Source organism: Terrabacter terrigena, from assembly GCF_042676085.1.
Lineage (GTDB): Bacteria > Actinomycetota > Actinomycetes > Actinomycetales > Dermatophilaceae > Terrabacter > Terrabacter terrigena.
Window position 1 is genome coordinate 223,428 of the sequence record NZ_JBHTKH010000004.1, and the last position, 111,366, is coordinate 334,793.

General features: G+C 70.8%; 106 protein-coding genes, 4 tRNA genes, 1 pseudogene, 1 riboswitch and 1 other annotated feature (1 of these 113 cut by a window edge). Of the genes and pseudogenes, 62 read left to right on the forward strand and 49 right to left on the reverse strand.

Annotated elements, in window-relative coordinates; translation table 11 throughout:
* The 10 genes from ACFQ2V_RS08585 to ACFQ2V_RS08630 form a co-directional block, all read right to left on the reverse strand.
* Complete coding sequence (locus ACFQ2V_RS08585; RefSeq protein ID WP_386052253.1) at positions 1–957, reverse strand: D-2-hydroxyacid dehydrogenase family protein; 957 nt, start codon at positions 955–957, stop codon at positions 1–3.
* Between the two features lie 131 nt (positions 958–1,088).
* A tRNA-Asp gene (locus ACFQ2V_RS08590) sits at positions 1,089–1,162 on the reverse strand.
* A 31-nt stretch (positions 1,163–1,193) separates the two neighbouring features.
* Positions 1,194–1,266 (reverse strand) — tRNA-Glu (locus ACFQ2V_RS08595).
* Between the two features lie 91 nt (positions 1,267–1,357).
* Positions 1,358–2,404, reverse strand: a complete 1,047-nt coding sequence (locus ACFQ2V_RS08600) for a PHP domain-containing protein (RefSeq protein WP_386052254.1) — start codon at positions 2,402–2,404, stop codon at positions 1,358–1,360.
* A gap of 39 nt (positions 2,405–2,443) precedes the next feature.
* Positions 2,444–3,331, reverse strand: a complete 888-nt coding sequence (locus tag ACFQ2V_RS08605; RefSeq protein WP_386052255.1) for a hypothetical protein — start codon at positions 3,329–3,331, stop codon at positions 2,444–2,446.
* A complete protein-coding gene (locus ACFQ2V_RS08610; protein WP_386052256.1) occupies positions 3,328–3,831 on the reverse strand; it encodes a SigE family RNA polymerase sigma factor in 504 nt (167 codons plus the stop codon). The genes ACFQ2V_RS08605 and ACFQ2V_RS08610 overlap by 4 nt, the downstream gene beginning before the upstream one ends.
* A 379-nt stretch (positions 3,832–4,210) precedes the next feature.
* Positions 4,211–4,822 carry a methylated-DNA--[protein]-cysteine S-methyltransferase gene (locus ACFQ2V_RS08615; protein ID WP_386052257.1) on the reverse strand — a complete coding sequence of 204 codons (612 nt, stop codon included), beginning with the start codon at positions 4,820–4,822 and terminating at the stop codon, positions 4,211–4,213.
* Entirely contained in the window at positions 4,815–5,315 is a 501-nt protein-coding gene (locus ACFQ2V_RS08620; RefSeq protein ID WP_386052258.1) for an RNA polymerase sigma factor, read from the reverse strand. Before ACFQ2V_RS08620 ends, ACFQ2V_RS08615 begins: the two co-directional genes overlap by 8 nt.
* A 97-nt stretch (positions 5,316–5,412) precedes the next feature.
* A complete protein-coding gene (locus ACFQ2V_RS08625) occupies positions 5,413–5,925 on the reverse strand; it encodes a methylated-DNA--[protein]-cysteine S-methyltransferase (protein WP_386052259.1) in 513 nt (170 codons plus the stop codon).
* On the reverse strand, positions 5,922–6,890 hold the full coding sequence (locus ACFQ2V_RS08630) for a cation diffusion facilitator family transporter (protein ID WP_386052366.1): 969 nt from the start codon (positions 6,888–6,890) through the stop codon (positions 5,922–5,924). Before ACFQ2V_RS08630 ends, ACFQ2V_RS08625 begins: the two co-directional genes overlap by 4 nt.
* Before the next feature lie 164 nt (positions 6,891–7,054).
* Between ACFQ2V_RS08630 and ACFQ2V_RS08635 the strand changes: the two genes are divergently transcribed.
* Positions 7,055–7,249 carry a CsbD family protein gene (locus ACFQ2V_RS08635; RefSeq protein WP_386052260.1) on the forward strand — a complete coding sequence of 65 codons (195 nt, stop codon included), beginning with the start codon at positions 7,055–7,057 and terminating at the stop codon, positions 7,247–7,249.
* A gap of 214 nt (positions 7,250–7,463) precedes the next feature.
* Positions 7,464–9,887 (forward strand): phosphoketolase family protein, encoded by a 2,424-nt coding sequence (locus ACFQ2V_RS08640; RefSeq protein WP_386052261.1) that lies wholly within the window; start codon positions 7,464–7,466, stop codon positions 9,885–9,887.
* 54 nt (positions 9,888–9,941) lie between these two features.
* On the opposite strand, the gene ACFQ2V_RS08645 is transcribed toward ACFQ2V_RS08640, so the two are convergent.
* The 3 genes from ACFQ2V_RS08645 to ACFQ2V_RS08655 are packed head-to-tail and all read right to left on the reverse strand — an operon-like array spanning position 9,942 to position 13,136.
* Positions 9,942–10,730 (reverse strand): DeoR/GlpR family DNA-binding transcription regulator, encoded by a 789-nt coding sequence (locus ACFQ2V_RS08645; protein ID WP_386052262.1) that lies wholly within the window; start codon positions 10,728–10,730, stop codon positions 9,942–9,944.
* A 10-nt stretch (positions 10,731–10,740) separates the two neighbouring features.
* Positions 10,741–11,748 carry a 4-hydroxythreonine-4-phosphate dehydrogenase PdxA gene (gene pdxA / locus ACFQ2V_RS08650; RefSeq protein ID WP_386052263.1) on the reverse strand — a complete coding sequence of 336 codons (1,008 nt, stop codon included), beginning with the start codon at positions 11,746–11,748 and terminating at the stop codon, positions 10,741–10,743.
* Positions 11,745–13,136 (reverse strand): four-carbon acid sugar kinase family protein, encoded by a 1,392-nt coding sequence (locus ACFQ2V_RS08655; protein ID WP_386052264.1) that lies wholly within the window; start codon positions 13,134–13,136, stop codon positions 11,745–11,747. The genes pdxA and ACFQ2V_RS08655 overlap by 4 nt, the downstream gene beginning before the upstream one ends.
* A gap of 247 nt (positions 13,137–13,383) precedes the next feature.
* Here ACFQ2V_RS08655 and ACFQ2V_RS08660 point away from each other — a divergent pair, with 247 nt between their 5' ends.
* Genes ACFQ2V_RS08660 through ACFQ2V_RS08700 form a run of 9 tightly spaced genes read left to right on the forward strand, consistent with a single transcriptional unit; the run spans position 13,384 to position 22,400 of the window.
* On the forward strand, positions 13,384–15,012 hold the full coding sequence (locus tag ACFQ2V_RS08660) for an ABC transporter substrate-binding protein (protein ID WP_386052265.1): 1,629 nt from the start codon (positions 13,384–13,386) through the stop codon (positions 15,010–15,012).
* Between the two features lie 37 nt (positions 15,013–15,049).
* Positions 15,050–15,982 carry an ABC transporter permease gene (locus ACFQ2V_RS08665; protein WP_386052266.1) on the forward strand — a complete coding sequence of 311 codons (933 nt, stop codon included), beginning with the start codon at positions 15,050–15,052 and terminating at the stop codon, positions 15,980–15,982.
* Positions 15,979–16,932 carry an ABC transporter permease gene (locus ACFQ2V_RS08670; protein WP_386052267.1) on the forward strand — a complete coding sequence of 318 codons (954 nt, stop codon included), beginning with the start codon at positions 15,979–15,981 and terminating at the stop codon, positions 16,930–16,932. Before ACFQ2V_RS08665 ends, ACFQ2V_RS08670 begins: the two co-directional genes overlap by 4 nt.
* Positions 16,929–17,771 (forward strand): ABC transporter ATP-binding protein, encoded by an 843-nt coding sequence (locus ACFQ2V_RS08675; protein ID WP_386052268.1) that lies wholly within the window; start codon positions 16,929–16,931, stop codon positions 17,769–17,771. Before ACFQ2V_RS08670 ends, ACFQ2V_RS08675 begins: the two co-directional genes overlap by 4 nt.
* Complete coding sequence (locus ACFQ2V_RS08680) at positions 17,764–18,612, forward strand: ATP-binding cassette domain-containing protein (protein WP_386052269.1); 849 nt, start codon at positions 17,764–17,766, stop codon at positions 18,610–18,612. The genes ACFQ2V_RS08675 and ACFQ2V_RS08680 overlap by 8 nt, the downstream gene beginning before the upstream one ends.
* Entirely contained in the window at positions 18,609–19,601 is a 993-nt protein-coding gene (locus ACFQ2V_RS08685; RefSeq protein WP_386052270.1) for an aldo/keto reductase, read from the forward strand. Before ACFQ2V_RS08680 ends, ACFQ2V_RS08685 begins: the two co-directional genes overlap by 4 nt.
* Complete coding sequence (locus tag ACFQ2V_RS08690; RefSeq protein ID WP_386052271.1) at positions 19,598–20,413, forward strand: HpcH/HpaI aldolase family protein; 816 nt, start codon at positions 19,598–19,600, stop codon at positions 20,411–20,413. Before ACFQ2V_RS08685 ends, ACFQ2V_RS08690 begins: the two co-directional genes overlap by 4 nt.
* Positions 20,410–21,660 (forward strand): sialidase family protein, encoded by a 1,251-nt coding sequence (locus ACFQ2V_RS08695; RefSeq protein WP_386052272.1) that lies wholly within the window; start codon positions 20,410–20,412, stop codon positions 21,658–21,660. The genes ACFQ2V_RS08690 and ACFQ2V_RS08695 overlap by 4 nt, the downstream gene beginning before the upstream one ends.
* Complete coding sequence (locus ACFQ2V_RS08700) at positions 21,657–22,400, forward strand: SDR family NAD(P)-dependent oxidoreductase (protein ID WP_386052273.1); 744 nt, start codon at positions 21,657–21,659, stop codon at positions 22,398–22,400. The genes ACFQ2V_RS08695 and ACFQ2V_RS08700 overlap by 4 nt, the downstream gene beginning before the upstream one ends.
* Positions 22,401–22,585: 185 nt before the next feature.
* Here the strand turns inward: ACFQ2V_RS08700 and ACFQ2V_RS08705 are convergent, their stop codons facing one another.
* A complete protein-coding gene (locus tag ACFQ2V_RS08705; protein ID WP_386052274.1) occupies positions 22,586–25,000 on the reverse strand; it encodes a fibronectin type III domain-containing protein in 2,415 nt (804 codons plus the stop codon).
* 234 nt (positions 25,001–25,234) lie between these two features.
* Positions 25,235–25,501, reverse strand: a complete 267-nt coding sequence (locus ACFQ2V_RS08710; protein WP_386052275.1) for a hypothetical protein — start codon at positions 25,499–25,501, stop codon at positions 25,235–25,237.
* A gap of 1,216 nt (positions 25,502–26,717) precedes the next feature.
* Between ACFQ2V_RS08710 and ACFQ2V_RS08715 the strand changes: the two genes are divergently transcribed.
* A complete protein-coding gene (locus tag ACFQ2V_RS08715; protein WP_386052276.1) occupies positions 26,718–27,155 on the forward strand; it encodes a hypothetical protein in 438 nt (145 codons plus the stop codon).
* Positions 27,156–27,186: 31 nt separating this feature from the next.
* Here ACFQ2V_RS08715 and ACFQ2V_RS08720 read toward each other — a convergent pair whose 3' ends face one another.
* Both ACFQ2V_RS08720 and ACFQ2V_RS08725 read right to left on the reverse strand, forming a co-directional pair.
* Positions 27,187–27,375: a hypothetical protein gene (locus ACFQ2V_RS08720; RefSeq protein ID WP_386052277.1), complete on the reverse strand. Its 189-nt coding sequence runs from the start codon at positions 27,373–27,375 to the stop codon at positions 27,187–27,189.
* Positions 27,376–27,422: 47 nt separating this feature from the next.
* Positions 27,423–28,238 (reverse strand): hypothetical protein, encoded by an 816-nt coding sequence (locus tag ACFQ2V_RS08725; protein ID WP_386052278.1) that lies wholly within the window; start codon positions 28,236–28,238, stop codon positions 27,423–27,425.
* 537 nt (positions 28,239–28,775) lie between these two features.
* Between ACFQ2V_RS08725 and ACFQ2V_RS08730 the strand changes: the two genes are divergently transcribed.
* Both ACFQ2V_RS08730 and ACFQ2V_RS08735 read left to right on the forward strand, forming a co-directional pair.
* Positions 28,776–29,297 (forward strand): SigE family RNA polymerase sigma factor, encoded by a 522-nt coding sequence (locus tag ACFQ2V_RS08730; protein WP_386052279.1) that lies wholly within the window; start codon positions 28,776–28,778, stop codon positions 29,295–29,297.
* Between the two features lie 254 nt (positions 29,298–29,551).
* Positions 29,552–29,992 carry a hypothetical protein gene (locus tag ACFQ2V_RS08735; protein ID WP_386052280.1) on the forward strand — a complete coding sequence of 147 codons (441 nt, stop codon included), beginning with the start codon at positions 29,552–29,554 and terminating at the stop codon, positions 29,990–29,992.
* 699 nt (positions 29,993–30,691) lie between these two features.
* Here the strand turns inward: ACFQ2V_RS08735 and ACFQ2V_RS08740 are convergent.
* A protein-coding gene (locus tag ACFQ2V_RS08740) for an IS3 family transposase (protein WP_386052281.1) occupies positions 30,692–31,968 on the reverse strand; the annotation gives its coding sequence in 2 pieces (ribosomal slippage) (positions 30,692–31,677 and positions 31,677–31,968; 1,278 coding nt in all).
* Positions 31,535–31,690, reverse strand: a sequence feature (AL1L pseudoknot). Its footprint overlaps the gene before it by 156 nt.
* Positions 31,969–32,022: 54 nt before the next feature.
* On the opposite strand from ACFQ2V_RS08740, the gene ACFQ2V_RS08745 reads away from it, so the two are divergent.
* The 4 genes from ACFQ2V_RS08745 (at position 32,023) to ACFQ2V_RS08760 (ending at position 36,328) form a co-directional block, all read left to right on the forward strand.
* Complete coding sequence (locus ACFQ2V_RS08745) at positions 32,023–33,033, forward strand: IS110 family transposase (RefSeq protein ID WP_386052282.1); 1,011 nt, start codon at positions 32,023–32,025, stop codon at positions 33,031–33,033.
* Between the two features lie 399 nt (positions 33,034–33,432).
* Entirely contained in the window at positions 33,433–35,022 is a 1,590-nt protein-coding gene (locus tag ACFQ2V_RS08750) for a replication initiator (protein WP_386052283.1), read from the forward strand.
* Complete coding sequence (locus ACFQ2V_RS08755; RefSeq protein WP_386052284.1) at positions 35,019–35,204, forward strand: helix-turn-helix domain-containing protein; 186 nt, start codon at positions 35,019–35,021, stop codon at positions 35,202–35,204. The genes ACFQ2V_RS08750 and ACFQ2V_RS08755 overlap by 4 nt, the downstream gene beginning before the upstream one ends.
* Positions 35,204–36,328 carry a tyrosine-type recombinase/integrase gene (locus ACFQ2V_RS08760; RefSeq protein WP_386052285.1) on the forward strand — a complete coding sequence of 375 codons (1,125 nt, stop codon included), beginning with the start codon at positions 35,204–35,206 and terminating at the stop codon, positions 36,326–36,328. The genes ACFQ2V_RS08755 and ACFQ2V_RS08760 overlap by 1 nt, the downstream gene beginning before the upstream one ends.
* 14 nt (positions 36,329–36,342) lie before the next feature.
* Here ACFQ2V_RS08760 and ACFQ2V_RS08765 read toward each other — a convergent pair.
* The 3 genes from ACFQ2V_RS08765 to ACFQ2V_RS08775 form a co-directional block, all read right to left on the reverse strand.
* Positions 36,343–36,418 (reverse strand) — tRNA-Lys (locus ACFQ2V_RS08765).
* A 167-nt stretch (positions 36,419–36,585) separates the two neighbouring features.
* Positions 36,586–38,601, reverse strand: coding sequence for a phosphocholine-specific phospholipase C (locus ACFQ2V_RS08770; RefSeq protein ID WP_386052286.1), 2,016 nt, complete (start codon positions 38,599–38,601; stop codon positions 36,586–36,588).
* Between the two features lie 59 nt (positions 38,602–38,660).
* Complete coding sequence (locus tag ACFQ2V_RS08775; RefSeq protein ID WP_386052287.1) at positions 38,661–39,743, reverse strand: glycerophosphodiester phosphodiesterase family protein; 1,083 nt, start codon at positions 39,741–39,743, stop codon at positions 38,661–38,663.
* Positions 39,744–40,008: 265 nt separating this feature from the next.
* Between ACFQ2V_RS08775 and ACFQ2V_RS08780 the strand changes: the two genes are divergently transcribed.
* Both ACFQ2V_RS08780 and ACFQ2V_RS08785 read left to right on the forward strand, forming a co-directional pair.
* Positions 40,009–43,980, forward strand: coding sequence for a Pls/PosA family non-ribosomal peptide synthetase (locus ACFQ2V_RS08780; protein WP_386052288.1), 3,972 nt, complete (start codon positions 40,009–40,011; stop codon positions 43,978–43,980).
* Positions 43,980–45,332 (forward strand): M1 family metallopeptidase, encoded by a 1,353-nt coding sequence (locus ACFQ2V_RS08785; RefSeq protein WP_386052289.1) that lies wholly within the window; start codon positions 43,980–43,982, stop codon positions 45,330–45,332. The genes ACFQ2V_RS08780 and ACFQ2V_RS08785 overlap by 1 nt, the downstream gene beginning before the upstream one ends.
* A gap of 28 nt (positions 45,333–45,360) precedes the next feature.
* On the opposite strand, the gene ACFQ2V_RS08790 is transcribed toward ACFQ2V_RS08785, so the two are convergent.
* Both ACFQ2V_RS08790 and ACFQ2V_RS08795 read right to left on the reverse strand, forming a co-directional pair.
* On the reverse strand, positions 45,361–46,047 hold the full coding sequence (locus ACFQ2V_RS08790; protein WP_386052290.1) for a 4'-phosphopantetheinyl transferase family protein: 687 nt from the start codon (positions 46,045–46,047) through the stop codon (positions 45,361–45,363).
* Entirely contained in the window at positions 46,028–46,300 is a 273-nt protein-coding gene (locus ACFQ2V_RS08795) for a three-helix bundle dimerization domain-containing protein (RefSeq protein WP_386052291.1), read from the reverse strand. The genes ACFQ2V_RS08790 and ACFQ2V_RS08795 overlap by 20 nt, the downstream gene beginning before the upstream one ends.
* 70 nt (positions 46,301–46,370) lie before the next feature.
* Here ACFQ2V_RS08795 and ACFQ2V_RS08800 point away from each other — a divergent pair, with 70 nt between their 5' ends.
* Positions 46,371–47,090, forward strand: a complete 720-nt coding sequence (locus tag ACFQ2V_RS08800) for a hypothetical protein (RefSeq protein ID WP_386052292.1) — start codon at positions 46,371–46,373, stop codon at positions 47,088–47,090.
* A 16-nt stretch (positions 47,091–47,106) separates the two neighbouring features.
* Here ACFQ2V_RS08800 and ACFQ2V_RS08805 read toward each other — a convergent pair whose 3' ends face one another.
* Positions 47,107–47,703, reverse strand: a complete 597-nt coding sequence (locus ACFQ2V_RS08805) for a hypothetical protein (RefSeq protein WP_386052293.1) — start codon at positions 47,701–47,703, stop codon at positions 47,107–47,109.
* 162 nt (positions 47,704–47,865) lie between these two features.
* Here ACFQ2V_RS08805 and ACFQ2V_RS08810 point away from each other — a divergent pair, with 162 nt between their 5' ends.
* Positions 47,866–48,387 (forward strand): YbhB/YbcL family Raf kinase inhibitor-like protein, encoded by a 522-nt coding sequence (locus tag ACFQ2V_RS08810; RefSeq protein WP_386052294.1) that lies wholly within the window; start codon positions 47,866–47,868, stop codon positions 48,385–48,387.
* Between the two features lie 11 nt (positions 48,388–48,398).
* Here the strand turns inward: ACFQ2V_RS08810 and ACFQ2V_RS08815 are convergent, their stop codons facing one another.
* Entirely contained in the window at positions 48,399–48,986 is a 588-nt protein-coding gene (locus ACFQ2V_RS08815) for a mycothiol transferase (RefSeq protein WP_386052295.1), read from the reverse strand.
* Positions 48,987–49,102: 116 nt separating this feature from the next.
* Positions 49,103–49,891, reverse strand: a complete 789-nt coding sequence (locus ACFQ2V_RS08820) for a sigma-70 family RNA polymerase sigma factor (protein ID WP_386052296.1) — start codon at positions 49,889–49,891, stop codon at positions 49,103–49,105.
* A 165-nt stretch (positions 49,892–50,056) separates the two neighbouring features.
* Here ACFQ2V_RS08820 and ACFQ2V_RS08825 point away from each other — a divergent pair, with 165 nt between their 5' ends.
* The 4 genes from ACFQ2V_RS08825 (at position 50,057) to ACFQ2V_RS08840 (ending at position 52,945) form a co-directional block, all read left to right on the forward strand.
* Entirely contained in the window at positions 50,057–50,668 is a 612-nt protein-coding gene (locus ACFQ2V_RS08825) for a hypothetical protein (RefSeq protein WP_386052297.1), read from the forward strand.
* Between the two features lie 319 nt (positions 50,669–50,987).
* Positions 50,988–51,179, forward strand: a complete 192-nt coding sequence (locus ACFQ2V_RS08830) for a hypothetical protein (RefSeq protein ID WP_386052298.1) — start codon at positions 50,988–50,990, stop codon at positions 51,177–51,179.
* A gap of 133 nt (positions 51,180–51,312) precedes the next feature.
* On the forward strand, positions 51,313–51,933 hold the full coding sequence (locus ACFQ2V_RS08835; RefSeq protein ID WP_386052299.1) for a DUF47 domain-containing protein: 621 nt from the start codon (positions 51,313–51,315) through the stop codon (positions 51,931–51,933).
* A gap of 7 nt (positions 51,934–51,940) precedes the next feature.
* Positions 51,941–52,945 carry an inorganic phosphate transporter gene (locus ACFQ2V_RS08840; protein WP_386052300.1) on the forward strand — a complete coding sequence of 335 codons (1,005 nt, stop codon included), beginning with the start codon at positions 51,941–51,943 and terminating at the stop codon, positions 52,943–52,945.
* 91 nt (positions 52,946–53,036) lie between these two features.
* Here ACFQ2V_RS08840 and pstB read toward each other — a convergent pair whose 3' ends face one another.
* The 7 genes from pstB to mshD form a co-directional block, all read right to left on the reverse strand.
* Positions 53,037–53,813, reverse strand: a complete 777-nt coding sequence (gene pstB, locus ACFQ2V_RS08845) for a phosphate ABC transporter ATP-binding protein PstB (protein ID WP_386052301.1) — start codon at positions 53,811–53,813, stop codon at positions 53,037–53,039.
* Between the two features lie 19 nt (positions 53,814–53,832).
* The gene (gene pstA / locus ACFQ2V_RS08850; RefSeq protein ID WP_386052302.1) at positions 53,833–54,792 is read right to left on the reverse strand and encodes a phosphate ABC transporter permease PstA; all 960 of its coding nucleotides are present in this window, start codon (positions 54,790–54,792) and stop codon (positions 53,833–53,835) included.
* Positions 54,789–55,796: a phosphate ABC transporter permease subunit PstC gene (gene pstC, locus ACFQ2V_RS08855; protein ID WP_386052303.1), complete on the reverse strand. Its 1,008-nt coding sequence runs from the start codon at positions 55,794–55,796 to the stop codon at positions 54,789–54,791. Before pstC ends, pstA begins: the two co-directional genes overlap by 4 nt.
* A 115-nt stretch (positions 55,797–55,911) precedes the next feature.
* The gene (pstS, locus tag ACFQ2V_RS08860) at positions 55,912–57,042 is read right to left on the reverse strand and encodes a phosphate ABC transporter substrate-binding protein PstS (RefSeq protein ID WP_386052304.1); all 1,131 of its coding nucleotides are present in this window, start codon (positions 57,040–57,042) and stop codon (positions 55,912–55,914) included.
* A 254-nt stretch (positions 57,043–57,296) separates the two neighbouring features.
* The gene (locus ACFQ2V_RS08865; RefSeq protein WP_386052305.1) at positions 57,297–58,244 is read right to left on the reverse strand and encodes an NUDIX hydrolase; all 948 of its coding nucleotides are present in this window, start codon (positions 58,242–58,244) and stop codon (positions 57,297–57,299) included.
* A gap of 106 nt (positions 58,245–58,350) precedes the next feature.
* On the reverse strand, positions 58,351–60,672 hold the full coding sequence (locus tag ACFQ2V_RS08870; RefSeq protein ID WP_386052306.1) for an RNA degradosome polyphosphate kinase: 2,322 nt from the start codon (positions 60,670–60,672) through the stop codon (positions 58,351–58,353).
* Between the two features lie 44 nt (positions 60,673–60,716).
* Positions 60,717–61,682 carry a mycothiol synthase gene (mshD, locus tag ACFQ2V_RS08875; protein ID WP_386052307.1) on the reverse strand — a complete coding sequence of 322 codons (966 nt, stop codon included), beginning with the start codon at positions 61,680–61,682 and terminating at the stop codon, positions 60,717–60,719.
* 171 nt (positions 61,683–61,853) lie between these two features.
* Between mshD and ACFQ2V_RS08880 the strand changes: the two genes are divergently transcribed.
* The gene (locus tag ACFQ2V_RS08880) at positions 61,854–63,665 is read left to right on the forward strand and encodes a bifunctional metallophosphatase/5'-nucleotidase (RefSeq protein ID WP_386052308.1); all 1,812 of its coding nucleotides are present in this window, start codon (positions 61,854–61,856) and stop codon (positions 63,663–63,665) included.
* Between the two features lie 76 nt (positions 63,666–63,741).
* Here ACFQ2V_RS08880 and ACFQ2V_RS08885 read toward each other — a convergent pair whose 3' ends face one another.
* On the reverse strand, positions 63,742–64,446 hold the full coding sequence (locus ACFQ2V_RS08885) for a response regulator transcription factor (protein WP_386052309.1): 705 nt from the start codon (positions 64,444–64,446) through the stop codon (positions 63,742–63,744).
* A gap of 65 nt (positions 64,447–64,511) precedes the next feature.
* Between ACFQ2V_RS08885 and ACFQ2V_RS08890 the strand changes: the two genes are divergently transcribed.
* Positions 64,512–64,784 (forward strand): MoaD/ThiS family protein, encoded by a 273-nt coding sequence (locus ACFQ2V_RS08890; RefSeq protein ID WP_386052310.1) that lies wholly within the window; start codon positions 64,512–64,514, stop codon positions 64,782–64,784.
* A gap of 6 nt (positions 64,785–64,790) precedes the next feature.
* Complete coding sequence (locus ACFQ2V_RS08895; RefSeq protein WP_386052311.1) at positions 64,791–65,603, forward strand: hypothetical protein; 813 nt, start codon at positions 64,791–64,793, stop codon at positions 65,601–65,603.
* A 131-nt stretch (positions 65,604–65,734) separates the two neighbouring features.
* Here the strand turns inward: ACFQ2V_RS08895 and ACFQ2V_RS08900 are convergent, their stop codons facing one another.
* The gene (locus ACFQ2V_RS08900) at positions 65,735–66,106 is read right to left on the reverse strand and encodes a DsrE family protein (protein ID WP_386052312.1); all 372 of its coding nucleotides are present in this window, start codon (positions 66,104–66,106) and stop codon (positions 65,735–65,737) included.
* Between the two features lie 23 nt (positions 66,107–66,129).
* Between ACFQ2V_RS08900 and ACFQ2V_RS08905 the strand changes: the two genes are divergently transcribed.
* The 9 genes from ACFQ2V_RS08905 (at position 66,130) to ACFQ2V_RS08945 (ending at position 72,648) form a co-directional block, all read left to right on the forward strand.
* Entirely contained in the window at positions 66,130–66,627 is a 498-nt protein-coding gene (locus ACFQ2V_RS08905) for an FABP family protein (RefSeq protein WP_386052313.1), read from the forward strand.
* A gap of 28 nt (positions 66,628–66,655) precedes the next feature.
* Positions 66,656–67,702: a CAF17-like 4Fe-4S cluster assembly/insertion protein YgfZ gene (ygfZ, locus tag ACFQ2V_RS08910; protein ID WP_386052314.1), complete on the forward strand. Its 1,047-nt coding sequence runs from the start codon at positions 66,656–66,658 to the stop codon at positions 67,700–67,702.
* A 35-nt stretch (positions 67,703–67,737) separates the two neighbouring features.
* Entirely contained in the window at positions 67,738–68,592 is an 855-nt protein-coding gene (locus ACFQ2V_RS08915; protein ID WP_386052315.1) for a BKACE family enzyme, read from the forward strand.
* 93 nt (positions 68,593–68,685) lie between these two features.
* Positions 68,686–69,165, forward strand: coding sequence for a helix-turn-helix domain-containing protein (locus tag ACFQ2V_RS08920; protein ID WP_386052316.1), 480 nt, complete (start codon positions 68,686–68,688; stop codon positions 69,163–69,165).
* 1 nt (position 69,166) lies between these two features.
* The gene (locus ACFQ2V_RS08925; protein ID WP_386052317.1) at positions 69,167–70,162 is read left to right on the forward strand and encodes a hypothetical protein; all 996 of its coding nucleotides are present in this window, start codon (positions 69,167–69,169) and stop codon (positions 70,160–70,162) included.
* Positions 70,163–70,310: 148 nt separating this feature from the next.
* Complete coding sequence (locus tag ACFQ2V_RS08930; RefSeq protein WP_386052318.1) at positions 70,311–71,303, forward strand: asparaginase; 993 nt, start codon at positions 70,311–70,313, stop codon at positions 71,301–71,303.
* Positions 71,304–71,315: 12 nt separating this feature from the next.
* A complete protein-coding gene (gene dtd, locus ACFQ2V_RS08935; RefSeq protein ID WP_386052319.1) occupies positions 71,316–71,741 on the forward strand; it encodes a D-aminoacyl-tRNA deacylase in 426 nt (141 codons plus the stop codon).
* A gap of 51 nt (positions 71,742–71,792) precedes the next feature.
* Positions 71,793–72,107: a DUF2516 family protein gene (locus ACFQ2V_RS08940; RefSeq protein WP_386052320.1), complete on the forward strand. Its 315-nt coding sequence runs from the start codon at positions 71,793–71,795 to the stop codon at positions 72,105–72,107.
* Positions 72,108–72,189: 82 nt separating this feature from the next.
* Complete coding sequence (locus ACFQ2V_RS08945; RefSeq protein ID WP_386052321.1) at positions 72,190–72,648, forward strand: phosphomannose isomerase type II C-terminal cupin domain; 459 nt, start codon at positions 72,190–72,192, stop codon at positions 72,646–72,648.
* A gap of 96 nt (positions 72,649–72,744) precedes the next feature.
* Here the strand turns inward: ACFQ2V_RS08945 and ACFQ2V_RS08950 are convergent, their stop codons facing one another.
* Together ACFQ2V_RS08950 and ACFQ2V_RS08955 are read right to left on the reverse strand one after the other, a co-directional pair.
* Positions 72,745–73,719, reverse strand: a complete 975-nt coding sequence (locus ACFQ2V_RS08950) for an MEDS domain-containing protein (RefSeq protein ID WP_386052322.1) — start codon at positions 73,717–73,719, stop codon at positions 72,745–72,747.
* A 75-nt stretch (positions 73,720–73,794) separates the two neighbouring features.
* Complete coding sequence (locus tag ACFQ2V_RS08955) at positions 73,795–74,592, reverse strand: class I SAM-dependent methyltransferase (protein ID WP_386052323.1); 798 nt, start codon at positions 74,590–74,592, stop codon at positions 73,795–73,797.
* Positions 74,593–74,710: 118 nt separating this feature from the next.
* Between ACFQ2V_RS08955 and mshA the strand changes: the two genes are divergently transcribed.
* Genes mshA through ACFQ2V_RS08970 form a run of 3 tightly spaced genes read left to right on the forward strand, consistent with a single transcriptional unit; the run spans position 74,711 to position 77,331 of the window.
* Positions 74,711–76,030, forward strand: coding sequence for a D-inositol-3-phosphate glycosyltransferase (gene mshA / locus ACFQ2V_RS08960; RefSeq protein WP_386052324.1), 1,320 nt, complete (start codon positions 74,711–74,713; stop codon positions 76,028–76,030).
* Positions 76,027–76,563, forward strand: a complete 537-nt coding sequence (locus ACFQ2V_RS08965; protein ID WP_386052325.1) for a YbjN domain-containing protein — start codon at positions 76,027–76,029, stop codon at positions 76,561–76,563. Before mshA ends, ACFQ2V_RS08965 begins: the two co-directional genes overlap by 4 nt.
* A gap of 24 nt (positions 76,564–76,587) precedes the next feature.
* Positions 76,588–77,331 (forward strand): phosphoglyceromutase, encoded by a 744-nt coding sequence (locus ACFQ2V_RS08970; protein WP_386052326.1) that lies wholly within the window; start codon positions 76,588–76,590, stop codon positions 77,329–77,331.
* A 138-nt stretch (positions 77,332–77,469) separates the two neighbouring features.
* Here the strand turns inward: ACFQ2V_RS08970 and phoU are convergent, their stop codons facing one another.
* Positions 77,470–78,186 (reverse strand): phosphate signaling complex protein PhoU, encoded by a 717-nt coding sequence (gene phoU, locus ACFQ2V_RS08975; RefSeq protein ID WP_386052327.1) that lies wholly within the window; start codon positions 78,184–78,186, stop codon positions 77,470–77,472.
* Between the two features lie 288 nt (positions 78,187–78,474).
* On the opposite strand from phoU, the gene ACFQ2V_RS08980 reads away from it, so the two are divergent.
* Positions 78,475–79,800 carry a sensor histidine kinase gene (locus ACFQ2V_RS08980; protein ID WP_386052328.1) on the forward strand — a complete coding sequence of 442 codons (1,326 nt, stop codon included), beginning with the start codon at positions 78,475–78,477 and terminating at the stop codon, positions 79,798–79,800.
* A 53-nt stretch (positions 79,801–79,853) separates the two neighbouring features.
* The gene (locus ACFQ2V_RS08985; protein ID WP_386052329.1) at positions 79,854–80,537 is read left to right on the forward strand and encodes a response regulator; all 684 of its coding nucleotides are present in this window, start codon (positions 79,854–79,856) and stop codon (positions 80,535–80,537) included.
* 98 nt (positions 80,538–80,635) lie between these two features.
* On the opposite strand, the gene ACFQ2V_RS08990 is transcribed toward ACFQ2V_RS08985, so the two are convergent.
* Positions 80,636–81,157, reverse strand: a complete 522-nt coding sequence (locus ACFQ2V_RS08990) for a hypothetical protein (protein ID WP_386052330.1) — start codon at positions 81,155–81,157, stop codon at positions 80,636–80,638.
* A 286-nt stretch (positions 81,158–81,443) separates the two neighbouring features.
* Between ACFQ2V_RS08990 and ACFQ2V_RS08995 the strand changes: the two genes are divergently transcribed.
* The 9 genes from ACFQ2V_RS08995 (at position 81,444) to ACFQ2V_RS09035 (ending at position 88,990) form a co-directional block, all read left to right on the forward strand.
* On the forward strand, positions 81,444–81,926 hold the full coding sequence (locus ACFQ2V_RS08995; protein ID WP_030199704.1) for a CarD family transcriptional regulator: 483 nt from the start codon (positions 81,444–81,446) through the stop codon (positions 81,924–81,926).
* Positions 81,927–81,964: 38 nt separating this feature from the next.
* Positions 81,965–82,639, forward strand: a complete 675-nt coding sequence (gene ispD / locus ACFQ2V_RS09000) for a 2-C-methyl-D-erythritol 4-phosphate cytidylyltransferase (protein ID WP_386052367.1) — start codon at positions 81,965–81,967, stop codon at positions 82,637–82,639.
* An 87-nt stretch (positions 82,640–82,726) separates the two neighbouring features.
* Entirely contained in the window at positions 82,727–83,548 is an 822-nt protein-coding gene (locus ACFQ2V_RS09005) for an SDR family NAD(P)-dependent oxidoreductase (RefSeq protein WP_386052331.1), read from the forward strand.
* On the forward strand, positions 83,548–84,042 hold the full coding sequence (gene ispF, locus ACFQ2V_RS09010; RefSeq protein WP_386052332.1) for a 2-C-methyl-D-erythritol 2,4-cyclodiphosphate synthase: 495 nt from the start codon (positions 83,548–83,550) through the stop codon (positions 84,040–84,042). The genes ACFQ2V_RS09005 and ispF overlap by 1 nt, the downstream gene beginning before the upstream one ends.
* Before the next feature lie 87 nt (positions 84,043–84,129).
* A complete protein-coding gene (locus tag ACFQ2V_RS09015; protein WP_386052333.1) occupies positions 84,130–84,729 on the forward strand; it encodes a hypothetical protein in 600 nt (199 codons plus the stop codon).
* 268 nt (positions 84,730–84,997) lie between these two features.
* Positions 84,998–86,488: a cysteine--tRNA ligase gene (cysS, locus tag ACFQ2V_RS09020; protein WP_386052334.1), complete on the forward strand. Its 1,491-nt coding sequence runs from the start codon at positions 84,998–85,000 to the stop codon at positions 86,486–86,488.
* 1 nt (position 86,489) lies between these two features.
* Positions 86,490–87,461 (forward strand): 23S rRNA (guanosine(2251)-2'-O)-methyltransferase RlmB, encoded by a 972-nt coding sequence (rlmB, locus tag ACFQ2V_RS09025; protein ID WP_386052335.1) that lies wholly within the window; start codon positions 86,490–86,492, stop codon positions 87,459–87,461.
* A gap of 175 nt (positions 87,462–87,636) precedes the next feature.
* Positions 87,637–88,488 (forward strand): DUF929 family protein, encoded by an 852-nt coding sequence (locus ACFQ2V_RS09030; protein WP_386052336.1) that lies wholly within the window; start codon positions 87,637–87,639, stop codon positions 88,486–88,488.
* A 4-nt stretch (positions 88,489–88,492) separates the two neighbouring features.
* Positions 88,493–88,990 (forward strand): vitamin K epoxide reductase family protein, encoded by a 498-nt coding sequence (locus ACFQ2V_RS09035; protein ID WP_386052337.1) that lies wholly within the window; start codon positions 88,493–88,495, stop codon positions 88,988–88,990.
* Positions 88,991–88,999: 9 nt separating this feature from the next.
* On the opposite strand, the gene ACFQ2V_RS09040 is transcribed toward ACFQ2V_RS09035, so the two are convergent.
* The 3 genes from ACFQ2V_RS09040 to ACFQ2V_RS09050 form a co-directional block, all read right to left on the reverse strand.
* The gene (locus ACFQ2V_RS09040) at positions 89,000–90,244 is read right to left on the reverse strand and encodes a DUF4032 domain-containing protein (protein WP_386052338.1); all 1,245 of its coding nucleotides are present in this window, start codon (positions 90,242–90,244) and stop codon (positions 89,000–89,002) included.
* Entirely contained in the window at positions 90,241–90,912 is a 672-nt protein-coding gene (locus ACFQ2V_RS09045) for a Pr6Pr family membrane protein (protein WP_386052339.1), read from the reverse strand. Before ACFQ2V_RS09045 ends, ACFQ2V_RS09040 begins: the two co-directional genes overlap by 4 nt.
* A gap of 188 nt (positions 90,913–91,100) precedes the next feature.
* The gene (locus ACFQ2V_RS09050) at positions 91,101–92,204 is read right to left on the reverse strand and encodes an ABC transporter ATP-binding protein (RefSeq protein ID WP_386052340.1); all 1,104 of its coding nucleotides are present in this window, start codon (positions 92,202–92,204) and stop codon (positions 91,101–91,103) included.
* A gap of 274 nt (positions 92,205–92,478) precedes the next feature.
* Here ACFQ2V_RS09050 and ACFQ2V_RS09055 point away from each other — a divergent pair, with 274 nt between their 5' ends.
* The 5 genes from ACFQ2V_RS09055 (at position 92,479) to ACFQ2V_RS09075 (ending at position 99,355) form a co-directional block, all read left to right on the forward strand.
* Entirely contained in the window at positions 92,479–93,804 is a 1,326-nt protein-coding gene (locus tag ACFQ2V_RS09055; protein ID WP_386052341.1) for a sugar ABC transporter substrate-binding protein, read from the forward strand.
* A 167-nt stretch (positions 93,805–93,971) separates the two neighbouring features.
* On the forward strand, positions 93,972–95,513 hold the full coding sequence (locus ACFQ2V_RS09060) for an ABC transporter permease subunit (RefSeq protein ID WP_386052342.1): 1,542 nt from the start codon (positions 93,972–93,974) through the stop codon (positions 95,511–95,513).
* On the forward strand, positions 95,513–96,457 hold the full coding sequence (locus ACFQ2V_RS09065; protein ID WP_386052343.1) for a sugar ABC transporter permease: 945 nt from the start codon (positions 95,513–95,515) through the stop codon (positions 96,455–96,457). The genes ACFQ2V_RS09060 and ACFQ2V_RS09065 overlap by 1 nt, the downstream gene beginning before the upstream one ends.
* On the forward strand, positions 96,454–98,361 hold the full coding sequence (locus ACFQ2V_RS09070; RefSeq protein ID WP_386052344.1) for a glycoside hydrolase family 13 protein: 1,908 nt from the start codon (positions 96,454–96,456) through the stop codon (positions 98,359–98,361). Before ACFQ2V_RS09065 ends, ACFQ2V_RS09070 begins: the two co-directional genes overlap by 4 nt.
* Complete coding sequence (locus ACFQ2V_RS09075) at positions 98,342–99,355, forward strand: LacI family DNA-binding transcriptional regulator (protein WP_386052345.1); 1,014 nt, start codon at positions 98,342–98,344, stop codon at positions 99,353–99,355. Before ACFQ2V_RS09070 ends, ACFQ2V_RS09075 begins: the two co-directional genes overlap by 20 nt.
* Positions 99,356–99,462: 107 nt before the next feature.
* On the opposite strand, the gene otsB is transcribed toward ACFQ2V_RS09075, so the two are convergent.
* A complete protein-coding gene (gene otsB, locus ACFQ2V_RS09080; protein ID WP_386052346.1) occupies positions 99,463–100,266 on the reverse strand; it encodes a trehalose-phosphatase in 804 nt (267 codons plus the stop codon).
* The gene (locus ACFQ2V_RS09085) at positions 100,263–101,798 is read right to left on the reverse strand and encodes an alpha,alpha-trehalose-phosphate synthase (UDP-forming) (RefSeq protein ID WP_386052347.1); all 1,536 of its coding nucleotides are present in this window, start codon (positions 101,796–101,798) and stop codon (positions 100,263–100,265) included. Before ACFQ2V_RS09085 ends, otsB begins: the two co-directional genes overlap by 4 nt.
* A gap of 208 nt (positions 101,799–102,006) precedes the next feature.
* On the opposite strand from ACFQ2V_RS09085, the gene ACFQ2V_RS09090 reads away from it, so the two are divergent.
* The 4 genes from ACFQ2V_RS09090 (at position 102,007) to ACFQ2V_RS09105 (ending at position 105,721) form a co-directional block, all read left to right on the forward strand.
* Positions 102,007–102,438, forward strand: coding sequence for a CBS domain-containing protein (locus ACFQ2V_RS09090; RefSeq protein ID WP_386052348.1), 432 nt, complete (start codon positions 102,007–102,009; stop codon positions 102,436–102,438).
* Positions 102,439–102,563: 125 nt separating this feature from the next.
* Positions 102,564–104,396, forward strand: coding sequence for a serine/threonine-protein kinase (locus ACFQ2V_RS09095; RefSeq protein ID WP_386052349.1), 1,833 nt, complete (start codon positions 102,564–102,566; stop codon positions 104,394–104,396).
* A gap of 285 nt (positions 104,397–104,681) precedes the next feature.
* Positions 104,682–104,867, forward strand: a riboswitch (cyclic di-AMP (ydaO/yuaA leader).
* Between the two features lie 6 nt (positions 104,868–104,873).
* On the forward strand, positions 104,874–105,518 hold the full coding sequence (locus tag ACFQ2V_RS09100; RefSeq protein WP_386052350.1) for a transglycosylase family protein: 645 nt from the start codon (positions 104,874–104,876) through the stop codon (positions 105,516–105,518).
* 130 nt (positions 105,519–105,648) lie between these two features.
* A tRNA-Thr gene (locus tag ACFQ2V_RS09105) sits at positions 105,649–105,721 on the forward strand.
* A 44-nt stretch (positions 105,722–105,765) separates the two neighbouring features.
* Here the strand turns inward: ACFQ2V_RS09105 and ACFQ2V_RS09110 are convergent.
* The 5 genes and pseudogenes from ACFQ2V_RS09110 to ACFQ2V_RS09130 all read right to left on the reverse strand — a co-directional run.
* A complete protein-coding gene (locus ACFQ2V_RS09110) occupies positions 105,766–106,911 on the reverse strand; it encodes a tyrosine-type recombinase/integrase (RefSeq protein WP_386052351.1) in 1,146 nt (381 codons plus the stop codon).
* Between the two features lie 55 nt (positions 106,912–106,966).
* Entirely contained in the window at positions 106,967–107,152 is a 186-nt protein-coding gene (locus tag ACFQ2V_RS09115) for a helix-turn-helix transcriptional regulator (protein WP_045190904.1), read from the reverse strand.
* Between the two features lie 15 nt (positions 107,153–107,167).
* Complete coding sequence (locus tag ACFQ2V_RS09120; protein ID WP_386052352.1) at positions 107,168–108,715, reverse strand: replication initiator; 1,548 nt, start codon at positions 108,713–108,715, stop codon at positions 107,168–107,170.
* Between the two features lie 553 nt (positions 108,716–109,268).
* A complete protein-coding gene (locus tag ACFQ2V_RS09125) occupies positions 109,269–109,664 on the reverse strand; it encodes an FCD domain-containing protein (protein ID WP_386052368.1) in 396 nt (131 codons plus the stop codon).
* Positions 109,665–109,718: 54 nt separating this feature from the next.
* Positions 109,719–109,913, reverse strand: a pseudogene (locus ACFQ2V_RS09130) (GntR family transcriptional regulator); the annotation flags it as partial.
* Positions 109,914–110,074: 161 nt separating this feature from the next.
* Here ACFQ2V_RS09130 and ACFQ2V_RS09135 point away from each other — a divergent pair.
* Positions 110,075–111,366, forward strand: the 5' portion of a protein-coding gene (locus ACFQ2V_RS09135) for an MFS transporter (protein WP_386052353.1). It continues 103 nt past the right edge of the window; only the first 1,292 of its 1,395 coding nucleotides appear in the window; it begins with the start codon at positions 110,075–110,077; its stop codon lies beyond the right edge, outside the window.

Genomic DNA, 111,366 nt, shown 5'->3' on the forward strand with positions numbered 1-111,366 from the left:
TCAGAGCAGGCGGATCGGGGCCCCGTCGAGGTATGCCGTCACGTTCTCGACGACGCCCGTGAAGAACGTCGCGAAGACGTCACGCGTGACGTAGCCGAGGTGCGGCGTGAGGAGGGTGCGCGGGGCTGTGCGGAGTGGGTGGCCGGCGGGCAGCGGCTCCTCGTCGAAGACGTCGAGGCCGACGCCGCCCAGGTGGCCGCGGTCGAGGGCGGCGAGCAGGGCCACCTCGTCGACGATCGGGCCGCGCGAGGTGTTGACCAGCAGTGCGTCGGCACGCATGCGGGCCAGCTCCTGCTCACCGAGCAGGCCTCGGGTCTCGTCGGCGAGCGGCAGGTGGACCGAGACGACGTCGGAGGACGAGAGCAGCTCGTCGAGGGTGGCGGCGCGGGCCCCCGCGGCGCCGGCGCGCTCGGGCGTGAGGTTGCGACTCCACGCCACGACGTCCATGCCGAACGCCCGGCCGACGGCGGCCACCTGGCTGCCGATACGGCCCAGGCCGAGCAGCCCCAGCGTGTGCCCGGCGAGGTCGCGCCCGACGGTCGTCTGCCAGCCGCCGTCGCGCACGGCCCCTGCCTCTGGGACGAGGTGCCGGGCCAGGCCCAGGACGAGGGCCCAGGTCAGCTCGGCGGGAGCGGTGGCGAGGCTCTCGGTGCCGCACACGGTGATGCCCGCCTCGGCCGCGGCGGCCGTGTCGATGCTCGGGTTGCGCCTCCCGGTGGTGACGACGAGCCGCAGCCGCGGCAGGGCGGTCAGGACCGAGCGGGGGAGCGGCGTGCGCTCGCGCATGACGACAACGACGTCGTAGGGCTCGAGCCTCGAGGAGAGCGCCTCGGGCTCGCTCACGTGGTCGCCGAAGACGTCGACCGTGCACGGGTTCGTCGGGTGGTCGGTGACGGGCGACCAGTCGGCACTCGTCAGGGCCACGCCCTGGTAGTCGTCGAGCACCGCAATCCGCACGCGCCCAGCTTAGGCGGGCCCGGCGCAGGGACGGGCGGCCCCGGGGGCGGCGTCGGCGCGGACGTCGGCGGGTCGAGCGCCGGGAATGCGCGAAGCGCCGCTCTCTCGTGAGAGCGGCGCTTCGGGTGCTGCGACCCCGACCGGGCTCGAACCGGCGACCTCCGCCGTGACAGGGCGGCGCGCTAACCAACTGCGCTACGGGGCCTTACTGGTGGTGCGGGTGGAACTGTACTGCGTATCCCCAACGGGATTCGAACCCGTGCTGCCGCCGTGAAAGGGCGGAGTCCTAGGCCGCTAGACGATGGGGACCGGCCCTACCTATCCGTTGGGACGTCGAAACTATAGGGGAGTTTTGGGCACCGGCCAAATCCGCCGTGAGGAGCCTCGGAACGGCCGTCGCTCAGCCCTTCGCCCAGGCTCGGACGTCGTCCACCGGCCACGTCGTCACGATGCGTTCGGCCGGGATGCCGAGGCGCTCGGCGCGCTCGCAGCCGAGCGACTTCATGTCGAGCTGCCCGGGGGCGTGCGCGTCGGAGTCGATGGTGAAGAGACAGCCGAGGTCGCGCGCCAGCTCGATCAGCTCATCGGGCGGGTCGCAGCGCTCGGGGCGCGAGTTGATCTCGACCGCCACGTCGTTCTCGAGGCAGGCCCGGAAGACCTTCTCGGCGTCGAAGGCCGACGGCGGACGCTTGCCGCGGCCGCCCGTGACGAGCTGCCCGGTGCAGTGGGCGAGCACGTTGGTGCGGGGGTTGCGCACGGCGGCGACCATGCGCGGCGTCATCTCGAACGAGGGCTGGCGCAGCTTGGAGTGGATCGAGGCCGTGACGACGTCGAGCTGGTCGAGCATGTCGTCGTCCTGGTCGAGGGTGCCGTCGAGGTGGATGTCGACCTCGATGCCCTTGAGCAGCGTGAAGGCCTCGCCGAGGCTGGCGTTGATGGCATCGACGCGCTCAAGCTGGTCGGCCAGGCGCTCGCGGCTCAGGCCGTTGGCGACGGTCAGTCGCGGGGAGTGGTCGGTCAGCGCCATCCACTCCTGCCCGAGCTGCACCGCCGCCAGCACCATCTCCTCGATGGGGCTGCCGCCGTCGCTCCAGTTCGAGTGGGCGTGCAGGTCGCCGCGCAGCGCGGCATACAGCTCGGCACCGTCGGTGGTCAGCGGCTCGCCGTGCTTCTCCTCCGCCGAGACGAGGTAGGCCGGCAGCACCCCTCGCACCGCCTGCCCGATGATGGCCGCGCTCGAGTCGCCGATCCCCTTGATCTGCTTGAGGGTTCCGGCTTCGACGCGCTCGCGCAGCTCGTCGTCGGAGATGAGCGTGATGGCCTCGATCGTCTTGCGGAACGCGTCGATGCGGTAGCTGCTCTCGCGACCCCGCTCGAGCAGGAAGCAGATGCGTCGCAGGGCGTCGAGCGGGCTGACGGGTGCCTGCGGAGGGGTCGGCTGCTCCATGCCGTGCAGCCTAACCGCGCGGGCAGGGCGCCGGCCGGGCTAGCGCTGCAGCGGCGGAAGCGTGGAGCCGTCGGGCAGCTTGCCGGTGGGAATGGCCGTGGAGGGGACGACGCGGACGAGGTCGCCGTAGCGCTGTGCGAGCAGGCCCGGCGAGCCGCCCTCGTCGGCCAGCACGACGACGGTGTCGCTCCTGGCGTCCATCGCGAGGCCGAGGACCTGGATGCCCTTGGCACGCCACGCTTCTCGCTCACTGCCGATCTGCTGCAGCACTCGTGCCTTCTCGGCGTACGAGTGCTTCACGACGACGAAGTCGACGTCGCCCGGCGACGGCATGGCGCCCCTGACGAGCCGCTCGAGCGAGGGGTCGTGCCGGGTCACGGTGACCACTACGCGTGAACCCGCGTCGTCGGCGGCATACGCCCCCGAGAAGACGTCCGCCCAACGCGTGACGAGCTGCTGCTCGACGGTGTCGAAGGCGGCGGTCTGCGGGCTGGCGACGGCGCCGAACCACGTGGAGGCCTCTCGCGCAGGGCCGACGACGGACGGGGCCACCTCGGGCCCGCTCGCGCCGTCCGTGCCGCGCAGGGACTGCGGGTCGCCGCCGGAGCCGCTGTCGTCGACACCCTTGAGCGCCTCGGCCGCAGACCCGGCCGTGGCACTGCTCGGCGAGCCGGAGTGGTTGGTCACCCAGGCGGTGCCGACCGTGCCGACCACGACGAGCGCGGCGGCCGCGCCGAACACCGCGGACCGGCGTCGGAACGTGCGCGCCCGGCCGCGGACGAGGGCCCGCTGCACGAAGAGGTCGTCGCGTGGCGGCTCGAGGTCGTTCATGGTGGCCAGCGCCTTTCGCAGCTCCAGCTCGCCCGCCTCGGGGGCGGAGCGCTGCTCCGGGGTGTCGGGCCCGAACACGTCGTCGGTGTCGCTCATGAGACGGCTCCTGCCCCGGTCAGTGGTGGTTCGGCGAGCCGGCCGCGCAGGGCGGCGAGCCCGCGCGAGATCTGGCTCTTGATGGTGCCCTCGGCCACGCCGGTGCACTCGGCGATCTGGGGCACGGTGAGGTCCTCCCAGAAGCGGAGGACGAGGACGGCGCGCTGCTTCTCGGGCAGCTCGTGCAACAGGTCGGTGAGGGTCATCGCGAGCTCGCGGTCGTGGTCGGTCGTGGCCGGCTCCGGGGCCTCGTCGGTGAGCACCTCGCGGCGTCGTTTTCGCTGGTCGTTGAGGTAGAGGTTCATCATCGTGCGTCTCGTGTAGGCGGTCTCTGCCCCCGTGGCGATGCGTGGCCACGCCACGTACACCCGGGCCAGCGCCTCCTGGACGAGCTCGTCGCCGTCGGCCCAGTTGCCGCAGAGCAGGTAGGCGCGCCGGCGCAGCATCGTCTGCCGCTCCTCCACGAAGGCGCGGAACGCCGCCTCGTCCCTCCGTCTCATGTGCTCCCGCTCGTTCGGGTCGGTCGGTCCGGTCGGCCCGTCAGGTCGTCACTGGTTTCGTACACCCCCTTGGACACACGGGCACCCCGAACCGTTGCACAGCCCGTTGACCGCTTCCGGCGGGTCACCACAGGCCGTAGCCCGTGCGGGCCGCAGGCACCGCGCACGTGTGCCGTGTGCGTCCTGTTGTCCGACGCGTCGCGGTGCTGGCTGGTGGAGGAGCTCAGACCGCGCGGCCGAGCTCGAGGAGGGCGAGCATGACGGCTGCGATCGTCTCGCCGTCGGTGCCGCCCGCCGGCCGTCGGGCCGGGTCACGGCGTCCTCGCGGGCGGGATCCACGGGTGCTCGTCGACGACGCGCGTGTCTCGGACGGGCCAGCTCAGTGCCGCCCTCGCTCGAGGTCGAGGAGCCGCTCCTTGGCGGGCAGGCCGCCGAGGTAGCCACCGAGCGAGCCGTCGGAGCGCACGACCCGGTGGCACGGGACGACGATCGGCAGCGGGTTGGTGGCGCACGCCGAGCCGACGGCCCGGACGGCGCGCGGGCTGCCCGAGGCGACGGCGACCTGGCCGTAGCTCTCGGTGGACCCGTAGGGGATCTCCTTCAGGTGCTGGAGCACCGAGAGCCGGAAGCCGCGGGCGAGGCGCAGGTCGACCGGCACGTCGAAGGCGCGCCGTCCGCCGGCGAAGTAGTCGTCGAGCTCGCGGGCCAGGGGGTCGAGACGGTTGCCCCCGCGGAGGATCCGCGAACCGACCGTCGCGCCCAGCGACTCGAGCACCCGGTCGTGGTCCTCGACCGCGAACGCCACGCGTACGACCCCGGCCTCGGTGGCGGCGAGCAGCAGGGCGCCGACGGGGGAGTCGACGACGCGATAGCTCGCGTCGACCGACGACTCCGTGGTGGCGCGCTCGAGGAGTGCCTCGTGCAGCGCCGCAAGGTGCTGGTCGTCGTCGGCCGTCACGGTGGTCAGGAGCTGGGTCGTGGTGTCAGACATGGGTGCTCACCCTTCCGTCGGGTGCGTAGGTGGACCGCAGTCGCGCGATGCCGTCGGCCGCGGCGCGGCGTGTGGCCGCGGGCGTGCCGCCGACGATGCGGGCGACCTCGGGGTGGGGCAGGCCGGCCACGTGGTGGTAGGCCACGCACAGGCGTTGCTTCTCGGGGAGTTCGGCCAGGGCGGTCCAGAGGTCGCCGTCGGGCAGCGCCTCCTCCGGCTGGTCGCGGCGTGGGGCGGTGGCATCGGGCACCTGCGCCACCGGGACCGCCTGGCGTGCGCCCGCCCGGGCGACGTCGACGGCCTTGCGGTGCGCGATGGTGACGAGCCACGCCCGGACGTTCGCGTCGTCGGGCAGGTCGGGCCAGGCCCGCAGCGCCGAGAGGAAGGTCTCGGACCACGCGTCGTCGGCCTCGTCAACGCCCAGCACCGCGCGGCAGACGCGCAGCACCACGGCCCCGTGCTCGGTGACGGCCTGCTCGAACGGTCGCTTCATGCCCTGTAGACGCTCCGGCCCGCGGAAGTGTGAGGTCACCAGTGTGGCGGACGCCGTCGGCGCGGTGGCGGAGTGCCGACAGGCGGCCGCCGCTCGCTCAGAAGAGGCGGCCGACGTCGGCGGCGGCGGGCTCCTCGAGCGAGAGGAGGAAGCGCTTGCGGTCGAGCCCACCGGCATACCCGACGAGGGAGCCGTCGGCCCCGACGACGCGGTGGCACGGGACGACGACGGCGATCGGGTTGCGCCCGTTGGCGGTGCCGACGGCCTGTGCGAGGTTGCGGTCGCCGAGCGCCCGGGCGAGGTCGCCGTAGCTGCGGGTCTCGCCGTAGGGGATCTCGCGCAGCAGGGCCCACACGCGCTGGTGGAAGTCGTCACCGCGCGGTGCGAGCGGCAGGTCGAAGTCGGTCAGCGCGCCGGTGAAGTAGGCGGCCAGCTGCACCGAAGCGGCCGCGAAGAGCTCGTCGGCGACGTCGCCGGGCTCGCCGAGGACCTCGGGGTCGGCGGGGCGGTACTTGGCGGCGTCCATGAGCAGGTGCGTGATCGCGCCGTCCTCGGCGACGACGGTGAGGTCACCGATCGGCGAGGGGAGGACGACGTGCCCGCGGCTCATGCGTCGTGGTCGCGCTTCTCGCCGGCGCCGTGGGCGGCCACGATGTCGGCGTGCGTGGGCACGGGGAACTCGGCGGCGTAGTCGCCGTAGGCGCGGGGGTCCTCGGAGGGCTCGAGGTGGCAGGTCAGGGCGACGTCGCCGAACTCGCGGTGCACGGCGTCCTCGACCTCCTCCATGAGGTCGTGGCCCTGCTGGACGGTCCAGGCCCCGGGAACGAGCACGTGCACCTCGGCGAACCGGTGGTGGCCCGAGAGCCGCGTGCGCAGCGCGTGGAAGTGGACCTCGCGGGTGACGAACCGCGCGAGGATCTCGGCGATGGCCGCGTTGTCCTCCTTGGGCATCGCGATGTCCATCAGGCCCTCGGTGGACTCGCGGATCAGCTTCCAGCCGGTCCAGATGATGTTGAGCCCGACGAGGAAGGCGACGACCGGGTCGAGGCGCTCGATGCCGGTGAGGGAGACCACGAGCACCCCGACGACGACGCCGGCGGACGTCCAGACGTCGGTCATCAGGTGCTTGCCGTCGGCGGTGAGGGTCAGGGAGCGGTGCTGTCGACCGGCGCGCAGCAGCACCACGGCGACGACGCCGTTGACGACCGAGGCGACGACCGAGATGGCGAGACCGAGCCCGACGTTCTCGATGGGCTGCGGCCGGATGAAGCGCTCGACGGCACTGACGACGATGACCACCGCGGCGACGAAGATCATCATCCCCTCGACGGCCGCCGAGAAGTACTCGGCCTTGGAGTGGCCGAAGTGGTGGTTCTTGTCGGCCGGCATGGCGGCGACCTTGAGCGCGATGAGGACCGCGATGGCCGCCACGAGGTTCACGACCGACTCGGCGGCGTCGGACAGGAGGCCGACCGAGCCGGTGATGCGCCAGGCGACGAACTTCAGGGTGATCGTCACGACCGCGGCGGCGATCGAGAGGTAGGCGAAGCGGCTCAGGTCGCGCGTCTGCTGCATGCGGTTGCCGCCCTCGGGCACGGGCGTGGGAGTCGTTGACACGCCTCCAGTGTCGCAAACGGCACCGACGACGAGCCGGGTGGACCCGTACGCCGACGGCTGGTGGCGATGGTGCCCGAGCGGGTAGGGCAGAGGTATCCGATCGTTGGCGAAAGGAGCCCGACATGGGAACCGAGGACAAGGCCAGGAACATGGGCGAGGACCTCAAGGGCAAGGCCAAGGAAGCCGCCGGAAAGGTCACCGACAACGAGCGACTCGAGGCCGAGGGTGAGCGAGACCAGGCCTCGGCAGACCTCAAGCAGCGGGGCGAGCAGCTCAAGGACGCGGGCGAGGACGTCAAGGACGCCTTCGACCGCTGACCTTCCGGTACGGGGTGGGCCGGTCCCGACGGGGGCCGGCCCGCTGCCGTCCCGTCGGGCACGCGCGGCGAGCCGGTCGGCCGGTCACCCACCGGGGTCGTATGCCGCCCGGCCGGGTCGAAGGCGTCTGTCCCTTGCCAGCGCGGTGTCGGGTCCGTGAGGCTCGACGGGACGAACGTTCCGCTCCCTCCGCTCCCCCCGAGAGGCGCAAGCCGTGACCCAGACGAGCCACCCGAGCCAGACGAGCCCTCCGACGAACGCGACCCTCCCCGCCCCCACTGCCGAGGAGATCGCCTCGATGGACGCCTGGTGGCGGGCCAACAACTACCTCACGATCGGCCAGATCTACCTGCAGGACAACGCCCTGCTGCGCGAGCCGCTGCGGCCCGAGCACATCAAGCCCCGGCTGCTCGGCCACTGGGGCACGAGCCCCGGCCTGTCGTTCGTCTACACGCACCTGTCGCGGGTCATCCGCCACACCGGGCAGCAGACGATCTACCTCACCGGCCCGGGCCACGGCGGTCCGGCACTCGTCGCCGCGGGCTACCTCGAGGGCACCTACTCCGAGACCTACCCGAAGATCCCCCGCGACGCGGACGGCGTCAGGCGGCTGTTCCGCCAGTTCTCGGCGCCCGGTGGCATCCCGAGCCACGTCTCGGTGACGACCCCGGGCTCGATCCACGAGGGTGGCGAGCTGGGCTACGTGCTCATGCACGCGTTCGGCGCGGTGATGGACAACCCCGACCTGCTGGCGCTCGCCGTCGTCGGGGACGGCGAGGCCGAGACGGGCCCGCTCGAGGGCTCGTGGAAGGGCATCTCCTTCCTCAACCCCCGCCGTGACGGGGCGGTGCTGCCGGTGCTGCACCTCAACGGCGCGAAGATCGCGGGCCCCACGGTGCTCGGGCGCAAGGACCCGGCCGAGGTGCGCAGCCTGCTCGAGGGCCACGGCTACGAGGTGTTCGAGGTCGAGGGTGACGACCTGCCGGGCATGCACGAGCGCTTCGCGGAGACGCTGGCGACGGCGTACGCCCGGATCAGGGGCATCCAGACCGAGGCGCGCGCGGACGGGTGGGTCCTGGCCCGGCGGCCGCGGTGGCCGCTCATCGTCCTGCGCACCCCGAAGGGCTGGACCGGCCCCGACGAGGTCGACGGCGTCAAGGTGACCGGCACGTGGCGCGCGCACCAGGTGCCGCTCTCGGGGGTCAGGGACAACCCGGAGCACCTCGCGCAGCTCGAGTCGTGGATGCGGTCGTACCGGCCGGAGGAGCTCTTCGACGAGTCCGGCGCTCCCGACCAGACCGTGCTGCAGGCGAACCCGGAGGGTGACCTGCGGATGAGCGCGTCGCCGCACGCGAACGGCGGGGTTCTGACGAAGGACCTCGACCTGCCGGACTTCCGTGACTTCGCCCGCGACGTCCCCTCCCCGGCGACGGTGCGGGAGGAGTCGACGCGGGCCCTGGGCGAGCTCATGCGCGAGCTCTACGTGCGCAACCCGACGACGTTCCGCCTCTTCAGCCCCGACGAGACGAACAGCAACCGGGTGGGGGCGGTCTTCGACGTCTCCGACCGCATGACGGCGGAGCGGGTCACCGACGACGACGTGCAGCTCTCGCACGAGGGCCGGGTCATGGAGGTGCTCTCGGAGCACAACTGCCACGGCTGGCTCGAGGGCTACAACCTGACCGGCAGGCACGGGCTCTTCGCGACCTACGAGGCGTTCGCGATGGTGAGCGCATCGATGACGGTGCAGCACTCCAAGTGGCTGCAGGAGGCCAACCGGCTCGACTGGCGTGCCGAGGTGCCGAGCCTCAACATCCTGTTGACCTCGACGGCGTGGCGGAACGACCACAACGGCTTCTCGCACCAGGGGCCCGGGCTCATCCAGACGGTCCTCAACGCCAAGGGTGACGTCTCGCGCATCTACCTGCCGCCGGACGCGAACTGCCTTCTGTCCGTTGCCGATCACTGCTTCCGGTCGAGGAACTACGTCAACCTCGTGGTCATCGACAAGCAGCCGCAGCCGCAGTGGCTCACCATCGACGAGGCGGTCGAGCACTGCGCGCGGGGCGCCGGAGTGTGGGACTGGGCGGGCAACGACGACGGCGACCGCGATCCCGACATCGTGCTCGCCTGCGCGGGTGACGTGGTGACCATGGAGGTCGTCGCTGCGGGGCAGATCCTGCGGGAACGCCTGCCGCAGCTACGGGTTCGCGTCGTCAACGTCGTCGACCTCATGAGCCTGCCGCGGGAGCGCAGCCACCCGCACGGCATGGACGACGTGCGCTTCGGCGAGCTGTTCACCGACCACGTCGACGTCGTGTTCGCCTTCCACGGCTACCACGGGGCCATCCACCAGCTCGTGCACGGCCGGCCCGACGCCGACCGCTTCCACGTGCGCGGCTTCAGCGAGGAGGGCACGACGACGACGCCGTTCGACATGGTGGTGCGCAACGAGGTCGACCGCTACCACCTCGTCATCGACGCCATCAACAACGCCGGGCGCCAGGTTCGTGGGTCGAGCGAGCTGAAGCAGTGGTGCGAGTCGCAGCTCGCCAAGCACACGGCATACATCGTCGAGCACCTCGAGGACATGCCCGAGGTGCGTGACTGGGTGATGACGACCGTCGTCGAGGACTGAGCCACAAGCCCCCTGGCTCATGCCGTCCGGCTGCCGGGCGGCATACCGGCGCGGTCAGTCGCGGCGCGGGGCGACGACCACCTCGACACCGTTGTCGCGGAACGCCTGCAGCTGCGCGGGGTCGGCGGACGCGTCGGTGACGAGGGTCCACGTGCGGGGCATGACGGCCCACGCGTGGAAGGGCGACTGGCCGAGCTTGTCGGCGTGCGCGAGGACGTAGGTGTGCTCAGCCCGGCTCATCATGAGCTCCTTGAGCCGGGTCTGCTCGAGGTCGGCCTCGCAGATGCCGCGCTCGGCGTGCACGCTGTCGGCGCCCATGAACGCGCGGTCGAAGCTGAGCCGCTGCACGGCCGCCTCGGCAAGGGGGCCGACGAACGCCTGGCTGAGCGGGCGCAGCCGGCCGCCGAGGGCGATGACGTCGATGCCGACGCTGTCGGCGAGGGTGCCCATCGCGCTGATGCCTGCCGTGACGACGGTCAGCTCGGTGAGCTCGGGCAGCTTCGTGATGGCGTCGGCCAGCGCGCCCATCGTCGAACCGGCGTCGAGGAGCACGGTCTCGCCGGGTTCGATCTGGTCGGCCGCCCACGACGCGATGTCGCGCTTGGCCGCGTGCGCCTCGCCGAGACGCTGGCGCAGCGAGGCCTCGGGGTGGTGGGCGAGGCTCATGACGCCGCCGTAGGTGCGTGCGAGCTGGCCCTGGGCGGTCAGCTTGGCGAGGTCACGCCGGATCGTCGACGCCGTCACGCCCAGCTGGTCGGAGAGCTCCTCCACGCTCGCGAGCCCGCTGGTCGTGGCGAGGCGCACGATCTCGCCCCGACGCGTCTGTGCGGTGTGCTTCGCCACGCTGGGCACCCTAGGCGTCCACGGCCCGTGGCGCCATCTCCGCGCCGAGACGAAGCGCCTCGATCATGGAGCGGTGGTCGGCGACGCCCGTGCCGGCGATGTCGAAGGCGGTGCCGTGGTCGACCGACGTGCGGATGACCGGCAGGCCGATGGTGACGTTGACGCCGGCCTCGAGGCCGAGCACCTTGACCGGGCCGTGTCCCTGGTCGTGGTACATCGCGACGACCAGGTCGTAGTCGCCGCGCCCGGCGAGGAAGAACAGCGTGTCGGCCGGGAGGGCGCCATGGACGTCGATGCCGTCGGCCCGGCACACCTCGACGGCCGGGTTGATCTTCGACTCCTCCTCGCCGTAGCCGAAGAGGCCGTTCTCGCCGGCGTGCGGGTTGATGCCGCAGACGCCGATCTTCGGGTCGGGGGTGCCGGCGTCGACGAGGGCCTTGTGCCCACGGCGGATGACCCGCTCGACGAGACCGGGCTCGATGCGGTTCACGGCGTCGATCAGACCGATGTGCGTGGTCACGTGGATGACCTTCACCTTCTCGGTGGAGAGCATCATGGACACCTCGGGGGTGCCGGTGAGGTGGGCGAGCAGCTCGGTGTGGCCCGGGAAGACGTGCCCGCCGGCGTGCAGCGCCTCCTTGTTGAGCGGGGCCGTGCAGATGGCCTGCACCTTGCCGGCCATCGCGAGCTCGGACGCGACACGGATGTAGTGGTACGCCGCGTCGCCGGCCTTCGCGGACAGCTGGCCGAACGGCAGGTCCTCGGGCAGGAGGGCGAGGTCGATGACGTTGATGCGGCCCGGGATCTCGGTCGCCTCGTCGACGTCCGTGATCGTCACGATGTCGACGGCGACACCGGCGACGTCGGCGGCCTGCTTGAGCCGCAGCGCGTCACCGACGACGACGACGCGCGCCATCGTGGCCACGTGCGGGTCGGCCAGGGCCTTGACGATGATCTCGGGGCCGATGCCGGCGCCGTCTCCCATGGTCACGGCGATGCGGGGAAGGGCGGCGGTCATGGGTTCTCCTTGGTGGTGGCGCTGCTGGGGGCGGTCGCGCTCTGGGTGGTGCTGACGGTGAGTGCGGGGCTGGATGCCTGGGGGCAGGTGGTCGGGCCGCTGCCGAGCAGGTGGGTGGCGACCGCGACGAGTGACTGTGGTCGGCCGAAGCTGCCCGGCCGGGTGACGACGGTGCGGCCGCCGGGGCGGGTGCTGACGACGGTCCCCGTCTCGATCTGCGTGACGACCTCGAGCGCATGGACGCCGAGTCGGTCGAGGACCGCCCGGGCGGTCTCGCCTCCGGACAGGAAGAGGGCGTCGTACGCGTCGGCGGCCGGGGCGACCGCGTCGGCCAGGGCCTCGGCGAGCCGCCGGGCGCGCGACGGGTCGGCCGGCGCTGTGGGGTCGAGGGTCACCACGACGACACCGCCGGGCAGCGCGGCGCCGAGGTGACGGCGTACGTGCTCGGGGTCGGTGAGCAGGTCGTCGGGCCGGACCAGCAGGGTGTGCACGGAGTGCGCAGCGCGCAGGTGCGCGAGCTGGTCGGCGAGCCCGGGTGCACGCGTGCCGAGCACGAAGAGCACGGAGGGGGCGGGTTCGGAGTCCGCGCCCGGGCGCGGTTCCGTCTCGCCGTCGTGTGCTGTGCCGTCGGAGGGCGCGCCGTGGCGCGGTTCGGGGTCGGGGCGCTCGAGGGGGAGAGCGCGGGCTGCGACGGCGGCCAGGGCCCCCGAGCCGACGAGCAGGGCCTCGGGCGTGGACCCGGTGGCGGCGGCGTGCACCGTCTCGAGGTCGGTCTCGGTGGCTGCGTCGCAGACGGCGACGAGGCCTGAGGCACGTGCGTGGGCCAGTGCCTCCGCCACGGCGTCGACGCCGAGAGCGACGGTGGCCTGGGGCACGACGACGGTGCGCAGCGGGCGCAGTGCCTCGGACACGGCCGTCGGCGCGGGCGTCGGTTCGACGTCCCAGAGATCCGTCTGATGCAGGGGGGTGCCGGCGACGTGGAGCACGCCGTCACGCACGATGCGGTGCAGGCCCGGGTTGGCGACAGCCACGACGGGCGTGCGCCCCAGCTCCTGCGCGAGCGCGGCGACTTCGGCCCCGACGTGGCCACGCAGCAGCGAGTCGACCTTCTTGACGACGACCGGGGCGGCTGCGACGAGCCGAGCCGCAGCACGGACCGCGCGGACGGCTGCCTCCTGGGTGAGGCGTCGCGAGTCTGTGTCGACGGTGACGCAGGTGGCGTCGGAGGAGGCGGTCTCCGAGGCGACCGCGGCAGGGGAGTCTCGGTGGGCGTCGGGGGCGGGCGCCAATGCGACGCTGCTGCGCGAAACACGCAGTAGTGCGTGGACAGCGCACTCCGCGGCGCCGCTCAGATCGTCGGCGACGACCGCCAGGGCCGGTGCTGCCATGTCCCCTCCTCACCAGGTCGACGAAACAAATGTCCTTGTAAGGCAAGGGAATCGGCGACCTTGCCAGTTGGGTGAAGGACGATCATGCATACCCTCTGGATGCGTCCCGGCAGCATGTGACCAACTGTTCCTTCACAAAAAACGCTACAGGTATTGCGCGAATCGCGCAATGGTGCGAAGGTTGGGGAACCCGAGGGGCGCAGCGTGCGCCGCCGACGGAGAGGCCACCGCTCAACGAGGAGTTCCGATGCCCCAGCAGCCCGCACTGCTTCCCACGTCTGACCAGTCGACGCGGGAGGTCTCGCGTCGCTCGATCCTCAAGCTCGCCTCGCTGGCCGGCGCCGGAGCGCTCTTCGCTCCCGCCCTCGCCGCCTGCGCCGGGCCCAAGTCCGCCAACTCAGCCAGCACTGCCGGGGCAGGCGCTGCGGGCGGCACCCTGAGCATCGTGCTCAACCGCAACCTGGTCAGCCTCGACAACAAGCTGAACCAGTACGACGCGGCCGTCACCGTCCAGCGCGCCGTGCGCGAGGCGCTGACGAAGATCGGCGACGACCTCAAGCCCGAGCTCGTCCTCGCCGAGTCCTTCGAGCAGACCAAGCCGACCGAGTGGACCGTCAAGCTGCGCAGCGACATCCACTACTCCGACAAGTCGCCGGTCACCGTCGAGGACGTCGAGACCGCGCTCAAGCTGTACTTCCAGGTCAAGGCCGGCTACGTCGCCTCGCAGTTCCCCGAGCAGCCGTCCTTCGCCAAGGTCGACGACAAGACGTTCACGCTCACCACCAAGACCCCGGTCGTCACCCTCGACTCGCTGATGTCCAACATCCTCATCACGCCGGCCAAGGACAACAAGGCCGAGGAGCTGAGCAACGGCCTCGGCACCGGCCCGTTCGTCATCACGACCGCCGACACGGGCACCGGCACCTACAAGCTCACCCGCAACGACAACTACTGGGGCGAGAAGGCGAAGCTGCAGGAGATCAACGTCTCCTACCAGGAGGAGGAGGGCGCACGCGTCATCGCGATCACCTCGGGCCAGGCCGACGTCATCGACACGATCACCCCCGAGTCGGCGGCATCGCTCAAGACGAACTCCGACGTCGACGTCATCGAGACGCCCGGCACCCGCCTGATCCACCTCTTCTACAACTTCCGCAAGCCCGCCGGCCACCCGCTCGCCAACCCCAAGGTGCGCGAGGCCCTGACGTACGCCATCGACCACGACTCGCTCATCAAGGCCCTGATGAACAACCAGGTCACCTCGGCCGAGGGCGTCGTGCCGAAGACCCTCGCGGGCTTCGCCAAGACCGGCGCCTACACCTATGACCCGGCCAAGGCCAAGAAGATGCTCGCCGACAACGGTGGCGCAGGCCTGAAGCTGACGTTCATCTGGGAGGACTCCGAGTTCGCCGGCGCCTCGCGGGTGCTCGAGGCCGTGTCGCAGATGCTGGCCGCCGTGGGCGTCACCGCCACCCTGAAGATGATCCCCAAGGGCGGCGAGATCAACGCGTGGCGTCGCGGCGAGGCCGGCGACTGGGACGTGCTCGCCAATGGCTACGGCAACCAGACCGGGCTGGCACTGACGAACCTGCAGGGGCAGTACGGCGGCACCGCGGAGAAGGAGAAGACGCGTGACACCTACCACGGCTTCGTCGTCCCGGAGATCACCGCGCTGCTCGACCAGGCCGGCGCCGAGGCCGACGAGGCCAAGCGCGACGCCCTGCTGGGGCAGGCCCAGGAGAAGATCTGGGCCCTGTGGCCGGCCATGTGGGCCTGGACGCCGAACAACGTCCTCGCCAAGCGCAAGCGTGTCGCGGCGCTGAAGCTGCGGGCCATCAACTCCTACGACCTCGGCGCCGTCACGGTCTCGGCCTGACCGGTGCGCCGTACCCACGGCACTCCAAGGTGATCCCATGTTGACCTACGTCCTCAAGCGCATCGGGCAGACCGTGCTCACCGCGTTCCTCGCGACCGCGACGGTCTTCGTCCTGCTGCGGATGGCCCCGGGCGACCCGGCGGCGAACTACGCGCCACCGAACCCGACCTCGGCACAGCTCGAGGCCATCCGCCAGCAGTTCGGGCTCGACCAGTCGATCCCGGTGCAGTTCGTGACCTTCCTGCAGCACCTGTTCCAGGGAGACGTCGGCACCTCGTTCTTCTTCAAGCGCCCCGCGCTCGAGGTCGTCATGGAACGCCTGCCCTACACCATCACGCTGGCGGTGGCCGCGATCGTCGTCACGGCGCTCGTCGCGATCCCGCTGGGCGTGTGGATGGCCCGTCGGGCCGACACCGCCCAGGAGCTCGGCGCCAACATCGCGACGATCGCCGGACAGTCGATGCCGGACTTCTGGATCGGCTTCGTGCTGCTCATCGTCTTCGCCGTCAACCTGGGCTGGTTCTCACCCGCCGGGTTCGACTCGGGCAGCTCGATCGTGCTGCCGACCGTGACGATCGCGATCCTCCAGATCGCGCTCATCTCGCGGCTCGTGCGCCGCGAGATGGTGGGCAACCTCGCAGCGCCCTACCTCACGGTGGCCCGCTCGCGCGGCATCTCGGAGCGGGCGCTCACCTGGCGGTACGCGTTCGGCAACTCGGCGATCCCAGTGGTCACCGCGCTCGGCACGCGTTTCGCGGCCATGCTCAACGGCGTGGTCATCGTCGAGGTCGTCTTCAAGTGGCCGGGCGTCGGTGAGCTCGTCGTCAACGCGCTCAAGCAGCGCGACTTCCCGCTCATCCAGGCCACGGTCCTCGTCACGGTCGTGCTCGCGCTCGTCGTCCAGCTGTTCGTCGACCTGCTCTACCCGCTCATGGACCCGCGGGTCCGACTCGGAGAGGCCAGCGCATGAGCACCGCCAACCCGAACGTGTCCCCTCCGTCGGCTCCCGATCTCAGCCAGGTCCCCGGCTCGATCCTGGGTCGCGACTCGGCCGTCACCAAGGTCCTCCTCCGCCGCTCGGCGGCCGCACGCCGCGCCCGCTACAGCACGATCAAGATCTGGGTCGGTGCGATCTGCGCCGCCCTCGTGGTCCTGCCGGTCGCGCTGGCGCAGCTGCTGCCGCTGCCCGACCCGATCGTCGGCGCCCTGTCCGAGTCGTCGCTACCGCCCTTCAGCCCTGGTCACCTCTTCGGGACCGACCCCAACGGCCGCGACCTGCTGAGCCGCGTCCTGCACGGCGGCCAGACGTCGCTCGTCATCGGCATCCTCGCGATCGTCGTGTCGGGTCTCGTGGGCATCGTCGCCGGCGCCGCGGCCGGCTACTTCGGCGGGTGGGTCGACACGATCGTCTCTCGCCTGCTCGAGGCGCAGATGTCGCTTCCGCTGCTGCTCATGCTGCTGCTCGTCGTCGCCCTCTTCGGCCCGTCGATCCCGGTCATCACCCTGGTCATCGCCTTCGCCCAGTGGCCCGAACCGGCCCGCATCACCCGGGCCCTCGTGCTCGTCGAGCGCGAGAAGCCGTACGTCGCCGCGGCCCGCGTCCTGGGGCTGCACCGGGTGTCGATCATCGCCCGCCACGTCATCCCCAACGTCCTGCAGCAGGTGCTCGTCGTCGTGCTGCTGCTCCTGGCGCAGGCCGTCCTGCTCGAGAGCGCGCTAAGCTTCCTCGGCGCCGGCGTGCAGCGGCCCTACCCGACGTGGGGCGGCATCATCTCCGACGGCCGCGAGCTGTTCGTGACCGGCAAGTGGTGGCTCGTCACCATCCCCGGCATCGTCATCGCCCTGCTCGTCGTCGGCGTCAACCTCGTCGGAGACGGCCTGCGCGACCGCGTCCGCCGCGCGAAGGGAGACCAGTCATGAGCGTTCTCGAGGTCAAGGACCTCAGGGTCGAGCTGATGACGGGTGGCTCCGTCGTGCGCGCCGTCGACGGCGTCAGCTTCCACATCGACGAGGGCGAGACCGTCACCATCATCGGCGAGTCCGGCTCGGGCAAGTCGACGACGGCCATGGCGATCCTGCGTCTGCTGCCCGACGACCTCGCCGTCATCTCGGGCGAGGCCCGCATCGCCGGCAAGGACGTCACGGGTGCCCGCAAGGTCATCAACGGGCTCCGTGGACGCTCCGTCGCACTCATCCCGCAGGACCCCATGACGGCCCTCAACCCGATCCGCACCGTCGGTCGGCAGATGACCGAGGCCGTACGGGTGAAGTACCCGAAGCTGGGCAAGGCCGAGGCCAAGGCGCGGGCCCTGTCCCTGATGGAGCAGGTCCACATCCGCAACCCTGCCAAGCAGTTCGACGCCTACCCGCACCAGCTGTCGGGCGGCATGCTGCAGCGCGTCCTCATCGCCATGGCGGTCTCGACCGACGCCGACCTCATCGTCGCCGACGAGCCCACCAGCGCCCTCGACGTCACGGTCCAGGCCGGCATCCTCGACCTGCTGCTCGAGCTGCAGGAGCAGACCGGCATCGCGCTGCTGCTCATCACGCATGACCTCGGCGTCGCGCGCCTCATGAGCGACCGCATCCACGTCATGAAGTCGGGCACGTTCGTCGAGGGCGGCCCGGTCGCCGACGTCGTCGACCATCCGCAGCACCCCTACACGCAGAAGCTCCTGGGCGCGATCCCCGAGCTCGGGCCGTGGCACGACCCGGCCGTCGACGCCCCCGCGCTCGTCAAGGAGGACAGCCGTGGCTGACAACCTGCTCACCGTCAGCAACCTCGTCGTCGAGTACCGCACCGGCAAGGAGGTCTTCCGCGCCGTCGACGACGTCTCGTTCGCCGTCCCCCGCGGTGGCACCCTCGCGATCGTCGGCGAGTCCGGCTGCGGCAAGTCCACCATCGCGAAGGCGCTCGTGCGGCTGCTCAGGCCGACCTCGGGCACCATCGACCTCGACGGCACCGACCTCGCGCAGCTCTCCGAGAAGCAGCTGCGACCGTTGCGCCACCGGGTGCAGATGGTCTTCCAGGACCCCTACGGCTCCCTCGACCCGCACCTGACGGCGCAGGACATCGTGGCCGAGCCACTCCGGGTTCGCGGCGAGAAGTCCCGAAAGGTGCAGCGCGACAAGGCCGCCGAGCTCATCGACCGCGTGGGCCTGCCCAAGACGGCGCTCGACCGCAAGCCGCCGGAGTTCTCAGGTGGCCAGCGCCAGCGCATCGGCATCGCCCGCGCGCTGGCCTCCGGTCCCGAGCTGCTGGTCTGTGACGAGGCGACGAGCGCGCTCGACGTCTCCGTCCAGGCGCAGGTGCTCGAGCTGCTCCGCGACCTGCAGGCCGACACCGGCCTGACCTACCTGTTCATCTCCCACAACCTCGGCGTCGTGCGGGCCATCTCGCAGGACACGATCGTCATGCGGGCCGGTCGGATCGTCGAGAAGGGGCGGACCGACGACCTGCTCTCCCGTCCGCAGGAGGACTACACCCAGCGCCTCCGCCGTTCGGCCCTCGAGCCGGGGCTCATGACCGGCATCAAGCCGCGCCACCTCATCCGACACATCGCCGCCTCCCGCACGGCCGAGACCGAGAAGGCCTCATGACCACCTCCACCCTGCCCACCCTCGACCTGCCCGGGCTCGACAAGCCGCTGCCGCGGCTCGTGCTCGGCACCATGACCTTCGGCGACACCGTCGACCTGGAGACGGCACGCACCATGGTCGACACGGCGCTCGACGCCGGCATCACCTCCATCGACACTGCCAACGGGTATGCCGCCGGGCGCAGCGAGGAGATGCTCGCCGACATCCTCGAGGGCCGCCGCGACGCGGCCACGATCGCCACGAAGGCGGGCATCTACCCCGGCGACGCGGGTGGCGCACCGCTGCTGTCGGCTGCCGGCCTGCGCTCCTCGCTCGAGGCGAGCCTGCGCCGGCTGCGCACCGACCACGTCGACGTCTACTACCTGCACCAGCCCGACCGGTCCGTCCCGATCGACGAGACGGTCGCTGCCCTCGGCGAGTTCGTCCGGGAGGGCAAGGTCCGCGCCATCGGCGTCTCCAACTTCTCGGCGTGGCAGATCGCCGACGTCTTCGCCGCGTGCGACGCCCTCGGCACGCCGCGCCCGATCCTCGCCCAGCAGCTCTACAACCTCGTGGCCCGCCGCATCGAGGCCGAGTACACCGAGTTCGCGACGACCAAGGGCCTGGCCACGATCGTCTACAACCCGCTCGGGGGCGGCCTGCTCACCGGGCGCCACTCCTTCACGGAGTCTCCGGGCGAGGGGCGCTTCGGCTCGTCCGCGCTCGCGACCATGTACAAGGACCGCTACTGGAACGCCGAGACGTTCGCGGTCATCGAGGCCCTCGGCGCCATCGCGTCGGAGGTCGGCATCACCCTCCCCGAGCTGTCGCTGCGCTGGCTGCTGAGCAAGCCCGTCGTGTCGGCGGTGCTCCTCGGGGGTTCGAAACCACACCAGCTGGAGGCCAACATCACTGCTGCACAAGCCGGTCCGCTCCCCGACGACGTCGTCGCCGCCTGCGACGAGGCGGGCCTGGCGCTCGCCGGTTCGATGCCGGGGTACAACCGATGAGCGCGCAGGCAGGTCCCGGCCAGACGGCGGTGGAGCGCAGCCGCGCCCGCGTGCTCGACTACGCCCGCCGCTTGCGGGCCCGCGAGCAGATCCTCGGGTACTGGGTCATCATCGACTCGCCGGTCTCGACCGAGCGGCTCGCCCGCCTCGGCTGGGACTACGTCTGCTTCGACGCCCAGCACGGCCTGCTCGACTACAAGGGCATCCTGTCGGGCATGCAGGCGATCGACGCGGGCGGCGAGTCCGTCGGCATGGTGCGCGTCGGTGCCAACGACCCGTTCCTCATCGGGCAGGCGCTCGACGCAGGTGCGGCGGGCGTCATCGTGCCGCTCGTCAACACCGCGGAGGACGCCGCACGGGCCGTCTCCTACGCGAAGTACGGTCCGGAGGGCATCCGTTCCTACGGTCCGATGCGCTCGCAGCTGCGGATCGGCCCCAACCCGGCCGACAGCAACGCGGCGACGGTGGTGCTCGCGATGATCGAGACGCCGCAGGGCCTCGCCAACGTCGAGGAGATCGCGGCGACGCCGGGCATCGACGGGCTCTACATCGGCCCGTCCGACCTGCGCCTCGCAGTCGGCGGCACGACCTCGACCGACGCGGGCGTCGACGACGTCTTCGAGGCCGCCGTCGACCGGATCCTCAAGGCGGCGAAGGACGCCGGAATCGCCGCCGGGTTCCACACCCCGAGTGGTGAGGCCGCGGCCAAGCGCCTCGGCCAGGGGTTCACGCTCGCCACCGTCTCGTCCGACCTCATCCACCTCGAGCAGGCCTCCACGGCCCACCTCAAGGCGGCCCGGAGCGAGTCGTGAACGTCGCGGACACCCCGCCCGAGACGCTCCCGGCCGACGGCGTGCTGCGCCCGCGAGACGGAGGCGGCCGGACGGCATACCTGCCCACCCCGACCGTGCAGTGCCACGCCGCGAACCTCGCCTGGCTGCCGAACGGCGACCTCGCGTGCGTGTGGTTCGGCGGCACGCAGGAGGGCGTCAGCGACATCACCGCCTACCTCTCGCGTATGCCGTCGGGCACCGACACGTGGCAGAGCCCCGTGCCGCTCAGCGACGACCCGAACCGGTCGGAGCAGAACCCCGTGCTCTTCACCGCCCCCGACGGCGACGTGTGGCTGCTCTACACCGCTCAGCTCGCCGGCAACCAGGACACCTCCGAGGTGCGGCGCCGAGTGTCGCACGACGGCGGCGAGACGTGGGAGGCGCCGACGGTGCTCCTTCCCGCGACCGACGCCGGGGGCGTCTTCGTGCGCCAGCCCCCGGCGGTCCTCCCGAGCGGTCGCATCCTGCTGCCCGTCTTCAACTGCGTCACGGTGCCCGGCGAGAAGTGGGTCGGCAACGAGGACACCTCGAGCGTATGGTGGAGCGACGACGCAGGTTCGACGTGGACCGAGGCGCCCGTGCCGGGGTCGCTCGGCTGCGTGCACATGAACATCATTGTGCGACAGGACGGTTCGCTCTGGGCCTGCTTCCGCAGCCGCTGGGCCGACCATGTGTGGCAGACGACCTCCACCGACGACGGTGTGACGTGGGCCGAGCCGACGGCGACCGAGCTGCCCAACAACAACTCATCGATCCAGGCGGTCGCGACGGGCGGCGGAGAGGTCGCCCTCGTCTTCAACCGCAGCTCCGCGCTCGACGCCACAGAGCGAAGGGTCTCGCTCTACGACGAGATCGACGACGAGGGCGTGGTCGACGGGCTCGAGGGCCCGGTCGTCGCCGAGCCCTCACCCGAGGCAGCCGAGGCGGAGGGACGCCGCACCGCCTTCTGGGGAGCCCCCCGCGCGCCGATGACGCTGGGCCTCAGCCCCGACGACGGCCGCACCTGGCCGGTGCTCGTCGATCTCGAGACCGGTGACGGCTACTGCATGTCGAACAACTCGCGCGACGGGCTCAACCGCGAGCTGTCCTACCCCTCGGTGCTCCCCGCTCCCGACGGTGGCCTCCACGTCGCGTACACCTACCACCGGCGCGCCATCAAGCACGTCCACCTGCCCGCCGATCTCGTCGACCACCTGCGCGGCGCTCGCAGGGGCCCATCCCGGTGACGGTGGCGATGCCGTCCGGGCCGGTCCCCTCTGCAACCGGCGAGCGCGCCACCCGCAGCGCGGTCGTCACGGGGGCCAGCTCCGGCATCGGCCTCGCGATCGCGCACGACCTCGTCGGCGCCGGGTGGCACGTGCTCGGCCTGAGCCGCTCGCGCGGTGGGCTGTCGGACGCCGCCACGTGGGTGCCGTGCGACCTGGCTGACGCGATCGCCGCCGACGAGGCAGTGCGCGCGGTCCGCGACGCCACGGCCGGCGGTATGGATGCGATCGTCCACGCCGCCGGCCTGCAGTACTCCGCAGGTGTCCGGGACCTGCAGCCCGAGCAGGGCGAGCGCATGTGGGCCGTCCACGTGCGCGGAGCCGAGCTGCTCGTCAGCGGCCTGGTCGGCTCGCTCGTCGACGGGGGGCGGGTCGTCCTCGTCGGCAGCCGCACCATGTCGGGAGTGCCCGGCAAGAGCCAGTACGCCGCCACCAAGGCAGCGCTCGTGGCGATGGCACGCGCGTGGGCCAGTGAGCTCGCACCCCGCCGCATCACCGTCAACGTCGTCGCTCCCGGCCCCACGCGTACGGCCATGCTCGATGACCCCAACCGCTCCTCCGTGCCTCCCGTCGTGCCGCCGCTGGGACGGCTCGTCGAGCCGTCGGAGGTGGCGGCGCTCACCCGCTTCCTGCTTGAGCCGACCGGGGCGATGGTGACCGGCCAGACCCTCGTGATCTGCGGCGGCGCTTCGCTCCCCTGAGCGCGTCGACGGTCGGGCCAGGGGTGCGGCCTCCCTCGACGGCTGTGCGCTTCCGCCAGCGGTGGCCGGTGCAGCGTGCACTCGTGAGGTGAACGCGTACCTCTGCGGGAAGTGGCGCCGCGTCCCACCCTCCGGGAAAGGGGATGGGACGCGGCGCTGGGTCCGGCTCCGAGGGAGGTCGAGGGTCACCGACCTGCCACGAGGTTCGACCTGGCGGACAGGGCGCCGGCACCGACCGCGTTGGAGGCCTGCACGGTGAACCGGTAGCTGCCGACTGCAGGCAGGGTCATCGTGAGGGCCCTGGCGGTTGCCGGCTGCACGGCGGAGAGCGTCGTGGACAGGACCGTCCCGGTGGAGCTCATCCGCAGCGCGCGGACCCGGTATCCCGTCACCGCCGTGCCGCCGTTGCTGGTCGGCGCGGACCAGGCCGCCCTGGCCGTGATGGTGCCGCCGGCGACTCCGGAGGCCGCGGTGCCGATCACCGGCGCGCTCGGCGTGGTCAGGGGCCGGACACTCACTGCGGGCGAGTACGCTCCCGCGCCGCCGGCGCTGGTGGCCCGGACCTGCACGGTGTACGTCGTGCCGTTCGTCAGGCCGGTCACCACCAGGCTCCGAGCGGACGCCGCTGCAGCCCGGAGTGCGCCGACCTGGACGCCGCCAGCGCTGATCCTGACCTGGTACCCGGTCACCGCCGCGCCGGTGGCCGGAGCCACCCAGTGGACGGTGGCGCTCGCGTTGCCGCGAGCCGCGGTGACACCCGTCGGGGTGCCCGGAGGCGTGGGAGCCGTCGGGACGACGGCGTTGGAGACCCCCGCGGGGCTTGCGCCCACCGCGCTGACCGCCTTGACCTGGACGGTGTAGCTCGTCCCGTTGGCCAGGCCCGCGACGGTAGCCGCGCGTGCCGTCGCCGCGACGCTGAGCGGGGTGCCGACGGCGGTGACGCCGTTGAACGCCTGCACGGTGTAGCCGGTGATGGCCGAGGTGCCGGGGCTGGCCGGCGCGGTCCAGGTGACGCTCGCGGCGCCGTTGCCCGCGGTGGCCGTCACGGCCGTCGGGGCGCCCGGTGCTGTTGCGGCCAGCCCGGTGCCCGTGAGCGGCACGTTGAGGACGGACCCGTCGCTGAAGGTCAGCTGCAGGTTGGCGGTCTTCGCGCCGTTGGTCGTGGGTGCGAAGACGACCCCCGTCTCACAGCCACCACCGGGGGCAGCCCCCGTGGCGCACGTGTTCGTGGTCCCGACGAGCGAGAAGTGGGCGGCGCCCGTCCCGGTCAAGGTCCTGGAGCTGAGGCCGACGTTCGCCACGCCGCTGTTGCCGACGACGACGACGTTCTCGGGGGAGCTGGTGCCGGTCGACTGGTTCCCGAACGCCAGAGCTGCAGGCGGCGCAGGTGTCTCGACGAAGGGGACCCCGACGGACTTGCCGGTCAACGTGATGGTGCGGTCGCCGATGGTGGGCGTGTCACTGCTGACGACCACCGAACCGGTGTCGGGTGAGGCTCCGGTCGGCGTGTACGTCACGGCCACGGTGCAGCTGGCGCCCGGGGCCACGAGCCCGATTGCGCACGTGCCGCCGAGGGAGTAGTCCGTGGAGGAGCCCGCAGCGAGCGCCACCGAGGTGATGTTCACGGACGTGCCGTCCGTCGAGGTGTTGGTGTAGGTGACGGTCTTGGTCACCGGCGGGGTCGCCGCGACGTTCCCGAAGTCCAGGCTGCTCGCCGAGATCGCCGCTGACGCCCCGGGCTGCACCTTGCCCTGGACGACGAACTGGTCGGTCTCCGTGCAGCTCGCGATGGGCCCGGCCGCGCCGGCGCACGTCGAGGTGAGGCCTGGACCCTGGATCCGCACCTTGTTGAAGCCGGTCGGGCTTCCGGTCACCGCGTGGGGTGTGGCGAAGTCGCCGATGTAGCCCGCCGGCGGGGCACCGACCGCCTGCCCGAAGGTGTCCCAGGTCAGGAACGGGCCCACCCGGCCGCCCAGGGCGTTCGTGAAGTTGCCGGCGACGGCCGTCGTCTGGATGCGGCACCCCTTGGCCGCGTTGAGCAGGAAACCGCCGGCGTCGGCGGTGCAGACGACCGTGCCCCACGGGTCGGTCACCGTGTACGTGGCGTTCGGGACCAACCCGCCCTTGGGCACCGCGATCTGGATGCGCGCGAAGGTCTGCCTGTTGTCGACGGCGCCGGTCGGGTCCGGCGGTGCGAACCAGGCACCCTCCAAGGCGGAGTGGTACTTGAACGCGACCGTGCCGTCGCCGAGGCTGGCGTCCGCCACGAAGTAGAACCCCTCACCCGAGCCGTCCGAGGCCAGCAGGCCGGCGGTCGTGGTCGAGCAGATCGGCAAACCGTCGAGGCACGGCTGCAGGGAGAGCCCGTTGCCGTCGGTGTACGACGACGGGAAGCCCGTGGCGGGGTCGATCGCACCGAGCCCGGTGGGCGGAAGGGCCGCGGAGGCGGGGCTGAGCGCCCCGAAGAGGCCGACCGCCAGCGACGTGGCAGCGGCGGCGGCGGTGAGGCGCAGGCGGCGGCCGATCGATGAAGGGCCTCGGGACGCTTCAGGGACGGGCGACCGTCCGAGCCGCTGTGGTCCGAACAAGCTTGCGCGCATCTGAGTTCCCCTTTTCGCTGGACGATTCTGTCCGTCCGACCTCGAGCAGGTCATGTGACGAGACACGTTCGGCGACGTCGCAAGGATGCACGGAAGGGCCTTGGGCAAACCTTGGGCCCAGGGCGCCGGCGGGTGTGCTTCGTGGCGACGAGGCGGCCTTCGGCGGCCGCCCATACGGGAGGGGGGACCTGCGCGGAAGGGGTGGTGGGACGCCGGGCCGGTGCAGGGCTCCTGCTAGTCCTCGGCGTCTGCCCCGAGCGTGGCGACCTGCGCCCGGAGCCGGCCGTCGGGATCGACGCGGGCAAGCACCCTTGCCTGCAGCAGGAGGCCCAGCTTCATGCTCCCGCCGAGAGTGACCAGGTTGGCCACCCATCTGACGAAAGGGTCGTCGATGTTGCTCGTGACGGCCTGGTCGAGGGCGAAGCCGGCTCCGAGCAGGACGACCCAGCCCAGCATCGTGAAGAAGCGTGCGGTGAGGAATCGCCTCATCTCGGTGGTCACCGCCGCAGCGTACGTGTGGAACCACCCACCGCGGCACTTGTCACGCATCGGCAGCAGCCGGAAGGTCAAGCCTCAGGCGGAGTCATACAGATCGTGTGGTGGGCCCCGTCGGGCTCGAACCGACGACCGGCGGATTAAAAGTCGGTCCGAGGGGTGCGGCGCCGCAAGCCCGTGAGGACTTTCGAGCACGGATGTTCAGTGCTCGTTGCTGTGGGCTGCCGTCACCTTCCGAGCCGGCGTGCCCCTTTTGCGCCCCCAAGCGGCTCTGCGACGCCCGCGGGAGTGTCGCCCCCGCTTCAGGCGCCGAAGTTGGCTTGCATGCAAGGGTTCTTGTGTGGCTCGCCGCCTGCGTGTTCTTCGGCTGTCGTTGGAGTCTGACGGGCGATCAACTTGGGCACCATGTCCCGCAAACCCGCCACGCGGGTCCGCGCAGTGACGCGAACGAGCCAGGCTGGATGGTGCCGCGCAGAAGGCGCTCGAGGAAGCCGGCCGGGCGGGTCGTCGACGCCAACACGCGCTCGAGGTGGGCAGTGGTCCTCCATGGGAGCAGACGCAGAGCACGACGGCTGGGGCCTCCCTCGTCCAGGCGCCTGAGTTCCAGCAGATCGTCGAGGCCACTCATGCGAGGGTCCTCAGGCAGGTCGGGCTCCGCCGTGGGCTCGTCATAAAGCGTGGGGGCGGCGGGGTGCGCGAGGACGGCGCGCCAGCGCCGCCCGCAGCGCGGGGTCCCTGCCGCGGGCCCCCGCGCTTTTCTGCGCCGAAGGCGCAGCTTGAGCCAGTACAGAAACTCCTCACGGCGGCCATCGCTACGTGTGAGAGTGGGCGACATACGACGCCTCTCCGCCGATGAGCTCTCGGTCGGCCTGCGAGTCTTCTATGCCGGCGCCAGGAGCAGTGACGACGTCCTGGACTCACAGCGACGACGCGTTGGGCATGTGCTGATGCCGGGACATCCGGGCACGATTCGCGAGATGGAGAACGTGCACCACGTCGTTGTCGCGTTCATGGGCCTGGAGACTGAACCGATCAGTTGGGGAGTCGGTTTTGGTTGTGACGAGCGACAGGCATCTACCCGGGACTCCTCATCCCAGAGCCGGATGAATGGGAGAGAACCGTTTCTGAGGGGTGGTGGGCAGTCCGCCAGTAGGACCCACGGCTCTACCCACTGCTCAGGGAGCGGCATGACAGCGGGTTGGTCAGGGGCTAGCGTGCGAGCGTGCAACCGCTCTCAACCGCGCTGATTCGACGTCCGTTTCACTGGGGCATCGTGATCGTTTCCGACGTGAAGTCTGGCGGCGACATTCCAGAGGTTCATCCCAACGCTCTGGTGACCGCCAACGATCACGGCGTGATCGTTCTTGTCCGCCATGCTCAGGACATTCCCTCCTTCGACGGTAACTTCGATTGGGCTGAGTCGGAAGTCATGGTGCGCCTTCTGCCTGCCAGCGCGGCCACGCGGACGGACCGCCGGGAGGTGTTTCGTGGGCGACTAAGCGTTCCGAGTGGTCGCATCTCCATGGGTGATGCCGACGACGAGGTGGTTCACTCGGCGCACAGCGGGCTGAATGAGGTTGTCATCACGGTGGCAAGGGACGTCGACGAGTCCGACCGATCGCCCGACGCCATCCAGATCGATCTGCTGCCCGTGGAGTAGGCGACTCGCGGCAGAAGAGGACGTCTGGAACTCAGCCCGCCCACTCGGCAAGCACGGGCTCGAAGATCTGCCGCCCTTCTTGAAGGTGGTTCTCCTGGTCACTCATGTACGAGGCGAACTCCAGATCGCTTGCAGTCTTCCGCAGCAGTTGCGGCAGCGGCGCCGACGCGTTGTCCAGCGCCCCGGCAGCTTGCTCGGCCAGACGTGAGAGGTCGAGCAACGTCGCGCACGGGACGGCGTACGTGGCCCGATCGATCTCGCGTCCAACTAGTAGGCGTCGACACCCCAGCGCGTACGCGCGTCGATGACCCAGCTATAGAAGGACTCGACCGAACTGCCGCCCGACAGGACGCCAACGCCAGTGGCCGAAACCCCGTCACTCGCCGTCACCCATAGTGGGCTACCAGAATCGCCTGCGAATGTACCAATTGGCGCATGGATCATGCAGTTGATGGTGACGTTCCATGGCGCGCCATAATGGACGTCTCGACATACGTCGTCGATAGCTGCGCAGTGCTTGGCCTTTGTTTTGGCGCCGAAAGTGCATGACCAATCGTTGAAAACTGCCGGCCCGAAGCCAGTGACATCGACAGATCCGGTTCCGTAGTACACGGTGCCGTATGCCGTGATGGTGTTCGTCGAACTATATCGAATCACCGCCATGTCGCCGCTTGGCGGGTTAATGAACGACGCCGCGTTCTGGCCCAAGTATGTACCGTCACTATGTCCGAGGAGGGTTGATCCGCCAGCCCAGGTATAGAACCACGGAGTCGAAGCCGTTCCTGAATAGGTATCCGCTTGTACGCAATGTGCGGCGGTTACGAAATGATAGACGCCGCCCTTGACGACGTTGAAGGCCATCGTGCAGCCGGTGTACATGGGGTTTGCGGGATTTCCGCTGTACGCCGAAGTGCCATAGCCGCCCTTCGTCGTCAATGCTGCCCTGGGCGAAGCGCCGTTGCTCGTCTCGCTTGCAATGAACAGCTCACCGAAGGCCGCCCTCTCCCGCGCCACCAGCGACAGGAACTCCTGGTTCGTCGTGGGCTGGAACTTAAGTTCAACGCGCCCCTCTACTTGATCCACGCGACGGAATAAGCAGGTGCAGCGTCCACTTTCTGAAGGTCCCCGGATACCTGCTCTTTGATGGCGGTCAGATCCGCAACCGATGGACCGCCCGGCTTAGGCACGTAGGCCCAACGAACCTGACCGTCATACTGCTCGCTCACGCGAGAGGCCCAGTCAACGTACTCCTGAGAGTCGCCCGCACCAATCAGCAGGACTGCCAAGCCCTTTTCAACCGCTATCTCGCGCTGTGGCCACGACGGATGAGCGGCCACCTGGGCCCGCAAGTAGAGCTGATGCCAGCGGGCACAGGGATGGTGGCGCCCGCGCTTGCGTCCGTACCTGCGAACAAGGTGGCGAGCAGGCCGCCCAAGCCGGCGATTGTCATTGCCATGAAATGCCTGCGCATCGTCGTCCCCTGTCGTTCGAGCTGCATCATCAGCATGCGCCGGTCCCCACACGGCGCCGTGAGGTTGGGCGTAATGTGACCTAGATCACACTGAATCGCCGTCCTTCAGGGCCGGTCTCCGGCGTGTTAATGGCATGGGAGGTCCTGTCATGCCGGGTGTGGCAACTGGGTTCGACGAGTTCGTGCGGAGGAGCACACCGACTCTGTCGCGAGCTGCGTACGCCCTGACATCGGAAGTTCACATCGCGCAGGACCTCGTCCAAGAAACTCATATCCGGATTGCTCGACACTGGGATCGGCTGTCTAGCGAACCTGAAGACCCGCTCCCATACGCGAGGAAGACCTTGTACCGCCTTTGGCAGGACTCTTTGCGCTGGCGCGCTCGCCACCCGGAGCGGCTCGGTGATCTGCCTGATGGCATGACCAAAGCCGAGGCTCGAGACCCGTCCGACACTCTCGATCTCCAAGCAGCCTTGGCGAAGCTCCCTCGCCTTCAGAGGGCTCTTCTGGTCCTCCGCTACTTGGAAGGGCAGACAGAATCTCAAGCAGCGGAGATCCTCGGGTGCAGCCTCGGAACCGTTCAATCCCAGAGCCGGCAGGCTCTCTCGACACTTCGGGCCACCTATCGGTCGGCCGAAAACGGGCTTTCCCCAAGGGGTGGAACCTCATGAATCCGAATCTTGGTGAAGATCTTGCACGCTATGTCGACGCCATGCCGCTGCGCCAAGACAGCGCATATGTCCAGGCGGTTTGGAGTTCCGGCAGACGTCGACGAGCGCGGGCCCGATTGGCGGTCAGCGCTATAGTTGTCGCTGGCGTTTTCGGCGTAATCCTGACTCTCCACGATGCCACTACAGGACTCCTGGCACAGGTAGCACCCGCGGCACCCGTGGCGACCAGCGTGAACTCGACTGATGGACTGCCCATGGATCAACTCGTCCGCGATTTGCGGGCCCAGGTGGCCGCTCATCCGTCGTGGCCACAGCGCGAGATAGCGGTTGAAAAGGGCTTGGCAGTCCTGCTGATTGGTGCGGGCGACTCTCAGGAGTACGTTGACTGGGCCTCTCGCGTGAGCGAGCAGTATGACGGTCAGGTTCGTTGGGCCTACGTGCCTAAGCCGGGCGGTCCATCGGTTGCGGATCTGACCGCCATCAAAGAGCAGGTATCCGGGGACCTTCAGAAAGTGGACGCTGCACCTGCTTATTCCGTCGGCGTGGATCAAGTAGAGGGGCGCGTTGAACTTAAGTTCCAGCCCACGACGAACCAGGAGTTCCTGTCGCTGGTGGCGCGGGAGAGGGCGGCCTTCGGTGAACTGTTCATTGCAAGCGAGACGAGCAACTACCCACGGCCGGCTGGAGGGCGCTGACACTGAAGCGGGCCATCTACTCGCCGCCCACCAAGCGGCGGGCCAGCGGCACCTGTCAAATGGAGGTGCCGGCAGCACACGTCCATCGGGTAACGCAACGGCCTACCGCATTACACCCGAAGCAGCGTGATCAGGGCTGAGCCGATACGACCTTCTCCGGAGCTGCGTGCAGCCCGTCACCCGCGACAGCAAACCTTCTCACAGGATGTCGGCGCCCAAGATCACACTTCCTCAGCCGTCCGGCCCCCCGGCGCTTCCTCATGCGCCCGCAACGGTCGCTCATCGGCTGCTTGTTTCATTGACGCAGGATCGGTGCTTGGCAAGGCTCGGTCCAGGCGTCCGGGCTGTCGCTCTCACATCGGCTGCTCACTCTTGGGTGTGGCTCTCATTTGGCCTGCGCAGTCCCGGACGTCGCCAGGGCCGGGAGAGGCTCAAGAGGGGTGTGCCCAAGCTGCAAGCAGCGTTGCCCTCCCAGCTCGATGACCAATCCGGTTCGAGCAGAGGAGAACACGGTGAAAGAGCAACCAGCGGATCGCGTGGTGATCGGGATGGACCCGCACAAACGCTCGGTCACAATCGAGGTCATGCGCCCGGATGAGTCGGTCGCCGCTGGTGGCCGGTTCGACACCGACCGGTCCGGCTATGCGGCCATGCTCGAGGTGGCGCGGGCGTGGCCCGAGCGGGTGTCCCGTTCCGGGTTTAGTGGAGGCTCGGAACTGACGCGACGACGGTAGCCGTCACGGGGTTGTGTCGGTAGTGCTGGTCTTCGTACTCGGCGGGCGGGATGAGCCCGAGCTCGCCGTGCAGGCGTTGGTGGTTGAACCAGTCGATGTACTCCGCGACGGCGATCTCGAGGTCGTCGATGGAGCGCCATGGGCCGCGGTTGCGGATGAGCTCGGCCTTGAACAGCGAGTTGAACGCTTCGGCGAGGGCGTTGTCGTAGGAGTCACCGGTCGAGCCCACTGAGGCGACCGCGCCGGCGTCGGCCAGCCGTTGCGTGTAGCGGATGGCCAAGTACTGGACCCCCTTGTCCGAGTGGTGAATCAGGCCGGTAGTGTCCCGGCCGGCTCGAGCCCGGTCCCACAGCCCCATCTCGAGGGCGTCCAGCGCCAGGTCGGTGCGCAGGTTCTTCGACAGCTGCCAGCCGACAACCCGGCGGGAGAAGACGTCGATGACGAAGGCGGCGTACACCCACCCCGCGAAGGTGCGGCAGTAGGTGATGTCCGCGACCCACAGCTGGTCCGGTGCCGTGGCGGTGAACGCACGCTGCACCAGGTCCGGGCGGGTGTCCGGTCCGCTGCCCGGGATCGTGGTGCGCGGCCCCTTCGCCCGGCTCACGCCGTGCAGCCCAACGGATTTCATCAACCGGTGGGTGGTGCAGCGAGCCACCAGATGACCCTGCCGGCATAGCTCGGCATGCACCTTGCGGATGCCGTACACGCCGTAGTTCTCGGCGTGGATCGTCACGATCTTGGCCAGCGTCGCGGCGTCACTCACCGATCGTGCCGACGGGGCGCGCTTCTTGGCCGCGTAGTACGTGCTCGGGGCGATCTGTGTGCCGGCCCCCGACAGGACCGTGCAGATCGGCTCGACCCCGAACCGGTCGCGGTGCTCGTCGATGTACTCGACGAGCACCGCAGTGGGCACAGCGGTGCCTACTTCAGCTTGCGGTCGAGCTCCGCCGCCGCGAAAAACGCGGACGCCGTCCGCAGGATCTCGTTCGCCCGGCGCAGCTCCTTGACCTCCCGCTCGAGCTCGGCGATCCGCTTCGCCTCAGCGGTGCTCACGCCCGGGCGGTGGCCCTCGTCGACCTCTGCCTGCTGGACCCAGTTGCGCAACGTCTCCGGGTTGATCCCGAGCTGCTCACCGACCCGCCGGAGCGCACCTTGCTTGGTGTCTGGGTCACGCCGCAGATCGACGGCCATCCTGATCGCCCGCTCCCGAAGCTCGTCCGGGTACTTCCTCGGTGCTGCCATGACTCTCATCCTTCCGTGGAATGAGAGCCTCCATCAGACCCGGAACGGGACAGGGTGTGGGCGGTCGAGGGCTGCAACGGTATCGGCCGTCACGTCGCATTGCGGCTGCTCGCGGATCGGGAGCAGGTCATCGACGTGCCGCCGCGACTGTCCGCGCGGGTGCGGATGTTCGCCACCGGTCAGGGCCGCAAGACCGACGTCACGGACGCGCACTCCATCGCGCTGGTCGGGGTCCGCATGGCCGGCCTGCGCCCGGTCGTCAACGACGAGCAGCTCGCTGTGTTGCCGGTCCTGGCCGACCGACGCCGGGCCCTGGGCGAGGACCACACCCGGATGGTCTCCCAGCTGCATCACCTTCTGCTGAAACTGATCCCGGGCGGCGCAAAGAAGGACCTGTCCGCGGCACAGGCCAAGAAGCTGCTCGCGACGGTGCGCCCTAGGGACGCTGCGGGCAAGACCCGGCGGCGGGTCGCCGCCGAACTGGTCAGCGACCTCGAGCGGACCTACGCGCGCAAGAAGGCGGCGAACAAGGAACTGTCGCAGCTGCTCGCCGCGACCGGGACGAGCTTGACCGGGCTGAACGGCATCGGCCCGTCCGGGGCGGCGCGGCTGCTCGTGGAAGTCGGGGACATCACCCGGTTCCCGGACAACAACCACTTCGCGTCCTGGACCGGCACCGCGCCGATCGATGCCTCATCCGGGGACCACGTGCGCCACCGGCTCTCCCGGGGCGGGAACCGTCAGATCAACCGGGTGCTGCACATCATGGCCACCGTGCAGCTGCGCAACCCGACCGAGGGACGCGCCTTCTTCGACCGCACCAAGGCTCGAGGCAAGTCCTCGAACGAGGCCATGCGCCTGCTCAAGCGCCGGCTGTCCGACATCGTGTTCCGGACGATGCTGGCCGACGCGGCGCGGCAGATGACGACGGGCCCGGGAGGGCAACAAGGTGACGACTCTGACTCCAGCGCGGCTGGCTCACAACCCCACACCAGCTCTTCGGACAAGCCACTTCCCGGACCCGCCAGAACACACCCTAGAACCGCGCTCCCCGCGGCGTCTTGACACAGAGGGGAGCCATGAGGGTGAACCTTCGCCCGCGCGCCACTCGGCGTGTTTCTTCGTCTCATGGGCCTTCGGCCGTGGACTCTGGGGGTGCGGACATACAGACACAAAAAGACCTGAACTGACAAAACTGCGGGCTTGATGCCCTGGGGGTCGGCTCCCCACCCCGGCCAGAGGCCATCCACACGAATTGCCGTCACACACACAGACACGCATCTCCTGGTCCGCCATCTTCTTCGTGACCTTTGACGTGGTCGGCGTGTGAGCAACCCGCGGCGCCGGCATCTCCTTCTCGGACAACGCTTTCAGTGGCCGCCCTTTCGGACCGGGTGTGTCGTGCAGCGCGGGTTGCTCTAGCTGCACGGCACACCCACCCGGACAGGGAAGGGGGTGGCCGAGATGAGCCGGACAACACGAGACCGCATCTGGGACGCTGTTCCCCTGCGCTCCCCCGACAGGAATGGTGACGCTCCGCTCGGAGAGAGTCACCCGCTCGACCTGGGGCACCTCGACGCCGCCACCGAGGCACAGGTCATCGCCCGGTTGACATCACGCGGCTTCGACGCCTGGTCCGAGGCTGCGTCCCGGGTCGGCCACTGCGCCAAGCCGATTCGCTTGCACGGTACGTCGCAGACCGTCGACCGCCGCACCGGCGAGGTGCTTTCAAGCTTTTCCTCGGCGGACAGTCCGCTCGGGGTGCTGCACGTGCGGTGCGGGAACCGTCGCGCAGCGGACTGCCCGTCCTGCTCCAGGCTGTACGCGGCAGACACCTTCCACCTCATCCGGGCCGGCGTCACCGGTGGCAAGGGAGTGCCCGAAGCCGTCAGCGAGAACCCGCTCGTGTTCGCAACGCTGACCGCGCCCTCGTTCGGGCTCGTGCACGGCACCCGCGGCGGCCGCACCTGCCGGCCGTTCACTGCGAAGGGCCAGGACCGGGTATGCGAGCACGGGCGCTCAACGGTCTGCCACGCGCGCCACGGCGACGAAGACGAGCTGCTCGGTCAGCCGCTGTGCCGGGACTGCTACGACTACGAAAGCCACCTCGTGTGGCAGTGGTGGGCTCCGGAGCTGTGGCGCCGGTTCACCATCAGCGCGCGCCGCGGCTTGGCCAAGACCCTCATGGTCCCCGAGTCCCGCCTCCCGGAGCACCTGACGCTGCAGTACGCCAAGGTCGCCGAGTACCAGCAACGTGGCATCGTCCACTTCCACGCCCTGATCCGCCTTGACGGGCCCAAGACGGCTGACGGGTTCGCTCCCGCCCCGGCCTTTGCGACGGCCGCGACACTCGCCCAGGTCGTCCAGCAGGCTGTCAGCGGGGTGTCCTTCGACGCTCCTCCGCTCTTCGACGGTGACCCGGTCCGGACGCTGCGGTTCGGTGCCCAGGTCGACGTGCGCCCGATCAAGACCTCGCGGCGCACCGACGATCCGGACCGTGAACTCACCTCAGAGCAGGTCGCCGGCTACCTGGCCAAGTACGCGACCAAGTCCGCCGGCGACTTGGTCAACGGCGACAACCCGCACCTCCGCCGGCTGCGCGCGACCATCGCCGAAGTCACCGACCACATCGCGACCGACGCGCGCGCCGAGGGGACCCCGTTGAGAGAGCACCCGTACGCCCTCCTCGGCAAGTGGAACCGAATGCTCGGCTTCCGCGGACACTTCTCCACGAAGTCCCGGCGCTACTCGATCACCCTCGGCCGGCTCCGCCGCGCCCGCAGTCGGTTCCAGCGACGCCTCACCGACGCCAGCCGCCAAGGCCAGACCCTCGACGTCCGCGACCTCGACGACCTCCTCGCGGACGACCTCGAGGAGACCACCCTCGTCGTAGGCCAGTGGTCATACGCCGGGTCAGGCTGGGATACCGACGGCGATGCCGAGCTCGCCAAGGCCGCTGCTGCGCGGGCCCGCGAGTATGCCCAGTGGAAGGCAGCACAGCGCGTCGATTCTTCATCACCGCAAGGCAATCCGAGTAGGGGAGAAGGGCAATGAGTGAGACTGATGTGTTGTGGACCGTCCAGGACGTGAGCGACTTTCTGCGTGTCCCGGTGGCCACGATCTACCAGTGGCGGGTTCGGCATGAGGGCCCGCAAGCAATGCGAATCGGGCGCCACCTGCGCTTCGACCCGGAGACGGTCCGTGCGTGGTCACGGGAGCAGCTGGAGGTCGTCTGATGGCGAGCATCAGTAGGAACCCCAAGGACCCGGGATGGCAAGCACGGTGGCGCGACCCGGGAGGGCGGCAGCGTAAGAAGAACTTCGCGCGCAAGGTCGATGCTCAACGATGGCTCGACCAGATGCAGGCAGAGCGACACCGCGGTCAGTACATCGACCCGCGCGCGGGCAAGGTGCGGGTGCGTGACGTCGCCGAAGCCTGGGCTCGTGGCCTGACGCATCTCAAGGTGTCCACCGCTACCCGATACCGGGGGCTCGTCAACGGACACATCCTTCCTCGATTCGGGGACTGGGCCATCGCTGACCTGAGGCACAGCGATGTCCGCGACTGGGTGAGCGATCTGTCGGCGGCCGGTCTCTCAGCAGGAACCGTGCGGCAGGCGCACCGGGTGCTGTCGCTGATCCTGGCCGAGGCGGTGAAGGACGGGCGACTCTCCCGAAACCCCGCTGCAGGCGTCCAGCTGCCGCGAGCAGTCCGAGCAGATCCGCGCTTCCTGAGCGCCGCGGAGGTCGCTCGCCTCGTCGAGGCCGCACAGCCGAATGGCCTCAGCGTGGCCGTTCTCGCGCTCTGTGGCCTGCGCTTTGGCGAGCTCGCGGCCCTCCGGGTCCGTCGGGTCAACCTGCTCCGCCGCCGCCTCATCATCGCGGAAAGCGTCACCGAGGTGGCCGGCCGTGCGGTCTGGTCGCTGCCCAAGACGAACCGCACGAGGACCGTGCCGTTCCCACCGTCCCTGGCTCAGGGGATCGAGGGACAGTGCCAGGGGAAGGGGCCCGAGGACCTGCTCTTCACCGCCCCCGAGGGCGGCGTCCTGCGCCTGGGCAACTGGCGTCGTCGTGTCTTCGACCCCGCCTGCCGGACAGCCGGCGTCGTCGGCGTCACACCGCACGACCTGAGGCACACCGCGGCCTCGTTGGCGATCGCCTCGGGCGCAAACGTCAAGGCCGTGCAGCAGATGCTCGGGCACGCTTCGGCGGCCATGACGCTCGATGTGTATGCCGGTCTGTTCGGCGACGACCTGGACGCCGTGGCGGTGGCTCTCGACGGGCTTGTGCCCCTTTTGCGCCCCCTGGGCGGCTCTGAGGGCATCGGGCTCGGCAAGTCGAACGGGGCGGACAGTGCTTGACCTGCGCAAACGTGTGGTGGGCCCCGTCGGGCTCGAACCGACGACCGGCGGATTAAAAGTCCGATGCTCTACCGACTGAGCTAGAGGCCCTGGGCGGCGCTGCTGGCCGCCCAGACAGTATGCCGCAGCAGCTCGGGCCCGCTCGCATCGTGTCGGCTCCGCGCGTGCCGCACGAGCACTGGCGCACGCGAACGCGCCGGGCACCCGGGTCGGTGGACCCGGGAGCCCGGCGCGACGACATACGCCCGGGTGGGGCGTCAGCCGCGGGTGCGACCCAGCGCCGGCTCGCTGACGGAGGGGTGACCGGTCTCGAGATGTCCTGCGAACGCGCGCAGGAACGGGGTGCCGCCGGCGACGACGGTGAGGTCGTACCAGCCGCCGGTGGCGGACGTGTCGACGACGACAGGGCGCGCGCCGACGGTGGTGCGCCCGCCGTACGCGTTCTCCACCGTCACCGTGACGCCGCGCGGTGCGTCGACGGTGACGGACAGCCGCTGGGTGCGGCCGACGCGGGTGACGCTCACCTGCACCCGGTCGGTCGAGGTGCTGCCGGCGTAGCGCCGGAAGAAACCGTTCGGGCCGTGCAGGTGGATGTCGTAGTCGCCGCTCACGGGCCACGTGGCACGCAGCTCGTCGCCCGCGCCCACGGTGTAGCTGTGCGGCGCGCCGGCGGGCTCGATGAGCCTGGCCTGAAGGTGCGCACCGCGGCGGCCCCGGTTGTCGAGGTCGACGGTGATCGCCCCGGTCGTCGACGTCTCGCGGACGTCGAGGTCGTACGGGGTGGGTCGGGCCGGCCGGCTGCCGGGCTCCTGCATGGGCATCGACCCCTGCGCGGGCGGCGTCGGACGGTAGGACGGGTGGCGCTGGTCGTCGAACGGCTTCCAGCTCGTGGTGCTCGGCAGGCTCGGCACCTTCTCGACGGTGCGGGAGAAGTCGAACGCCGACGTGAGGTCACCGGTGACGGCGCGGCGCCAGGGGGTGATGTTGGGCTCCTTGACGCCGAAGCGCGTCTCCATGAGCCGGATGACGGAGGTGTGGTCGAACGTCTCGGACGCGACCCACCCGCCGGTGCTCCACGGCGACACGACGAACATGGGCACGCGCGGGCCCAGGCCGTACGACCCCGGGCCGTGCTGGCCGTCGTAGAACTCGTGGTCGGTCGGGACCGTCGAGGCGCCCGGGATGACAGGGGAGTTCGCGTGCGGCGGCACGAGGTGGTCGAAGAAGCCGTCGTTCTCGTCGTAGGTGATGAGCAGGACCGTCTTCGCCCACACGTCGGGGTTCGAGGTCAGGGTGTCGAGGACCTTGGAGATGTACCAGGCGCCGTAGTTCGTCGGCCAGTTCGAGTGCTCGCTGAAGGCCTCGGGCGCCGCGATGTAGCTGACCGACGGCAGCTCGCCGGCCTGCACGTCACGACGCAGCAGCTCGAAGTAGTCCTGCCCGTCACGGGCCTTGGTGCCGCGACGGGCCTTCTCGTACAGGGCGTTTCCGGGTGCGGCGTTGCGGTAGCTGTTGAAGTACAGCAGCGAGTTGTCGCCGTAGTTGCCGATGTAGGGGTCGGACGTCCAGCCCCACGAGCCCGCCGAGTCGAGCCCGGTGCCCTCGTCCTGGTAGACCTTCCACGAGACGCCTGCCTGCTCGAGGCGCTCCGGGTAGGTGCGCCAGTCGTAGCCGAGCTCGTCGTTGTAGAGGACGGGGCCGCCACCCTTGCCGTCGTTGCCGGTCCAGCCGGACCACAGGTAGTAGCGGTTGGGGTCCGTGTTGCCGATGAAGGAGCAGTAGTACGCGTCGCAGACGGTGAACGCGTCGGCGAGGGCATAGTGGAAGGCCGCGTCCTCACGCTCGAGGTAGGCCATCGTCGTCGTGCCCTTGGCCGGCACCCACCCGTCGTAGTGGCCCTTGTTCACGGCCGCCTGACCGTCGGTCCAGCTGTGCGGGAGTCCTTCGAGGAAGGCCGCGCCGAGATCGTCGACGCTCGGGTGGAAGGGCAGGACGGTGCGTGTGCCGTCCGACTGGTGCCACACGTTGTGCCCGCTGGGGAGCTGCACGGGGTGCGGGTCACCGAACCCTCGGACGCCGCGCAGGCTTCCGAGGTAGTGCTCGAAGGAGCGGTTCTCCTGCATGAGGACGACGATGTGCTCCACGTCCTTGATGGTGCCGGTGGCGCGGTTGGCCGGGATGGAGGCGGCCCGCGCGATGCTGTCGCCGAGCATCGTGGCGGCAGTGGCGCCGCCCGCGATCTGGAGGAAGCGACGCCGGTCGAGGTTGACCATGAGATCTCCTGGGGGAGTGGGGTGCTGGGGGGCGGATGGGATCCGACGACGGTGCGCGGTCAGCGGGGCGCGTACGCCTTCGGCAGGCGCATGCCGCGGTCGGCCATGAGCTGGCGCGCCCGGTTCGGGTAGTTCGTGATCATGCCGTCGACGCCCATGTCGATGAGGGCGCTCACCGTGTCGAGGTCGTCGCACGTCCAGGGGATGACCTTGAGCCCGCGCTGGTGGGCGGCGGAGATCATCGCGGCATCGGGGTAGAAGCGGAAGCCCGCGTCGCCGATCTTGCCGTTCTGGGGGAAGCCGTAGTTGGGCGAGAGGGCGGTCAGCCCGGGCACGGCGGCCGCGGCGGTGCGCACGAAGTCGCCGCCGAAGTCGTCAGCGTCGACGCCGCCGAGCCAGGGCGAGGCGCCGGGCTTGCCGACCTGGAGGAAGTCGTAGTTGGTCAGTGCGACGAGCGGCCACGTCGGCGCGAGGCGGTGCATCTCGTTGAGTGCGCCCCAGTCGAAGGACTGGATCGTCACCTGGTCCTCGATGCCCGAGGCGTGGATCTCCTCGAACACGCGGCGCACGAAGAGTGCTCGCGGTGCGGTCTGCTCGGGCGCACCCGCCTCGACCTTCGTCTCGATGTTGAGCGTGACCTGCTTGGCGTCGTAGGACTTGACGAGGTTCAGCACGTCCTTGAGCTCGACCATCCGGAAACCGGCGACACGCTCCTGCTCCGGGAAGCCGGGCAGCTGCTGGTAGCCGCAGTCCATCGTCTTGATCTGGGCGAGGGTGAGGTCCTTGATGTACTTCCCGACGTACGGGTACATCGGGTCGTCGGGGGTGACCGGCGCGGTGTCGCGGCACTTCTTGGCGCTGACCTGGCGGTCGTGGTTGACGACGACCTTCTCGTCCTTGGTCACCTGCGTGTCGAGCTCGAGCGTGGTGACGCCGAGGCGCATGGCCTTGCCGAAGCCCTCGAGGGACTCCTCGGTCGTCATGCCGATGCCGCCGCGGTGGGCCTGCAGGTCGAAGTGGGTCTTCTGCGGCAGCACGGGGCCCGGCTGTGTGGCGGTGTCGCCGGCCGCGGCAGGGCCGGCGGCGCCGGCCGCGAGGGGGCCGACCAGGGCCAGGGCGGTCAGGAGGTGGCGGAGATGCATCAGAGGTCCTCTGGGGTGGTGGGGTTCTGGCCTCTCGACGGTAGGGACGGCGCCGTGGCCCGCGGTGCCCATCACGTGGCGGGGCCGTGAACCCTTGCCGAACTCGGACGAACCGGGCACCGCCGAAGGCGCCGAGGGCGTATGCCGCCGCCCTCCCGGGGCGACCGAGGCGCGCCCCGTGGCGAGTGCACCCGGTGTTCACCCGGCGGCGATACGTTCACCGTGGTGCCCGGCGTCGCCCGGGCGTCGACCGTGAGGAGTACGCGTGTTGGACCCTTTGCTGGCCGGAGGCCGCGCCGCCCCGGCCCGGACGCTGGTGGACGTGCTCGCCGAGGTGACTGCCCGGCACCCCGACGCGCCGGCCCTCGACGACACCCGTACGGTCCTCACCTACGCGCAGCTGACCGAGGAGGCCGTGCAGATGGCCACCGAGCTCGCCGCGGCGGGCGTGCGTCGCGGTGACCGGGTCGGGGTGAGGGTGCCCTCCGGTACGACGGACCTCTACGTCGCGGTGCTCGGCGTCCTGCACGCCGGAGCGGCCTACGTGCCGGTCGACGTCGACGACCCGCAGGAGCGCGCCGACCTCGTGTTCTCCGAGGCGGCCGTGGCCGCCGTGGTCGGCGCCCGGCGTCAGATCTCGGTGCCGGGGTCGAAGGGCAGGCGCCCGGTGGCCAGGTTGCCGCTGGCCGAGCGGCCGGCCCAGCCCCCGGGCGCCGGCGCCCCCCGGACGTCGCCCCACACGCCGCGCCTGCCCGACGTCGCCGTCGACGACGACGCCTGGGTCATCTTCACCTCGGGATCGACCGGCGTGCCCAAGGGTGTCGCCGTGTCGCACCGGTCGGCCGCGGCCTTCGTCGACGCGGAGTCGCGGATGTTCTTGCAGGACAACCCGATCGGTCCCGGCGACCGGGTGCTCGCAGGGCTCTCGGTCGCCTTCGACGCCTCCTGCGAGGAGATGTGGCTGGCCTGGGGCCACGGTGCCTGTCTCGTGCCGGCGCCTCGCAGCCTCGTCCGCACGGGCATGGACCTCGGCCCCTGGCTCGTGGCGCAGGACGTGACGGTCGTGTCGACCGTGCCCACCCTGGCGGCCCTGTGGCCCGCGGAGGCCCTCGAACCGGTGCGGCTGCTGATCTTCGGTGGCGAGGCGTGCCCGCCCGACCTCGCCGCCCGGCTCGTGGCCCCCGACCGCGAGGTCTGGAACACCTACGGCCCCACCGAGGCGACGGTCGTCGCGTGCGGGGCCAGGCTCGACGGCAACCTGCCGATCCGCATCGGGTTGCCCCTCGACGGCTGGGACCTCGCCGTCGTCGGCCCGGACGACCAGCCGGTGCCGCCCGGGGAGACCGGGCAGCTGATCATCGGGGGAGTCGGCCTGGCCCGCTACCTCGACCCCGCCAAGGACTCCGAGAAGTACGCGCCGATGCCCACCCTCGGGTGGGAGCGCGCCTACCGCTCGGGCGACCTCGTGGTCAACGACCCCGAGGGGCTGGTGTTCGTCGGGCGTGCCGACGAACAGGTCAAGCTCGGTGGGCGCCGGATCGAGCTCGGGGAGGTCGACGCGGCCCTGCAGGCACTCCCGGGCGTGACCGGAGCCGCCGCGGCCGTCAAGACGACCACCGCCGGCACGCAGGTGCTCGTCGGCTACGTGGTGCCCGACGACCCCGACGGCTTCGACCGCACCGGAGCGCTCGCGAGACTGCACGAGGAGCTGCCGGCCGCCCTCGTCCCGGTGCTCGCCGTGGCCGACTCCCTGCCGACACGCACGTCCGGCAAGGTGGACCGCGCAGCGCTGCCCTGGCCCCTGCCGGGAGCCACCGACGACGAGCCCAGCACCCTGACGGGCACGGCCGCGTGGCTGGCGAGCAGCTGGGCCGCGGTGCTCGGCACCGACGTGCGCTCGGAGGACGCGGACTTCTTCGACCACGGCGGCGGCAGCCTGTCGTCGGCGCAGCTCGTCTCCATCGTCCGCAAGCGCTACCCGACCGTCACCGTGGCCGACATCCACGCCCACCCGCGGCTCGGGGCCCAGGCCGAGCTGCTCGAGACGATGGCGCCGGCGGACGGCTCCAGCGTCGGGCGAACGGTGCGTCGCATCCCGCGCCGCAGCCAGCTCGTGCAGACCCTCGTGTCGGTCGTGCTGCTCACCGTCAAGGGACTGCAGTGGCTCGTGGCGCTGGCGACGCTCACCGAGCTCGCCCGCCTCGCCGACGTCGCCACCTGGTCGGTGCCCGTCTCGTGGTGGGCTCTGGCCGTCGGCTGGCTGGCCTTCATCACCCCGGTCGGGCGAATGGGCCTGTCAGCGCTGGCCGCCCGCGCGCTGCTCGCCGGCGTCAAGCCCGGCACCTACCCTCGCGGTGGGCGGGTGCAGATGCGTCTGTGGGCGGCCGAACGGTTCGCCGACGCGATGGGCGCGATCACCATGGCCGGCGCTCCGTGGATCGTCTACTACGCACGGCTGCTGGGTGCCTCGATCGGCCCGGGGGTCGACCTCCACTCGGTCCCACCCGTCACGGGCATGCTGACCATCGGCGCCGGCGCGAGCATCGAGCCCGAGGTCGACCTGTCCGGCTACTGGGTCGACGGCGACCTCGTGCACGTCGGGCAGGTCCACATCGGTCGCGACGCCGTCGTCGGTGCGCGCAGCACCATCGGTCCCGACGTCCACATCGGGCGCGACTGCGTGGTCGAGGCCGGATCCACCGTGCTGCGGTCGGTGCGCCCGGGCCGTGTCGTCGCCGGCTCGCCGGCGGAGCGCGTCGACCGGCCGAGCCACACGACGTGGCCGGCCGACCGGCCCCCGAACGCTCCTCTGTGGGTCGCCGTCTACGGTCTGTCGGGGGTGGTCCTGTCGATCCTCCCGCTCCTCGCCCTGCTGCCCGGCGTCGTGCTCGTCGGGGGAGCGGTCGCCCGAGCCCGCGGGGGCACCGAGGCTGCTGTCACGGCATACGCGGCCGTGCCGGTCGTGACCGTGCTGGGACTCGTCTCCCTGGCGCTCCTCACCGTCGTCCTCGTGCGGCTGCTCGGGATCGGGCTGCGAGAGGGGTTCTACCCGGTGCGCAGCCGGGTCGGCTGGCAGGTCTGGGCCACCGAGCGCCTCCTCGACCAGGCGCGCACCCTCCTCTTCCCGATCTACGCCAGCCTCGTGACGCCGACCTGGCTGCGCGCGCTCGGCGCCCGTGTCGGACGCGACGTCGAGGCCTCGACCGTGCTGCTGCTGCCCTCGATGACGACCGTCGCCGACGGCGCCTTCCTCGCCGACGACACGTTGGTCGCCGGCTACGAGCTCGCCCACGGGTGGGTGCACATCGCCCCGGCCAAGATCGGCAGACGCGCCTTCCTCGGCAACAGCGGGATGGCCGCCCCCGGCCGACGTGTGCCGAAGCACGGGCTCGTCGCCGTGTTGTCCGCCGCCCCACAGAAGTCCAAGGCCGGCTCGAGCTGGCTCGGCAGCCCGCCCGTGCGCCTGCGACGTCCACCGCAGGGCTCGGACGACGAGCGCACGTTCGCTCCTCCCTTGCGGCTCAAGGTCGTTCGCGGGCTGGTGGAGCTCTGTCGCATCGTCCCCGTCATGGTGACCGTCGCCATCGCCCTGAGCGTGCTCGTCGCTCTCGAGTGGCTGACCTCGACGGTCGGACCGGCCGGCGCCGCCGCCCTAGGCGGGGTCGTGCTCGCCGGCGCCGGCGCCGTCGCAGCGGCGGTCACGACCCTGGCCAAGTGGGCCGTCGTGGGCCGCATCGGCGCGGTCGAGCACCCGCTGTGGAGCCCGTTCGTGTGGCGCAACGAGGTCGTCGACACCTTCGTCGAGATGGTGGCCGGACCGTGGTTCGCCTGGACCGCGACCGGCACCCCGGCCATCAACGTGTGGCTGCGCACCCTCGGGGCCAGGATCGGGCACGGCGTCTGGTGCGAGACGTACTGGCTGCCCGAGGCCGACCTCGTCACCCTCGGCGACGGGGTCACGGTCAACCGGGGCTGCGTCCTCCAGACCCACCTGTTCCATGATCGAATCATGAGCATGGACACGGTCACGCTCGAGGACGGCGCCACGCTCGGCCCCAACGGGGTCATCCTCCCCGCCGCGACGATCGGCAGCGCTGCCACCGTGGGGCCCGGCTCCCTCGTGCTGCGGGGTGAGGCCGTGCCCGGCGGCACACGCTGGACGGGCAACCCGATCGCGCCGTGGGCCCGCGCGGTCGACGCGCGGGAGCAGCCGGCCGGCGCCGGGGAGCTCGCCTGATGGGTGGTGGCGTCACCCACGAGGCACCGACGCTCGCCGACCCGTACACCCCCGACCGTGGGGACCCGGCATACGCCGTCACCCACTACGACCTCGAGCTCGACTACAAGGTGTCCAGCAACCGCCTCTCCGGGCGCGCTGTCCTCGACGTCCGCGTCGCCCAGGACTCGCGCCGGCTGGTCGTCGACCTCGTGGGCCTGCGAGTCAGCAAGGTCTCGGTCGGCGGCGCCGCAGCGAAGTGGGTCCACCGCGGGAGCCGCGTCGTCGTCACGCCCGCCAGGCCCCTGACGCGCGGTGAACGCACGCAGGTCGCGATCACGTATGCCGGCACGCCCGGCCCCGTGTCGACCCGCTGGGGCGACGTCGGCTGGGAGGAGCTCAGCGACGGTGCGCTCGTGGCCGCGCAGCCGAACGGCGCGCCGACGTGGTTCCCGTGCAACGACCACCCGCGCCACAAGGCGACGTACCGCCTGTCGTTCGAGTGCGACTCGCCCTTCGAGGTCGTCGCGACCGGCGCGCTCGTCTCGAGTCGTGCGCGCGGAAGCCGCACCCGACGGATCTTCGTGCAGGACGTGCCGATGGCCACCTACCTGGCCACCGTGCACGTCGGCCGCTACGTGAACCGCGACCTCGGCCCCGCCGCGGTGCCGGTCACCGTCGCGCTGCCCGCGGTCCGTGAGCGAGCGGTCCTGCACGACCTCGCGCGGCTGCCGGAGATGACCTTCCACTTCGGCGAGCTCTTCGGTGACTACCCGTTCGACGACTACACCGTCGTCGTCACCGCGGACGACCTCGAGATCCCCCTCGAGGCGCACGCGCTGGCGACCTTCGGCCCGAACTGGCTCGACGGCAACCGCCGCCACGAGCGGCTCGTCGCGCACGAGCTCGCCCACCAGTGGTTCGGCAACAGCCTCACGACGGCGACGTGGGCCGACATCTGGCTCAACGAGGGGTTCGCCTGCTACGCCGAGTGGCTCTGGGCCGAGCACGCCGACGGTGTTCCCGCCCACGTCAACGCCACGACCTACTGGGCGCGCCTCTCCCGACTGCCGCAGGACCTCGTGCTGGCAGACCCCGGCCCCGACCTGATGTTCGACGACCGGGTCTACAAGCGCGGCGCCCTGACCCTGCACGCCCTGCGGCAGCGCCTCGGCGACGACGCCTTCTTCGACATGGTCCGTGACTGGGTGGCACTGCACCGCCACGGCTCCGTGAGCACCGAGGCGTTCGTCGAGCACGCGACGGGGCACGCCGCGCGGGCGGCCGGCGAGGAGGCACGCGACGACGTGCGGCGCCTGCTCGACGAGTGGCTCTGGACCCAGCCCCTGCCCGCGCTGGCGGCGCGCGCCTGAGCCGCACGGCGGAGTGCCGGCGGAAGGGTCAGTGCCGGCGGACGACGACGGGTGCACCCTCGCCGACGACGGCTACCGCGACGGCGTGGTCGACCGGCTCCAGTCCGCCCTCGACGTCGAGAACCGTGACGGGCGCCAGCCCCGGGACGACCTCGGCAGCCCGGCCGAAGGCGGGCGTGCGGATGCGTGCCGGGTCGACGCGCAGCCCCACCCCGAGAGCCTTGAGCGCCGCCTCCTTGCGCACCCAGGCCGTGACGCCGTCCTCCGGGGCCGCCCGCGCCGGGGTCCGCTCCTCCGGGTGGAGCGCGACCTCGTCGAAGCCCTCGAACGAGGTGGCGTCTCGTCGCTCGACGTCGACGCCCACCGGCCCCGAACGCGAGACGGCGAGGGCGACGAGGGTCGGGGTGCGGCTCAGCGAGAGATGCAGCGCCGGCCGGTCGAGCAGCCGCGGCCGCCCGTGCGGTGCCCCACAGGTCTCGCAGGTGCGGTCGAACCGCAGCGACGCAGGGTCGCGCGCCACGAGCCGTCCGATCTCGTTGCGCGCCAGGATGTGTGCTGCCGCATACGACCGTGCGCTGTCGGGGTGCGTGAAGCGTCGCCACCGCTCCCGCTCGACGGCGTCGAGCAGCTCCGTTCCGGAGTGCACGAGGGCCACGGTGTCGGTCGGCTCACGGAGCCACAGGTCGACGACTGCGTCAGAGGTGCGATGGCCCACGGGGGTCCGCCACGTCGGCCGTCCCGGTCCCGGCGAGGTCGACGTCGAGGTCGCCGTCACGCGCGGCGAAGGCGAGCCGGTCTCGGGCAGCATGCTCGACGAGCACCGGCACGAAGTCGCGCACCGGCCCGGTCAGCCGGGAGTGCGAGAGGCGGACGGCCGCCTCCACCACCTCGGAGTCCAGGTCGGGAAAGCGTTCCTGCAGGCGCGCCTGCACGTCGGCCAGCGCCCTCAGCTCGTCCGTGCGGTCCACGGTCCAAGGATGAGGTCGGCTCCCGGCGCGCGCAAGCCTCCGTCCACGGTTGCCGGGCTAGGTTGGGCGCATGCGTCGCACCACAGCCCGCCATCACCGGGAGCCCCGGTCGAGCCGCGGGGAGAACCGCCTCCCGCCCGCCGTCGCGGTCGTCGCGGCGGCCGTCGCGTACGCCGCCCTGCCGGAGTCGCTGCTCGTGGGGCCTCGTCTGGCGATCCCGGTCGTCGAGATCGCCCTCCTGGCAGCGTTGCTCGTCACCAACCCGCGACGCCTCGTGCGGCAGACACGGTGGTCGCGAGCGATCTCCATCAGCCTGGCCTGCCTCGTGATCGCGACCAACCTCGTGGCACTCGGCATGCTCGTGGCGTCGCTCGGCTCGTCGGACACCGGGGGCGTGCCGCTGCTCGTGGCCGGCATGCAGGTGTGGCTGACCAACGTCATCGGCTTCGGGCTGCTGTTCTGGGAGGTCGACCGCGGCGGGCCGGTGGCCCGCCAGACGGTGACACGTGACCGGCTGCCACCGGCAGACTGGCGCTTCTCGCAGGACGAGAACCAGGACGCCGTGCAGGAGGTGGCCGCCGGGTCGAGCATCCGCACCAACTGGCGTCCGCACTTCGTCGACTACCTCTACGTCTCGCTCACGAACTCGAGTGCGTTCAGCCCGACCGACACGATGCCGTTGTCGCCACGGGCCAAGTGCCTCATGGGCCTCGAGGCGACGGCCGCTCTGCTCACCTCACTGCTCGTCGTGGCGAGGGCGATCGGGGCTCTCGGCTCGGGCGGCGGCTGACCCGGAGCGGGCCGGCTCAGCCCCGTCGTCCGCGGACGTACTCCTCGAGGCTGCCCTCGCCGTGCCCGTCCACCACGAGGGCCCACACGAGGACCGTCGCCGCGAACGCGCCCACGGGCACCTGGGAGGCCACGTCGTCGCGTACGGCAGAGAAGCCCGCAGCGTCGGCGGGGCGCCGGAAACGCAGGCGCGGGGAGTCGAGGACCACCGCTCGGGCAGCGCTCGGCACGTCATCGACGGTGGCCGGGCGCGCCCGGGCAGCCCTGCGGCGCAAGCTGACTGATCGCCAACGGATGGCCCCGCCGACGCAGACGCCCACGGCGGCCGCGGCGAGGACGACGGCGACGCCCATGGCCACGTCGTTCTGGCGAAGCGCCCACTGCCGCCCGACGAGCGCCGCCAGCGCGGCGAGCGCGAGGGCGACGGCGAAGGGCCACGCGATGCGCCACCAGACGGCGTCGCGCTCGAGGCGATGCTGCTCGTAGAACCGCGAGGCCCACTCGCGGACCGCGAACACCGGGAAGTTGTTCGGGGGCAGGCGATCTCGGCCCGTGGGCGGCTGCTCCGCCCGCCCCGTCCGCACCTTGCGCGGCTCCCGGTGTTCTCCCCTCATGGCGCCCCCCGTCCCTTTTGCCCAGTTCGTCCTCAGGGTAACCAGCGTGGTCGACCGTTTCCGGGACGCCCACGCCCTCGGACGCGGATGCGTTGGAGAAGGGTCGGCAGCGGGTCCCGGCCGGGTACGGTGCAAGAGCCAACGAGATCGCAGGAGGACCCCATGAGCCTCGACCGTCCGGTCGCCCCGAACCCCTACGAGCTGCTGCCCCAGGTGGCCTCCTTCACCGTGACGAGCGACGACGTCACCGACGGGGCGCCCCTCAAGGACGACCAGGTGGCGGCCGAGGGCAACACCTCGCCGCAGCTGTCGTGGAGCGGCGCCCCCGAGGGCACCCAGAGCTACGTCGTGACGTGCTTCGACCCCGACGCGCCGACCCCGTCGGGGTTCTGGCACTGGGTTCTCGTCGACCTCCCGGCCGACGTGACGTCACTCGATGTCGGGGCAGCCGCAGGGGCCCTGCCCGGCAAGGCCTTCCACGTGCGCAACGACGCCGGTCAAGCGGGCTTCATGGGAGCGGCGCCGCCGGAGGGCGACATGCCGCACCGCTACTTCTTCGTCGTGCACGCCGTCTCTGAGCCGTCACTGGGCGTCGACGAATCCGCGTCACCGGCGGTCGTGTCGTTCAACCTCGCCTTCAAGACGCTTGGCAGGGCCGTGCTGCACGGCACCTACCAGCACTGACGACCTGGCCGTCAGGCGAAGGTGAACCGTCCGCTCGCCGGCGACCACCCGTCGGGCGGGTCCTCGCCGACGACGCCGTCGACGGCCTCCCGCAGGATGTCGGCGTGGCCCGCGTGGCGGCCGTACTCCTCGACGAGGTCGAGGAGCAGGCGGCGCAGGCTCGCGTGGCGCCCGTCGGGCGTCGCCGCGTGCACGGGCTGCCCGAGGCCGCCGGCCGCGAGCACGGCGCCGACCCGCTGCCGGGAGCGCTCCACCGCGCCGTCGTAGAGCTCGTAGAGCTGCTCCGGGGCGTCGTCAGCGGCCGACTCGAACTCCCACTCGTCACTGCTGCCGACTCCCGATCCGTCCCACGCGTCGCCGAGCGGCTCGCCGTGCAGCTTGTGCGTCGAGTAGAAGTCCTCGATGAGGGCGAGGTGCTTGAGCAGCCCCCCGATCGTCAGCGAGGAGGACGGGATCTGGTGCCGGAGACCGGCGCCGTCGAGGCCGTCGGCCTTGAACCGGAAGCTGGCGCGCAGCCGCTCGAGGGCACCGAGCAGGTGCTCCTGCTCCGACCCGTCGAGCGGGGGCTCCCACGGAGGGTCGGTCCTGGTCGTTGTCATGCACGACACCGTAGGAGGCGTTGCGGACGGTCGACGTCCGCAACGCCTCCTCCCCCTCAGCGCCCGAGAAGCCTGTGCGGGCAGTGGTCCTCGCGAGCCGCGGACGGCCGAGTGCCTCAGGCGCTGAGCAGCTCTGCAGACCCGAGGTGCTCGCGCAGCTCCGCGAGGATGCGGCGGAGCAGCCGGCTGACCTGCATCGCGCTCAGGCCCATCACCTCGGCGATCTCGGCCTGCGTCATGTCGTGGGCGAAGCGCAGCTCGATGATCCGCTGCTCGCGCGCGGGCAGCCGCATGAGGGCGGTGCGCACGACGATGCCGTCGTCGCGGGCCGGGTCGGAGTCGTGGTCGGCGCGGGCGTCGACGAGGTCGAGCACGGGCCGGCCGCCCTCGGTCGTCGTGGCGTCGAGCGAGGCGGGCCGCAGGTTCGTCGAGGCGACCTGCGCCTCCTTGACCTCGTCGAGGGTGAGGCGCAGGGCCTCGGCGATGTCGGCGCTGTCGGGTTCGTGGCCGAGCTGCTGCTCGAGGCGGTTGCGGGCTTCGGCCACCACCTGTCGGCGCTCCTGCAGACCGCGGGGCGGCCGGACGAGCCACCCGTGGTCACGGAAGTGACGGCGCAGCTCGCCGGTGATCGTGGGCGTCGCGTAGGCGCCGAACTCGGTCGCCTGGTCGAGGTCGAACCGCTGAATGGCCTTGAGCAGGGCCAGGAAGGCGACCTGCTCGAGGTCGTCGCGGTCGAGGCCCTTGCCGGAGTAGCGGTGGGCGAGCGAGCGTGCGAGCGGCATGTGCAGGCGGGTCACGGCCTCGAGCGCCTGCGAGCGCTCGGCCTCCGTCGAAGAGGTGCGGACCGCGGCGATCAGCTCACGAGTACGGGCGTCCTTGCGAGGACCGTACGACGGGTCAGTCATGACAGCTCCATCCAGAGTGGGCGGCGGCGCTTTCTTGACCGACACCGAAACCCTAGACAAAGATTGAACCTTGCACAAGGGCTCGACAGAAAATTCATCTTTGTCCAAGGTCTCGGCCGCCGCGAGCCGACGTGTGCCGTCCGGGGCGGGGGCTAGCCTGCAGGGATGACCGAGAGCGAGCACCGCGCCCACAGGCGGCCCGCCTTCTTCAGCGAGTCCGCGCTCGAGGCGCACGGACCCGCGTACGACCCGACCGAGCAGATCCACGTCGCTCACGAGACGGCGCTCGCGCTCGTCCACGCCGGTCGCGCAGCAGCCGACCCCGCGGTCACGCAGAAGCTGGTCGCCCTGGTCGACGACATCGGCCTGTCCACCCTGGCCGAGCTGTGGTCCCAGCGCCCGGCCCGTTCCCTGCCCGGGGCCCTCTGGCGGCTCTACGTCCTTCGCGAGTGGGTGCAGCGCGCGCCGGAGGAGGCCAGCCGTGAGTATGCCGCCGGCATCCGTTTCACCGGGCCCAACCACGCCGTCGCCGGGGCTGCGGAGCCGCCGGGCCCCGAGGAGATGGGGCGGGTCATCGACGAGGTGATGCGCGGCGTCTTCGAGGGTGACCTCGCCGTGGCGCTCGAGCGCGCAGCCGCCTTCTGCCGCGTCGTGTCCGCCGGGCGCGCCGACACCTCGTCGGGCGACGACACCGCCGAGCAGGCGGCCAACGTCCTCGTCATGGCCGAGGACCTCACCGTGTGCGCCCGTCTCTGGCGCGACGACTCGTTGGACTGAGGCGGACTGACGCCCCAGTCTCCGGCGCTCGCACTCTTGCTTTCCCGCGTCTTTGGTGATCCGTTCGGGCCGATCTATCCTTGACGCGCGTCGGGTCGCGGTAGCCCCGGGTCCCAAATTCAGCCGCTACGAGCGGCCCAGTGCCGAGAGGCGCTCCCGGCCCGACGCAACCACTTCCTCGCCCCACCCCGGGTCGCTGCACCCCGCTGGCGCCGGTCTGCTGCAGGCCTGGCAGGCCGTGTTCACCTCTGTCGAGGGGCAGGTCATCTTGTGCCGTCCTTCGCCACACGTTCCCGGCGCAGGTGCCTACAGTTGTCCCATGACGCCCGAGGAGGAACGCTCCACAGACCTGCTCGATGTCGCTCTGGCCGACGAGATCGAGCTCGTGAGCGACCTGGTGGTCGCTGCGTCATCCAGCCCGCGCCACTTCACCCCCGACGAGGTCGACGAGCTGCTCGGCATCAGGGGCGAGGCTGCCGGCCCGAGCCCCTCGGGCACCACGCCCGCCTGAGCGCCCTGCTGGTCCTTCTCCGGTCGTCCACCCAACTCGGGGCAAACGCCCGATGACCGCCGGATTGCGTCCGGGTCACGACTACGCCGTAGCATCGTCCCCGGACCAGCCACCGATCGACCGGAGCAACCTCGTGGGTTTTCGCCTCACACCCCAGGACACGAGCTTTTTCACCCTCTTCACCTCCTCCGCCGAGCTCCTCGTCGAGGCGACCCGGGAACTGACCCGCTTCCTCGAGGTCGAGCCCTCGAAGCGGCAGGCGGTCGCCGACCGGCTCAAGGAGCTCGAGCACGCCGCCGACGACGCGACGCACGAGCTCATCAACAAGGTGAACAGCTCGTTCATCACGCCGTTCGACCGCGAGGACATCCACAACCTCGCAGCCTCCCTCGACGACTGCATGGACCTGATCGAGGAGACCGCCGACCTCATCGTGCTCTACCGCCTCGGTGACATCCCCGAGGGCCTGGCCGACCAGTTCGAGATCCTGGCCCGCATGGCCGAGGTCACGGCCGAGGCCATGCCGCGCCTGCGTTCGCTCAAGGACCTCAAGAGCTACTGGATCGAGATCAACCGTCTCGAGAACCAGGCCGACGCCCTGCACCGCAAGCTCGTCGCCGCGCTCTTCAACAACACCCACGACGCCGTCGAGGTGATCAAGGTCAAGGCGATCGTCGACGGGTTCGAGGACGCCGCCGACGCGTTCGAGAAGGTGGCCCACGTCGTCGAGGGCATCGCGGTCAAGGAGTCCTGACCCACTGATGGACACGACCATCCCCGTCCTCGGGGTCGGTGCGGTCATCGCACTGGCCATGGGCTTCAACTACACCAACGGCTTCCACGACGCGGCCAACGCGATCGCGACCTCGGTCTCGACCCGTGCGCTGACGCCCCGCGTCGCCCTGGCGATGGCGGCCATCGCGAACCTCTTCGGCGCCTTCTTCGGCACCAAGGTGGCCAAGACGATCGGCTCGGGCATCATCGAGCAGCCGCAGGGCGTCGACGGCCTGTGGCTCGTCGCGGCGGCCCTCGTCGGGGCCATCGGCTGGAACCTGCTCACGTGGTGGTTCGGTCTGCCGTCGAGCTCGTCGCACGCCCTCATCGGCGGCCTCGGTGGTGCCGCGCTCGTGGCCGGCGTCAACGTGCAGTGGACCGTCATCTGGGAGAAGGTCATCATCCCGATGATCGCCTCGCCGATCATCGGCCTGGCGCTCGGCTACCTCGTCATGACAGCCATCCTGTGGATGTTCCGCAACGCCAACCCCGGACGCGTCTCACGCGGCTTCCGCACCGCGCAGACGGCATCCGCTGCGGCCATGGCCTTCGGCCACGGCCTCCAGGACGCCGCCAAGACGGCCGGTGTCGTCGTGCTCGCCCTCAACATCTCCGGGCACCACGGCGACGACAGCATCCCGCTGTGGGTGCTCGTCCTGTCGGCGGTCGTCATCTCGCTGGGCACGTATGCCGGTGGGTGGCGCATCATGCGCACGCTGGGCCGCCGCATCATCCACATGACGCCTCCGCAGGGCTTCGCGGCCGAGACCACCGCGGCCGCGATCCTCTACGTCGCGGGCCTCGCCTTCGGCGCCCCCATCTCCACGACCCACACCATCACGTCGTCGATCATGGGCGTCGGCGCCACGAAGCGCTTCTCGGCCGTGCGCTGGGGGGTGGCCAGCAACATCGTCGGCGCGTGGGTGCTCACCTTCCCGGGCGCCGGCCTCGTGGCCGTCGTCGCCTGGTACGTCACCGCGGTCTTCCGCTGACCATCCGCAGCATCGAAAAGGCAGTCCGTCCGCCCTCCTCACGAGGAGAGCGGACGGACTGCTTTCAGCGGTACCGGAGAAGCAGCTCGGCTCAGCCGAAGCGGCCGGAGATGTAGTCCTCGGTGGCCTGCTCGGTCGGGTTGTTGAAGATCCGGGTCGTGTCGTCGACCTCGATCAGCCGGCCCGGCTCGCCGGTCGCCTTGAGGTTGAAGAAGGCGGTGCGGTCGGAGACACGTGCGGCCTGCTGCATGTTGTGGGTGACGATGACGATCGTGTAGTCGTTCTTCAGCTCGTTGATGAGGTCCTCGATCGCGAGCGTCGAGATGGGGTCGAGTGCCGAGCACGGCTCGTCCATGAGCAGCACCTGCGGCTGCACCGCGATGGCGCGGGCGATGCAGAGACGCTGCTGCTGGCCGCCGGAGAGGCCGGCGCCCGGCTTGTTCAGGCGGTCCTTGACCTCGTTCCACAGGTTGGCGCCCTTGAGCGAGCTCTCGACGATGCCGTCGAGCGTCCTCTTGTTCTTGACGCCGTTGAGCCGCAGGCCCGCTGCCACGTTGTCGTAGATCGACATGGTGGGGAAGGGGTTCGGGCGCTGGAAGACCATGCCGACGGTGCGGCGCACGGTCACGGGGTCCATGGACGAGGCGTAGAGGTCCTGGTCGTCGAGCATGACCTTGCCCTCGACGCGGCCGCCGGGGATCACCTCGTGCATGCGGTTGAGGGTGCGCAGGAAGGTCGACTTGCCGCAGCCCGAGGGACCGATGAAGGCCGTGACGGACCGGGGCTCGACCGTCATCGAGACGCCTTCGACGGCCTTGAAGGCGCCGTAGTAGACGTTGAGGTCGCTGACGTCGATTCGCTTTGCCATCGGAAGTCTTCTCTTTCTGTTACTTCTTGACCGCGTTGAAGTGGGCGACCACGCGGCCGATCACGTTGAGCAGCAGGACGAGCAGGATCAGGGTGAGCGCGGCACCCCACATGCGCTCGGCGGCCGGCGCGAGGGCGAGGTCGCCGCGGTCCTGGTTGATCATCATCGGCAGGGTGGGGAAGTTGCCGTTGACCAGGTCTCGCTGGAAGTTCTTGGTGTACGGCGCGAGGATCAGCAGCGGGGCCGTCTCGCCCATGACGCGGGCGACGCCGAGCAGCACGCCGGTGATGATGCCCGAGAACGCGGTGCGCAGGACGACCTTGACGACGGTCACCCACTTGGGCACGCCGAGCGCGTACGAGGCCTCCCGCAGCTCGTTCGGGACGAGCTTGAGCATCTCCTCGGTCGACCGCACGATGACGGGGATCATGAGCAGCACGAGGGCCAGCGAGGCGGCGAAGCCCGACTGGCGCAGCCCGAGGGTCGTCACGACGACGGCGTAGATGAAGAGGCCGGCGACGATCGAGGGGATGCCGGAGAGGATGTCGACCATGAAGCTGATCGCCCTGGCGAGCGCTCCGCGGCCGTACTCGACGAGGTAGACGGCGGTCATGATGCCGATCGGCACCGCGATGAGGGTCGTCATGCCGACCATCTCGAGCGTGCCCTCGATGGCGTGGCGGGCGCCGCCGCCGAAGTCGTCGGAGTTGATGTTGCGCTGGTTGCCGGTCCACCACGTGGCGGAGCCGAGCATGTGGATGCCCTTGGTGACGACGGTCGAGAGGATCCAGACGAGCGGGACCATGGCGAGGGCGAACGCGAACCACATGACCACCCGGGCCACGACGTCCTTGACGGCGCGGGCACGGTGCGGGTTGTCCATCTCGCGCAGCGCGTCGTTGCCGCCCCTGCCTCCGGGCGGTGCGGCGTCGGGCGTGACGTCGTCGGCGGGCCCGCGGCTCTCGGTCACCGTGCTCATTCGCTGAAGGCCTTCCTGCGCTCGATGACGATGCGGGCGATGCTGTTGACGACGAAGGTCAGCACGAAGAGCACGAGGCCGGCAGCGATGTAGGCCCCGGTCTTGCTCGGGTTGCTGAACTCGCTCGCGTTGTTGGCGATCTTGGAGGCGAAGGTCTCGCCGCCGTTGAAGAGCGACCACGTCCACCGGGCGCCGTCCGGGAGGGCGGACACGAGGAAGGTGACGGCGATCGTCTCGCCGAGCGCGCGGCCGAGGGCCAGCATCGCGGCGGAGATGACACCCGGCTTGCCGAAGGGCAGCACCGCGGTGCGGATCATCTCCCACTGCGTGGCGCCGAGGGCGAGCGCGCCTTCCTTGTGCGTGGCCGGGGTCTGGTCGAAGACCTCGCGCGAGAGGGCCGTCACGATGGGCAGCACCATGATGGCCAGCACGACGCCGATGAAGGCGATGGTGCCCCCGGTGATGCCGGCCGTCCCGAAGAGCGGGAACCAGCCGAGGGTGTTCTCGACCCACTGCTGCACCGGCTTCCACACGGGGAAGAAGACGATCAGGCCCCACAGGCCGTAGACGATCGAGGGCACCGCGGCGAGCAGGTCGACGAGGCCCGCGGCGGGCCGGCGCATCCAGACGGGGGCGTACTGCGTGAGGAAGAGCGCGACGGCGACGCCGACGGGAACGGCGATCAGCATGGCGATCGTCGAGGCGGCGACGGTGGTCCAGAGGAACTCGAGGATGCCGAAGGCCGGCTTCTCGCCGCCCGGCGCCCAGACGCGGCTGGTGAAGAAGTTCTCCGAGTTGTTCGTCAGGGCCGGGACGGCCTGCACGACGAGGAACACCGCGATGAGGGTGACGATGGCGATGACGAGAACGCCGGAGCCGGTGGCGAAGCCACCGAACAGGCGGTCACCCAGGCGTCCGGTGGAGGCACGGTCACCCCGGAGCGGCTTGCCGCCGTCGGGACCGGGAAGCTCGTCCGCGGCGGATGCACCTGTCACTGTCGACACGTGGGGCCTCTTCCTAGGTTGGAGGGAGAACTGGTGCAAGGGCGGACGCCGAGTGCGGCGCCCGCCCCTGCATTGTGGACCGGTCCGGTGTGTTCCGGACCAGCCGGACGGAGGATCAGGAGATCGCGTCGACCGCCGTCTTCACCTTCGTGGCGACCTCGGCCGGCAGCGGGGCGTAGCCCTGCGCCTCGAGGCCCTTCTGCGTCTCGTCGGAGACGAACGACTTGAGGAAGGACTTGACCTTCTTGCCCGTCTCGGCGTCGGCGTACTTGGAGCAGACGACCTCGTACGTCACGAGGACGATCGGGTAGGCGCCGGCCTCCTTGGTCGCGTAGTCGATCTTGAGCGCGAGGTCGTTGCCCGTGCCCGTCTGCTTCGCGGTGGCGATCGTCTTGCCGGCGGACTCGGCGGTCAGCTCGACCGGGCCGGCGCCCGTGTCGATCTGGGCCATGGAGAGCTGGTTCTGCTGGGCGTAGGAGAGCTCGACGTAGGTGATGCCGCCGTCCTGGCCCTTCGTCGCGGTGGCGACACCGGCCGACTTCTCCTTGCCCTCGCCCTTGCCGGTCCACTTCTTGCCGGTCTCGTAGGGCCAGGCGTCGGGGGCGGCGGCCTTGAGGTACTTGGTGAAGTTCTCGGTCGTGCCCGACTCGTCGGAGCGGAAGAAGACCTTGATCGGGGTGGACGGGAGCGTGACGCCCTTGTTGAGTGCAGCGATGGCCGGGTCGTTCCAGGTGGTGATCTTGCCGTCGAAGATCTTCGCGGCGACCTCGGCGTTGAGAACGAGCTTGTCGACGCCCTTGACGTTGTAGGCGATCGAGATCGGGCCGGTGACCATCGGCAGGTTCCAGGCCTCGGAGCCACAGGCCTGCTTGGCCGCGTCGGACTCGATGATGCCGTCCTTCGGCTTGGTCTTGAGCGCCGAGTCGGAGCCGGCGAAGTCGACCTGCTTGGCGATGAACTGCTTGATGCCGGCGCCCGAGCCGGTGGGCTGGTAGTCGATCGTGGCGTCGCTGCAGGCGGTCTGGTAGGCCTTGATGGCCTCGTCGATGGCGTTCTTCTGGGCCGAGGAGCCCTCGGCCTTGAGGTCGCCCGAGAAGCAGTCGCCCATGGCCGCGGAGGTGCCGCCGGCGGCGCCCGTCGAGCCGGCGCCGGGCTGGGCGCCGTTGTTCTCGGATGCGCAGGCAGAGAGCGCAAGAGCGCCGGACAGGGCGATGGCGCCGAGAGCGCTGATACGCGAAACAGACACGAGTGTGTTCCCTCTCGAAAGGATGTTCTGGAGATGTTCCGGGTGGTCGGTCGACCAGGTGGTGTGGACCCTGCCGAGCGACGCTGCTGGACGGTTGATCCATCGCGAAGATAGGTCCGCAGGGTGACGGGCCGCCCACGTGCGGTTAACGGAGGGTGAACGCAGGTCGACGGCTTGGGGTGGGGCCCCGGCCCGGGATGCGCGACGGGGGAAAGGAGCCCACGATGGAGGGTTGGGGCCGCGTCGAGGAGCGTTCAGGTGTCGATGCGCTCGACGTCGACGACGCGTGCGTCGTCGCCCTTGCCGACGAGGTGGCAGACGAGCACCTCGCCCTTGCGCATCGACTCGGCCGCAGCCTGGCGCAGCCGCCCGCCGACGTCGACGCGGTCGGGCGAGTGTGCGACCCGACCGCACAGGACCTCGATCAGGGTCGGCAGCACCGGCCCGTGGCTGCACAGTGCAGCCGGGTCGCCCTTGCGGAGCAGGCGGTCGACCTGCGCCAGTGCGCCGTCGTGGCTCTCGGCGAAGCCCTCCTCGGAGAGGGTGTCACGGGTGCGGAGCCGAAGACCCCGCCCGACGGCATACGGCTCGACGGTCGAGACGCAGCGGGCGGACGACGACGAGACGACACGGGTGACGCCGTAGGCGCCGAGGACGGCGGCCACCGTGTCGGCCTGGGCTCGCCCGACGGCGTCGAGTGGGCGGATGCGGTCGTCACGCTCCCACTTGCCGCGCGGGACCGCCTTGGCGTGGCGCACCAGCGCGAGCGGCCAGGTGCGCAGCTCGCCGGCGCGCTCGGCCCGCACGAGCGCCAGCAGCTGCTCGCGGTCGCGGGCGTAGTCGAGGCGGTCGTTGGCGGAGCGGACGTCGACCCAGGCGACCTCGTCGATCTCGTTCTCGAGCACGCCACTGCCGCCGGTGACCCGGGCCGCCCAGTAGTGCACCTGCTTCGTCGCAGGGCCGCCCGTCGCGTCGAGCACGGGGTACTCGGCCGAGGGCAGCGGCACCCCCAGCCGCACGACGAGCCCGGTCTCCTCGAGCGTCTCGCGGGCCGCCGCGACGCAGGGCTGCTCTCCCGGGTCGAGCTTGCCCTTGGCCCACGACCAGTCGTCGTACTTCGGCCGGTGCACCAGCGCGACCTCGAGGCGCCCGTCACGGCGGCGCCACGGCAGGGTGCCGGCAGCGGGGATCACGGAGGCCACGCGCGCCAGTCTGCCCGACCCGGGCCTGCGGTTCGCCCCTGCGGGCCTGACTCCCCCCGTATGCCGCTCACGCGAGTCACCCGAGTCACCCGACGCGTGTCCGACCTCAGCGACGGCGCGCCTTGCGACGGCGCTTGTCGTGGCGCTCGATGAGCTTCTCCTGCAGGTCGTCGAGAGGCTCGCCCGAGTCCGAGAGGTGGTGGCGCACCCAGCGGCCGTCGGAGCCGAGGTCCCAGCGCGAGGTCGTCTCGGCGAAGGCGAGGTCGATGAGGTCGGCGAGCTCGACGATGTGCCCCGGGTCGGCGATGCGCACGAGCGCCTCGACGCGGCGGTCGAGGTTGCGGTGCATCATGTCGGCGCTGCCGATGTAGACCTGCGGGTCGCCGCCGTGGTCGAACCAGAACACCCGGGAGTGCTCGAGGAAGCGTCCGAGGATCGAGCGCACGCGGATGTTCTCCGACAGGCCCTCGACGCCGGGGCGGATGGCGCAGATGCCGCGCACCCAGATGTCGACGCGCACTCCGGCCATGCTCGCCCGGTAGAGGGCATCGATGGTGGCCTCGTCGACGATCGAGTTCGCCTTGAGCACGATCCGGCCGCCGGGGGCGTCCTTCGACCGGTTGCGGTGCAGCTCGATCTCCTCGTCGACGAGGTCGATGAGCCCCGAGCGCACCGAGCGCGGTGCGACGAGCAGGCGCTTGAACTTGCTGCGTGGAGCGAAGCCTGAGAGCAGGTTGAACAGCCGCGAGAGGTCCTCGCCGACCTGCGGGTCGGTCGTGAAGAGGCCGAAGTCCTCGTAGACGCGGGCCGTCTTCGGGTTGTAGTTGCCGGTGCCGATGTGGCAGTAGCGCACCAGGCCCTCGGACTCCTGGCGCACGACGAGGCAGAGCTTCGCGTGGGTCTTGAGGCCGACGACGCCGTAGACGACGTGGACGCCCGCCTCCTCCAGCTTGCGGGCCCACGAGATGTTGTTGACCTCGTCGAAGCGGGCCTTGATCTCGACGACGGCGAGCACCTGCTTGCCCGCCTCGGCCGCGTCGATGAGGGCGTCGACGATCGGGGAGTCACCGGACGTGCGGTAGAGGGTCTGCTTGATCGCCAGCACGTTGGGGTCGTTCGCGGCCTGCTCGATGAAGGCCTGCACCGAGGTGGAGAACGAGTTGTAGGGGTGCTGGACCAGGACGTCCTTGTGCCGCACCGCCGCGAGCAGGTCGATGGCCTTCGCGCTCTCGGCCGGCGCGAAGTCGGGGTGGGTGCGGGGGAAGAACTTGGGGTACTCGAGGTCCGAGCGGTCGACGTCGGCGATGGTGAACAGCCCGCGGAGGTCGAGCGGGGTCGGCAGCCGGTAGATCTCGCGTTCGCTGATCTGCAGCTCCCGCCCGAGCATGTCGAGCACCTTGGGGTCGATGTCCTCCTCGACCTCGAGCCGGATCGGGGGCCCGAAGCGGCGCCGCGTCAGCTCCTTCTCGAGCGCGGTCAGGAGGTTCTCCGCGTCGTCCTCCTCGACCTCGAGGTCCTCGTTGCGGGTGACCCGGAACGAGAAGTGCTCCATGACGATCATGCCGGGGAAGAGCTGGTCGAGGTGGCTCGCGATGACGTCCTCGAGCGGGACGAACCGCTTGCGCTCGTGGTCGGAGTCGACGTCCTCCTCGACGAGGATGAAGCGCGGCAGGCTCGGCGGCACCTTGACGCGGGCGAAGTGCTCGCCGCCGGTCTTGGGGTTCTGCAGCAGCACGGCGAGGTTGAGCGAGAGCCCCGAGATGTAGGGGAACGGGTGCGCAGGGTCGACGGCAAGGGGGGTCAGCACCGGGAAGACGCGCTCGGAGAAGAAGAAGTGCAGCGGCTCGCGGTCGTCGTCGTCCAGGTCGTCCCAGCGCACGATGGTGATGCCCTGCTCCTCGAGGCTGGGCCGGATGTCGTGCTGGAAGACCGAGGCGTGCTGCTGCATCAGCTCGTGCGCGAGACGGGCGATGCGCTCGATGAGCTCGCGCGGCTCGAGCCCGGCGGCGGTGCGCACCGCGAGACCGGTGGCGATGCGGCGCTTGAGGCCGGCGACGCGCACCATGAAGTACTCATCGAGGTTGTTCGAGAAGATCGCGAGGAAGCGGGTGCGCTCGAGCAGGGGGACGGCGGGGTCCATGGCGAGCTGGAGCACGCGCTCGTTGAACTGCAGCCAGGACAGCTCGCGTTCGAGGTAGCGGTCGGCCGGCAGGTCGTGGTCCTCGAGCGCGCCACCGGGTCCGACGAAGCGTCCGTTGGAGGCGCGTGGCGGAACGCGGCGGTTCGGGACGGTGGCCGTGAACGAGCTGACCTCGGAGGGCTCGTTGGGCTCCTCGGCGCCCTGCGCATCGGCGCTCGCCTCGCGTGTCGTGGCGGAGGCTGCGTCGGACTCGTCGAGGGCGGTGGTCGTGAGGCTGCCGGTGCTCATCTGCCCATCGTGGCACCGATGGGCGGCCGGAGGGTGAACTCGTCTCAGCCGTGCGCGGTCCGCCCGGCGTCGCCCGACCCGGCCGGCGACGCGCGGGCGTACTGCCGGTGCACCTCGACGTCATCGAAGCCGAGCCTGCGGTAGGTGTGCACGGCCGTGGTGTTCTCCTCGTCGACGTAGAGCAGGACCTTGGCGAGGCCGAGCGAGCGAAGGTGGTCCAGGCCGAGCACCGTGACGGCGCGCCCGAGGCCCTCGCCCTGGTGGTCCGGCGAGACCGCGACGACGTAGACCTCGCCGACGTCGCCGCCAGGCGGGTCGACCTTGGTCCAGTGCGAGGCCACGAGCGTGTCGGGGTCGTCGGCGCGGACGACGAGGATCAGCCCTGCGGGGTCCCACCACGGCTCGGCCATCCGCTGCTCGAGGTCGGCCCTGCGCAGCGAGCCCTGCTCGGGGTGGTGGGCGAACGCGGCGGCGTTGAGGGCCAGCCACGCGCCCTCGTCGCGTCCGGGCTCGAAGGTGCGGACGGCATACGTCGGTGCGACAGCGGCCTCGGGCCACGGCTCGCCGCTCGTGAGCGACCGTCCCATGACGTGCAGTGAGCGCACCGGGACGAGGCCGAGCGCCTCGGCGAACCCGGCGGCCGAGTCGGCGGCCGCGCCCACCGCGTGGCTCCACAGGCGTATGCCGTCGGGCAGGGCTTCGAGCAGCGCCGTGCCGACGCCGGCGCGGCGGGCTGGCGGGGCCACGACGAGCTCACCCGAGGCAGCACCGTCGCTGCCATCGCCCGTACGGCTCTGCGCGTAGCCGACGACCGCACCGTCGGCGTCGAGGGCGAGCAGGTGCTCGACGCCGTCGTGCTCGCGCGCCCGAACCGCGAGGCGGAACTGCTCCGAGAGCGGCTGCGCGCCGTCGTGGGCGGCTGCGACGTCGGCCAGGGCCAGCACCGCCTCCGCCTGCTCGCGAGGCAGCGGGTGCGTGGCGTCGTGACGGGCGATGGTGGCGCGCGGCATACGGCGATTCCACCACGAGCCGGGCGGCCGACGGGCGTCGGCGTCGAAGCACCCGTCGGACATCCGCCCATTACCGGACCATTGCCTCGCAAACCCCATTTCGCCCGCGCGCGGATATACCCTCCCCGGGTGCCCGCGGGCACGTTCACCATCCATGAGCAAGGGGAAGACATGTCCCGTTCCACCCGCCGCATCGCCGGCGTCGCGCTCGCAGGTGCCTGCGTCGCGGCGCTCGCGGCCCCGGCCCTCGCCGCACCCACCGCGGGGTCGAGCACAGCCAGCGCTCCCGGCAAGACCCAGTTCGACATCCAGCTGCTGTCGTTCAACGACTTCCACGGCAACCTGGAGGCGCCCAGCGGCTCCGGCGGCCGCATCACGATCGACCACTTCTACACGGACGTCGACGACATCGACGGCGACGGCAACCGGACGGAGCAGATCAACTTCGTCAACGCCGGTGGCGTCGAGTACCTGGCGACGGAGCTGGCCCGGGCACGCAAGGGCCACCCGTACTCGCTCACCGTCGCCGCCGGTGACATCGTCGGCGCTTCCCCGCTCCTGTCCGCAGCCTTCCACGACGAGCCGACGATCGAGTCGATGAACAAGCTCGGCCTGGACGTCACGTCGGTGGGCAACCACGAGTTCGACGAGGGCTACAAGGAGCTCCAGCGCCTCGCCGACGGTGGCTGCATCGATGACGGCGCCGGCCAGAACAACCAGGACTCCTGCCCGGACGCTGTGTTCGGCGGAGCCGACTTCGACATGCTCGCGGCCAACGTCGTCGAGACCTCGAGCGGCAAGACGATCCTTCCCGCCTACACGGTCAAGAAGTTCAACGGGGCCAAGATCGGCTTCATCGGGATGACCCTCGAGGGCACGCCGAGCATCGTCACCGCCTCCGGTGTCGCCGGCCTGACCTTCAAGGACGAGGCCGAGACCGCCAACGCGCTCGTGCCTGTCCTCAAGGCGCAGGGCGTCAACGCGATCGTCGTGCTGCTGCACGAGGGCGCGGCCCCGACGAAGAGCGGCCAGTCCTACGACTGGGCCTGCCAGCACGGCGGCTCCATCTCCGGCGCGCTCGTCGACATCAACGCGAACCTCGACCCGGCCATCGACATGGTCGTCTCGGGACACACGCACCAGCCCTACGTCTGCACGCTGCCCGACCCGGCCGGCAAGCCGCGCCTCGTGACCTCGGCCTCGTCGTTCGGTCGTCTCTACACCGACACGACGCTCACGTACGACCGCCGCACCTCCGACATCGTCCGCCCGACGACGGCCAGCTCGGCCAACCACATCGTCGAGCGCACCGTCGCCAAGGACGAGGCACAGACCGCCCTCATCGCGCGCTACAAGACGCTGGTGTCCACCATCGCGAACAAGGTGATCGGACAGGTCGCGGGCTCGGTGGTCAGCCGCACGGCCAACGCCGCGGGCGAGTCACCGCTCGGTGACCTCATCGCCGACGCCCAGCTCGCCGACCCGTCGACCACCCCGGCGGGGGGCACCGCTCCCGTCGTGTCGTTCATGAACGCGGGCGGCATACGCTCCGACCTGGTCGAGAACTCGGCGGGCAACGTCACGTACGAGGCCGCCTTCACCGTGCAGCCGTTCAACAACTACCTCGTCTCGCTGACGCTCACGGGTCAGCAGGTCATCGACGTGCTGAACCAGCAGTTCATCAACGCGTCCGGTGCCCCGGGCCGGCCCTACGTCCTCGCGACGAGCGCCGGACTGACCTACACGCACAACCGGGTCTCGGTCAGCAACGTCGAGATCAACGGCGTGGCGGTCAACCCCGCCGCCACCTACCGCGTCGTGACGAACAACTTCCTCGCCGACGGCGGGGACGGCTTCCCGGCGTTCCGAGGTGGCACCGACCGGTACTTCGGTGGCCTCGACATCGACGCCTTCTCGAACTACCTCGAGGCGCACTCGCCCTACACGGCTCCGCCGCTCGACCGGGTCACGTACACCCCGTGACCGGCTGACACCTGCGGTCCCAGAACGGTCCGGTTCCTTCGGGAGCCGGGCCGTTCGGCGTGTCGACTCGACTCGGTCAGGCGTCGGCAGGCTGGCTCGCCGGCGCCGCGGGCCGGTCGGGCACGAGGCGGTATCCGACGTTGCGCACCGTGCCGATGAGGGCCTCGTGGTCGGGGCCGAGCTTGGCGCGCAGGCGCCGCACGTGCACGTCGACGGTGCGGGTGCCGCCGTAGTAGTCGTAGCCCCAGACCTCCTGCAGCAGCTGGGCTCGGGTGAAGACCCGGCCGGGGTGCTGCGCGAGGTACTTGATGAGCTCGAACTCCTTGTAGGTCAGGTCGAGCGGGTGGCCGCGGAACTTCGCCGAGTAGCTGGCCTCGTCGATGACGAGCTCGCCCGACGTGATCGGCATGTCGAGGTCGGCCTCGTCGTCCTGGCCCTTCGTCATCGCGAGGCGCAGCCGGGCGTCGACCTCGGCCGGGCCCGCGGAGTCGAGCAGCACGTCGTCGAGCCCCCACTCGGCCGTGAGACCAGCGAGGCCGCCCTCGGTGAGGACGGCCAGCAGGGGAGTGCCGATTCCCGTGGTGCGCAGCACCCGGCACAGCGACCGGGCGCTCGCCAGCTCTCGTCGCGCATCGACGATGACGACGTCGCAGTCGGGCGAGTCGACCAGGGCGGTGGCCTCGGCGGGCAGGATGCGCACCGTGTGGCTCAGCAGGCCGAGCGCGGGCAGCACCTCGGCGCTCGGGGCGAGCGCGTTGGTCAGCAGCAGCAGTCGGGCCATCTCATGCAGGATAGGCGAGACTGGTCATCGGGGGACCGGACCACACCAACCATGAGACACCAGACATGAGACGGAGCGAGATGCCCACGACGACGGCCGCGCCGACGGTCACCGTGCGCTACTGGGCTGCGGCCCGCGCGGCGACCGGAACCGACAGCGAGCAGCGTGCCGGCGCGACCGTCGGTGAGGTCGTCGACGCCGCCGTGGTCGCGCACCCCGCCCTCGGTCGCGTGGCGAGCGTCGCCAGCTTCCTGCTCGACGGGCGCAAGGTCACCCGCGACCAGACGGTGGCACCGGGCGCCACGGTCGAGGTGCTGCCGCCGTTCGCCGGAGGGTGATGCACAATGGCCCGCGTGTCTGACGACGACGCAGCCCGCACGGGAGCCCCTGACGGGACGCTCCACCTGCCGCTGTCGCCGGTGCGCGCCGACCGCATCCGCTGGTTCGGCGTCGGCGCCACCTTCGTTGCGGCGGTCGCGCTCCTCGTCGCGCAGGGCACCGGGTATGCCGCCACCCTCGGTGTCACCCTCGTGCTCGCTCTCGCGGTGGCGTGGGGCTGGCCGCTGCTGAGCGGCTCCTACACGCCGATGGTCACCACGCTCGCGCTCGCGCTGAGCTCGGTGGCGATCGTGCTGAGCGCGCTGCGCCAGGACCTCCTCTGGGTGCCCGCAGCGGTGGCCTTCGGGATCCTGCTCACCTTCTTCGGCCAGCTCGTGCGGCGCACCGGCCGCGAGGGCCTCGTGCTGACGCTGCTGTCGACGTTCGGCGGCCTCGCCGTCATCGCGTCGGGCACCACGGCGGTCGTCGCGGCCAACACCGACCGCGGCCAGGCGGTCGCCGTCGTGGCGATGGCGGCCGTGGGCGCAGCGGTCGCCGTCGACCTGCTGCCGGGGGTGCGGGTGCTCGCCCCCTTCCTCGGGCTCGTGGCCCTCGCGGTGTCCGTCGTCGCGGCGCTCCTCGCCGCCAGCCGGTTCGGCGAGATCGGCGCGCTCGAGGCGCTCGGCATCGGCGCGGCCGTCGGCACCGTGTCGTGGTCGTTCCGCCGGGTGCTGTCGCTGCAGCCCGCGATGCTGACCCGGCGGGGGCAGGTCGGTTCCGGTGTCGGCTCGGTGCTCGTCGTCGGCGCCGTCGTGCACCTCTTCTCCGTCCTCACCTGACCCGTCCACCCCACGCTCTTTCCTCCCTCCCTCCCTCTCGAGTGGCCTCTCGACGGTCGAGGGCGGCGACGAGTGGCCCCTCGACGGTCGAAGGAGGAGGGGAGGTGGTGAGCCGGTTCCGCTCGGGGCGTCTAGTAGACGAGGGCCTGGGCCCCGGGGGCCATCGCCTCCTCGACGAAGACGGCCGCGCCCTTGATCGCCGCCCCCTCCACGAGCTGCGCCTCGGTGAGCTCGCGCCGCGCCGCGCACTGCGTGCAGACGGTGAGCCGGCCACCCGCGATCACCGCGTCGCGCAGCTCGACGAGCGGTGCGGCATACGGCAGCTCGAACTCCTCGGCGCGCCCCGGAACGGCCATCCACGTCGACTCACCCGTGAGCCAGAGCGACACCTCGACGCCGCTCGCGACCGCCGTCGCAGCGACCGTGAAGGCCTGCGACAGGCGCTCCGGCGCCTCGGTTCCGGCGGTGACCTTGACGACGAGCGAGCGCGCTGGGGTGTCCATGGGATCAGGCTACGATCGGGCGCATGTTCAACCTCGACCAGGACATCCCCGAGCCGCTGCGCCCCCTCGCGTGGCTCATCGGACGTTGGGAGGGCGCCGGGGTCGTCGGCTACCCCACGATCGAGTCGGCGCACTTCGGTCAGGAGATCGAGGTGACCCACGACGGCCGCGGCTTCCTCAAGTGGGAGAGCCGGGCCTGGATCCTCGACTCCGAGAACGGGGCCAAGGTGCGACCCGCCGCGGTCGAGTCCGGGTTCTGGCGCCCGCTGGAGAACGGCGAGGTCGAGCTGCTGCTGGCGCACCCGACCGGCATCCTCGAGCTCTACTACGGCCAGATCCAGCCGGCCAAGATCCAGCTGAAGACCGACGGCGTGCTCCGCTCACCGGGGGCGAAGGAGTACAACGCCGCGACGCGGATGTACGGACTCGTCGAGTCGCAGCTCATGTGGGTCATGGACATGGCTGCCGTCGGCCAGGAGATCCAGAGCCACGTGTCCGCCACGCTCAAGCGCGTGGAATGAGCCGTATGCCGTCAGCGTTGCCCAGAGCATGAGCGACGTCGAGCTGCCCACCCGTCACGCGACGGCCCCGAGCCCACTGCTCGCGCGGTCGGGCGCGGTCGCCGGCGAGGGTGTCGAGGCCGGTGTCGCCCTGCACTACGGCGACCCGATGCGAGAGCAACGCCTCCTCGAGGAGGGCCTCGCCGTCGTCGACCTGTCGCACCGCGACGTCGTCACCGTCACCGGGCCCGACCGCCTGAGCTGGCTGCACTCGCTCACCACCCAGCACCTCCTCGGCCTCGAGCCGCGGCAGTCGCGCGAGGCGCTCGTCCTCACGCCGAAGGGCCATGTCGAGCACTCGCTGCACCTCGTCGACGACGGCGAGACCACGTGGGTCACCACCGAGCCGGGTGCGGGCGCCGCGCTTGCCGAGTGGCTCGACAGGATGCGGTTCATGCTGCGCGTCGAGGTCGCCCTCGTCACCGACGACTGGGCCGTGCTCGGTGAGCCGCACGCGAGCGAGTCCGCCGACGGCGAGCCCCTCGCATGGCGCGACCCGTGGCCCGACCTCGTCGGCGACACGACGGCATACGGCCCCCTCGACGACCACCCCGGCACCGAGCGGGCGTGGCGTGAGGTCATCGTGCCACGTGCCGATCTCGTTGCGGCAGTTGGCGATCGGCCGCTCGCAGGTCTGTGGGCAGCCGAGGCGCTGCGCATCGCGGCCTGGCGCCCTCGGCTCGGCCTCGAGACCGACCACCGCACGATCGTCCACGAGGTCGACTGGCTGCGCACCGCCGTGCACCTCCACAAGGGCTGCTACCGCGGCCAGGAGACCGTGGCGCGCGTGCACAACCTCGGCCGCCCACCGCGACGGCTCGTCTTCCTCCACCTCGACGGCTCGGGCCACCTGCTGCCGGCGCGAGGGAGCGACGTGCAGGCCGGCGACCGCGTCGTCGGGCACGTGACGTCGGTGGGCCGCCACCACGTCGACGGACCCATCGCGCTCGCCGTCATCAAGCGCAACACCGACCCGACTCTCGACCTGCTCGTCGAGGGGCTGTCGGCAGCCCAGACGACCATCGTCGCCCCCTGACCGACGGCGCCCCGGGCGCTGGCAGGATGTGCGGCATGAGCCCCGCACGCACCGCCGCGAGCACCCTGATCACCGTCGCCCCGACCGGCGCCGAGACCGCCAAGGCCGACGTGCCGGCGCTGCCGACGACGCCCGAGGAGCTCGTCGAGACCGCGGTCGCCTGCGAGCAGGCCGGGGCTGCACTCATCCACATCCACGTACGAGACCGCGACCACCGGCCGACCCTCGACGGCGCCTTCCTCAAGGAGGCCGTCGACGGGGTGCGCGAGGCGACCGACCTCGTCGTCCAGCTCTCGACCGGCGGCGCCGTCACCGACCCGCTCGACAAGCGCCTCACGGTGCTCGACGCCGACCCCGACTCGTGCTCACTCACGTGTGGCACGACGAACTTCGGCGACGGCGTCTTCCTCAACCCCTGGGGCTTCATGGTCGACCTCTACCGGCAGGCCCAGGAGCGCGAGGTCGTGCCGGAGTTCGAGCTGTTCGAGCTCGGGCACGTGCACGCCCTGCGCCGGCTCATCGACGAGTGCGGGCTTCCGTTCGGCGGCAAGGTGCACGTCGACTTCGTCACGGGCGTGCCCGGCTCGATGCCCGGCACCCCGCAGGCCCTGATGGCCGGCGTCGCGATGCTGCCGCCCGAGGTGACCAGCTGGTCGGCGACCGGTATCGGCCGCGCCCACCTGCCGATCGTGGCCGCCGCCCTCTCCGCGGGCGGCCACCTGCGCGTCGGCATGGAGGACAACCTCATGTATGCCAAGGGCCGCCCGGTCGAGCACAACCGCGAGCTCGTGGCCCGCGCGGCCGAGATCGCGAACGTCATGCAGCGCCCGGCCATGTCGACCACCGAGGCCCGTGAGCTGCTGGCGATCAAGGACCGCCGCACGCGCTGACGCCCCACGGCCAGGGGGCTTTCACCCGGGTGTGGGACGGCTCACGCTGTCCGGAGTTTGCATTCTGCTTGCTGCAGTTAGCACAATGGAGGCATGAGCAAGCTTCCGCTACCCGACCTGGGGGCCTACCTGCGCGAGCAGCGCGAGGGCGCCCAGCTGTCGCTGCGCCAGCTTGCCGACATGGCCGGCGTCTCCAACCCCTACCTGTCGCAGATCGAGCGAGGGCTGAAGCGCCCGAGCGCCGAGATCCTGCAGCAGATCGCCAAGGGGCTGCAGGTCTCGGCCGAGTCGCTCTACGTGCGGGCCGGCATCCTCGACGAGCGGGTCGTCGACCACGACCCTGCCGCCGGTCCCGACGTCCTCTCCGCCATCGCGGCCGACCCGGTCCTCACCGACCGGCAGCGCGCGGTGCTCGTCGACATCTACCTGTCGTTCGTCGGCGAGGACGAGACGCCAGCACCCAGGACCCCCCGAAAGCCCACACCCAAGCCGGCAGCGCGCCGGCGCCCCGCGCGCAGCAGCGCTGCTGACGCGACCCCAGAGCTCAACGAGTCCATCCAGAAGGAGAACTGACATGGCTCTCAGCCAGAAGATCACCAAGGCCGTCAAGGACGCCCAGAAGCAGGCCGAGGCCGCCGTCGCCGACGTGCGCGGCCAGCTCGGCCACCTCGACGGCAAGCTTCCCGAGGTGTCGGTCGACCCGACGCCGTTCTACGCCGTCGTCGGTGCCGCCGACATCGCCATCGACACGGTCCGCTCCGCGAGCGAGCAGCTCGAGGCGGCGCGCAAACAGGCCAAGGGCGTCGACCTGCGCGAGGGCGCCATGAAGGAGGCGGACCAGCTGCAGAAGGAGCTCCAGAAGCGCATCGTCGACCTCCAGGGCCGCACGGTCGAGCTGCAGAAGCTCGCCACCAGGTATGCCGACCGCTTCGTCGCGCAGGCGCAGGATCTCCCGGCGCGCGTGCTCAACGAGAGCCTCGTCATCGCGAGCAACGCCAAGGACCAGTACGACGCCGCCGCTGCCCGCGGCGAGAAGCTCGTCACCGACCTGCGCGCCCAGGGTGAGCGCACCGCCTTCGGCCTCGCCGAGCGCGGCACCGCGACCGTGACCCGCGGCCGTCGCGTCGCCGAGACCGCCGTGACCGAGGGTGAGAAGGTCGCCCAGAGCCTCGTGGACGTCGTCGTGGAGGACGCCTCCAAGGTCGGCGCGCAGGTCGAGAAGTCGACCGAGGCCGTCGAGGCCGCCGCCGCTCCGGTCGAGCCGAAGCGCACCGCCGCCCACGAGAAGGCCATCCGCAGCTCCGCCGCGAAGAAGGCCGCCGCGACTCGCAAGGCCAACGAGGTGGAGGCCACGACGACCCGCAAGGTCGCCGCCCGCAGCTCGGCCACGACCGACGACCCGAAGGCCACCGCGGCCCGCAAGGTCGCCCCGGCCAAGCGGGCAGCCAAGAAGACCGCGAAGAAGGCGGCCGCCACGACGACCGACACCACCAAGAGCGCGACCTCTGCCGCCAAGAAGGCCACGCCTGCCAAGAGCACGGCGACGAAGGCCACCTCGGCAACGAGCTGACCCCGTCTGCCGCGACTCCCAGCCGGAGCCGCGGCAACCGGCCCGAGGCCGTCACCCGATGCGGGTGGCGGCCTCGTCGCGTCCCGGCGGCAGGGCGTACGACCCCTGGCGGAGGGCCCTACCGGCACGCTCCGGCATACTGCGGGGCGTGTCGGAACACTGTGCCACCGCGTCCACTCCCGTCAGCGCGGCGCTCGCCGCAGCGCCGGTCGTCGCCCACGTCGTGCGGGCCGGCTTCGTCGAGTCGGTCCACCACGGCACCGCCGTCGTCACCGCCCCCGACGGCAGCGTCGAGCTCGAGATCGGCGACGCGAGCGGGCCCGTCTTCCCGCGCAGCTCGAGCAAGCCGATCCAGGCGCTGGCCATGGTCCGCAACGGGCTCGGCACGGACGGCCGGCTGCTGTCCCTGGCGTGCGCGAGCCACTCGGGCGAGCAGTTCCACGTCGACGCGGCCCGCGAGATCCTCGCCGGCGCCGGCCTGACCGAGACCGCCCTGCAGAACACCCCCGACTACCCGTACGACGATGCCGCGCGCATCGCCTGGATCGCAGAGGGCAGGCCCAAGCAGTCGATCGTGCAGAACTGCTCCGGCAAGCACGCCTCGATGCTCGCCACGTGCGTCGCGAACGGGTGGGACCTCGAGACTTACCGTGACCTCGAGCACCCGCTGCAGGTCGCCGTCGCCGACACGGTGCGCGAGCTGACCGGCGCCGAGCCGTCGGCCGTCGCGGTCGACGGCTGCGGCGCGCCCATCCATGCCGTGCCGCTGAGCGCCCTCGCGCGGGCCTTCGGGCGGCTCGCCGCGGCGACCGAGGGGCCCGAGGCCAGGATCGCGAAGGCCATCCGCGACTTCCCGGAGTACCTCGGCGGCACCCACCGCGACGTCACCACCCTGATCCGCGGCGTCGACGGGCTCGTCGCGAAGGACGGCGCCGAGGCCGTCTACGCCGTCGGCCTGCGCGACGGGCGGGGGATCGCCGTCAAGGTCGCCGACGGCACGTCACGGGCCCGCAGCGTCGTGCTCGCCGCGGTGCTGCGCCGCATCGGGGTCGGCAGCGACGACGTGCTCGCCGTCCTCGAGCAGGCGCCGGTACTCGGCCACGGCCAGCCCGTCGGGGCCGTCGTCGCCGTCGGCATCTGAGGCCCGGTCCCGGTGCGAGCCGTCCTGCAGCGCGTCACGAGCGCGCGCGTCGAGGTCGACGGTGAGGTCGTGGGCCGGGTCGACCGCGCGGGCCTGCTCGCCCTCGTCGGGGTCACCCACGACGACGGCCCCGAGCAGGTCGAGCGGATGGCCCGCAAGATCGCCGAGCTGCGCATCCTGCGCGACGAGCAGAGCCTGGTCGACGCCGGGGCGCCCGTGCTCGTCGTCAGCCAGTTCACGCTCTACGCCGACACCCGCAAGGGCCGTCGGCCGTCATGGAGCGCTGCAGCCCCCGGCCCGGTGGCCGAGCCGTTGGTCGCCGCCCTCGTCGAGGCCCTGCGCGGGCGCGGTGTCGAGGTCGAGCAGGGAAGGTTCGGCGCCATGATGGAGGTCTCCCTCGTCAACGACGGCCCCGTGACGCTCGTCGTCGAGACGTAGCCGTCTGGGAGAACGCTGGGAGCTCTCAGCGGCGGGGGTTACGCTTCGTCCATGCAGCTGTACTCGGGGTTCCAGAGCGTCGTCCTGCTCGTGCTGGGGGCGGTGGCGCTCGGCTGCGAGGTCTTCGCGTTCGTCGACGCCCTCCGCCACCCCGAGAAGGCGTACGTCGCGGCGGGCAAGCGCACGCGTACGTTCTGGCTCGTCCTCCTCGGAGTGGCGCTCGCCATCGGATTCGTCACCCTGTTCAACCCGCTCAGCCTCTTCGGCCTGGTCGCCTTCGTCGGCTCAGCCGTCTACCTGGCCGACGTCCGCCCGGCCCTGCGGCAGGTTCGTGGCATCGGGGGCCGGTCCAGCGGCGGCTGGTGAACACCGGGAGACGCCCCGGCACGCGGTTCGGGTGGGCCGCCCGGGTAGGGCACACTGGGCACTCACCGACGATGGGGGAACCATGACCGACCAGCACCGGGCTGGCAGCGTCTCCGCGCTCGACCTGCACCAGCACGACCGCGACCCCGCGCCGGCGCACACGCCCGAGGACTACGAGCTGGGCGACCGCAACCCCGCCGACGACATCTTCGTCGCCGAGCGCCCCTGGGGTCAGTTCCAGCAGTTCGTCTCCAACGAGCAGGTCACGGTCAAGATCATCACGGTCCAGCCCGGCCACCGGCTCTCGCTCCAGCGTCACGACCACCGCGGCGAGATGTGGCAGGTCCTCGACGTGCCCATCGACGTCACCGTGGGCGACCGTTCGTGGAGCGCCCAGCCCGGCGAGACCGTCTGGGTGCCGCGCAACTCGGTGCACCGCATGGGCAACTCGGGCGACCGCCCCGGCCGTCTGCTCGAGGTCGGCTTCGGTCACTTCGACGAGGCCGACATCGAGCGCCTCGAGGACGACTACGTGCGCTGACCCCCCGGGGTCACCACAGCACCAGACCACGTGTGCCGCCGGGCCGGGCCCGGCGGCACACGCGTGCCCGGGTGACCTGTCGAGGAGAGGAGCGGGTCAGCCCACGTGTGCCGGGCCCGACTCGAGCGGGAGCTCGGCCCAGACCACCTTGCCGCCCGGCAGGGGGCTGGAGCCCCAGCGCTCCGACAGCGCCTCGACGATGTGGGCGCCCCGGCCGTTGACGTCGTCGATGGTGATGTCGCGTCGCTGCAGCGGGGTGTCGGTCGTGTCCTCGACGCCGACGCGCAGGCCCCCGCGACGCCGGTCGACGACGGCACGGAAGGGCGAGCCCGCGTGGCGCAGGGCGTTGGTGGCCAGCTCGGAGACGATGAGGGCGGCGTCGGGGGCGAGGCCGGCGTGGCCCCACGCGCGCAGCACGTCGACGACGAAGTGCCTCGCCGCCGGCACCGACTCGGGGGTCGGCAGGTAGACGCGCGAGCAGGCGTGACCGGCCTCGACGACCCCGCCCTCCTCCCAGACGGCGCTGGGCGGCAGCAGGTCGGTGTGCAGCTCGCAGACCCGGCGCACGTCGACGAGCTGGGCGTGCTCGAACGCACCCGTGGGGTAGGCGCACAGCAGCGTGAAGTCGTGCTGGCGCAGCAGCTGGTTCCACATCAGCTCGAGCTCGATGGCCGGCTCGACGAGGCCGTTCTGCCAGAGCTGGGAGACCATCTCGCCGAACGCCCGGACGGGGACGCCCGCGGACGAGGCCTGCCCGATGACCTCGCCGGCCCGGGCCAGGAACAGGTCGGGGTCGAGGCGCCCGTCCACCATGACCTGCTGCAGCGTGTCGGCGGCGTCGAGCGCGATGTAGCGGCCGTCGTCGGTGCGCGCGACGGGGTCGTAGCCGCGCCCGGTGAGCAGCTCGGCCACGGCAGCGCGGTGCTGGGCCGTCGCCACGACGACGACGCACTCGTCGAGGTCCCACCCGTCCGCGACGAAGCGCGCGACGGCGTCGATCCCCTCACCGTCGAGCGCGTAGAAACCCACTGCATGGCCTCGCCCCCAGGCGGTCATGCCGTCGAGCGACATGGTGCCGATGCTACGCCGACGGCGGGTGCGCAGGTCGGCTGTTTCTCCTGTGAGTTCCCGGGGTGCGCGGCCGCCTCAGCGGGTCGTGGGCGCGACCGCCGACCAGTCGACCGTGACCTCACCCAGCCGCCAGCGCGACGGTCCGTCGAGCAGCGGCCAGCGCCGGCGTACGTCGTCGCACATCGCGAGGAACCGCTGGCGGGCACCCCACGACGACTGCGGCGCGCTGCGGGCCCAGGCGTCGTCGAGGTCGGTGAGGAACGCGTGGACGGGCTCACCCGGCACGTTGCGGTGGATCAGGGACTTGGGCAGCCGCTCGGCCACGTCCGACGGCTGCTCCAGGCCGCCCATCCGGAGAGAGATGGTGAGGCTGAGCGGTCCCGACGCGTCGACGGCGACCCACGAGGCACGCCGGCCGATCTCGTCGCACGTGCCGTCGACGAGCAGGCCGTCCGGCGCGAGGCGCGCCTGCACGAGTGCCCACGCGTCGGCGACATCGCCCTCGGCGTACTGGCGCAGCACGTTGAACGCCCGCACGACTGTGGGCCGGGTCCCACCGTCGAGGGGCACCTCGAACCCGCCGAGCCGGAAGGTCAGGCCCGCGCGCTCGAGGGGGCGGCCCGCGGCGACGCGGTCGGGGTCGATCTCGATGCCGACCACCTCGACGTCGGGTCGCACCCTACGCAGCCGGTCGTGCAGCTCGACGGCCGTGATCGGGGAGGCGCCGTAGCCGAGGTCGACGACGACCGGCGGGGTGGTCGCGCGGCGCAGCCGCCACCCCTGTGGCCCGGCGATCCAGCGGTCGCAGCGGCGCAGCCGGTTCGGGTTGGTCGTCCCGCGCGTGATGGTCCCCACGGGGCGCTGCCTGGCCACGACCGCAGGGTACGCGTTCGCCCCGGGGTCGACGCACCGCGGCGTTCGCCCGCCGTGGAATACATCCAATCCTGCGTGTGGTTGAGTCGGGGAGAGCACGAGCGCGCAGGACGAAGGGATGCCGATGGTGGCCGATCCGAGACGGGTGGCGATGATCAGCGTCCACACCTCGCCCCTCGAGCAGCCGGGCACCGGTGACGCCGGCGGACTCAACGTCTACGTCGCCGAGACCGCCAAGGAGCTCGCAGCGCGCGGCGTCGAGGTCGACATCTTCACCCGGCGCACCACGGGCGAGATGCCGGTGGAGGTCGAGCTGGTGCCCGGTGTCACCGTGCGCCACGTCACCGCCGGGCCCTACGAGGGGCTGGCCAAGGAGGACCTGCCGGGCCAGCTGTGCGCCTTCTCGGCCGGCACCATGCAGGCCGGGCTCTCCGTTCCCGAGGACCACTACGACCTCGTCCACTCGCACTACTGGCTCTCGGGCCAGGTCGGGTGGCTCGCCGCCGACCGCTGGCGCGTCGCCCTCGTCCACACGATGCACACGATGGCCCGCGTCAAGAACCTCCACCTCGCCGAGGGCGACCGGCCCGAGCCGCGCGGCCGCGAGATCGGCGAGGTCCAGGTGGTCGAGGCGGCCGACCGCCTCATCGCCAACACCGACGACGAGGCCCGCGAGCTCGTCGAGCTGTATGCCGCCCCGCCGGCCAAGGTGTCCGTCGTCCCACCCGGCGTCGACCTGTCGACCTTCACCCCCGGCGACCGGGGGGCTGCGCGTCGCGAGCTCGGCCTGCCCGTCGAGGGCCGGCTGCTCCTCTTCGTCGGGCGCATCCAGCCGCTCAAGGCCCCCGACGTCCTGCTCCGGGTCGCCGGCGAGCTGCTGCGCCGCGACCCGTCGCGTCGCGTCGACCTCACCGTCGCCGTCCTCGGCGGCCCCAGCGGCAGTGGCCTGACCCGCCCGCACGAGCTCGAGGAGCTCGCCCGCACCCTCGGCATCGAGGACGTCGTCCGGTTCGTGCGCCCGGTCGACCGGCCCGTGCTCGCCCAGTGGTACCGCGCCGCCGACCTCGTCGTCGTGCCCAGCCACTCGGAGTCGTTCGGGCTCGTCGCCATCGAGGCCCAGGCCTGCGGCACCCCCGTCGTCGCCGCGCACGTCGGGGGGCTGCCCACCGCGGTCGGTGAGGCCGGTGTCCTCGTCGACGGCCACGGCATCCCCGACTGGACCGACGCCGTCGAGTCGCTGCTGCACGACGACACCCGCCGCCTCGAGCTCGGCGCGGCGGCCGTCCGGCACGCGGCGCAGTTCGGGTGGGCGGCCACGACGGACCGGCTGCTCGAGGTCTACCGCCAGGCGATCCGCGAGCGGGCCACCGGGTCGGCCGAGTCGCCGATCGACGAGGGCCAGAACCTCGTCGGCGTCCCGACGGCGGTCATCCCGTGAGCGAGGCGGCGGCGGACGTCGGGGCGCTGTCGGCCGGTGCGGCCGCGGAGGCCCGCCTGACGGCATACCTGGGCTCGGTCGGGCTCGAGTGGGAGCTCGGCGGCCGCCCGGGGGAGTACGTCGTGACCCTCCCCGGCGAGAAGAAGCTGAGGACGGTCCTGTCCGTGCTGGTGCGCGACCGCACGACGAGCCTCAGCGCGTTCGTCATCCGCAACCCCGACGAGAACCACGAGGCCTTCTACCGCACGCTGCTGCGCAAGAACCTCCGGCTCCAGGGCGTCTCGTACGCCATCGACACCGACGGCGACGTCTACCTGCGCGGCGAGGTGCCGACGGTCGCGCTGGACGCCGAGCACCTCGACCAGCTCTTCGGGATCGTGCTCGGCGCGAGCGACGACGTCTTCAACGAGCTGCTGGCCCTCGGCTTCCTCGGGTCGATGAAGAAGGAGTGGGCGTGGCGCGTGTCCCGGGGCGAGTCGACGCGCAACCTCGACGCCTTCCGTCACCTGCTGGACGACGGGTCCGGCGCCTGACGGGCCGTCGCTAGGCTGGCGGCCATGACCTACACGCTCGTCCTCGTCCGTCATGGCGAAAGCGACTGGAACGCCAAGAACCTCTTCACCGGCTGGGTCGACGTCGACCTCACCGACAAGGGCCGCGCCGAGGGCGTCAGCGCCGGCAAGCAGCTCAAGGAGGCCGGCATCCTGCCCGACATCGTGCACACCTCGGTGCTGCGTCGGGCCATCACCACCGCGAACCTCTCGCTCGACGCGGCCGACCGGCACTGGATCCCGGTCAAGCGCGACTGGCGCCTCAACGAGCGGCACTACGGCGCGCTGCAGGGCAAGAACAAGAAGCAGACCCTCGAGCAGTACGGCGAGGAGAGGTTCATGGAGTGGCGCCGCTCCTACGACGTGCCGCCGCCGCCCATCGACGAGGACGACGAGTTCTCGCAGAACGGCGACCCGCGCTACGCCGGCCTCGGTCCCGCGATGCCCGCGACCGAGTGCCTCAAGGACGTCGTCGCGCGCCTCATGCCCTACTGGGAGAACGAGATCCAGAACGACCTCGCCGACGGCCTCACCGTGATGGTCGCCGCCCACGGCAACTCGCTGCGTGCCCTGGTCAAGACCCTCGACGAGATCTCCGACGACGACATCGCGGCCCTCAACATCCCGACGGGGATGCCGCTCGTCTACGAGCTCGACGAGCAGTTCCGTCCCGTCACGCGGGGCGGCCGCTACCTCGACCCCGAGGCTGCCGAGGCCGCCGCCGAGGCCGTGGCAAACCAGGGCCGCTGACCGGCCCCGTCCCTCCCCTGCTTCAACCGTCGAAAGGCCACTCCTCGCGACCGAGGGGTGGCCTTTCGACTGCGCCGAGGAGGCCAGACGTGGCCTCTCGACGGTTGGGGGTGGTGCCGGTGCGGGGAGTGCCCAGGGTCAGGCGGGGGTGTCGTGCTCGATGGAGTCGAGCACGTCGGCGTCCTCGGCGTCCTCGTGGTCGTAGCTGACCTCGGAGTCGTACTCGCCGGTGACGAGGTAGACGACGCGTCGCGCCACCGAGACGGCGTGGTCGGCGAAGCGCTCGTAGTAGCGGCCGACGAGCGTCAGGTCGAGGATCGAGCTGCGCGACCAGCTGGTGTTCTCGTCGAGCAGGGCGGCGAAGAGCTGGCGGTGCAGCTCGTCCATGGCGTCGTCGTCCTTGTCGAGGGCGATGGCGCCGGCGACGTCCTTGCTGGCGATGATCGAGCCGCACTTGGCGACGATCGCCTCGGCGACCTGGCCCATCTGGAGGATGTGCGACCGCAGCTCGGGTGGCACGGCGGAGTCGGGCGTGCGCAGCCGGGCCACCTTCGCGACGTGGCGGGCGAGGTCGCCCATGCGCTCGAGGTCCGAGCTCATGTGCATGGCCGTGACGACGATGCGAAGGTCGGTCGCCACGGGCTGCTGCCGGGCGAGCAGGTCGATGGACATCTCGTCGAGCTCGATGCGGATGTCGTCGAGCTTGCGGTCGGCCTCGATGACCGACTCGGCGAGGTGGACGTCGGCGTCGAGGAGCGCCGTCGTGGCGCGGGAGATGGCGGACCCCGCGAGCCGGGTCAGCTCGACGAGCTGGTCCGAGATGGTGTCGAGGTCCTCGTGGAACTGGTCGCGCATGGTCTTCCTGTCGGTTGCCGGTCGTGCCGTGGTGGCGCGGTCGTCGCGCCGTCGTGGCGCTCGTCGGGGCGCTGGTCCGGCGCTGGTCGTGTCTGGCTTCGTCCAGCCTGCCACCACGCGGGCGCGCGGGCGGCACACCGCGCGGGGAGACTCGGGCCCCCGCTGGTGCAGAGGTTCGCAGGGCTGCGTGAATGCGTGGGGACGCTCAGGTGAACAGTGGGTTCGCGCTGCGCACGACGGAGCCGCGCGTGGTCCGAGCCTGCCTGCCGGATGCGTACGCTGAGTGTCGTGGACCCGACTACCGCGGCAACGCTCGGTGGCATCGCCGGCCTCGCCCTGGGCGGCCTGGCGATGGTCGCCGTACGCCTGTCGGACCGCTCCTCCGCCGCCGACGACCCGGCGCCGCCCGACCCGCCGCTGCCCCCGGGCGTGGGCGAGGTCATCGCTGTGCTGCGCTCGAGCGGCATCGTCGTCGACTCGTCCGACCGCGTCGTCAACAACTCGCCGGCCGCGGTGGCGCAGGGCCTCGTCCGCGGCCAGGAGCTCGTCCACCCCGAGCTGCTCCACCTCGCCAGGGCGGTGCGACGAGACGGCGTCATCCGTGAGGCCGAGATGGTCCTGCGCAAGGGCCTCGGCGACGGCCGCCTCGTGGTCGCCGCCCGGGTGGCGCCCCTGCGCGGTGACCACGTCCTGCTGCTCGTCGAGGACCGTTCGAAGGCGGCCCGGGTGGAGGAGATCCGCCGCGACTTCCTCGCCAACGTCAGCCACGAGCTGAAGACCCCTGTGGGTGGCATCTCGCTGCTCGCCGAGGCCGTGCTCGACGCGCACGACGACCCCGAGGCCGTAGCGCGCTTCGCCAAGCGCATCAGCGTCGAGTCCACGCGGCTGACGCGGCTCGTCAGGGAGATCGTCGAGCTGTCGCGCCTCCAGGGCGCCGACGTCATCAAGGACCCCGCCATCATCGACGTGGGCGCCTGCGCGCGTGACGCGGCCGAGCGCAGCCGCCTGCTCGCCGAGGAGAACCGCATCGAGCTCGCCGCGGCGATCGACGACGGGTGCGAGGTGTGGGGCGACGCCGAGCTGGTCACGACGGCCGTCAGCAACCTCATCGGCAACGCGATCGCGTACTCCGAGAAGGGCACGCGCGTCGGCGTCAAGGTGCGCCGCAGTCGGCCCGGGGTCATCGACGTCTCGGTCACCGACCAGGGTCTCGGCATCCCCGCCGACGAGCAGCAGCGCATCTTCGAGCGGTTCTACCGCGTCGACACCGCCCGCTCGCGGGCGACCGGGGGCACCGGGCTCGGCCTGGCGATCGTCAAGCACGTCGCCGACAACCACGGTGGCAACGTGTCGGTGTGGTCGGAGGTCGGCCGCGGGTCGACGTTCACCATCGAGCTGCCTGCCGCCAACGCGCCGGGGGCCATCCAGCCTGCGTCCGTCCCGACCCTGTCGAGCGGGTCCGAGCAGGTCGGTCCCGAGCCGGCAGGTCCCACGCCTGCGCCGTCGCTGCACCCGCCCGGGGCGTATGCCGCCGGGCCGGCTCCCGAGGCCCCCGCACACCTGCCCCCGGCCGAGGCGCGAAGGACCGGCCCCGGTCCGACCGTCAACGCCTGACCAGAACCCGACCCCACCCCGCCGGCCAGCCGCCCGATCCCGAGAGGCCAGTCTTGAGTCGCATTCTCATCGTCGAGGACGAGGTGTCGTTCTCCGACCCGCTGTCCTACCTGCTCAAGAAGGAGGGCTACGACGTCGCCGTCGCCGAGACCGGGCCCGACGGCCTGGCCGAGTTCGACAAGAACGGCGCCGACCTCGTCCTGCTCGACCTCATGCTCCCCGGGCTCTCCGGCGTCGACGTGTGCCGGGCCCTGCGCCAGCGCTCCTCGGTGCCGGTCATCATGCTGACGGCCAAGGACAGCGAGATCGACAAGGTCGTGGGGCTCGAGATCGGCGCCGACGACTACGTCACCAAGCCCTACTCGAGCCGCGAGCTGCTCGCCCGCGTCAAGGCCGTGCTGCGCCGCCTCGCCGAGCCCGAGGACCTGCTGCCCTCGACGCTCGAGTCGGGGCCGGTTCGCATGGACGTCGAGCGCCACACCGTCAGCGTCGAGGGGCGCTCCGCGTCGCTGCCGCTCAAGGAGTTCGAGCTGCTCGAGATGCTCCTGCGCAACTCGGGCCGCGTGCTCACGCGGATGCAGCTCATCGACCGGGTGTGGGGCAGCGACTACGTCGGCGACACCAAGACCCTCGACGTCCACGTCAAGCGGCTGCGCGCCAAGATCGAGCCCGACCCGGGCAACCCGGTGCACATCGTCACGGTGCGGGGGCTCGGCTACAAGTTCGAGGCCAACTGAGCCGCAGTCACGCACCCCCGGACACGCGAGGGGCGGCCCCCCGTGCGGTGGGCCGCCCCTCGCGTACCTGCTGGCCCGTGCGTGCGGGCGCGGGTGGCTCAGCCGCCGGTCGGTGCCGGCGTGATGGTGGCGTAGTAGCCGGTGGCCGGCAGGACCGGCACCTTGACGACCGTCGTGCCGCCGGAGCTCGACGTGACGGTGACCGGGACGATGCCACCCGGCTTGGTCGTGACGGAGCGCAGCTGCAGCCCCTTCGTGGCGAGGTTGACCTGCTCGCGCGGGCCGAGCCGCACCTCGGAGCCGGTGGGCTGCGTGGCGGCGTTCGGGTCGGCCTGGGCAGCGATCTGGACCGTCATGTCCTGCTGGCCGAGGTTCACGGCCGAGCCGGAGACGACGACCGTGCCCTTGCCGTCGCCGATGAGCGCGAGGTCGCGCAGGGCGAGCTCGCCGACGTTGGCCGGCACACCGTCGGCCGGGACGTACTCCACGTTCGTCTGGATGGGGGAGTTGACCTGGCAGCCGGTCGTCACGGCGGCGAGGGCCACGCCGGCCAGCACCGTGGACACCCGACGGGTGGACGGGCGACGCGCGGGGGCCGGGGCGAGGAATCGACGCTTCACGGGCGACAGCCTACCGGCGGGCCCGTCGAGCGCATCGTGCACCCGCCGCAAGGGGCCGGGCGGAGGCCACCGCGTGTGTCCGGCAGTGGTCGTGCCCGTCGCGAGTGGCGACCCAGGGCCCGTCGGGGGGCCCTTGCGATGCACGAGAACCGGCTGTCTGTCAAGACGTCCCGCGTGACGTCCTGCGGTCGAACTGTGGCTCTGACCTGCGATGATGCCGGATCCTGAAATCGCGATGGGCGGCGGATCGTGATAATCTGGAGGTCGCGAAAGGGGAAAACAGCAGATGGTTTTCAAGGTCGGCGAGACGGTCGTGTACCCCCACCACGGGGCTGCACTCATCGAAGAGATCAACACACGCACGATCAAGGGAGAGGACAAGCTCTACCTCAAGCTCAAGGTCGCTCAGGGTGACCTGACGATCGAAGTGCCAGCCGAGAACTGCGACCTCGTGGGCGTTCGTGACGTCGTGGGCCAGGAGGGTCTGGACCGCGTGTTCGAGGTGCTGCGCACCCCGCACACGGAGGAGCCGACCAACTGGTCGCGTCGCTACAAGGCGAACCTCGAGAAGCTCGCGTCCGGTGACGTCATCAAGGTTGCCGAGGTCGTGCGCGACCTGTGGCGTCGTGACCAGGACCGCGGCCTGTCCGCGGGTGAGAAGCGGATGCTCGCCAAGGCCCGCCAGATCCTCGTGTCCGAGCTCGCGCTCGCGGAGAAGACCGACGAGGAGAAGGCCGAGACCATCCTCGACGAGGTCCTCGCGTCCTGAGCGGCTCACACCAGACCGGAGCCGGTCGCGTCGGCGTCATCGTCGTCGCGGCCGGCTCCGGTTCACGTCTGGGGGCTGCGGTCCCCAAGGCGTTCGTGCCCCTCGCGGGGGTGCCCCTTCTCGGGCACGCCCTGCGGGGGGTTCTGTCGTGTGCGGCCGTCTCCGAGGTGGTGCTCGTCGTGCCCGCGGCCCAGGTCGACACCGCGGGGGCCATCGCCGAGGCGGTATGCCGTGAGGTCGGGGCCCGTGGCGTCGTGACGGTCGTCGTGGGCGGCGCCGAGCGCGGCGACTCCGTGGCGGCCGGCCTCGGGGCCCTGTCCGACGGGGTCGAGGTGGTGCTCGTGCACGACGCGGCCCGCTGCCTCACGCCGGTTGCGGTGTTCGACCGGGTCGTCGCGGCCGTCGAGGCCGGGGCCGTGGCGGTCGTGCCGGGCACGCCGGTCGTCGACACCGTCAAGCAGGTGGACCCCGACGGCGTCGTCGTCGCGACACCCGACCGCTCGACGCTGCGGGCGGTCCAGACGCCGCAGGGTTTTCGCCGCGACGTCCTTGTGCGCGCCCACGCGACGTCGAGCGACGCCACCGACGACGCCGGCCTCGTCGAGCGGCTCGGCGAGCCGGTGCTCGTGGTCGACGGCGACCCGCGCGCGCTGAAGGTGACGACCTCGGCCGACCTCGAGACCGCCGCCCGCCTCCTCGGCGTCACCTCCTGACCCCAGCGCCCCATCCGGTTCGATGTATCTGCGCGGCCTCCGGGCCGCGCAGATACATCGAACGGGGGAGCGCCTATCCTCGGCTGCGTGACGACGGACGCGACGACTGAGCAGACCACCGACAGCTCGACCCGGCAGGACCGACCTCTCGCCCTCATCACCGGCGGAGGCACCGGCATCGGAGCGGCCATCGCCCGCCGCCTCGCCTCGGACGGCTTCGAGGTCGTCGTCGCAGGACGCCGTCGCGAGAAGCTCGACGAGGTCGTCGCCGCCGTCGAGGGCGCCGGTGGGGCTGCCCGGGCCGTGGTCATGGACGTCACCGACGGCGCCTCCGTCGAGGGCGGCGTCGCGAGCCTCCGCCGCTGCGACGTGCTCGTCAACAACGCCGGCGGTGCCCTCGGCGTGACCCGTGTGGAGGACAGCGACCCCGACGAGTGGGAGCGCATGTACTCGAGCAACGTCGTCGGCACGCTGCGGGTGACCCAGGCCGCGCTGCCGCTGCTGCGCCGCTCGTCCCGCGCCACGATCGTCGACATCAGCTCGATCGCCGGCGAGCGCGTCTACGAGGGCGGGGCCGGCTACGTCGCGGCCAAGCACGGCACGTCCGTGGTCTCCGAGACGCTCCGGCTGGAGCTCAACGGCGAGAACATCCGCGTCATCGACATCCGCCCCGGCATGGTGCGCACCGAGGAGTTCTCGCTCACCCGGCTGCACGGCGACCAGGCGGCTGCCGACAAGGTCTACGAGAACGTCGACCGGCCACTCGTCGCCGACGACGTCGCGGAGTGCGTCGGCTTCGCCGTGGGCCTGCCACAGCACGTCAACATCGACACCATGGTCATCAAGCCCGTCGCGCAGGCGGCGCCGCACAAGGTGCACCGCGCACCGATCGACTGGAAGCAGGAGTGATGACGGCGCTGCCGCGCGTCGGCGTCGGCGTGGACGTCCACGCGTACGCCCCCGAGGGCTCCGACCGTGAGCTCTGGGTCGCCGGTCTGCACTGGCCGGGGGAGCGCGGTCTCGACGGCCACTCCGACGCCGACGTCGCCGCACACGCCGCGTGCGACGCGCTCTTCTCCGCTGCCGGGATCGGTGACCTCGGTGCCCACTTCGGCACGTCGCGGCCCGAGCTGGCCGGCGCATCCGGTGCGACCCTGCTGGCAGAGGCGGCCCGGCTCGTGCGTGAGGCCGGCTTCGAGATCGGCAACATCGCCGTCCAGGTCGTCGGCAACGCGCCGAAGGTCGGCAGCCGGCGGGGCGAGGCCGAGACCGCGCTGTCGTCGGCCGCCGGGGCTCCGGTCTCGGTGAGCGGCACGACGACCGACGGTCTGGGCCTGACCGGGCGTGGGGAGGGCGTCGCGGCCATCGCCACCGCCCTCGTGGTGGCACCGCGGACGCCGTGAGCGGCGGTCGCGCTTGACGCCGTCCCGGCCGGGTAGGCCACCGGCGTAGGGCAACGCATCGACGCGTGGCCCGTCGAGGAGGTCGGCATGCAGGTAAGCACCATCATCTGGATCGTCGTGGCGGTGGTCGTCGTTCTCGCGGCCATCGGCTTCGTCGCCGCGCGTGGCAGGGGCCACCGTGTCGACGCCCAACGGGAGCGGGCCGCAGACATCCGCGACGAGGCCCGTGAGCACGACCGGGACCTTCGGGAGCGTGAGGCTGCTGCCACCGAGGCCGAGGCGCGGTCGCAGATGGCCCGCGCGCAGGCGCAACGGGCCCAGGTCGAGGCCGAGCGGCTGGACGCCGAGGCACGCGACCGCACCAGCGGGGCCGAGGAGGTACGCCGCGAGCGGGACGAGCGGCTGCGTGAGGCCGACCTGCACGACCCCGACATCGGCACCGACAAGGAGGGCCGCCGGCTCGACGAGGACGGCAACCGCGTCGGCACGCCGATCGAGCGCCGGCACGACGGCCCCGACCGCGCGGACCCCGGGTGGGACCGTCGGGACCGGCCCGACCTCGACCGTGACGGTCGGGACGATCGCGACGGCCGGGGCGGCGGCGACGCCGAGTGGAACGACCGGGCGCAGGCCGACCGCCCGGGAGTCGACGGCGACGACACGGGCCAGGAGGACCGCAGGCGCTGACGCGAGCGCGGACCCGGCCGCGGGGCCTGGTCTCACTCGTCGTACGTTGGCGGCCGAACCGACCCGACCCGCGTCCAGGAACCCTCACGCGGGCCGGGCGCAACCAGCGAGCGACGAGAGCTCGGCGTCGTCCTCACAGGTGACACGCTCTTCCAGGGTGGTCCGGGTGCGAGGCGCGAGGAGGCCGTCGGCGCGCGCCCGCCGGACGGCATACGTGCTCGGGGGCGCGTGGTCGGGTGCGACGTGGCGCGCCGATAGACTTCGGCGGGTGACCCTACGACTGTTCGACACTGCAACCCGGGAGCTGCGCGACTTCACGCCGCGCGAGACGGGCAAGGTCGGCATGTACATCTGTGGTCTCACGACGCAGGGTGCGCCGCACATCGGCCACATCCGATTCGCCGTGGCGTTCGACGTGCTGCGCCGTTGGCTCGAGACCGGTCACGGCTACGACGTGACGCTCGTGCGCAACGTCACCGACATCGACGACAAGGTGCTGCGCAAGGCGGTCGAGGCCGGCGAGGACTGGTTCGCCCTGACCTACCGCAACGAGCGGCTCACCGCTCAGGCGCTCGACGCGCTGGGGGTCGAGCCGGCCACCTACGAGCCGCGCGCCACCGGCCACGTGCCCGACATGATCACCCTGATGGAGACGCTCATCGAGAAGGGGCACGCGTATGCCGCCCCCGACGGCAGCGGCGACGTGTACTTCGACGTGCGTTCCTGGCCCGAGTACGGCTCGCTCACCGGGCAGTCCATCGACGACATGGCGAACGCCGACGACGCCGACCCGCGCGGCAAGCGCGACCCGCGTGACTTCGCCCTCTGGAAGGGACGCAAGTCCGACGAGCCCGAGAGCGCCTCGTGGCCGACGCCGTTCGGCACCGGTCGCCCGGGCTGGCACCTCGAGTGCTCGGCGATGGCGCGGCGCTGGCTGGGCGACGAGTTCGACATCCACGGCGGCGGCATCGACCTGCGCTTCCCGCACCACGAGAACGAGCTGGCGCAGTCCCGGGCCGCGGGCCTGGGCTTCGCGCGGTACTGGCTCCACAACGCGTGGGTGACGGTCAAGGGCCAGAAGATGGGCAAGTCGCTCGGCAACGCCCTCGAGGTGCGGCACCTGCTCGAGGAGACGCGGCCCATCGTGCTGCGCTACTACCTCACGGCCGCGCACTACCGGTCGATGATCGAGTACCACCCCGGCTCGCTCGACGAGGCGTCGGCGGCCGTCGACCGGATCGAGGGCTTCCTCGAGCGCGCGTCGCGGCGCGGCCCCATCGAGCCGCTCGCGACCGCTGCGCTTCCCGAGGCGTTCGTCGCCTCGATGGACGACGACCTCGGTGTCAGCGGGGCGCTCGCGGTCGTGCACGACACGGTGCGCGCCGGCAACAGCGCCCTCGACGAGGACGACGACGAGGCCGCGCTGGCCGCAGCCGCCGCCGTCGTCGCGATGACCGATGTGCTCGGCGTCAACCCGTTGGCGGCCCACTGGGGCTCCGGCAGCAGCCGGCAGGACGCCGCCGCCGAGCTCGCGCTCGACGCGCTCGTCCGCGCCCAGCTCGACGCCCGCCAGGTCGCCCGACAGGAGCGCGACTTCGAGCGGGCCGACGAGATCCGCGACCAGCTGACCGCCGTCGGCATCGAGATCACCGACACCCCGTCGGGGGCCCAGTGGTCGCTCGCGCGCCCGACGCGGGCCGCGGCCGACGCCCCCGACTCCACGAACGCGGCCCTCGGGGCCGAGAAGGCACAGGGCTGACATGCCAGGCAACTCCCAGCGGCGCGGCGCCATTCGCAAGGGCGGCAAGGGCGCGACCGTCGGCTCCGGCGGCCAGCGTCGTCGCGGGCTCGAGGGCAAGGGCCCCACGCCCAAGGCCGCCGACCGCGAGTACCACCCGGCCCATAAGCGCGCGAAGGCTGTGGCCAAGCGGCAGGGCGGCGGTCCGGGTGCGTCGACGGGTCGCGGGCCGGCCCGACCGCAGCGGCGCACCAAGGGCTCGAGCGAGATCGTCGCCGGGCGCAACTCGGTCGTCGAGGCGCTGCGCGCCGACATCCCCGTGTCGACGATGTACGTCGCCGGACGCATCGACTCCGACGACCGCGTGCGCGAGGCCCTCAAGATCGCGACCGAGCGGGGCCTGCCCATCCTCGAGACGCCGCGCGGCGAGCTCGACCGGCTCACCGACGGCGCGGTGCACCAGGGCCTCGCGCTGCAGGTGCCGCCCTACGACTACGCCCACCCCAACGACCTCATCGACCCCGACATGCCCGGTATCCCGCTCGTCGTGGCCCTCGACGGCATCACCGACCCGCGCAACCTCGGCGCGATCATCCGGTCGGTCGCGGCGTTCGGTGGCCACGGTGTCGTCGTGCCCGAGCGTCGCTCGGTCGGCATGACCGCCTCGGCGTGGAAGACGTCGGCCGGAGCCGCCGCGCGCGTCCCGGTCGCCAAGGCGAGCAACCTCAACCGGGCGCTCGAGGACTTCAAGAAGGCCGGCTTCTTCATCCTCGGCCTCGACATGGAGGGCGACGTCGAGCTGCCCGACCTGGCCCTCGCCAACGAGCCGCTCGTGATCGTCACCGGCTCCGAGGGCAAGGGTCTCTCGCGCCTCGTCAGCGAGACCTGTGACCAGATCGTCTCGATCCCGATGAGCTCGGCCGTCGAGTCGCTGAACGCCGGCATCGCCACGGGCGTCACGCTCTACGAGATCGCCCGCCAGCGCCGCAGCTGACGTGTGCCGTCCGGGGCCGCTCGGCGGCATACGTGCTCGCTGCCCCGGCCCGGGAACTCGGGGAGGCCCTCCGACGCTGGTCCAGATGACGTCGGTAGAGTTGTCCCGCACAACTACGGCGTGTAGTAACAACCGCGGCTGCGCTCGGCAGCAGGACAGACGGAGGACGGAACCCGTGGCCAGGAGCAACCGCGCAGAGACGGCAGCCCGGGCAGCGCAGCTGCGGGCCGAGGCGGCGCGCAAGGACCGCCAGCGCAGGCAGGTCGTCGCGGCCGCCGTGGCGGTCGTGGTGGTCGTCATCGCCGTCGTCGTCGGCATCGCGATTTCCAACCGGCCCGCCGACACCCCCGCCGCGTCCGGCGGAGCGGCTGCGCTGCAGAAGCTCGAGACCCTCCCGCCCTCGCTCTTCGACTCCGCGCCGGCCCCGGCCCCCTCTCAGGCGCCCGTCAAGCTCCAGGGCGGCACCGCGCTGACGCAGGACGGCAAGCCCAAGGTGCTCTACGTCGGCGCCGAGTTCTGCCCGTTCTGCGCGATGGAGCGCTGGGCCCTGATCGGCGCTCTCTCCCGCTTCGGCACGTTCACCGGCATCACCGAGACGACGAGCTCGAGCAGCGACGTGCATCCCGACACCCCGACGTTCTCCTTCAAGGACGCGAAGTTCACGAGCAACGTCGTCGCCTTCGAGGCCGTCGAGACCCAGGACCGCAACAACAAGCCGCTGCAGACCCTCGAGGGTGAGAACCTCGCGCTCTTCAAGAAGTTCAACCCCGAGGGCGGCATCCCCTGGATCAGCTACGGCGGCACGCACTCGACGAGCGGCGCGACCGTCGACGCGAACGTCTTCGAGGGCAAGACCTACGACCAGATCATCGCCGGCATCTCCGACCCGAAGTCCGACATCGGCAAGACGGTCACCCCGGCGATCAACATGATCACGGCGCAGATCTGCTCGCAGACCAAGAACCAGCCGGCCAACGTCTGCACGAGCCAGGGCGTCGTCGCCGCGTCCGTCCTGCTCAAGCGGTGACCCGATGAGCTCGCTGCGTGGCGACGCGCACGGCCAGGCGCCCACCGCAGCCGTACGCGTGCGGCCGGGCTGGCTCGCGCCGCTGTCCCTGACGCTGAGCGTCCTCGGCCTGCTCGTCTCGGCGTACCTCACCTTCGAGCACTTCACCGCGAACTCGACCCTCGCGTGCAGCATCGGCGGCATCGTCGACTGCGCCAAGGTCACGAGCTCACCGTGGAGCACCTTCGTGGGGGTTCCGGTCGCGCTGCTCGGGCTCGTCTTCTTCGCCGTCACGCTGTGGCTGTGCCTGCCCGGCACCTGGCGCCGCGCGCAGGGGTGGCTCGACCCGGCACGCCTGGCCTGGCTGACGATCGGCCTCGGCATGGCGCTCTACCTCGTGTGGGCCGAGCTGTTCCGCATCCACGCGATCTGCCTGTGGTGCACGGTCGTCCACGTGCTGACCTTCGTGCTCTGGGTCGCCGTGCTCTTCGGCCAGATCCTCTCCGGACCGGCCGACGAGTAGGCCGCCGGCTCAGTCGAGCCGGCCGATGACCGGCATCTCCTCGGTGTCGACGCCCACCACCGACTTCTCCTCCGGCTTGGCCGGCAGGACCGTGGCGAGATAGTCCTGCAGGGCCTCCTCGATCGGGGTGTCGTGGCCCGCCTGCTCGCTCATGTACCAGCGGTGCTCGAGCACCTCGTGGAAGATCTCGGCGGGCTCGAGACGGGTCTTGAGGTCACGGGGCACGGCGCGCACGACGGGTTCGTAGCAGCGGGAGAGCCAGTCGTGGGCGACGATCTCCTCGTCCTCGCCCTGGCGGTCGGTCGCGGCGGCATACGCGTCGAGGTCGTTGAGCAGGCGACGCGCCTGGTTCTCGCCCACGTCGAGGCCCGTGAGGCGCAGCAGGCGGCGGGAGTGGTGGCCGGCGTCGACGACCTTGGGGGTGATGACGATCTCGGTGCCGCCGATGTCGGTGGTGATCGACAGCTCGTCGACGTCGAAGCCGAGCTCGTTGAGGCGGCGGATGCGCTCGTCGACGCGCCACCGGTCGCCGAGCTCGAAGCGCTCGGTGCCGGTGAGGGCGTCCCAGAGCGTGTGGTACCTCTCGATGATCGAGGCCGCGACCTCGAACGGGTCGGCGCTCTCCTCGAGGAACCCGCCGGCGTCGAGGTCCATGAGCTCGCCGGCGATGTTGACCTGGGCGATGTCGAGGTCGTGCTCGCGCTGACCGTCGGAGAGCTTGGCGTGCAGCTCGCCGGTCTCGGCGTCGACGAGGTGGGCGGCGAACGAGCCGGCGTCGCGCCGGAAGAGGGTGTTGGACAGCGACACGTCACCCCACCAGAAGCCCTCGAGGTGCAGGCGTACGAGGAGCAGTGCGAGGGCGTCCATGAGGCGCACTGCGGTGTCGGGGCGCAGGTTCTGGCTGTAGAGCGCGCGGTAGGGCAGCGAGAACTGCAGGTGTCTGGTGATGAGGCAGGCGCCGAGCGGCTCGCCGTCGACGGTGGTGCGCCCGTGCACGACGCCGAACGGTTCGACGGAGGGCACGTCGAGACGGCGCAGGTTGCGCAGCATGGCGTACTCGCGGTCGGCGATGTCGGCCTTGATCTCCTTGACGGCCAGCACTCGTGGACCGAGCTTGACGAAGCGGACGACGTGGCGGGAGATGCCACGGGGGAGCGCCGCAAGGAACGACTCGGGCCACTCCTCGAGCGGCGTCGACCAGGGCAGGTCGAGCAGGGCGGACTCGGGTCGCGCGGTGGTGATCTCGAGCGTCACCCCGCCATCGTGGCACGGTCGCGCGACAGGCGTCGATCAGCCCACAGCGCCAGCGTCGCGAGGGCAAGGAACAGTGCGGCGATCGCGGTGCAGCTGAGCAGGGCCGAGCCGTAGCCGATCCGGTCCACGTTGATGAACGGGTAGGGGTACCAGTGCACGACCGGTCCGAGCGTGAGCGTCGCGACGAGCCAGACGATCGGCCAGATGAGCGACGGCAGCACGTCGGCGCGCGCGACCAGGCCTCGTGGGCCGAAGGCGACCCATCCGACGAACGTCAGCACGGGCACGACGATGTGCAGCAGCCGGTCGCACACGAGGCTGCCCGTCGTGTAGCTCGGCGAGGGCGGCAGCGCGACGGCCGCGACGATGCCGGTCACGGTGATCCCGATGAGAGAGGCGAGCCGTAGCACGCGCAGCACCTGGGAGTCGCGGCGAACCCGGACGAGAAGATAGGTCGAGACGGCGACGAGGAGGTTCGCCTGGATCGTGAAGTACGAGAAGTAGCGCCGGATCTGCTCGGGCCGGGCCGTCGTGACTGCGCTCGAGTCGAGGATGCTGTCGCCGCTCGCGACGAGGTAGAGCTGGAAGACGAGCGCGAAGACCGTGACGGCGAACGTCGCGAGGTGCCAGTACCGCCCGATCGTCTGCCTCGTGCTGGGCCCCGTCACGACTCGGAGCCTACGGCTTGTGTATGCCGTGTTCCCGCAACGCGCCGCGTGCCCGGCACGGGCCGAGTGCCGGGTGCACGTCGCGCCCGGCACCGGGCCGCACGGCATACGGCCGCGGGCAGCCGACGGGCCGGCACCCTGGAAGGGTGCCGGCCCGGCGGTGTGTGTCTGGTTGCGTCAGAGGCGAGTCACGCGCCGACGCGCTCGCCGGACTCCGCGTTGAAGACGTGCACGTGGCCCGCCTTCGGCTTGAGGTAGATCTTCTCGCCCTTCTGCGGAGGGCGACGACCGTCGACGCGCGCGATGAAGGGCACGGCGCCGGCGTTCTCGCCGGTGGCCTCGAGCAGCTTCTGCTCGCTCGAGCCGTAGATGTAGGCGTCGGCGCCGAGCTCCTCGACGACGTCGACCGTCACGGGGATGCCCGAGTTGTCGGAGGACAGCTCGAGGTCCTCGGGTCGCACACCGAGGGTGACGTGCTTGCCCACACCGGAGAGGTCCTCGCGCGAGACCGGCACCGTGTGACCGTGCAGGTCGACGCCGCCGTCGGTGACCGGCACGTCCATGAGGTTCATGGCCGGCGAGCCGATGAAGCCGGCCACGAAGACGTTGGCCGGGTGGTCGTACATGCGGCGCGGGCTGTCGCACTGCTGGAGGATGCCGTCCTTGAGTACCGCCACCCGGTCGCCCATGGTCATGGCCTCGACCTGGTCGTGCGTGACGTAGACGGTGGTGACGCCGAGACGACGCTGGAGCGAGGCGATCTGCGTGCGGGTCTGCACGCGGAGCTTGGCATCGAGGTTGGACAGCGGCTCGTCCATGAGGAAGACCTGGGGGGAGCGCACGATCGCCCGACCCATGGCGACACGCTGGCGCTGACCACCCGAGAGGGCCTTCGGCTTGCGGTCGAGGTAGGGGGTCAGGTCGAGGATCTTGGAAGCCTCCTCGACGCGCTTGCGGATCTCGGCCTTGTCGACGCCGGCGATCTTGAGGGCGAAGCCCATGTTGTCGGCGACGGACATGTGCGGGTAGAGCGCGTAGTTCTGGAAGACCATCGCGACGTCGCGGTCCTTGGGGGACAGGTTCGTCACGTCGCGGTCGCCGATGAGGATGCGTCCGCCGTTGACCTCCTCGAGGCCGGCGAGCATGCGCAGGGAGGTGGACTTGCCACACCCGGAGGGGCCGACGAGGACGAGGAACTCCCCGTCCGCGATCTCGATGTTGAGCTTGTCGACGGAGGGAATCGGGTTACCGGGGTACTGCCTCGTCGCGTTGTCGAACGTCACTGTTGCCATGGCTTCTTTGCCTTCCTTCACCGGCAGGAACGTGCCGGACGATCCGTTGTAAAGGGGTGCCTGCCCGGGTGAGCAGGCATCGTCATCATGGCCCAAGCCGCGCGGCTTGGCCACCCCTCGTCCGTGGAGGTGGCTCCGGGGGGCGTCCTTGGGACGTGTCCAGAACGTTGCAAGAACTTGCTGCAAGCCCTGTTCCAAGTCCCTGCAATTTCTTGCTAAGGTCCGTCCCACAAACCGGTGGCGGCGTGTGCCACCTGGCTTCAAAGGAGAATCCATGCACAAGCGTGCGCTCGGCGCTGCTGCCGTCACGGGTGTTGCCGCCCTGGCCCTCAGCGCCTGCGGTGGGTCCAGCCCCACCACCCCGTCCAACACCGGCGGCTCCGGCACGAGCAGTGCTGCTGCCACCACCACCGGCACCCCGGAGACCCCGAGCGGCACCGCTGCCCCGGTCCGCGACGCCAACGTCGACCTCGTCATCTGGACCGACGCCGACCGCTCCAAGGCCGTGCAGAAGTACGCCGACCAGTTCGCCGCCGAGAACGGCATCACGGTCAAGGTCCAGATCGCGACCGACACCCGCACCCAGTTCAAGGACGCCACCAAGGTCGGCAAGGGCCCCGACGTCATCGTCGGCGCGCACGACTGGCTCGGTGAGCTCGTCCAGAACTCGACCGTCGCTCCGGTCAACCTCTCGGCCGACGTCGCTGCCAAGTTCCTGCCGACCGCCATCGCGGCCACGAAGTTCAACGGCCAGAGCTACGGCGTGCCCTACGCCGTCGAGAACATCGGCCTCATGTACAACAAGGACCTCGTCCCGAACCCGCCGAAGACCATGGACGAGCTCGTCTCCATGGGTGAGAAGCTCGTCAAGGACGGCAAGGCCAAGCAGGTCATGTCGCAGTTCGTCTCCAAGGTCGGCAACGCGTACTTCGCCTACCCGTACCTCGCGGCGTTCTCCGACGGCGGCATCTTCGCCACCAAGGCCAACGGCGACTACGACCCGAACAAGCTGCTCGTCAACAGCTCCGGCTCCGTCAAGGGTGGCGAGGTCCTCGCCGCCCTCGGCAAGCAGAAGGTCCTCTCGACCAACGTCGACGACACGAACCAGGACGCCCTCTTCGACACGAAGGCCGCGCCGTTCATGATCAGCGGCCCGTGGAGCGTCGCCAAGGCCAAGGCGGCCGGCATCAACTACGGCATCGCCCCGCTGCCCAGCCTTTCCGGCGGCGGCGCCATGAAGCCGTTCCTCGGCGTCCAGATGTTCTACGTCTCGAGCAAGGCCAAGAACGCCGCTCTCGCGCAGGAGTTCGTCACGAACTACATCCCGCGCAAGGACGTCCAGCTCGCGCTCTTCGAGGTCGGCAAGCGTCCGCCGGCCCTCAAGGAGGCCTACGACGAGGTGTCCGCCACCGACCCCGACGTCAAGGCGTGGTACGAGGCCGGCGTCGACGGCAAGCCGATGCCGAACATCCCCGCGATGAACTCGGTCTGGGGCCCCTTCGGCCAGGCGACCGCTGACATCATCTCGGGCAAGGCCGGCGCCGAGGAGCGTCTCGACGCTGCGGCCAAGGAGATCGCGGCCAACATCGCCAAGGGCTGAGCTCCCTTGATCTGAAAGGGGTTCCGGGGCCCGCCTCCAGGGCGGGTCCCGGGGTCCCGGCCCGGTTCGGGCCGCCCCGGAGCCGCTCGAGATGCTGAGCTCGGGACGCTCCACCCCTCCGTGCACCTACGGCAACGGCGCCGGCTCGGCGCAAAAGGACGTGTCACATGACCAAGCCCATCGCGCTCGCGATCAAGTGGGTCCTCATCATCGCGACCTTGGGCGGCATCCTGTGGATCGCCGCCAAGCTCGCCGCGGCCGGCAACGTGACGGCTGTCGTCATCGCCGGCCTGGTGGGGATGGGGATCCTCGCGGTCTACGCGACCCGCCGCGCCGTCCCCCTGAAGTACCTCGTGCCGGGGCTCATCTTCATGGCCCTCTTCCAGCTCTTCCCGGTGGTCTACACCGCGAACCTCTCGCTGACGAACTACGGCGACGGACACCTCAACACCAAGGAGGAGTCCGTCAGCGACATCATCGCCCAGTCGGTGCGTGAGGTCCCCAACACGCCGCGCTACAAGATGTCCGTCGCGACCAAGGAGGGCGAGAGCGCCGACACGGGCGACCTCGTGCTGCTGCTGACCAAGCCCGACGGCACGATGTTCGTCGGCGACAAGACGGGCCTCAAGCCGCTCGACGCCGCCGGTGTCGACAAGACGCCGGTCGGCAAGATCACCAAGGCGCCCGGCTACACGATCCTCAACGCCAGGCAGGTCAACGCCCGCAAGGAGCTCCAGAGCCTCGCCGTCCCGACCAGCGACGGTGGTGGCGTGAAGCCGGTCGGTCTCTCCGAGGCCTTCGAGGGCAAGTCGACCGTCACCTACGACGCCAAGGCCGACCGCCTCACCGACACCTCCACCCAGCCGCCGACGGTCTACGAGCCGCGTGACGCCCGGTGGGTCAGCACGACCGACGCCACCCAGTCCTTCCCCCAGGGCTGGAAGGAGAACATCGGCCTCTCCAACTACACGCGCATCCTCACCAACGACACGATCCGCAGCGGCTTCATCGGCATCTTCGTGTGGAACGTCGCCTTCGCCATCATCTCGGTGCTCTCCACGTTCCTGCTCGGCATGCTCATCGCCCTGCTCTTCAACGACCCGAAGCTGCGCGGCAAGGGCATCTACCGCTCCCTGCTGATCCTCCCGTACGCGCTGCCCGGCTTCGTCACGGCGCTGGTGTGGAAGGGCATGTTCAACCAGGACTACGGCATCATCAACCAGACGCTGCACCTCGGCGTCGACTGGCTCGGCACGCCGATCGGGGCCAAGGCCGCCATTCTCATCACGAACCTGTGGCTGGGCTTCCCGTACATGTTCATCGTGTGCACCGGTGCGCTGCAGTCGATCCCGCAGGACGTGCGGGAGGCGGCGACCATCGACGGCGCCAACGCGTTCCGCACCCTGCGCTCGATCATCATGCCGCTGCTGCTCGTGGCCGTCGGCCCGCTGCTGCTCGCGTCGTTCGCCTTCAACTTCAACAACTTCGGTCTCATCTACCTGCTGACCAAGGGCGGCCCGTTCAACGGCGCCGACACGAGCATCGGGTCGAGCGACCTGCTCATCACGTACGCGTACCGACTGGCCTTCTCCGGAAGCGCTCCGAACTACGGCTTCGCCGCCGCGGTGTCGGTCGTGATCTTCCTGCTCGTGGCGCTCATGAGCATCCCGGGCTTCCGGCGCACCAAGGCCCTCGAGGAGGTCAACTGATGTCCACCGTCAACGCTCCCGTCCCCACCGACCCGCGCCTCGACACGCGCGTCGAGGCCGAGACCGGCCGCAGCACGCCGGCCTCACCCCGGCGGTCAGGCCTCGGCGGCAGCGTCTGGTGGCGCCACCTCCTGGGCCTCGTCGCCCTGGCCTGGGCGCTGTTCCCGATCCTCTTCATCTGGTCGGCGGCGACGAACCCCAGCGGCACGCTCAACACGGCGAGCCTGTGGCCCTCGGGCTTCTCGACCGCGAACTTCGAGGCCCTGTTCAGCGACAGCTCGCGTCCGTTCTGGAGCTGGTACAAGAACTCGATGATCATCTCGTTCGTGGGCGCGATCGGTGCCGTGTTCATCGGCGCCTGTGCCGCGTTCGCCTTCTCGCGCCTGCGGTTCAAGGGCCGGCGCGGCGGCATGATGTTCCTGCTGCTGACGACGTTCTTCCCGGCGCTGCTCGCCATCGTCGCGATGTACATCATCTTCGCGGGCATCGGTGACGCGCTGCCGTCCTTCGGCCTCAACACGCTGACCGGCCTGATCCTCGCCTACCTCGGTGGCGCGCTCGGTGCCAACGTGTGGCTGCTCAAGGGCTACTTCGACACGGTGCCCCGCGAGCTCGACGAGGCCGCGATCGTCGACGGCGCGAGCCACGTGCGCATCTTCTTCACCATGACGCTGCGCCTCGTCATGCCTATCCTCGTCACGGTGTTCATGCTCGTCTTCGTCGGTCTCTACGGCGAGTTCATGCTCGCCAGCGTCTTCCTCACCGACGTCGAGACCCAGACGCTCGGCGTCGGACTCTACGGCATGACGCTCGGCAACGACGCCAACACCCTCTTCGGACGGTTCACGGCGGGCGCGCTCCTCGGCTCCATCCCCGTCATGCTGCTCTACCTGGCCTTCCAGAAGCAGCTCGTCGGCGGTCTCACCACCGGATCCGTGAAGTGAGCCCTGCCCCGACCCGCCACCACACGTGGCTGACCCAGCCGCACCACGACGGGTCGGGGCGGTACGTCTCGAACCAGTCCCCGCGTCTCGGTGACCGCGTCGACGTCCTCGTACGCGTGCCGCTCGAGGCCGAGGTCGACGCGGTCCACGTGCGCACGTCGCCCGACGGCGAGGCGACGTTCACCGTCGCGAAGAAGGTGCGCACCTCCGCGAACGACGACTGGTGGCGCGCGACGCTGACGTGCCACAACCCCGTCACCAGCTACCGCTTCCTGCTCACGGGCGGCCCGACGAAGTACGCCTGGCTCAACGGCACGGGCGTGCACCGGCGCGACGTGCCCGACGCCAGCGACTTCCGACTCGTCGCGCACGACTCGCCGCCGCCGGAGTGGGCGCTCGGCTCGGTCGTCTACCAGATCTTCCCCGACCGTTTCGCCCGCTCGAAGGGCGCCGACCAGCACGAGACGCCCGACTGGGCGATCCCGGCCGACTGGTCCGACCCGGTCGACATCAGCCCGAAGGGCGTCGCCCACCAGCTCTACGGCGGCGACCTCGACGGCATCACCGAGCACCTCGACCACCTCGAGTCGCTCGGCGTCGACGTCGTCTACATGACGCCGTTCTTCCCGGCACGGTCCAACCACCGCTACGACGCCTCCTGCTTCGAGCAGATCGACCCGCTGCTCGGCGGGGCGCCGGCGCTGCGCCGGCTGACCAAGGCTGCCCACGAGCGGGGCATGAAGGTCATGGGCGACTTCACGACGAACCACACGGGCAACGCCCACGAGTGGTTCCTCGCCGCGGCCGGCCCGGGCGGCAAATCCAAGCCCGAGCGCGACTACTACATCTGGGAGGACGGCACCTACGTCGCCTGGCTCGGTGTGCCCTCCCTCCCGAAGCTCAACCACCTCAACGCGGCGCTGCGACGCCGCATCTTCGAGCACCCGCAGGGCGTCGTGCGCAAGTGGCTCGGACGCGCGGGTGGCCTCGACGGCTGGCGCGTCGACGTCGCCAACATGACCGGTCGCTGGCGCGACACCGACGTCAACCACTGCGTGGCACGGCAGATGCGCGACGTCCTCGGACGCGTGGCGCCGGATGCGCTGCTCGTCGGAGAGCACTTCCACGACTACACCGTCGACCTGCCCGGAGACGGCTGGCACGGCATCATGAACTACGCCGGGTTCTGCAAGCCCGCGTGGACGTGGCTGCGCCAGGAGCCGAAGGACCCGCGCTTCCTCGGGGCGCCGGTGCCGCTGCCGCTGCTGGACGCCGGTTCGGTCGTCGAGACGATGCGCGACTTCACCTCGCGCATCGCATGGCAGTCGCTCGTGCACTCCTTCAACCTCGTCGGCTCGCACGACGTGCCGCGCATCCGCACGCTCGTCGGGCCCGGCTCCGTCGAGGCCGCAGCCGGCCTGCTCTTCACCTTCCCGTCGATGCCGATGCTCACGTACGGCGACGAGATCGGCATGGAGGGCACGTTCGGCGAAGATGGCCGACGGCCGATGCCGTGGGACGAGAACGACTGGGACGCAACGACGCTCGCGATCTACCGCGGGCTCATCGCGGCCCGTCAACGGTCGGTCGCCCTGCGTCGCGGAGGCCTGCGCTGGGTGCACGCCGAAGGCGACGCCGTGGTCTACCTGCGCGAGACGCTCGACGAGGTCGCACTCGTCCACGTCGCGCGCGCCGCGCACGAGCCCGTCGTCCTCGACCCGCGACATCTCGCCGGCATCGAGTCGGGCGCGTCGGAATACGGACCCCGTCCGAAGATCGGCAAGCGTGCTGTCACACTGAGCGCCACGGGGCCCGGCGTCAGCATCTGGACGTGGCGCCCCACCGATGACGGGGCACGTCACGTGCGACGAAGGGGGAGGCGACGTGAAGGCGCGACTGCGTGACATCGCCGACCAGGCGAGCGTCTCTGAAGCCACGGTGTCGCGGGTGCTCAACGGCAAGCCGGGGGTGGCCGAGTCGACCCGCCAGGCCGTGCTGACAGCTCTCGACGTGCTCGGTTACGACCGGCCGAGTCGCCTGCGCCGCAAGAGCGCCGGGCTTGTGGGGCTCATCGTCCCCGAGCTGACGAACCCGATCTTCCCGGCCTTCGCGCAGATCATCGAGAACTCCCTCGCGCAGAACGGCTACACGCCGGTGCTGTGCACGCAGGTCGCCGGCGGGGTGCACGAGGACGACTACGTCCAGATGCTGCTCGAGCGCGGCGTCGCCGGCATCATCTTCATCTCGGGGCTGCACGCCGACACGACGACCGGCCCCGAGCGCTACATCGCCCTTCGCGACCGCAACCTGCCGCTCGTGCTCGTCAACGGCTTCATCGAGGGCGTCGACGCGCCGTTCATCAGCAACGACGACGTCGCCTCGATGGGCCTCGCGCTCGAGCACCTCGTCAGCCTCGGGCACCGCGAGATCGGCCTGGCCGTGGGGCCCGACCGCTACGTGCCGGTCATCCGCAAGATCACCGGGTTCCGGCACTCGATGCAGGAGCTGACCGGGCGCTCCGACGTCGACGACCTCATCGAGCGCTCGCTCTTCAGCGTCGAGGGCGGTGCCACCGCGGCCGGGCGACTGCTCGACCGGGGCGCCACGGCCGTCGTGTGCGGCTCGGACCTGATGGCCCTCGGTGCCATCCGAGAGGCCCGCAAGCGCGGACTCAGCGTGCCGCGCGACTTCTCCGTCGTCGGCTACGACGACTCGACCCTCATCGCCTTCACCGACCCGCCGCTGACGACGGTGCGCCAGAGCGTCAACGCGATGAGTGCGGCCACCGTACGCGCCCTCCTCGACGAGATCGCCGGACAGCCTTCTCCGAGAGCGGAGTACGTCTTCCGCCCTGAGCTCGTCGTCCGCGGTTCGACCGGCGCCGTCCGGCGTCGCTGACCGCGGACGCCTGACTCCGTTCGGCGGCATACGGCGGCGTCCTGGCGACGGTTCGGGGTCGTGGCGATCACACCGCTTGCGTATGCCGGGCGGTGCGGTCTCGAACGTCAGCCGGCGACGTGGGCGGCTGAGGCCAGCCGGCAGAGCTCGGTGAGCAGCTCGGCGACGGCCGGCTCGTCGTCGAGGCGGTAGCGGGCCGCGGTCGAGCCGGTGCCGACCTTGATCGTGACGTCCTCGGGGCGGGTCATCCGCATGAAGGCGTCCTCGTCGGTGACGTCGTCACCGAGGTAGACCCGCGCGGCGGCACCGACGTGGCGGCCGAGGGCCGTGACGGCGGACCCCTTGTCGGCGTGCGACACCGAGAGCTCGAGCACCGACTTGCCCTTGAGCACCTTGACGCCGGCGTGGTCGAGCGCGACCCGTCGCGCGTCGGCGATGGCAGCGTCACCGACCTCGCGCGGCAGGCCGCGGACGTGGACGACGACGGCCGCCGACTTGTACTCGATGCCGGCCCCCGGGTGCGACTGCCTGACGAGCGCCTCGATGTCCGAGCGGAGCTCGGCGAGGGTCCTCTCGTCGTCGGGAGTGACGGCGGCCGCCTCCATCGCCTCGCGCACCGCGGCGCTCGACGACTCGGCACCGTGGCTGCCGATGAGGACGATCGCCTCGTCGTCGCCGAGACCCGTGAGGGTGCGGAGCGTCTCGAGGTCGCGGCCCGAGACCACGGCGACGTGGACGTGGGGGAGCGCCGCCAGGGCGCGGAGGGTGTCCATCGTGCCGGGCAGGGGGGCGACCCGCATGGGGTCGGAATCGAAGGGCGCGAGCACACCGTCGAAGTCGGTCGCCACGAGCAGCGACGAGGCGGCGGCTGCGCGCTCGAGGACCTCGGCGCTCGGCGCCTCGATGCTCACGAGCGCGACCGGCTGCGCGACGATCCGGACTCCCCTGCGGCCCGGAGCTGCTCGGTGGGGGAGGGCATGAGCGGCGTGTCCTCGGCGTGCGGGGTCGGCCGGCCGCGCGGGTCGGGGCGGGGCTGCTCGGGGGCGGCGTCGAGCGCGGCGAGGTAGCGGGCCGCCCAGCGCTGGACGTCGTGGTCGGCGACGCGGCGGCGCAGGGCCTTCATGATGCGCTGCTTGTCCTTGGCCGGGGTGTTGATGGCGCGCAGGATGGTCTGTTTGAGGCCCTCGATGTCGTGCGGGTTGCACGCGAAGGCCTGGTGCAGCTCGTGCCAGGCCCCGGTGAACTCCGAGAGCACGAGCGCGCCGCCGAGGTCGTGGCGGCACGTGACGTACTCCTTGGCGACGAGGTTCATGCCGTCGCGCAATGGCGTCACGAGCATGACGTCGGCCGCCTGGAACAGGGCCGCCATCTCCTCACGCGGGTAGGAGTGGTGCAGGTAGTGCACCGCGGGGGCGCCGATCTGGCCGAGGTCGCCGTTGATGCGACCGACGGTCTGCTCGATCTCGGCGCGGAGCATCCGGTAGGCCTCGACGCGTTCGCGGCTCGGCGTCGCCACCTGCACGAGGGTCACCTCGGGCGGGCCGAGTCGACGCTCGGACAGCAGCTCCTCGTACGCCTTGAGCCGGTGCCGGATGCCCTTGGTGTAGTCGAGCCGGTCGACGCCGAGCATGAGCACCTTGGGGTTGCCGAGGCTTTCGCGGATCTCGCGGGCGCGGGCCATGACGTCGGGCCGCTTCGCGAGCTGCTCGAGGCCCTGGAAGTCGACGGAGATCGGGATCGCCGCTGCGCGGACCTGGCGCTGGGTGCCCTCGACGGTGACACGGTCGCGCTTCGTGGGGGCGCCGAGCAGCTGCCGGCAGGCGCGCACGAAGTTGCGGGCGTCGGCCTGACGCTGGAAGCCGAGGAAGTCGGCGCCGAGCAGGCCCTCGAGCAGCTGTGCGCGCCAGGGCAGCTGGGCGAAGAGCTCGACGGGCGGGAACGGGATGTGGTTGAACCAGCCGATGCGCACGTCGGGGCGCAGCTGGCGCACGAGCATCGGGACGAGCTGCAGCTGGTAGTCCTGCACCCAGACGCGGGCGCCCTCGGCGGCCACCTCGGCGATGGCTCGCGCGAACCGCTCGTTGACGGCGCGGTAGGCGGCCCACCACTCGCGGTGGAACGTCGCCGGCACGATGACGTCGTGGTAGATCGGCCACAGGGTGTCGTTGGAGAAGCCCTCGTAGTAGTCGCGGATCTCGTCGGCCGACAGCGCCACCGGGTGCAGGTGGATGCCGTCCTCGTCGAACGGGTCGGGTGCCTCGCCCGCGTCGCCGGCCCATCCGACCCAGGCGCCGGGCTGGCTGCGCATGACGGACTCCATCGCGGTCACGAGGCCGCCGGGGCTGCGTCGCCACTCGACTTCCCCGTCGTCGGTGACGACCTTGTCGACAGGCAGCCTGTTCGCGGCCACGACGAGGTCGAAGGTCGGTCGTTCGGACGGCACCCAATCAGCTCCTGCAGTTCGAAGGGGACTCGACCCGGCCCACGCCGAGGTCGCGGGCGGGGCCCGAGGCGAGGTGGACCGCGATCGGTCTCACTCTAACGACGGAACGGTGGCGCCTGATGCGGTCCCGCTCTAGGGTCGAGTCAGGGCATCTCTGGTGGACGCATTCAGGCCGCCGAGGGCATCGCGCCGAGGTGAAGGAGTCGCCGTGAAGATTTCCGACGTGCTGCGCAACAAGGGCAACGAGGTCATCACCATCAAGCCGGACGAGACGGTGGCCACGCTGCTAGCCCTGCTGGACGAGCACCGCATCGGTGCCGTCGTCGTGAGCACCGACGGCGGGTCCGTCGACGGCATCGTCAGCGAGCGCGACATCGTGCGACACCTGCACGCCACCGGCCCGGGCATCCTCCAGTCGCCCGTCTCGCAGATCATGACGAGCGACGTCACCACCGGCCACGCGAGCGACGACATCGCCGACCTCGCCGGCACCATGACCGAGATGAGGGTGCGCCACGTCCCCATCGTCGACGCCGACGGGCGCCTCGCCGCGATCGTCAGCATCGGCGACATCGTCAAGCACCGGCTCTCCGAGCTGCAGTCGGAGCGCGATCAGCTGCGCGACTACATCACCAGCTGACACCGGCCGCCCGACCGTTCCACACCCGTGGCCGGGCGCCCGGCACAGAACGGACGAAGCAGGACAACCGCGGCACGCTGTCGCGGGGTTCCGGCGTCCACGGGTTGGTCGCATACCGTAGGGGCATGACTGCGTACGACCGGACCGAGCGGGTGCCCAGCCCGCGCACCGGCGCACGCACCGGTGGTGTACCGATGGGGCCGCCCGGGGGGTCGGGCTCCGCCCAGCGCATCGGACCGTACCGCCTCATCGAGGAGATCGGCGAGGGGGGCATGGGGGTCGTGCACCTCGCCCTCGACCCCCGCGGCCGCGCCGTCGCGATCAAGGTGCTGCGGGCGCACGTCGCCCACGACGCAGATGCCCGCCAGCGCCTGGCTCGCGAGGTCGAGACCCTCTCGCGCATCCGCGACGCCCGCGTCGCCAGCGTCATCGACGCCGACGTCATGGCACCCCGGCCCTACATCGTCACCCGCTACGTGCCCGGCCCCGCCCTCGACGAGGTCGTCGAGGACCACGGCCCCATGGAGCCGGCCCAGCTCGTGCGGGTGGCCCGCGGCATCGCTGAGGCGGTCCGCTCCATCCACGCGTGCGGCGTCGTGCACCGCGACATCAAGCCCGGCAACGTCCTCATCGAGGACGGTGAGCCGGTGCTCATCGACTTCGGGATCGCGCACCTCCAGGACGACGTGCGCCACACGGTGGGCGGCCTCGTCATGGGCACGCCCGGCTACCTCTCGCCCGAGCTCGTCGAGGGTGCCGCGATCACCGACGCCACCGACTGGTGGGGCTGGGCCGCCACGATCACGTATGCCGCGTCGGGCCGCCCGCCGTTCGGCCGCGCCCGCATGGACGCCGTCCTCACCCGCGTCCGCGCCGGCGACGTCGACCTCGACGGTGTCGACCCACGCCTCGTCCCGCTGCTCCGCGCGTCGCTCTCACCCGACCCGGCTCGTCGCCCCCACGCCGACGACGTGCTCTCGGCGCTCGAGCTGTATGCCGCCGGGCGCGCCGCGACGGTTCCCACGCCGAGCGGCGGGCCCTGGGATGCCGGCTCGTCCGGTGCGGCGCCCGCCGGCCCCGGCGACACGCAGGTCGTCCAAGGCCGCAGCACCGCCGTCATGCCGCCCGTCAGCGCCACGGCGGTCCAGCCGGTCGGCGAGCCGGCGCGTTGGGCGCCACCCCCGACGGGCGCGCCGGCAGCGGCACCCGGTCAGGCGGCATACGCAGGCAGGTGGGACGACGAACCCGACGGCGACTGGGGCGGCGCGGAGGCGTACGACGAGCGCCACGGACGCGTCGGCGACGAGGACCACTGGGGCGACGACGACTGGGACGGCGATGACGAGCTCGTCGAGCGCGAGGGCGACCCCCGCATCGGGATGCCCATGCGCAGCGGGCTGCTCGCCGCCGTGGCGCTCGCCTGGACCGGGGCGCTGATGGCGTGGCCCGGCATGGCCCTCGTCGCCCTCGTCGCGCTCTCGGTGCTCGCACGGGCCACCGACCGCTCCGTCACGGCGCTCGTGCTGCGCCGCTACGACTACGGCAGGCGGCGCAGCGACGTGCCCTTCGCCGTCGTCTCCAGCCCGTGGCACCTCGTCGTCGGCGCCGTGGCCACGGTCGTCGGGCTCCTGCTCCCCGCCGCAGTGGCCCTCGCGAGCATCTACGCCGTGGCGCTGATGCTCGCCGGCACGCAGGGCACCGAGCTCGGTCCCGGCGCGCCCGTCACGCTCGCCGTGGGCGCGGTGGCCGGTCTGCTCGTGCTCTGGTGGGGGCCGGGTGGGGCGTCGCTGCGCCGCGGGTCGCGCTCGATGGCGCGCCGGCTCGTGCCCGCGGGCATCGCCAACCAGGTCGTCACCCTGGTGCTCGCGGTCGCCGGAATCGTCGTGGCGCTCGTCGCGCTCCAGCACGGCGACAGCCTGACGTGGGCGCCCTTCGCGGGAAACCCGCTCGGCCGCTGAGGCGGCGTCACCCCTTTCAGGGTGCTGCCCGGTCGCTTGCCCGTGTACCTCATCGGGCCACCGATCCGGATCAAGAAAAGATCACGGAAGTGTCTCGACATGTCTTGTGCGGCCCTCCGTCGTCACGTACCGTCGTTGCTCGGCGGCCCCGGCTCTCGGGTCGGACTGGGGGTCTCACCACTCGACCCCGGGCCGCCTCTGCGCGTCCGGCTCCACACGAACGCTTCCACAACTTCACATGGCACCCATCAATATCCGTTCCCTGAGCGCGCCGAGCCTCGCCAGCCAGGGATGTAGCCCACACCCGTGGGCCGGGCGAGGACGGGGGACCCAGTGTGGCCAGTGAGTGCATGTGCGATCCAGCGCATGACAAGAGGACGAGATCTGGCCTTGGGGTGAGGTCGCGCGAGCGACGGGGCACCTGACGCCCTAACCCGACAGCTAACCCCGCAGGCGCGCGTCAGGAAGGAAGCACTCATGCAGTACCTGTCCAAGCACGCTGCCGCCAAGAAGGTGTCGGTCAAGCAGCGCATCGCAGGAGTCGGGATCGCCGGAGCCGCCACCATCGTCGGTGGCATCACGACCGCGGGGTCGGCCAAGGCCGCCACCGTCTGGGACCGCGTCGCCGCGTGCGAGTCGAGCGGCAACTGGTCCATCAACACGGGCAACGGCTTCTACGGAGGCCTCCAGTTCGTCCAGAGCACGTGGGTCGGCTACGGCGGCCGCGCCTTCGCCCCGCGCGCCGACCTCGCCACCAAGGCGGAGCAGATCGCGATCGCGCAGCGCGTGCTCGCGTCGCAGGGCCCGGGCGCCTGGCCCGTGTGCTCGAAGCGTGCCGGCCTCACGCGCGCCAACGGCGGAGCCACCACGGCGCCGGTGTCGCGCTCCACGGTGCGCAAGCCGGTCGTGACGAAGAAGGTCGTCAAGAAGAAGACGTACGCCAAGCCGGCCGCGACCGCCGCCAAGGGCGCCCGCATCACCGTGCGCAGCGGCGACTCGCTCGGGAAGATCGCCGCGCGCTACCACGTCGCCGGCGGCTGGAAGGCCCTCTGGAGGGCCAACGCCGCGCGCGTCTCCAACCCGAACCTGATCTTCGTGGGCCAGGTACTGCGTCTGCCCTGAGTAACTGGTAGAACTGAGCCGGACGGCCTCGCGCGACCAACCCCTGGGTCGCGCGGGGCCGTCCTTCTTTGGGCGTATGCCGTCCCCCTCGGTTACGCTTTCGCCCGTCCGCGCACGTGGCGCGGGCAGTGCTGGCGTGGCGCAATTGGCAGCGCACCTGTCTTGTAAACAGGTGGTTGGGGGTTCGAGTCCCCCCGCCAGCTCTCTGACCTGCGAATACGTGGCGCGCACCGCGTACATGGCCGCCTCACCCACCGCTTTGCCCACCTTTTTCGGCCGTCGCGAGGCCACGGAGAGGGTCCACCGCCTCGAGCGCGGCCAGCACCCGAGGGTCGACAAGGCCGCGGCCCAGGTAGACGTCCTGGGCCATCGAGACGCGCGTGTGGCCCAGCTGGTCGGCGATCATCCGGCCCGTGGCGCCCATCTCGTCGAGGACGGTTGCCGTCGTCTTGCGCCAGGCGTGTGCCGTCACCCATTCCAGGCCGACCGCCTCACGGGCTTCCTTAAGGAACCGACTGACATTCCGGGGGTCCCGGAACTCGCCGTCGATCGTGCCGAACACCGGGCGGCTCGGGTCGTAGAGGGTTTGCGCTCGGCGGCGCAGCATCGCGATGCACCAGCCGGGGAGCAGGAGGCTGCGCTGGCCGGCGTCCGACTTGGTGCCCTTCCGGATCAGCCCTCGTCCGGTGACGCGAATGAGCGTCGACGACACGGTGACCGTCGAGGTGTCGAAGTCGATCTCGGACCAGATCACGGCCAGTGCCTCGCCGATGCGGAGACCTGTTGCCAGGAGGAACGCGGACAGGTCCAGGATGTCCCGCTCCATCGCCTTCCTGTCGGCCGCCACCCCGACGAACCACTGCGTCCGCTCGGCGACGGTCAGAGCTCGCGGCTGACGCTTCGGCCTCGATCGCAGACGCTCGACGTCTCGGGCCGGGTTGACCGGTACGGCGCCGTGGCGAACGGCGCGGCCCATCACTCCCGAGACGATGGAGCGACACGTCCGCGCAGTCGCTGCCCCGACCGACGTGTGAAGGTCGACGATGACGCGGTTCACGGCCGGTGTCGTCACCTGTCCCAGGCGCAGGCCGCCCAACGCCGGCAGGACGTGACCGTCCAAGGCGCGCATGTACGTCTCCAAGGTCCCCGCGGAGCGCTGGCCACTCTCCACCAACCGTGCGATCTCACCCAGCCAGTCCCGGGCGGCCGCATCGAACGTGTCCTGGCGCGTCAGACCACCGTCGCCGGCCGACCGTGCGAGCTCCTCGAGCGCTTCCGTGAGCGACTCGACCGCAGCTCTACGTGTCTTACCGATGCGCTCGACGACGCGGACCCGCCCATCCTGACCACGAAGTCGGGCCCGGGCGCGGTGACGGATCGGGCTGGCCGACACCCGGGCTGTCGAGATCTCACCCCACTCGCCTGGCTTCAGGCGCTCACGAGGCATCTCACGCCGCCGTCTGCTCGTCGAGCCAGCGCTCGACGTCCTCTGGCCGGTAGCGCAGGTGGCGCCCCACCTTGACGGCCCGCGGTCCGCGCTTGCGCATCCTCCAGTCGTAGAGGGTCTGGACCGGGACCCCTAGGTACTCCGCAACCTCCGCCACCTTGAGCAGCGGAACAAATGTCGTCTTCACTTCAATCTGCCTCTCTCAGTTGGACTTCTGTCGTGTCTGGGCTGCTCGTTCCTGTGCGTATTCACGCGCGCGGGCTGCCGCTGCCTTGGCGAGCTCCGCGTCGCCGTCGGTGTCCCAGCCGGATCCGGCGTACGTCCAGTGGCCGACGACGAGGGTGGTCTCGGTGTCCTCGTCTTCGAGCAGGTCCTCGAGGTCCCGGGCCTCGAGGGTGCGACCCTCCACCTTGGCCGCAGCGAGGCGGCGTTGGAACCGGACGCGGGCGCGGCGCAGGCGTCCGAGGGTGACGCTGTAGCGGCGGGACTTGGAGGAGAAGTGCCCGCGGAACCCGAGCATGTGCGCCCACTTGCCCAGCAGCGCGTACGGGTGCTCGGCCAACGGTTGGTCGGTGGCGGCCGCCTCGACCTGCTGCCGGTCGACGGTCTGGGCGATGGTGGCGCGGAGCTGGTGAAGGTGGGGGCTGGCCGTGTCGGTCGAGTCGGCCGCGGACTTCGTTGCGTACTTAGCCAGGTAGCCGGCGACCTGCTCGGCCTCGAGCTGCTGCTCTGGGTCGTCGGTGCGGTGGGCGTCGCGGACGGGGCGCGCGTCGACTTGAGCGCCGAACCGGAGCCGCCGGGCCGGGTCGCCACCGAACAGGGGCGGGGCGTCGAACCACACGGACACGGCCGCGGTCTCGATCGCGGCCGACAGCAGAGCCGCGGTGATCCCGGCCGGAGCCGCCGCCTGTGCGTCGCCGTCGTCAGAGGGCTTGCCGTCGACGCGGACGAGGGCGTGGAAGTGGACGAGACCGCGCAGCTGGTACTCGGCGACCTTGGCGAACTGGACGGTCGCGATCTGCGCGAGCCGGTTGGCGCCGATCCCGAGCATCCGGGCGAGGGTGCGGCGCAGGGTCATGGTGAACCGGCGCCACAGCTCGGGCGCCCACCACTGCCACACGATGTGCGAGGGGTAGTCGTAGCAGTCCCCGCACAGCGGCTGCCCGAGCAGCGGGTCACCCTCGACATGCGTGGCGTGGCAGACCGTTGACCGGCCGTGCACGCACCGGTCCGCGTCGTCCTTGGCCCGATATGGGCGGCAACGCCGGCCGTTGCGGGTGCCGTGCACCGGTCCGAAGGAGGGCGCGGTCAGGGTCGCGAAGACGAGCGGGTTCTCCCGCACCTGATCGGGGACGCCTTTGCCGCCGACGACGCCGGCCCGGATCAGGTGGAACGTGTCTGCGGCGTAGACGCGAGAGCAGGACGGGCAGTCGGCGGCGCGGCGGTTGCCGCAGCGGACGTGCAGGACGCCGAGCGGGCTGTCGGCCGAGGAGAAGCTCGAGAGCACCTCACCGGTGGCCGCGTCGACCGTTTGGGAGGAGCCGTGGAGCCGGATCGGCTTGGCGCAGTGGCCGACTCGGGAGGCGGCTTCGGACCAGGCGTCGAAGTCGCGCGACAGGAGCCGGGCGACGACCTGCGCCTCGGTCGCCGGGTCGAGGTGGTCCAGGTCCAGCGGGTGGCCCTCACCAGCCTGTTCTGTCGAGCGGAGGGGGACGGCGTCCCAGACGCGGTCTCGTGTTTCCCGGGTCATCGTCGGCCACCCCCTTCCCTAGCGGTCCGGGTGGGTGTGCCGTGCAGGTACTGCGGCTCCCGCTGCACGGCACACCCGGTCCGAAAGGGCGGCCCAGAAACGATCGAGAAGAAAATGCCGGCGTCGCGGGGAGCCGCGCACACGCCAGGTCACGTCAAGAGATCACGAAGAAGATGGCGGACCAGTCGATGCGTGTCTGTGTGTGTGGCGGCTATTCGTGTGTATGGCCTCTGGCCGGGGTGGGGAGCCGACCCCCAGGGCATCTAGCCCGCAGTTTTGTCAGTTCAGGTCTTTTGTGTGGGTGTGTCCGCACTCCCCACCATCCACGCCCGAGGCGCCGATCCACGAAGAAACACGCCGCGTGTCGCGCGGTCGAACATTCAGCCACGTGCCGAGGAGGCTAGGCGACGCGGTCGCGCGCGTGACAGTCCTCGCGTGCGGAGGATCGAATGTTGCGATCCTGCCGATGATGTGGCTTGTGTCAGCTGGGGACGGCGGCGCGGCGGCGGCCCTGGCAACAATTCGCCGGCGGCGACCTACTTGGCCAGCGCAGCTAGCGAGAGAGGGCCCTCCCACTCCAGACCTCCGCGGCAGTCTCCATGTGCGCCGACAGCACCGCGCGTGCGCGATTAGCGTCCCCAGTTCGCATGACGTCGATGATGGGCTGATGGTGGCTCTTGGCCATAAGCGAACCCGACGCCTGATCAGGTGCTGTAAGCAACGAGATCCGCATCAGGTCCTTGATGCTGGTCCACATAGCCAGCAATGTCTCGTTGCCCGAGAGCCGGCACAGCGCCTCGTGGAAGCCGAGATCGAGCTCGAACCGCTCGGCATAGGTCATGCCAGCGCCAGCCTCAGGAAGCATCAGTTCCAGCTCGTCGACCTTCGCCTCGGCGTCGTCAGAGCGAAGGACGGCCGCGACTGCCTGCCCCTCGAGTGCCGCTCGCACCTCATACAGCTCGATTACCTCACGCGGTGTGAGTCTGCGAACGCGCAGGCTGGCGCGCTCCGACCCCTCCAGGAGGCCGCTGTTGTGAAGGGTGCGCAACGCTTCACGAACCGTGCCGCGGCTCACTCCAAACTCAGCGGCGAGCTCTACCTCCGCCAGCCTCTCCCCAGGCGTGAACCTTCCGCTGAGGATTGCCCCGCGGAGCTCGGTCAGGACCTGCTCGCGCAGCGTGCGGTTGACGATCGCCATGGTCACGCCGTTCTTCCCCTTACCGGGCGCACTCGCACCCTCCTCGCATTGTCGTCGTCGGCAAATTCAAGATCAACTCTTGACTGCCAACTGTTAACAGTTAACAATCAACATCAACGCCGCACACCGAAGTGGGGCACAGACGCGAAGGAGCGGCTGCCATGACCAACAGCCCGCCGAAGTTGTCCTTGCAGATGCGAGGCCCAGTGCACGGCACCGGTAACCAGACACGGGTGGCGTTCGGCTCCACCGCAGGCGCAGTGATCGAGGCCTACGACTTCATCGGCTTCGGTACCGCCGCAGCGCTGTACTTCGGCACCGTGTTCTTCCCCAGCAAGGACCCGCTCGTGGGCACCCTGGCCGCCTTCGCCACGCTCGGCGTCGGCTTCGTCGCCCGTCCCCTCGGCGGAATCATCGGCGGCCACCTGGGCGACAAGGTCGGCCGCAAGCCGGTCCTCGTCGTCTCCCTCATTGTCATGGGCCTTGCCACCGTCCTGATCGGCGCTCTGCCGACCCACGCTCAGGTCGGCGCGCTCGCCCCGGCCCTGCTCGTCACCATCCGCATCATCCAGGGCCTGGCCTACGGGGCCGAGTGGGGCGGCGCGATCCTCATGACCTACGAGCACTCGCCGTGGCTCAAGCGCGGCAAGTTCACCGGATTCGTGCAGTCCGGCTTCCCCGTCGGCCTTCTGTTGGCCAACCTCGCGTTCCTCGTATCCACCCGGCTCCCGGGCGACTGGGCCTGGCGCGTGCCGTTCCTGCTGAGCGCCGTCCTCGTCATCGTCGGTCTGATCATCCGCTCGAAGGTGCCCGAGTCACCGGTCTTCGAGGAGATCAAGGACTCCGGGGCGGTCGTGAAGAACCCCATCAAACAGGTCGTCAAGGACGACTGGCGCAACATCCTTCGCGGCATCGGCCTGCGCATCGCCGAGACCGCCGGCTACGCGATCGCGATCACGTACATGATCAGCTACCTGCACAGCTCGAAGCTCGCCACCTCCGCAGAGACGATCCTCGCGCTGTGCATCGCCTCCGCCCTGGGCATCGGCGCCACCATGGGGTGGGCCGCCCTGACGGACCGTGTCGGCCGTCGCCCCGTCTACCTCTGGGTGACGCTCTTCAACGCCGCGTGGGCCATCCCGATGTTCCTGCTCGTCAACACCGGCCTCTTCCTTGCGGTCGTCGTCACCGTCGTCATCAGCTACACGGTGAGCCAGAACGCGCTCGCCGGTGCGCAGGGCGCGTGGTTCCCCGAGCTCTTCCAGGCCAACACCCGCTCATCCGGGGCGTCCCTGGCGTACCAGATCTCGGCGATGGTCTCCGGCGTCACGCCTTTCCTGACGACGCTGCTCTACATGCACTACGGGTGGACGGGACCAGCCCTGCTCTTCCTGGCCTACTCGCTCATCGGGTTCGGCGCCACCCTGGTCACACGTGAGACGTGGGGCCGGCA

Excerpts from the sequence above, each read along its gene's own strand:
- ACFQ2V_RS08665 (WP_386052266.1), top strand. The coding sequence starts at position 15,050 with ATGTTGACCTACGTCCTCAAGCGCATCGGGCAGACCGTGCTCACCGCG.
- ACFQ2V_RS08825 (WP_386052297.1), top strand. The coding sequence starts at position 50,057 with ATGACCGAGAGCGAGCACCGCGCCCACAGGCGGCCCGCCTTCTTCAGC.
- ACFQ2V_RS08885 (WP_386052309.1), bottom strand. The coding sequence starts at position 64,446 with ATGGCCCGACTGCTGCTGCTGACCAACGCGCTCGCCCCGAGCGCCGAG.
- ACFQ2V_RS08895 (WP_386052311.1), top strand. The coding sequence starts at position 64,791 with ATGGCCCGCGTGTCTGACGACGACGCAGCCCGCACGGGAGCCCCTGAC.
- ACFQ2V_RS08950 (WP_386052322.1), bottom strand. The coding sequence starts at position 73,719 with ATGTCGCTCGACGGCATGACCGCCTGGGGGCGAGGCCATGCAGTGGGT.
- ACFQ2V_RS08690 (WP_386052271.1), top strand. The coding sequence starts at position 19,598 with ATGAGCGCGCAGGCAGGTCCCGGCCAGACGGCGGTGGAGCGCAGCCGC.
- ACFQ2V_RS08755 (WP_386052284.1), top strand. The coding sequence starts at position 35,019 with ATGAGTGAGACTGATGTGTTGTGGACCGTCCAGGACGTGAGCGACTTT.
- ACFQ2V_RS08600 (WP_386052254.1), bottom strand. The coding sequence starts at position 2,404 with ATGGAGCAGCCGACCCCTCCGCAGGCACCCGTCAGCCCGCTCGACGCC.
- ACFQ2V_RS08620 (WP_386052258.1), bottom strand. The coding sequence starts at position 5,315 with ATGAAGCGACCGTTCGAGCAGGCCGTCACCGAGCACGGGGCCGTGGTG.
- ACFQ2V_RS08890 (WP_386052310.1), top strand. The coding sequence starts at position 64,512 with ATGAGACGGAGCGAGATGCCCACGACGACGGCCGCGCCGACGGTCACC.
- ACFQ2V_RS08970 (WP_386052326.1), top strand. The coding sequence starts at position 76,588 with ATGACCTACACGCTCGTCCTCGTCCGTCATGGCGAAAGCGACTGGAAC.
- mshD (WP_386052307.1), bottom strand. The coding sequence starts at position 61,682 with ATGCCGCGCGCCACCATCGCCCGTCACGACGCCACGCACCCGCTGCCT.
- ACFQ2V_RS09065 (WP_386052343.1), top strand. The coding sequence starts at position 95,513 with ATGTCCACCGTCAACGCTCCCGTCCCCACCGACCCGCGCCTCGACACG.
- ACFQ2V_RS08775 (WP_386052287.1), bottom strand. The coding sequence starts at position 39,743 with ATGCATCTCCGCCACCTCCTGACCGCCCTGGCCCTGGTCGGCCCCCTC.
- ygfZ (WP_386052314.1), top strand. The coding sequence starts at position 66,656 with ATGAGCGACGTCGAGCTGCCCACCCGTCACGCGACGGCCCCGAGCCCA.
- ACFQ2V_RS08675 (WP_386052268.1), top strand. The coding sequence starts at position 16,929 with ATGAGCGTTCTCGAGGTCAAGGACCTCAGGGTCGAGCTGATGACGGGT.
- ACFQ2V_RS08840 (WP_386052300.1), top strand. The coding sequence starts at position 51,941 with ATGGACACGACCATCCCCGTCCTCGGGGTCGGTGCGGTCATCGCACTG.
- phoU (WP_386052327.1), bottom strand. The coding sequence starts at position 78,186 with ATGCGCGACCAGTTCCACGAGGACCTCGACACCATCTCGGACCAGCTC.
- ACFQ2V_RS08830 (WP_386052298.1), top strand. The coding sequence starts at position 50,988 with ATGACGCCCGAGGAGGAACGCTCCACAGACCTGCTCGATGTCGCTCTG.
- ACFQ2V_RS08820 (WP_386052296.1), bottom strand. The coding sequence starts at position 49,891 with ATGACTGACCCGTCGTACGGTCCTCGCAAGGACGCCCGTACTCGTGAG.
- ispF (WP_386052332.1), top strand. The coding sequence starts at position 83,548 with ATGACGGCGCTGCCGCGCGTCGGCGTCGGCGTGGACGTCCACGCGTAC.
- ACFQ2V_RS08905 (WP_386052313.1), top strand. The coding sequence starts at position 66,130 with ATGTTCAACCTCGACCAGGACATCCCCGAGCCGCTGCGCCCCCTCGCG.
- ACFQ2V_RS08810 (WP_386052294.1), top strand. The coding sequence starts at position 47,866 with ATGAGCCTCGACCGTCCGGTCGCCCCGAACCCCTACGAGCTGCTGCCC.
- rlmB (WP_386052335.1), top strand. The coding sequence starts at position 86,490 with ATGCCAGGCAACTCCCAGCGGCGCGGCGCCATTCGCAAGGGCGGCAAG.
- ACFQ2V_RS09060 (WP_386052342.1), top strand. The coding sequence starts at position 93,972 with ATGACCAAGCCCATCGCGCTCGCGATCAAGTGGGTCCTCATCATCGCG.
- ACFQ2V_RS09100 (WP_386052350.1), top strand. The coding sequence starts at position 104,874 with ATGCAGTACCTGTCCAAGCACGCTGCCGCCAAGAAGGTGTCGGTCAAG.
- ACFQ2V_RS08915 (WP_386052315.1), top strand. The coding sequence starts at position 67,738 with ATGAGCCCCGCACGCACCGCCGCGAGCACCCTGATCACCGTCGCCCCG.
- ACFQ2V_RS08660 (WP_386052265.1), top strand. The coding sequence starts at position 13,384 with ATGCCCCAGCAGCCCGCACTGCTTCCCACGTCTGACCAGTCGACGCGG.
- ACFQ2V_RS09055 (WP_386052341.1), top strand. The coding sequence starts at position 92,479 with ATGCACAAGCGTGCGCTCGGCGCTGCTGCCGTCACGGGTGTTGCCGCC.
- ACFQ2V_RS08945 (WP_386052321.1), top strand. The coding sequence starts at position 72,190 with ATGACCGACCAGCACCGGGCTGGCAGCGTCTCCGCGCTCGACCTGCAC.
- ACFQ2V_RS08760 (WP_386052285.1), top strand. The coding sequence starts at position 35,204 with ATGGCGAGCATCAGTAGGAACCCCAAGGACCCGGGATGGCAAGCACGG.
- ACFQ2V_RS08900 (WP_386052312.1), bottom strand. The coding sequence starts at position 66,106 with ATGGACACCCCAGCGCGCTCGCTCGTCGTCAAGGTCACCGCCGGAACC.
- ACFQ2V_RS08705 (WP_386052274.1), bottom strand. The coding sequence starts at position 25,000 with ATGCGCGCAAGCTTGTTCGGACCACAGCGGCTCGGACGGTCGCCCGTC.
- pstB (WP_386052301.1), bottom strand. The coding sequence starts at position 53,813 with ATGGCAAAGCGAATCGACGTCAGCGACCTCAACGTCTACTACGGCGCC.
- pstA (WP_386052302.1), bottom strand. The coding sequence starts at position 54,792 with ATGAGCACGGTGACCGAGAGCCGCGGGCCCGCCGACGACGTCACGCCC.
- ACFQ2V_RS08655 (WP_386052264.1), bottom strand. The coding sequence starts at position 13,136 with ATGGCAGCACCGGCCCTGGCGGTCGTCGCCGACGATCTGAGCGGCGCC.
- ACFQ2V_RS08800 (WP_386052292.1), top strand. The coding sequence starts at position 46,371 with ATGCGTCGCACCACAGCCCGCCATCACCGGGAGCCCCGGTCGAGCCGC.
- ACFQ2V_RS08670 (WP_386052267.1), top strand. The coding sequence starts at position 15,979 with ATGAGCACCGCCAACCCGAACGTGTCCCCTCCGTCGGCTCCCGATCTC.
- ACFQ2V_RS08940 (WP_386052320.1), top strand. The coding sequence starts at position 71,793 with ATGCAGCTGTACTCGGGGTTCCAGAGCGTCGTCCTGCTCGTGCTGGGG.
- pdxA (WP_386052263.1), bottom strand. The coding sequence starts at position 11,748 with ATGACCGCCGCCCTTCCCCGCATCGCCGTGACCATGGGAGACGGCGCC.
- ACFQ2V_RS08630 (WP_386052366.1), bottom strand. The coding sequence starts at position 6,890 with ATGCAGCAGACGCGCGACCTGAGCCGCTTCGCCTACCTCTCGATCGCC.
- ACFQ2V_RS08750 (WP_386052283.1), top strand. The coding sequence starts at position 33,433 with ATGAGCCGGACAACACGAGACCGCATCTGGGACGCTGTTCCCCTGCGC.
- ACFQ2V_RS08920 (WP_386052316.1), top strand. The coding sequence starts at position 68,686 with ATGAGCAAGCTTCCGCTACCCGACCTGGGGGCCTACCTGCGCGAGCAG.
- ACFQ2V_RS09050 (WP_386052340.1), bottom strand. The coding sequence starts at position 92,204 with ATGGCAACAGTGACGTTCGACAACGCGACGAGGCAGTACCCCGGTAAC.
- ACFQ2V_RS08735 (WP_386052280.1), top strand. The coding sequence starts at position 29,552 with ATGGATCAACTCGTCCGCGATTTGCGGGCCCAGGTGGCCGCTCATCCG.
- ACFQ2V_RS08615 (WP_386052257.1), bottom strand. The coding sequence starts at position 4,822 with ATGTCTGACACCACGACCCAGCTCCTGACCACCGTGACGGCCGACGAC.
- ACFQ2V_RS09035 (WP_386052337.1), top strand. The coding sequence starts at position 88,493 with ATGAGCTCGCTGCGTGGCGACGCGCACGGCCAGGCGCCCACCGCAGCC.
- ACFQ2V_RS08730 (WP_386052279.1), top strand. The coding sequence starts at position 28,776 with ATGCCGGGTGTGGCAACTGGGTTCGACGAGTTCGTGCGGAGGAGCACA.
- ACFQ2V_RS08605 (WP_386052255.1), bottom strand. The coding sequence starts at position 3,331 with ATGAGCGACACCGACGACGTGTTCGGGCCCGACACCCCGGAGCAGCGC.
- ACFQ2V_RS09120 (WP_386052352.1), bottom strand. The coding sequence starts at position 108,715 with ATGACCCGGGAAACACGAGACCGCGTCTGGGACGCCGTCCCCCTCCGC.
- ACFQ2V_RS08770 (WP_386052286.1), bottom strand. The coding sequence starts at position 38,601 with ATGGTCAACCTCGACCGGCGTCGCTTCCTCCAGATCGCGGGCGGCGCC.
- ACFQ2V_RS08995 (WP_030199704.1), top strand. The coding sequence starts at position 81,444 with ATGGTTTTCAAGGTCGGCGAGACGGTCGTGTACCCCCACCACGGGGCT.
- ACFQ2V_RS08880 (WP_386052308.1), top strand. The coding sequence starts at position 61,854 with ATGTCCCGTTCCACCCGCCGCATCGCCGGCGTCGCGCTCGCAGGTGCC.
- ACFQ2V_RS08685 (WP_386052270.1), top strand. The coding sequence starts at position 18,609 with ATGACCACCTCCACCCTGCCCACCCTCGACCTGCCCGGGCTCGACAAG.
- ACFQ2V_RS08815 (WP_386052295.1), bottom strand. The coding sequence starts at position 48,986 with ATGACAACGACCAGGACCGACCCTCCGTGGGAGCCCCCGCTCGACGGG.
- ACFQ2V_RS08610 (WP_386052256.1), bottom strand. The coding sequence starts at position 3,831 with ATGAGACGGAGGGACGAGGCGGCGTTCCGCGCCTTCGTGGAGGAGCGG.
- mshA (WP_386052324.1), top strand. The coding sequence starts at position 74,711 with ATGCCGATGGTGGCCGATCCGAGACGGGTGGCGATGATCAGCGTCCAC.
- ACFQ2V_RS08625 (WP_386052259.1), bottom strand. The coding sequence starts at position 5,925 with ATGAGCCGCGGGCACGTCGTCCTCCCCTCGCCGATCGGTGACCTCACC.
- ACFQ2V_RS08805 (WP_386052293.1), bottom strand. The coding sequence starts at position 47,703 with ATGAGGGGAGAACACCGGGAGCCGCGCAAGGTGCGGACGGGGCGGGCG.
- ACFQ2V_RS08785 (WP_386052289.1), top strand. The coding sequence starts at position 43,980 with ATGGGTGGTGGCGTCACCCACGAGGCACCGACGCTCGCCGACCCGTAC.
- ACFQ2V_RS08635 (WP_386052260.1), top strand. The coding sequence starts at position 7,055 with ATGGGAACCGAGGACAAGGCCAGGAACATGGGCGAGGACCTCAAGGGC.
- ACFQ2V_RS08925 (WP_386052317.1), top strand. The coding sequence starts at position 69,167 with ATGGCTCTCAGCCAGAAGATCACCAAGGCCGTCAAGGACGCCCAGAAG.
- ACFQ2V_RS08870 (WP_386052306.1), bottom strand. The coding sequence starts at position 60,672 with ATGAGCACCGGCAGCCTCACGACCACCGCCCTCGACGAGTCCGACGCA.
- ACFQ2V_RS09095 (WP_386052349.1), top strand. The coding sequence starts at position 102,564 with ATGACTGCGTACGACCGGACCGAGCGGGTGCCCAGCCCGCGCACCGGC.
- ACFQ2V_RS09015 (WP_386052333.1), top strand. The coding sequence starts at position 84,130 with ATGCAGGTAAGCACCATCATCTGGATCGTCGTGGCGGTGGTCGTCGTT.